Origin of the sequence: Streptomyces sp. NPDC051662 (assembly GCF_040681655.1) — a bacterium.
Lineage (GTDB): Bacteria > Actinomycetota > Actinomycetes > Streptomycetales > Streptomycetaceae > Streptomyces.
Genome location: NZ_JBFAZD010000005.1, coordinates 339,365 through 439,307 on the forward strand (window position 1 = coordinate 339,365; position 99,943 = coordinate 439,307).

81 protein-coding genes, 3 pseudogenes and 1 riboswitch (1 of these 85 only partly in view) are annotated in these 99,943 nt (G+C 71.6%); of the genes and pseudogenes, 55 read left to right on the plus strand and 29 right to left on the minus strand.

Annotated elements, in window-relative coordinates:
- From AB0M67_RS11550 to AB0M67_RS11585, 8 genes are all read left to right on the plus strand, one after another.
- Positions 1–97 carry the 3' end of a quinone-dependent dihydroorotate dehydrogenase gene (locus AB0M67_RS11550; RefSeq protein ID WP_365745004.1) on the plus strand. The gene continues 1,013 nt to the left of window position 1, outside the view, so the window shows 97 of its 1,110 coding nt (coding positions 1,014–1,110); the start codon falls outside the window, past its left edge; it ends in the stop codon at positions 95–97.
- A gap of 20 nt (positions 98–117) precedes the next feature.
- A complete protein-coding gene (pyrF, locus tag AB0M67_RS11555) occupies positions 118–954 on the plus strand; it encodes an orotidine-5'-phosphate decarboxylase (protein WP_365745181.1) in 837 nt (278 codons plus the stop codon).
- A gap of 344 nt (positions 955–1,298) precedes the next feature.
- The gene (locus tag AB0M67_RS11560; protein ID WP_030355512.1) at positions 1,299–1,622 is read left to right on the plus strand and encodes an integration host factor; all 324 of its coding nucleotides are present in this window, start codon (positions 1,299–1,301) and stop codon (positions 1,620–1,622) included.
- Between the two features lie 38 nt (positions 1,623–1,660).
- On the plus strand, positions 1,661–2,224 hold the full coding sequence (gene gmk / locus AB0M67_RS11565) for a guanylate kinase (protein WP_365745007.1): 564 nt from the start codon (positions 1,661–1,663) through the stop codon (positions 2,222–2,224).
- Positions 2,225–2,301: 77 nt separating this feature from the next.
- Complete coding sequence (rpoZ, locus tag AB0M67_RS11570) at positions 2,302–2,574, plus strand: DNA-directed RNA polymerase subunit omega (protein WP_030355514.1); 273 nt, start codon at positions 2,302–2,304, stop codon at positions 2,572–2,574.
- 168 nt (positions 2,575–2,742) lie between these two features.
- On the plus strand, positions 2,743–3,960 hold the full coding sequence (coaBC, locus tag AB0M67_RS11575; protein WP_365745009.1) for a bifunctional phosphopantothenoylcysteine decarboxylase/phosphopantothenate--cysteine ligase CoaBC: 1,218 nt from the start codon (positions 2,743–2,745) through the stop codon (positions 3,958–3,960).
- Between the two features lie 390 nt (positions 3,961–4,350).
- Positions 4,351–5,574, plus strand: a complete 1,224-nt coding sequence (gene metK / locus AB0M67_RS11580) for a methionine adenosyltransferase (RefSeq protein ID WP_365745011.1) — start codon at positions 4,351–4,353, stop codon at positions 5,572–5,574.
- A 220-nt stretch (positions 5,575–5,794) separates the two neighbouring features.
- Positions 5,795–7,939 (plus strand): primosomal protein N', encoded by a 2,145-nt coding sequence (locus AB0M67_RS11585; protein WP_365745013.1) that lies wholly within the window; start codon positions 5,795–5,797, stop codon positions 7,937–7,939.
- A gap of 129 nt (positions 7,940–8,068) precedes the next feature.
- Here the strand turns inward: AB0M67_RS11585 and AB0M67_RS11590 are convergent, their stop codons facing one another.
- The gene (locus AB0M67_RS11590) at positions 8,069–8,593 is read right to left on the minus strand and encodes a hypothetical protein (protein ID WP_365745015.1); all 525 of its coding nucleotides are present in this window, start codon (positions 8,591–8,593) and stop codon (positions 8,069–8,071) included.
- Positions 8,594–8,821: 228 nt separating this feature from the next.
- On the opposite strand from AB0M67_RS11590, the gene fmt reads away from it, so the two are divergent.
- Together fmt and AB0M67_RS11600 are read left to right on the plus strand one after the other, a co-directional pair.
- On the plus strand, positions 8,822–9,751 hold the full coding sequence (gene fmt, locus AB0M67_RS11595; RefSeq protein ID WP_365745017.1) for a methionyl-tRNA formyltransferase: 930 nt from the start codon (positions 8,822–8,824) through the stop codon (positions 9,749–9,751).
- Between the two features lie 66 nt (positions 9,752–9,817).
- Positions 9,818–11,251 (plus strand): transcription antitermination factor NusB, encoded by a 1,434-nt coding sequence (locus AB0M67_RS11600; protein ID WP_365745019.1) that lies wholly within the window; start codon positions 9,818–9,820, stop codon positions 11,249–11,251.
- Here AB0M67_RS11600 and AB0M67_RS11605 read toward each other — a convergent pair.
- A complete protein-coding gene (locus tag AB0M67_RS11605; RefSeq protein ID WP_365745021.1) occupies positions 11,145–12,149 on the minus strand; it encodes a helix-turn-helix domain-containing protein in 1,005 nt (334 codons plus the stop codon). The two genes, AB0M67_RS11600 and AB0M67_RS11605, sit on opposite strands and share 107 nt — an antisense overlap.
- A gap of 20 nt (positions 12,150–12,169) precedes the next feature.
- Positions 12,170–12,422: pseudogene (locus tag AB0M67_RS11610) on the minus strand (alpha/beta fold hydrolase); the annotation flags it as partial.
- A gap of 162 nt (positions 12,423–12,584) precedes the next feature.
- On the opposite strand from AB0M67_RS11610, the gene AB0M67_RS11615 reads away from it, so the two are divergent.
- Positions 12,585–12,959 (plus strand): VOC family protein, encoded by a 375-nt coding sequence (locus tag AB0M67_RS11615; protein WP_365745023.1) that lies wholly within the window; start codon positions 12,585–12,587, stop codon positions 12,957–12,959.
- A gap of 37 nt (positions 12,960–12,996) precedes the next feature.
- Here AB0M67_RS11615 and AB0M67_RS11620 read toward each other — a convergent pair whose 3' ends face one another.
- Positions 12,997–14,577, minus strand: a complete 1,581-nt coding sequence (locus AB0M67_RS11620) for a TIGR03086 family metal-binding protein (RefSeq protein WP_365745025.1) — start codon at positions 14,575–14,577, stop codon at positions 12,997–12,999.
- Positions 14,578–14,813: 236 nt separating this feature from the next.
- Between AB0M67_RS11620 and rpe the strand changes: the two genes are divergently transcribed.
- The 4 genes from rpe (at position 14,814) to AB0M67_RS11640 (ending at position 19,400) form a co-directional block, all read left to right on the plus strand.
- Positions 14,814–15,497, plus strand: coding sequence for a ribulose-phosphate 3-epimerase (gene rpe / locus AB0M67_RS11625; protein WP_365745027.1), 684 nt, complete (start codon positions 14,814–14,816; stop codon positions 15,495–15,497).
- A gap of 115 nt (positions 15,498–15,612) precedes the next feature.
- Positions 15,613–16,662 (plus strand): sugar-binding domain-containing protein, encoded by a 1,050-nt coding sequence (locus AB0M67_RS11630; RefSeq protein ID WP_249951002.1) that lies wholly within the window; start codon positions 15,613–15,615, stop codon positions 16,660–16,662.
- 308 nt (positions 16,663–16,970) lie between these two features.
- A complete protein-coding gene (locus AB0M67_RS11635; protein WP_365745030.1) occupies positions 16,971–18,413 on the plus strand; it encodes a GuaB1 family IMP dehydrogenase-related protein in 1,443 nt (480 codons plus the stop codon).
- A gap of 183 nt (positions 18,414–18,596) precedes the next feature.
- Entirely contained in the window at positions 18,597–19,400 is an 804-nt protein-coding gene (locus tag AB0M67_RS11640; RefSeq protein WP_365745183.1) for an RNA polymerase sigma factor SigF, read from the plus strand.
- A 129-nt stretch (positions 19,401–19,529) separates the two neighbouring features.
- Here the strand turns inward: AB0M67_RS11640 and AB0M67_RS11645 are convergent, their stop codons facing one another.
- Positions 19,530–19,925 carry an ATP-binding protein gene (locus AB0M67_RS11645; protein ID WP_365745032.1) on the minus strand — a complete coding sequence of 132 codons (396 nt, stop codon included), beginning with the start codon at positions 19,923–19,925 and terminating at the stop codon, positions 19,530–19,532.
- Between the two features lie 161 nt (positions 19,926–20,086).
- On the opposite strand from AB0M67_RS11645, the pseudogene AB0M67_RS11650 reads away from it, so the two are divergent.
- The 3 genes and pseudogenes from AB0M67_RS11650 to AB0M67_RS11660 form a co-directional block, all read left to right on the plus strand.
- A pseudogene (locus tag AB0M67_RS11650) lies at positions 20,087–20,524 on the plus strand (Lrp/AsnC family transcriptional regulator); the annotation flags it as partial.
- A gap of 244 nt (positions 20,525–20,768) precedes the next feature.
- Positions 20,769–21,581: a carbon-nitrogen hydrolase family protein gene (locus AB0M67_RS11655; RefSeq protein WP_365745034.1), complete on the plus strand. Its 813-nt coding sequence runs from the start codon at positions 20,769–20,771 to the stop codon at positions 21,579–21,581.
- A 126-nt stretch (positions 21,582–21,707) separates the two neighbouring features.
- Positions 21,708–23,429: an NAD(P)/FAD-dependent oxidoreductase gene (locus AB0M67_RS11660; protein ID WP_365745036.1), complete on the plus strand. Its 1,722-nt coding sequence runs from the start codon at positions 21,708–21,710 to the stop codon at positions 23,427–23,429.
- A gap of 80 nt (positions 23,430–23,509) precedes the next feature.
- On the opposite strand, the gene AB0M67_RS11665 is transcribed toward AB0M67_RS11660, so the two are convergent.
- A complete protein-coding gene (locus AB0M67_RS11665; RefSeq protein ID WP_365745038.1) occupies positions 23,510–24,439 on the minus strand; it encodes a TIGR03619 family F420-dependent LLM class oxidoreductase in 930 nt (309 codons plus the stop codon).
- Between the two features lie 476 nt (positions 24,440–24,915).
- Here AB0M67_RS11665 and AB0M67_RS11670 point away from each other — a divergent pair, with 476 nt between their 5' ends.
- The gene (locus AB0M67_RS11670; RefSeq protein WP_365745040.1) at positions 24,916–26,241 is read left to right on the plus strand and encodes an alginate lyase family protein; all 1,326 of its coding nucleotides are present in this window, start codon (positions 24,916–24,918) and stop codon (positions 26,239–26,241) included.
- Between the two features lie 85 nt (positions 26,242–26,326).
- On the opposite strand, the gene AB0M67_RS11675 is transcribed toward AB0M67_RS11670, so the two are convergent.
- Positions 26,327–27,553 carry an MFS transporter gene (locus tag AB0M67_RS11675; RefSeq protein ID WP_365745042.1) on the minus strand — a complete coding sequence of 409 codons (1,227 nt, stop codon included), beginning with the start codon at positions 27,551–27,553 and terminating at the stop codon, positions 26,327–26,329.
- A 160-nt stretch (positions 27,554–27,713) separates the two neighbouring features.
- On the opposite strand from AB0M67_RS11675, the gene AB0M67_RS11680 reads away from it, so the two are divergent.
- The 11 genes from AB0M67_RS11680 (at position 27,714) to AB0M67_RS11730 (ending at position 38,139) form a co-directional block, all read left to right on the plus strand.
- On the plus strand, positions 27,714–28,937 hold the full coding sequence (locus AB0M67_RS11680; RefSeq protein WP_365745044.1) for an ROK family transcriptional regulator: 1,224 nt from the start codon (positions 27,714–27,716) through the stop codon (positions 28,935–28,937).
- 66 nt (positions 28,938–29,003) lie between these two features.
- Positions 29,004–29,134: riboswitch (FMN riboswitch) on the plus strand.
- A 182-nt stretch (positions 29,135–29,316) separates the two neighbouring features.
- Positions 29,317–30,486: a bifunctional diaminohydroxyphosphoribosylaminopyrimidine deaminase/5-amino-6-(5-phosphoribosylamino)uracil reductase RibD gene (ribD, locus tag AB0M67_RS11685; RefSeq protein ID WP_365745185.1), complete on the plus strand. Its 1,170-nt coding sequence runs from the start codon at positions 29,317–29,319 to the stop codon at positions 30,484–30,486.
- Positions 30,487–31,158 (plus strand): riboflavin synthase, encoded by a 672-nt coding sequence (locus AB0M67_RS11690; protein ID WP_365745046.1) that lies wholly within the window; start codon positions 30,487–30,489, stop codon positions 31,156–31,158.
- Entirely contained in the window at positions 31,155–31,805 is a 651-nt protein-coding gene (locus AB0M67_RS11695) for a nicotinamide mononucleotide transporter family protein (RefSeq protein WP_365745048.1), read from the plus strand. Before AB0M67_RS11690 ends, AB0M67_RS11695 begins: the two co-directional genes overlap by 4 nt.
- The gene (locus tag AB0M67_RS11700) at positions 31,802–33,118 is read left to right on the plus strand and encodes a bifunctional 3,4-dihydroxy-2-butanone-4-phosphate synthase/GTP cyclohydrolase II (RefSeq protein ID WP_365745050.1); all 1,317 of its coding nucleotides are present in this window, start codon (positions 31,802–31,804) and stop codon (positions 33,116–33,118) included. The genes AB0M67_RS11695 and AB0M67_RS11700 overlap by 4 nt, the downstream gene beginning before the upstream one ends.
- A 55-nt stretch (positions 33,119–33,173) precedes the next feature.
- A complete protein-coding gene (gene ribH, locus AB0M67_RS11705) occupies positions 33,174–33,686 on the plus strand; it encodes a 6,7-dimethyl-8-ribityllumazine synthase (protein WP_365745052.1) in 513 nt (170 codons plus the stop codon).
- A gap of 8 nt (positions 33,687–33,694) precedes the next feature.
- A complete protein-coding gene (locus AB0M67_RS11710) occupies positions 33,695–33,967 on the plus strand; it encodes a phosphoribosyl-ATP diphosphatase (protein ID WP_030355539.1) in 273 nt (90 codons plus the stop codon).
- 99 nt (positions 33,968–34,066) lie between these two features.
- A complete protein-coding gene (hisG, locus tag AB0M67_RS11715) occupies positions 34,067–34,915 on the plus strand; it encodes an ATP phosphoribosyltransferase (protein WP_365745054.1) in 849 nt (282 codons plus the stop codon).
- Between the two features lie 51 nt (positions 34,916–34,966).
- Complete coding sequence (locus AB0M67_RS11720) at positions 34,967–35,449, plus strand: PH domain-containing protein (protein WP_365745056.1); 483 nt, start codon at positions 34,967–34,969, stop codon at positions 35,447–35,449.
- A gap of 210 nt (positions 35,450–35,659) precedes the next feature.
- The gene (locus AB0M67_RS11725; protein ID WP_365745058.1) at positions 35,660–37,036 is read left to right on the plus strand and encodes a hemolysin family protein; all 1,377 of its coding nucleotides are present in this window, start codon (positions 35,660–35,662) and stop codon (positions 37,034–37,036) included.
- Positions 37,033–38,139, plus strand: a complete 1,107-nt coding sequence (locus AB0M67_RS11730) for a hemolysin family protein (RefSeq protein ID WP_365745060.1) — start codon at positions 37,033–37,035, stop codon at positions 38,137–38,139. The genes AB0M67_RS11725 and AB0M67_RS11730 overlap by 4 nt, the downstream gene beginning before the upstream one ends.
- A 57-nt stretch (positions 38,140–38,196) precedes the next feature.
- On the opposite strand, the gene AB0M67_RS11735 is transcribed toward AB0M67_RS11730, so the two are convergent.
- Complete coding sequence (locus AB0M67_RS11735; RefSeq protein ID WP_365745061.1) at positions 38,197–40,110, minus strand: AAA family ATPase; 1,914 nt, start codon at positions 40,108–40,110, stop codon at positions 38,197–38,199.
- A gap of 371 nt (positions 40,111–40,481) precedes the next feature.
- The gene (locus AB0M67_RS11740) at positions 40,482–41,111 is read right to left on the minus strand and encodes a hypothetical protein (RefSeq protein ID WP_365745063.1); all 630 of its coding nucleotides are present in this window, start codon (positions 41,109–41,111) and stop codon (positions 40,482–40,484) included.
- A 215-nt stretch (positions 41,112–41,326) separates the two neighbouring features.
- Between AB0M67_RS11740 and AB0M67_RS11745 the strand changes: the two genes are divergently transcribed.
- Entirely contained in the window at positions 41,327–42,721 is a 1,395-nt protein-coding gene (locus AB0M67_RS11745; RefSeq protein WP_365745065.1) for a peptidase C39 family protein, read from the plus strand.
- A 127-nt stretch (positions 42,722–42,848) separates the two neighbouring features.
- Positions 42,849–43,532: a TetR/AcrR family transcriptional regulator gene (locus AB0M67_RS11750; RefSeq protein WP_365745067.1), complete on the plus strand. Its 684-nt coding sequence runs from the start codon at positions 42,849–42,851 to the stop codon at positions 43,530–43,532.
- Between the two features lie 90 nt (positions 43,533–43,622).
- Here AB0M67_RS11750 and AB0M67_RS11755 read toward each other — a convergent pair whose 3' ends face one another.
- Positions 43,623–44,891, minus strand: coding sequence for a glycoside hydrolase family 18 protein (locus tag AB0M67_RS11755; protein ID WP_365745069.1), 1,269 nt, complete (start codon positions 44,889–44,891; stop codon positions 43,623–43,625).
- 354 nt (positions 44,892–45,245) lie between these two features.
- On the opposite strand from AB0M67_RS11755, the gene AB0M67_RS11760 reads away from it, so the two are divergent.
- Positions 45,246–46,418 carry an acyl-CoA dehydrogenase family protein gene (locus AB0M67_RS11760; protein ID WP_365745071.1) on the plus strand — a complete coding sequence of 391 codons (1,173 nt, stop codon included), beginning with the start codon at positions 45,246–45,248 and terminating at the stop codon, positions 46,416–46,418.
- A 55-nt stretch (positions 46,419–46,473) separates the two neighbouring features.
- Here the strand turns inward: AB0M67_RS11760 and AB0M67_RS11765 are convergent, their stop codons facing one another.
- The gene (locus tag AB0M67_RS11765) at positions 46,474–46,872 is read right to left on the minus strand and encodes a hypothetical protein (RefSeq protein ID WP_365745073.1); all 399 of its coding nucleotides are present in this window, start codon (positions 46,870–46,872) and stop codon (positions 46,474–46,476) included.
- A 203-nt stretch (positions 46,873–47,075) separates the two neighbouring features.
- Here AB0M67_RS11765 and AB0M67_RS11770 point away from each other — a divergent pair, with 203 nt between their 5' ends.
- The 4 genes from AB0M67_RS11770 (at position 47,076) to fxsA (ending at position 51,568) form a co-directional block, all read left to right on the plus strand.
- Positions 47,076–47,516, plus strand: a complete 441-nt coding sequence (locus tag AB0M67_RS11770; RefSeq protein ID WP_365745074.1) for an Lrp/AsnC family transcriptional regulator — start codon at positions 47,076–47,078, stop codon at positions 47,514–47,516.
- Positions 47,517–47,814: 298 nt separating this feature from the next.
- The gene (locus AB0M67_RS11775; RefSeq protein ID WP_365745076.1) at positions 47,815–49,470 is read left to right on the plus strand and encodes an amidohydrolase; all 1,656 of its coding nucleotides are present in this window, start codon (positions 47,815–47,817) and stop codon (positions 49,468–49,470) included.
- Between the two features lie 603 nt (positions 49,471–50,073).
- Positions 50,074–50,919, plus strand: a complete 846-nt coding sequence (locus AB0M67_RS11780) for a polyprenol monophosphomannose synthase (RefSeq protein ID WP_365745078.1) — start codon at positions 50,074–50,076, stop codon at positions 50,917–50,919.
- Positions 50,920–50,974: 55 nt separating this feature from the next.
- A complete protein-coding gene (gene fxsA / locus AB0M67_RS11785; RefSeq protein WP_365745080.1) occupies positions 50,975–51,568 on the plus strand; it encodes an FxsA family membrane protein in 594 nt (197 codons plus the stop codon).
- A 94-nt stretch (positions 51,569–51,662) separates the two neighbouring features.
- Here the strand turns inward: fxsA and AB0M67_RS11790 are convergent, their stop codons facing one another.
- The 4 genes from AB0M67_RS11790 to AB0M67_RS11805 form a co-directional block, all read right to left on the minus strand.
- On the minus strand, positions 51,663–52,037 hold the full coding sequence (locus AB0M67_RS11790; RefSeq protein WP_003959706.1) for an RNA polymerase-binding protein RbpA: 375 nt from the start codon (positions 52,035–52,037) through the stop codon (positions 51,663–51,665).
- 265 nt (positions 52,038–52,302) lie between these two features.
- On the minus strand, positions 52,303–53,661 hold the full coding sequence (locus AB0M67_RS11795) for an MFS transporter (protein ID WP_365745082.1): 1,359 nt from the start codon (positions 53,659–53,661) through the stop codon (positions 52,303–52,305).
- A gap of 72 nt (positions 53,662–53,733) precedes the next feature.
- Positions 53,734–54,498, minus strand: coding sequence for a glycerophosphodiester phosphodiesterase (locus tag AB0M67_RS11800; protein ID WP_365745084.1), 765 nt, complete (start codon positions 54,496–54,498; stop codon positions 53,734–53,736).
- Positions 54,495–55,163, minus strand: a complete 669-nt coding sequence (locus AB0M67_RS11805) for a hypothetical protein (RefSeq protein ID WP_365745086.1) — start codon at positions 55,161–55,163, stop codon at positions 54,495–54,497. Before AB0M67_RS11805 ends, AB0M67_RS11800 begins: the two co-directional genes overlap by 4 nt.
- 100 nt (positions 55,164–55,263) lie before the next feature.
- Here AB0M67_RS11805 and AB0M67_RS11810 point away from each other — a divergent pair, with 100 nt between their 5' ends.
- Positions 55,264–56,760, plus strand: a complete 1,497-nt coding sequence (locus tag AB0M67_RS11810; protein WP_365745088.1) for a PLP-dependent aminotransferase family protein — start codon at positions 55,264–55,266, stop codon at positions 56,758–56,760.
- 80 nt (positions 56,761–56,840) lie between these two features.
- Here AB0M67_RS11810 and AB0M67_RS11815 read toward each other — a convergent pair.
- Positions 56,841–58,538 (minus strand): annotated as a pseudogene (locus tag AB0M67_RS11815) (hypothetical protein); the annotation flags it as partial.
- A 38-nt stretch (positions 58,539–58,576) separates the two neighbouring features.
- On the minus strand, positions 58,577–58,771 hold the full coding sequence (locus AB0M67_RS11820; protein ID WP_030355560.1) for a hypothetical protein: 195 nt from the start codon (positions 58,769–58,771) through the stop codon (positions 58,577–58,579).
- A gap of 252 nt (positions 58,772–59,023) precedes the next feature.
- Between AB0M67_RS11820 and AB0M67_RS11825 the strand changes: the two genes are divergently transcribed.
- The 6 genes from AB0M67_RS11825 to AB0M67_RS11850 all read left to right on the plus strand — a co-directional run bounded on the left by AB0M67_RS11825 (position 59,024) and on the right by AB0M67_RS11850 (position 68,113).
- A complete protein-coding gene (locus tag AB0M67_RS11825; protein WP_365745090.1) occupies positions 59,024–59,416 on the plus strand; it encodes an ankyrin repeat domain-containing protein in 393 nt (130 codons plus the stop codon).
- Positions 59,417–59,647: 231 nt separating this feature from the next.
- Positions 59,648–61,066: a HEAT repeat domain-containing protein gene (locus AB0M67_RS11830; RefSeq protein WP_365745092.1), complete on the plus strand. Its 1,419-nt coding sequence runs from the start codon at positions 59,648–59,650 to the stop codon at positions 61,064–61,066.
- A 186-nt stretch (positions 61,067–61,252) separates the two neighbouring features.
- Positions 61,253–62,371 (plus strand): glycosyltransferase family 1 protein, encoded by a 1,119-nt coding sequence (locus AB0M67_RS11835; protein WP_365745094.1) that lies wholly within the window; start codon positions 61,253–61,255, stop codon positions 62,369–62,371.
- On the plus strand, positions 62,368–63,558 hold the full coding sequence (locus AB0M67_RS11840) for a glycosyltransferase (protein WP_365745096.1): 1,191 nt from the start codon (positions 62,368–62,370) through the stop codon (positions 63,556–63,558). Before AB0M67_RS11835 ends, AB0M67_RS11840 begins: the two co-directional genes overlap by 4 nt.
- A complete protein-coding gene (locus tag AB0M67_RS11845) occupies positions 63,555–64,508 on the plus strand; it encodes an SGNH/GDSL hydrolase family protein (protein WP_365745098.1) in 954 nt (317 codons plus the stop codon). The genes AB0M67_RS11840 and AB0M67_RS11845 overlap by 4 nt, the downstream gene beginning before the upstream one ends.
- On the plus strand, positions 64,505–68,113 hold the full coding sequence (locus AB0M67_RS11850) for a hydantoinase B/oxoprolinase family protein (RefSeq protein WP_365745100.1): 3,609 nt from the start codon (positions 64,505–64,507) through the stop codon (positions 68,111–68,113). Before AB0M67_RS11845 ends, AB0M67_RS11850 begins: the two co-directional genes overlap by 4 nt.
- A 7-nt stretch (positions 68,114–68,120) precedes the next feature.
- On the opposite strand, the gene AB0M67_RS11855 is transcribed toward AB0M67_RS11850, so the two are convergent.
- From AB0M67_RS11855 to AB0M67_RS11880, 6 genes are all read right to left on the minus strand, one after another.
- A complete protein-coding gene (locus AB0M67_RS11855; RefSeq protein ID WP_365745102.1) occupies positions 68,121–69,608 on the minus strand; it encodes a branched-chain amino acid ABC transporter substrate-binding protein in 1,488 nt (495 codons plus the stop codon).
- Between the two features lie 7 nt (positions 69,609–69,615).
- Entirely contained in the window at positions 69,616–71,577 is a 1,962-nt protein-coding gene (locus tag AB0M67_RS11860) for a hypothetical protein (protein ID WP_365745104.1), read from the minus strand.
- A 181-nt stretch (positions 71,578–71,758) separates the two neighbouring features.
- Positions 71,759–72,661 (minus strand): biotin-dependent carboxyltransferase family protein, encoded by a 903-nt coding sequence (locus AB0M67_RS11865; protein ID WP_365745106.1) that lies wholly within the window; start codon positions 72,659–72,661, stop codon positions 71,759–71,761.
- Positions 72,658–73,323, minus strand: coding sequence for an allophanate hydrolase subunit 1 (locus AB0M67_RS11870; RefSeq protein WP_365745108.1), 666 nt, complete (start codon positions 73,321–73,323; stop codon positions 72,658–72,660). The genes AB0M67_RS11865 and AB0M67_RS11870 overlap by 4 nt, the downstream gene beginning before the upstream one ends.
- Positions 73,320–74,084: a 5-oxoprolinase subunit PxpA gene (locus tag AB0M67_RS11875; protein WP_365745110.1), complete on the minus strand. Its 765-nt coding sequence runs from the start codon at positions 74,082–74,084 to the stop codon at positions 73,320–73,322. Before AB0M67_RS11875 ends, AB0M67_RS11870 begins: the two co-directional genes overlap by 4 nt.
- A gap of 4 nt (positions 74,085–74,088) precedes the next feature.
- A complete protein-coding gene (locus AB0M67_RS11880; RefSeq protein WP_365745112.1) occupies positions 74,089–75,387 on the minus strand; it encodes an MFS transporter in 1,299 nt (432 codons plus the stop codon).
- A 144-nt stretch (positions 75,388–75,531) separates the two neighbouring features.
- On the opposite strand from AB0M67_RS11880, the gene AB0M67_RS11885 reads away from it, so the two are divergent.
- The 4 genes from AB0M67_RS11885 to AB0M67_RS11900 all read left to right on the plus strand — a co-directional run bounded on the left by AB0M67_RS11885 (position 75,532) and on the right by AB0M67_RS11900 (position 84,118).
- Complete coding sequence (locus AB0M67_RS11885) at positions 75,532–76,242, plus strand: GntR family transcriptional regulator (RefSeq protein ID WP_365745114.1); 711 nt, start codon at positions 75,532–75,534, stop codon at positions 76,240–76,242.
- Between the two features lie 61 nt (positions 76,243–76,303).
- A complete protein-coding gene (locus AB0M67_RS11890; RefSeq protein WP_365745116.1) occupies positions 76,304–77,848 on the plus strand; it encodes a hypothetical protein in 1,545 nt (514 codons plus the stop codon).
- A 621-nt stretch (positions 77,849–78,469) separates the two neighbouring features.
- Positions 78,470–79,384, plus strand: coding sequence for a hypothetical protein (locus tag AB0M67_RS11895; protein ID WP_365745118.1), 915 nt, complete (start codon positions 78,470–78,472; stop codon positions 79,382–79,384).
- A gap of 36 nt (positions 79,385–79,420) precedes the next feature.
- The gene (locus AB0M67_RS11900) at positions 79,421–84,118 is read left to right on the plus strand and encodes a hypothetical protein (protein ID WP_365745120.1); all 4,698 of its coding nucleotides are present in this window, start codon (positions 79,421–79,423) and stop codon (positions 84,116–84,118) included.
- Here AB0M67_RS11900 and AB0M67_RS11905 read toward each other — a convergent pair.
- Positions 84,087–84,692: a hypothetical protein gene (locus tag AB0M67_RS11905; RefSeq protein WP_365745122.1), complete on the minus strand. Its 606-nt coding sequence runs from the start codon at positions 84,690–84,692 to the stop codon at positions 84,087–84,089. The genes AB0M67_RS11900 and AB0M67_RS11905 overlap by 32 nt on opposite strands.
- Positions 84,693–85,108: 416 nt before the next feature.
- Between AB0M67_RS11905 and AB0M67_RS11910 the strand changes: the two genes are divergently transcribed.
- The 4 genes from AB0M67_RS11910 to AB0M67_RS11925 are packed head-to-tail and all read left to right on the plus strand — an operon-like array spanning position 85,109 to position 89,402.
- Positions 85,109–87,967 (plus strand): nitrate- and nitrite sensing domain-containing protein, encoded by a 2,859-nt coding sequence (locus AB0M67_RS11910; protein ID WP_365745124.1) that lies wholly within the window; start codon positions 85,109–85,111, stop codon positions 87,965–87,967.
- Complete coding sequence (locus tag AB0M67_RS11915; protein ID WP_365745126.1) at positions 87,964–88,407, plus strand: roadblock/LC7 domain-containing protein; 444 nt, start codon at positions 87,964–87,966, stop codon at positions 88,405–88,407. Before AB0M67_RS11910 ends, AB0M67_RS11915 begins: the two co-directional genes overlap by 4 nt.
- Before the next feature lie 10 nt (positions 88,408–88,417).
- Positions 88,418–88,813 (plus strand): DUF742 domain-containing protein, encoded by a 396-nt coding sequence (locus AB0M67_RS11920; protein WP_249950953.1) that lies wholly within the window; start codon positions 88,418–88,420, stop codon positions 88,811–88,813.
- On the plus strand, positions 88,794–89,402 hold the full coding sequence (locus AB0M67_RS11925; protein ID WP_365745128.1) for an ATP/GTP-binding protein: 609 nt from the start codon (positions 88,794–88,796) through the stop codon (positions 89,400–89,402). Before AB0M67_RS11920 ends, AB0M67_RS11925 begins: the two co-directional genes overlap by 20 nt.
- A gap of 9 nt (positions 89,403–89,411) precedes the next feature.
- Here AB0M67_RS11925 and AB0M67_RS11930 read toward each other — a convergent pair whose 3' ends face one another.
- Positions 89,412–89,822: a DUF962 domain-containing protein gene (locus AB0M67_RS11930; protein WP_365745130.1), complete on the minus strand. Its 411-nt coding sequence runs from the start codon at positions 89,820–89,822 to the stop codon at positions 89,412–89,414.
- A 125-nt stretch (positions 89,823–89,947) separates the two neighbouring features.
- Positions 89,948–90,754 carry a M15 family metallopeptidase gene (locus AB0M67_RS11935; RefSeq protein ID WP_365745132.1) on the minus strand — a complete coding sequence of 269 codons (807 nt, stop codon included), beginning with the start codon at positions 90,752–90,754 and terminating at the stop codon, positions 89,948–89,950.
- An 81-nt stretch (positions 90,755–90,835) separates the two neighbouring features.
- On the opposite strand from AB0M67_RS11935, the gene AB0M67_RS11940 reads away from it, so the two are divergent.
- Positions 90,836–91,387 (plus strand): NUDIX domain-containing protein, encoded by a 552-nt coding sequence (locus tag AB0M67_RS11940; protein WP_365745134.1) that lies wholly within the window; start codon positions 90,836–90,838, stop codon positions 91,385–91,387.
- 131 nt (positions 91,388–91,518) lie between these two features.
- Here AB0M67_RS11940 and AB0M67_RS11945 read toward each other — a convergent pair whose 3' ends face one another.
- A complete protein-coding gene (locus tag AB0M67_RS11945; RefSeq protein WP_365745136.1) occupies positions 91,519–93,885 on the minus strand; it encodes a TIM-barrel domain-containing protein in 2,367 nt (788 codons plus the stop codon).
- A 278-nt stretch (positions 93,886–94,163) separates the two neighbouring features.
- Here AB0M67_RS11945 and AB0M67_RS11950 point away from each other — a divergent pair, with 278 nt between their 5' ends.
- On the plus strand, positions 94,164–96,155 hold the full coding sequence (locus AB0M67_RS11950; RefSeq protein WP_365745138.1) for an acetoacetate--CoA ligase: 1,992 nt from the start codon (positions 94,164–94,166) through the stop codon (positions 96,153–96,155).
- A 63-nt stretch (positions 96,156–96,218) separates the two neighbouring features.
- Positions 96,219–97,190 (plus strand): hypothetical protein, encoded by a 972-nt coding sequence (locus tag AB0M67_RS11955; protein ID WP_365745140.1) that lies wholly within the window; start codon positions 96,219–96,221, stop codon positions 97,188–97,190.
- Positions 97,191–97,273: 83 nt separating this feature from the next.
- On the opposite strand, the gene ptsP is transcribed toward AB0M67_RS11955, so the two are convergent.
- Positions 97,274–98,944: a phosphoenolpyruvate--protein phosphotransferase gene (ptsP, locus tag AB0M67_RS11960; protein WP_365745142.1), complete on the minus strand. Its 1,671-nt coding sequence runs from the start codon at positions 98,942–98,944 to the stop codon at positions 97,274–97,276.
- Between the two features lie 90 nt (positions 98,945–99,034).
- Positions 99,035–99,484: a PTS glucose transporter subunit IIA gene (locus AB0M67_RS11965; protein ID WP_365745144.1), complete on the minus strand. Its 450-nt coding sequence runs from the start codon at positions 99,482–99,484 to the stop codon at positions 99,035–99,037.
- Between the last annotated feature and the right edge of the window lie 459 nt (positions 99,485–99,943).

The window sequence follows — 99,943 nt, forward strand, 5'->3', positions numbered from 1 at the left end:
CGCGATCCACAAGGGGCTCGCCGCCCGGCTGGCGGTCAGCCCGTACGCCACGCTCGCCGAGGCCGTCGGCGCCGACACCCGGAAGGTGACCGCATGACCCCCGCCGCTTCCGCCCCGATCCCGCAGGAGCCCTTCGGGGCCCGGCTGCGGCGCGCCATGGACACCCGCGGACCGCTCTGTGTCGGGATCGATCCGCATGGCTCGCTGCTCACGGACTGGGGTCTGGGCGACGACATCGCGGGTCTGGAGCGCTTCGCCCGTACGACGGTGGAGGCGCTGGCGGACCGGGTGGCCGTGCTCAAACCGCAGTCGGCGTTCTTCGAGCGCTTCGGATCGCGCGGGATCGCCGTCCTGGAGAAGACCGTCGCGGAGGCGCGGGCGGCCGGGGCGCTGGTCCTGATGGACGCCAAGCGCGGCGACATCGGCTCCACCATGGGCGCGTACGCGGCGACCTATCTGGACCAGGACTCGCCGCTCTTCTCCGACGCCGTCACGCTCTCCCCGTATCTCGGCTTCGGCTCACTGCGTCCGGCGCTGGACGCCGCCGCGCTCTCCGGTTCGGGTGTCTTCGTCCTGGCCCTGACCTCCAACACCGAGGGCGCGGAGGTGCAGCGCGCCACCGCGGCCGACGGCCGGCCGGTGGCGGGGCTGATGCTGGACCACATGGCCGCGGAGAACGCGGGCGCGACCCCGCTCGGCTCGGTCGGCGCCGTCGTCGGCGCCACCCTGGGCGACCCGGGGGTCGATCTCGCGATCAACGGTCCGCTGCTCGCGCCCGGCATCGGCGCGCAGGGCGCGACCCCGGCCGATCTGCCCGGCGTGTTCGGCACGGCGGTCGGCAATGTGGTCCCGAGCGTCAGCCGGGGCGTGCTGCGGCACGGTCCGGACCTCGGCGCGCTCAGGGCGGCGGCGGAGCGTTTCGCCGACGAGGTGCGGGTGGCCGTCGGCGCGTAGGGGCGTGCGCCGGGGGCGTGCCGGGAGGGATTCGGTGCCGAGGCGGGCGGCTTTCCGCGGTGCGCCGGGACGTTTTGAGAGGTGACGCTGAACTCCAGGAGAACACCGCTGGGACGCCGATGAAGAGAATCTTGGCGGAAAAGCTGGGCAATTTGCCTGAAATGACCGGCCCGATCGACGTTGACCAGGACTTTTCGTCTGTTCTCGCTGACTCCGGCGGCCATGGCCGCTAGTCTCCGTCGAGAGCCAACGTGCAGTGCGTTGCCCGTTGCTCGCCTGGTGTGGGGCGATTAGGTTCCTCACCGGTCCGTATCCGACAGTTCGACATCCGAGGTGACGTAGGCGTGGCTCTTCCGCCCCTTACCCCTGAACAGCGCGCAGCCGCGCTCGAAAAGGCCGCCGCGGCTCGCCGGGAGCGGGCCGAGGTCAAGAATCGACTCAAGCACTCCGGCGCCTCCCTCCATGACGTCATCAAGCAGGGTCAGGAGAACGACGTCATCGGGAAGATGAAGGTCTCCGCGCTGCTTGAGTCCCTGCCCGGCGTGGGCAAGGTCCGCGCCAAGCAGATCATGGAGCGGCTCGGCATCTCCGAGAGCCGCCGAGTGCGTGGTCTTGGCTCCAACCAGATCGCCTCCCTGGAGCGCGAGTTCGGCGGCAAGGCTGCCTGACGTTCTCGGGCACCCCCGAGAACCTGGATAATCGCCGCATGGCAGCAGAAGTACGACCGCGGCTGACCGTGCTCTCCGGCCCCTCCGGGGTCGGCAAGAGCACGGTCGTCGCCCATATGCGCAAGGTCCACCCCGAGGTATGGCTCTCGGTGTCGGCCACCACCAGAAAACCGCGCCCCGGCGAACGCCATGGCGTCCAGTATTTCTTCGTCACCGACGATGAATTCGACAAGCTGGTCGCCAATGGTGAGTTGCTGGAATGGGCGGAGTTCGCGGGCAACCGCTACGGCACACCGCGTCAGGCGGTCCTCGACCGGCTGGGGGCGGGTGACCCCGTACTCCTGGAGATCGATCTCCAGGGCGCGCGACAGGTCAAGCAGTCGATGCCCGATTCCCGGCTGGTCTTCCTGGCGCCTCCGAGCTGGGACGAGCTGGTACGCCGGCTCACCGGCCGGGGCACGGAGTCGGCCGAGGTGATCGAGCGCCGTCTGGAGGCCGCCACGGTGGAGCTGGCGGCCGAGTCGGAGTTCGATACGACGCTGGTCAACACCTCGGTCGAGGACGTCGCGCGCGAGCTGCTAGCCTTGATGGCAGTTGCATGATCTTTTGTGGGCTTTCCTTCCATCGTGAATCCCGCAATTACCGGTTTCTCCCTGAATTTTCTTCGGAAGGCTAGAGAGTGTCCTCTTCCATCACCACGCCCGAGGGCATCATCAACCCGCCGATCGATGAGCTGCTTGAGGCCACGGACTCGAAGTACAGCCTCGTGATCTACGCGGCCAAGCGCGCCCGTCAGATCAACGCGTACTACTCGCAGCTCGGTGAGGGCCTGCTTGAGTACGTCGGTCCGCTGGTGGACACCCACGTCCACGAGAAGCCGCTCTCGATCGCCCTGCGGGAGATCAACGCGGGTCTGCTGACCTCCGAGGCCATCGACGGCCCGGCCCAGTAGGCGTACGCGCTCCTCAGCACAGGCACAGGCTTTTCAGCACAGGCTCTTCACCCACAGGCCCGGCGGTACGACCGCCGGGCCTGTGGTGTGTCATGTCCGTAGGGCCGAGGACGGACGCGCGAAGTACGCGAGACGGACGAGCGAGACGGACGAGAGAGGGGAGACACGGTGGACAAGCCGAAGGTCGTTCTGGGGGTCGCGGGCGGGATCGCCGCGTACAAGGCGTGCGAGCTGCTGCGACGGCTGACCGAATCGGGCCATGACGTACGGGTCGTACCGACCGCTTCGGCGCTGCACTTCGTCGGCGCGGCCACCTGGTCGGCGCTCTCCGGCCACCCCGTCTCCACCGAGGTCTGGACCGATGTCCACGAGGTGCCGCATGTGCGGATCGGGCAGTCCGCTGATCTGGTCGTCGTCGCCCCCGCCACCGCCGATCTGCTGGCCAGGGCGGCGCACGGACTCGCCGACGATCTGCTGACCAATACGCTCCTGACCGCACGCTGTCCGGTCGTCTTCGCACCGGCCATGCACACGGAGATGTGGGAGCACCCCGCCACCCAGGAGAATGTCGCGACGCTCCGCCGCCGCGGCGCCGTGGTCATCGAGCCCGCCGTCGGCCGCCTCACCGGCGTCGACACGGGCAAGGGCCGGCTGCCGGACCCGGGAGAGATCTTCGAGGTCTGCCGGCGCGTACTGGCGCGCGGCGCGTCCGTACCCGACTCCGTACCCGACCTGGCGGGACACCATGTCGTGGTCAGCGCGGGCGGTACGCGCGAGCCGCTCGACCCGGTGCGCTATCTGGGCAACCGCTCCTCCGGGAAGCAGGGGTACGCCCTGGCCCGTACGGCGGCGGCGCGGGGCGCGCGGGTCACCCTGATCGAGGCCAATACCGGGTTCGCGGACCCCGCGGGCGTGGATGTGGTCCATGTCGGGACCGCCGTACAACTGCGTGAGGCCGTACTGAAGGCCGCCGCGGAGGCCGACGCCGTGGTCATGGCGGCGGCCGTGGCCGACTTCCGGCCCGCGTCCTACGCCGAAGGCAAGATCAAGAAGAAGGACGGCGAGGAGCCCGCGCCGGTGGCGCTCGTCCGTAACCCGGACATCCTCGCCGAGATCTCCGCTGATCGGGCCCGCCCCGGACAGGTGATCGTGGGCTTCGCGGCGGAGACGGACGATGTCCTGGCGAACGGCAGGAAGAAGTTGCGGCGCAAGGGATGCGACCTGCTGGTGGTCAATGAGGTCGGGGAGCGGAAGACCTTCGGCGCCGAGGAGAACGAGGCGGTCGTGCTCGCGGCGGACGGTGGCGAGACGGCGGTGCCGTACGGACCCAAGGAGGCGCTGGCGGATGTCGTCTGGGACCTGGTGGTGCCGAGGCTGGGGACCTGAGGGCGGCGACCTGGGGCCGCCGGGGCGCGACGGCAGGGGGTGCGCCAGCGGGGCGCGACGGCGGGGCGTGCGGCGTGGTCTTGAGCGCCCCCGCTGAACGGAAACCGTGGCGCGCGTGAATTCTTTGTTGCACCGCCGCTGTCCCGTTTCCGGACAATCGCCATGGCGGAGGGCCCAAAGCCGGAGAATCCCGGCGTAGCGCCCCCTGGCCAGGGTCGATCGGCGTATCGCATAATGCAGAGCCGCGGGCGGCGGGGCTCCCACAGATCGAGACACTTGCCCCCGTGACCCGATTCGACCGATAAAGTGGTCGTGGACCGTCGCGGGGCTGGGGCCCTCCGCCGGTCCGACAATGATCAGCCAGCAGCCGCTGCAACCACAGGGAGCGATGTGTCCCGCCGTCTGTTCACCTCGGAGTCTGTGACCGAAGGTCACCCCGACAAGATCGCTGACCAGATCAGCGACACCATTCTTGACGCGCTCCTTGAGGAGGACCCGTCCTCCCGGGTCGCCGTGGAGACCTTGATCACCACCGGTCTGGTGCACGTGGCCGGAGAGGTGACCACCAAGGCCTACGCGCCGATCGCCCAGCTGGTGCGGAACAAGATCCTGGAGATCGGTTACGACTCCTCGAAGAAGGGCTTCGACGGCGCCTCCTGCGGCGTCTCGGTGTCCATCGGCGCACAGTCGCCCGACATCGCGCAGGGGGTCGACACGGCGTACGAGAAGCGCGTCGAGGGTGCCGCCGCGGGTGAAGAAGGGGACGAGCTGGACAAGCAGGGCGCCGGCGACCAGGGCCTGATGTTCGGCTACGCCTGCGACGAGACGCCCGAGCTGATGCCGCTCCCGATCAACCTCGCGCACCGGCTCTCGCGCCGGCTCTCCGAGGTTCGCAAGAACGGGACCATCCCGTACCTGCGCCCGGACGGCAAGACGCAGGTCACCATCGAGTACGACGGCGACAAGGCCGTCCGTCTCGACACGGTCGTCGTCTCCTCGCAGCACGCCTCGGACATCGACCTGGACTCGCTGCTCGCCCCCGACGTCCGCGAGTTCGTCGTCGAGCACGTCCTCAAGGAGCTCGTCGACGACGGCATCAAGCTGGACACCGAGGGCTACCGTCTGCTGGTCAACCCGACGGGCCGGTTCGAGATCGGCGGTCCGATGGGTGACGCGGGCCTGACCGGCCGCAAGATCATCATCGACACGTACGGCGGCATGGCCCGCCACGGCGGCGGCGCCTTCTCCGGCAAGGACCCGTCGAAGGTCGACCGCTCGGCGGCGTACGCGATGCGCTGGGTCGCGAAGAACGTCGTCGCGGCGGGTCTGGCCTCGCGCTGCGAAGTCCAGGTCGCCTACGCGATCGGCAAGGCCGAGCCGGTCGGCCTCTTCGTGGAGACCTTCGGTACGGCCACGGTCGACACGGACAAGATCGAGCAGGCCATCGCGCAGGTCTTCGACCTCCGCCCGGCGGCGATCATCCGCGACCTCGACCTGCTCCGCCCGATCTACGCCCAGACGGCGGCGTACGGCCACTTCGGCCGCGAGCTGCCCGAATTCACCTGGGAGCGCACGGACCGCGTGGAAGCCCTGCGCAAGGCCGCGGGGATCTGACCCTTCGGGTTTCTCGTCGAGGCCCCGGACACCGACAGGTGTCCGGGGCCTCGGTCATGGGTGCCGCGGCGGCCGATGCCGAGAACGGTCGCCGTCTGCGGGAGCTGTCGGAACACCTGACCGACACGCGATACGTGCCCGAGGCCTCTGCCCGAGTCCCGCTGCGCGCTGTCCCCGGCGGGGCCGGGGGATGTCGGTGGCGTCTGGTAGGTATGAAGCTGTGAGCAGCGACGACAAGCGGCCAGAGGATCCCACCGGGGGTGGGCCTGAGCAGCTTGCGCTGATTCGGGAAAGTGTGCGGAAGGCCAAGGTGCCGCGGGCGAAGCCGCGGACGTGGCGGGGGGCCGCGCTGGCCGGGGAGCTGCCCGTCGCTCGGGTGGTGGTCAACAAAGGCGTGCTGCATCTTGATCAGTTCTTCGACTACGCCGTGCCGGAGGAACTGGACGAGGCGGCGCAGCCCGGGGTGCGGGTGCGGGTGCGGTTCGGGGCCGGGGCGCATCAGGTTCGGGGCGGGCGGCGTGAGGGCGGGCGGCTGATCGACGGGTTCGTCGTGGAGCGGCGGGCCGAGTCCGACTACTCCGGGCCGCTCGCCGCGCTCGCCGATGTGGTGTCGCCCGAGCCCGTGCTCGGCGCGGAGCTGCTGGGGCTGGCCCGTGCCGTCGCCGACCGGTACGCGGGAAGCCTCGCGGATGTGCTCCAGCTCGCGGTCCCGCCGCGGAACGCGCGCGCCGAGTCGAAGCCCTCACCGGAGCCGTTGCCACCGCCCGCCGTGCCGGAGGCGGGCACCTGGGAGCGGTACGTCAACGGGCCCGCGTTCCTCGCCGCGCTCGCCGGTGGTGGGGCGCCCCGGGCCGTATGGACCGCACTGCCCGGTCCGCACTGGGCCGACGAGGTGGCGCGTGCCGTGGCTGCGGCCTTGGCCTCGGGGCGGGGCGCGCTCGTTGTCGTACCGGACGGGCGGATCGCCGCGCGGGTCGACACGGCGCTGACGGCGCTGCTGGGCGAAGGGCGGCATGCGCTGCTCACGGCCGAGGCGGGGCCCGAGAAGCGTTATCGGGAGTGGCTGGCTGTACGGCGCGGAGCGGTACGGGCGGTCGTCGGGACCCGCGCCGCCATGTTCGCGCCGGTGCGGGACCTGGGGCTCGTGGTCATCTGGGACGACGGCGACGGCAGCCACAGCGAGCAGCACGCACCCCAGCCGCACGCCCGTGAGGTACTGCTGCTGCGGGCCGCGCACGACAGGTGCGGCTTCCTGCTGGGCGGTACGTCCTGCACCGTCGAGGCGGCCCAACTGGTCGGCACCGGCTGGGCGCTGCCCCTCGTGGCCGGCCGTGAGCAGGTGCGTACGGCCGCGCCGCTGGTACGCACCATCGGTGACGGCGAGCTGGCGCGGGACGAGGCGGCGCGCGCCGCGCGGCTGCCCAGCCTCGCCTGGCAGGCCGTCAGGGAGGGGCTCAGGACGGGGCCGGTGCTGGTGCAGGTGCCCCGGCGCGGCTATGTGCCCCGGCTCGCCTGTGAACGGTGCCGTACGCCCGCCCGCTGCCGGCACTGCGCGGGGCCGCTAGAGGCGCCGCGGGAAGGGGAGTTGCACTGCGCCTGGTGCGGCCGGGACGAACCGGCCTGGCACTGCGTGGAGTGCGGGAGCACCCGGCTGCGCGCGCGGATCGTGGGGGCGCGGCGTACGGCGGAGGAGCTGGGACGGGCGTTCCCGGCCGTCCCGGTCCGTACATCGGGGCGTGACCACGTACTCGATTCCGTGCCCGGCCGCCCCGCCCTCGTGGTCAGCACCCCCGGCGCCGAGCCGGTGGCGGAGGGTGGTTACGCGGCGGCGCTTCTCCTCGACGGCTGGGCGATGCTCGGGCGCCCGGACCTGCGGGCGGGGGAGGAGGCCCTGCGCCGCTGGATACACGCGGGGTCCCTGGTACGCGGACAGAGCGAGGGCGGCACGGTGGTCGTGGTCGCCGAGCCGACACTGCGGCCGGTGCAGGCGCTGGTGCGCTGGGATCCGGTGGGGCACGCGCAGCGCGAGCTGGCGGAGCGGGCCGAGCTGGGGTTCCCGCCGGTGTCGCGGATGGCGGCGGTGCTGGGGCGGGGCGAGGCGGTGGTCGCGTTTCTGGCGGCCGCGGAACTGCCCGACGACGCGGAGGTGCTGGGGCCCGTGCCGATGCCGGTCACGGATCCGGGCAGGGCGCGCCGGTCGGGCGACGCACCGGCGGGGGAGCGGTGGGAGCGGGCGTTGGTGCGGGTGCCGCCGGGGAGCGGGGCCGCGCTCGCCGGGGCGCTGAAGAGAGCGCAGGCGGCGCGGTTGGCTCGGGGCGGGGGGGATGCCGTACGGGTGCGGATCGATCCGCCGGACATCGGATGAGGTCGCGGCTCCGGGCGCGGTGCGCCTCCGGCGGGGCGCGGTGGGTGGTGCCGGGGGCCGGGGCCTCCGGAGGTACGTGCCCGGATCCCGGCCCCCTCCCCCCCCGGGTGGTCGCTCCGCCCGGCCCGGTCAGCCGCCCCTTGGACCCGGGAAGACGTTCGGGCGGGGTTCCTCCCGCAGGGACTGGGTGCTCGCCGTCGGCTGGGGCGGCATCGATCGCGCCGCGGGTACGACGGTCGGCACCGCGGGGCGCGGCGTTGTGGTGTCCTGGGGGCGGTCCGCCTCTGGTGCGCTCGCCTGCTGGGTGGCCCGGCGCGTGCCGTAACGGCGGTGTACCGCCTGCTTGGTGACGCCGAGCGCCGAGCCCACCGCGTCCCAGGAGAAGCCCAGCGAGCGGTCGAAGTCCACCGCGGCGGTCACCAGGGTCTCTACGCTGTCCCTCAGCTCCTGCGCGAGCCGTACGGTCGGCGCGGGTGCCCTGCCGTACACGACGAAGCCCGTGGAAGGACCCGATCGTCGCGGGCGGTAGACATTGCCCAACTGGGCGGTGAGGGTGCGCAATGCGTCCACCTGCCGCCGGACCCGCTCGATGTCCCGCACCAACAGGTGCAGACTTGCTCGGGCTTGTGCGTCGTGGGTTGCGTGGTCGGCCATGAACAAGCCTCTCGAACCGGCGTTGAAAAGGATCCGGGCCGCACCGGTGCGGCCCGTGTGGTCAATCTCTCTTGACAACGCGCCACCTGGCGTTGTGGTCACGCTGCGGGGGCGTATGCGCATATGCGCGGGGCGCGTGGGCCGTCGTACGCCCCCTGGTGGCCAGGCCCATAGACTGGTGCGTCGCTCGATCACCGCATTTTCAGTCCGAGAGGCAGTCAGCCACCGATGAAGCTCGTCTTCGCCGGCACCCCCGAGGTCGCCGTACCCGCCCTGGACGCACTCATCGCCTCCGAACGGCATGACGTCGTCGCCGTCGTGACCCGGCCCGACGCCCCGGCCGGGCGCGGTCGCAGGCTTGTCGCCAGTCCTGTCGCCCAGCGCGCCGAGGAGGCCGGCATCGAGGTGCTCAAGCCGGCCAGGCCGCGTGACGAGGACTTCCTGGCCCGGCTGCGCGAGATCGCGCCGGACTGCTGCCCGGTCGTCGCGTACGGCGCGCTGCTGCCGAAGTCCGCCCTCGATGTGCCGGTCCACGGGTGGGTGAATCTGCACTTCTCACTGTTGCCCGCCTGGCGCGGTGCGGCGCCCGTGCAGCACGCCGTCATGGCGGGCGACGAGATGACCGGCGCGTCCACCTTCCAGATCGAGCGGGGGCTGGACTCCGGGCCGGTGTACGGCGTGATCACGGAGCATGTACGGCCCACCGACACTAGTGGTGATCTGCTGACCCGGCTGGCCTTCGCGGGCTCCGGGCTGCTCGCGGCGACCATGGACGGGATCGAGGACGGCTCGCTCAAGCCGGTACCGCAGCCCGCCGAGGGCATCACGCTCGCCCCCAAGATCACGGTCGAGGACGCGCGGGTGGAGTGGTCCGCGCCCGCGCTGCGGGTGGACCGGGTGGTCCGTGCCTGCACCCCGGCGCCCGGCGCCTGGACGGTCTTCCGCGGGGAACGGCTCAAGCTGGTCCACCTGGGGCTGCTGCCCGAGCGTACGGAGCTGGCCCCCGGGGCGATCGCCGTCGGCAAGAACAATGTGTACGTGGGTACCGGTTCGCACGAGGTCGAGCTGCTCTGGGTCCAGCCGCAGGGCAAGAAGCCGATGCGCGCCGCCGACTGGGCGCGCGGGGTGCGGATCGCACCGGGCGAGAGCCTCGGGTAGGCGGTTCGGGCGGCGGGCGGGAGCATTAGGCTGGAGGGGATCAATTCTTCTCACCGCGGAGCACCTTTGAACGAGCAGGCCCCTCGCCGCCCCTCCAAGCCGTACCGCCGTCCCAAGAAGGACCCCGTGCGGCTCCTCGCCTTCGAGGCGCTCAGGGCCGTCGACGAACGGGCGGCGTACGCGAATCTCGTGCTGCCGCCGCTGCTCAAGAAGGCGCGCGAGAACAGCGGCTTCGAGGCGCGGGACGCGGCGCTCGCCACCGAGCTGGTGTACGGGACGCTCCGGCGCCAGGGCACCTACGACGCGATCATCTCGGCGTGCGTCGACCGGCCGCTGCGTGAGGTCGATCCGCCCGTCCTCGATGTGCTCGCCCTCGGGGCGCACCAGCTGCTCGGGACGCGGATCCCGACGCACGCCGCCGTCTCCGCGAGTGTGGAGCTGGCCCGCGTGGTGCTCGGCGACGGCCGCGCCAAGTTCGTCAACGCCGTACTGCGCAAGATCTCGCGCGACGATCTGGACACCTGGCTGCAACGGGTCGCTCCGCCGTACGACGAGGACGCCGAGGACCATCTCGCGGTCGTCCACTCGCACCCCCGCTGGGTGGTCTCCGCGCTCTGGGACGCGCTGGGCGGTGGCCGCGCCGGGATCGAGGATCTTCTGGAGGCCGACAACGAACGGCCCGAGGTGACGCTGGTCGCCAGGCCCGGCCGCTCGACCGCCGATGAACTGCTCGATGTGCTCGGCGAGGACTCCGGGCTGCCCGGCCGCTGGTCGCCGTATGCCGTACGGCTCACCGAGGGCGGTGAACCGGGCGCGCTCGACGCCGTACGGGAGGGGCGGGCCGGCGTCCAGGACGAGGGCAGCCAACTCGTCGCGATCGCCCTGGCCAACGCGTCGCTGGAGGGGTCGGACACGCGCTGGCTCGACGGGTGTGCCGGTCCCGGCGGCAAGGCGGCGCTGCTCGCCGCGCTGGCAGCCGGGCGCGGCGCCTCCCTGCTGGCCGCCGAGAAGCAGCCGCACCGGGCCAGGCTGGTCGCCCGGGCGCTCGCCGGGAACCCCGGCCCGTATCAGGTGATCGCCGCCGACGGCACCAGGCCGCCCTGGGTCCCCGGTTCCTTCGACCGGGTTCTGGTCGACGTGCCGTGCACCGGCCTCGGCGCCCTGCGGCGCAGGCCGGAGGCGCGCTGGCGGCGCCGCCCGGAGGATCTGGAGGGCTTCGCGCCGCTCCAGCGCGGACTGCTGCGCGAGGCGTTCCACGCGGTACGGGTCGGCGGCGTCGTCGGATACGCGACGTGCTCCCCGCACCCCGCCGAGACCAAGGCGGTCGTCGAGGACGTCCTGAGGGGGCGCGGCGGCCCGGCGGTCGAGGCCGAGTGGGTCGACGCCAGGCCGCTCATGCCCGGCGTACCGGCGCTGGGGGACGGTCCCGACGTCCAGCTGTGGCCGCATCTGCACGGGACGGACGCGATGTACCTGGCGCTGCTGCGGCGTACCGCCTGACGGCCGCGCCGTCCTGTCGCGTTGAACCTGTCGGATCACCACCCGTTCTCGCCGGAACCTGACGGATCGTGGACGTCGACGGTGTCAGGTCCGCGAACGAGGCCGGCCACGCGACGTCATCGATGGCGAGCCACGGCGCGGCGGCTACGGCGGTGGGTGTCACCCCGGTGAACGCTTTGACCTCGCGGTGGAGGTGGGCCTGGTCGGCGTAGCCGCTCGCGGCCGCCACCTCGGCGGCGGCGTTACCCGCCGCGAGGAGATGGGCGGCGTGGTCGAAGCGCACCAGCCGGGCGGCGTGCTTGGGGGTGAGGCCGATCTGGGACCGGAAGCGGGACCACAGGCGCTGATGGCTCCATCCCACCTCTTTCGCCAGGCTGTCAACGCGAACCCGTCCCCGGCTGGTGCGCATCAGCCACCAGGCAGCGGTCACCTCCGGATCAAGCGACGGGCGGGCGTTCAGCCGTCGGCCAAGGGCATCCACGGCGATCGTGAAGCGCTCGTCCCACGACGCGGCGGTCCGCAGCCTGTCCTCGGCTCGCCCGGCGTCGTGGCCCCAGAGATCCTCCAGGGAGACCACCGTCCCGCTGAGGTCGGTCGACGCGCCGAGCACCGCGACCGCCAGGACCGGCGACAACCGGATCTGGAGGCACTCGATCCCCCCGGCCGCCCGGCTTCCGAGCCGAAGGTCGCGAGCCATCAGTCCCACGACCGTGCTGCCGCATTCGCGCCGGCCGTGGGCGTCGTGGACAAGGCTGTCTCCCTCCCTCAGGTCCACGAACAGAGTGACCGAGGGGTGCGCGACCATGGCGATATCCCCGCGCGCCGGGGCACGTTGGCGGAACCCGGCCATGCTGACCCCCGGCAGCCGGTCCGACTGCCGGGGTACGGCGACCTCCACCGACGCCCAGTCAGGTGGTGGTTCGGTTCCGGGCCACTGCTGATCAGTGCGAGCGAACCCACCAGGTCCGGGCGCTGTTCGGCGAGGGCGGTGGCGATGTATCCGCCGCTGGAGTGCCCGGCCACGGTGACCGGCGGCCGGCGCCGGCACTACCGGGCCCCAGGAGCTGCCCGAGGCCCCCGATTCATGGATGAGCACCAGCGGCGGAGCCTCCCGCGGGCCGTCGTGGACCACGTGCATCCCGTGCACGTGCTTGGCGTCGTGGATACCCATGCACGGGAGGATGCCGGGGCTGCCGGCCCCCGGTCTTGTACACATGTCGTCACGGGGCCGACGATCGCGTGAGGGTGAGAGCCGGGTCACGGAGTGCGGAGCTGATCGGTATCGTGGGGCGCGACCCGTGTCCGAGAGCCTGATCGCCGTGCTGGAGCTGCCATGTCCCCGCAGATGAGGCTGACGGCGATAACGCTCGACTGCCCCGACCCGCGGGCACTGGCCGCGTTCTACCAGCGGGCCACCGGGCTCGCACTCGTCCGGGAGTCGAATGACGACTTCGCTGGACTCACCCGCGGGGACGGGCTCTTCATCGGCTTCCAGCGGGTCGACGACTATCAGGCTCCGCGCTGGCCCGACCAGGCCGCGCCCCAACAGAGCCACCTCGACTTCGCGGTGGACAACCTCGACGAGGCCGAGGCTCTGCTCCTGGAACTGGGCGCGTCCAAGCCGCGGTTCCAACCGGGCGGCGACAGATGGCGGGTTCTCACCGATCCGGCCGGTCATCCCTTCTGTCTGACCAGGTCTTCCGACTGACGACTGACCGCAAGCGGACGTTGAGTCACCGCCGCGTTCACGAGACCCGTCTGCCGAGGAAGGCCGCCAGCCGGTCCGTCGCGCTCGCCCCGTCGGGTACCGGCGCTTCGGGGGCGAACGAACCGCCCCGCGTCCGGGGCAGCGCTCCGTAGATCTCCCGTACGGAGGGGAGGACGGCCTCCACGGTCCCCTCCGCGAAGTCCGGCCGCTGTCCGGTGGCGATGGCCAGATCCCAGCCGTGCACCAGCATCTCGATCAGCAACTGTTCGACCAGTCTCCGGCCCGGGGCGGGGCCGTATCGGCGCTCCAGCATGCCGGGGCGGCGGAATGCGGTCATCGTCGCCGACGCGGCGGCGCGGAACGCGGCGCGATGGTCCGCGCCCAGGTGGTCGGCCCCGTGATCGGTGGGCGGGGAGCCCTCGGCCAGCCCGGCCCAGATCAGGTTCTCCCAGACCAGATGGTCCAGCAGGGCGCGTACGTCCCACTCGGCGCAAGGCGTCGGATCAGCGAGGCGGTCGGGTCCCACGGCGGACACCAGACGCTCGACCTCGGTCAGGACCGCGGCGAAGGCGTCCACGATCCCGGTCCCCGGCCCGTCCGGTGCGCCGGGCATGTCGTAGAGCGTTTCCAGCGTCGAGGCGCGGGCACCGGGCGTCGGATTGGTCCTGAGAGCCGTCATCAGCCAGGCGCCGGTCGGGGCCAGGCTCGGCCGTACGGGCCGGCCGTTGATGACGCAGACCAGCTGCCAGTACCGCTCGGCGCGGGAGTCGGCGGCCATCTCCAGCTGTTCCAGCAGCCGGGCCCGCGCCGTCGGTCCGTCGTGGTCCGGTGCGCCGGGCGTACCGCTCTGGCCGGGCAGCCACTCCGCCACGACGGCCGTCACTACCGCGTCCGCCGCCGGTGAGTCCGGCGCCAGACCGCTGTCCATCGCCGCGGACACCCGGCGTACCCAGGAGTCGGTCAGCTCCTCCGCCTGCTGAGCCCGCCCCGCGTCCTCGGCCGTGGACGCCAGGGAGTAGCGGGCCGCGTACTCGGCCATCCGTCGCAGCGCCGCGGCCAGGGCCGGATCCCGTACGAGAGCGCTGAGCTCGCACCAGGCGTCGACCTGTTCGGCGGTGGGCTCGGCCGGCAGCTCGGGCAGCGCCGCCAGCAGACCCTGCCCGAAGGTCGAGGTCCCGGTGTCTTCGAGCGCCCCCGCCACGAACGCGCCGACGATCGCCTCGCGTTCGGCGGCGGACATCCTGACCAGTTCGTCGAGGGCGGTGAGCTCTTCCGCGTCCGCACCGCGCCTGGCGACCGACCTGAGCACCGCCTGCCGCAGCCGCAGCGTACGGATCCGGGCCTCCAGGGCATCGGCGTGCACCGTCGCCACCTCGGACAGCTCCCGTTCACGGTCGAGTACGTCCCGGATCGTGGACAGGCCGAGACCGAGGTCCCGGAGGGTACGCGCCAGATCGAGGCGGGCCACCGCCTCGGGGCCGTACCGGCGATAGCCGGCCTCGGTGCGGTCGGCGGGCGGTGCGATGCCGAGATCCGACCAGTGGCGGACGAGTTTCACCGGCAGACCGGTGCGCTCGGCCACCGCGCCGATGCTGAGCAGTAGGGGTTCGCTGTGCATGGTGACACCGTGAGGTCTCCCTCGGTGGGAGAGTCAAGACGGGCGGTCAGGACGGGCGGTCAAGACGGGTGGGTCGGGACGGGCGGCTCGAACGGCCCGGCCGGGCCGCCGTCGGCGGGGCAGGACGTACGGATTGCGCGGACTGTGCGGTTCTCGCACCGCGCCGCGGTGCATTGGTCCGTACCGAGGTTCCCCGGGCGGTCCGGAAGTGGTCCGGAGCATGGCAGGCTTGGCACATGGCCCAGATCAACCCCAGCATCCTGTCCGCCGACTTCTCCCGACTCGCCGATGAGGCGAAGGCGGTGAAGGGCGCCGACTGGCTTCATGTCGATGTCATGGACAACCACTTCGTGCCCAATCTGACCCTGGGCGTGCCGGTGGTCGAAGCGCTCGGACGGGCGACGGACATCCCGCTGGACTGCCATCTGATGATCGAGGAGCCCGACCGCTGGGCCCCGCAGTATGTCGAGGCCGGTGCCGGTTCGGTGACCTTCCATGTGGAGGCCGCCGCCGCCCCGGTACGGCTGGCGCGCGAGATCCGTGCCAAGGGCGCGAGGGCGTCCATGGCGCTCAAGCCCGCGACGGCCATCGAGCCGTACGAGGACCTGCTCCCCGAGCTGGACATGCTGCTGATCATGACGGTGGAACCGGGCTTCGGTGGCCAGGCGTTCCTGGACATCATGCTGCCCAAGATCCGCCGCACCCGGGAGCTGATCTCCAAGCACGGTCTTGAGCTGTGGCTCCAGGTGGATGGCGGGGTCTCGGCCACCACCATCGAACGCTGCGCCGAGGCGGGCGCCGATGTCTTCGTCGCGGGCTCCGCGGTGTACGGCACGGACGATCCGGCCGCGGCGGTACGGATGCTCCGCAACCAGGCGACCGAGGCCACCGGCGCGGCATCCTGGGCATGCGGCCACTGACCCGTACGAGTGGGCGGGACTCCGGTGGACCAGTGCGCCACGGGAACATGAACGGCGCCCTTCGGGGCTGATCAAGGATCGCTGGATCTGACAGGATGAACAGCGAGTCCAGAGTGTGAACAGCAGTGAGGAGATCGCGGTGTCTGGTATGTCGGCGGGTCGGCCAGCCCTGCGGATGGGACCCGCGGAACTGGTGCAGGCGGCGGCCATGGCCCGCCGCTTCTATCTGGAGGGCAAGTCCAAGATCCAGATCGCCGAGGAGTTCGGCGTCAGCCGCTTCAAGGTCGCCCGGGTCCTGGAGACCGCGCTGGAGCGCGACCTCGTGAGGATCGAGATCCGCGTTCCGTCGGAGCTGGACGCCGAGCGCTCCGACGCGCTGCGCGCCCGCTACGGACTGCGGCACGCGGTGGTGGTCGAGTCGCCCACGGAGGCCGAGGACGAGTCGCCCGACCCGGAGAACCTCGGCGAGGTCGCCGCCGATCTGCTCGGTGAGCTGGTCGTCGAGGGCGATGTGCTGGGTCTGGCCTGGGGCCGGTCCACCATCCACATGGCCGCCGCGCTCGACCGGCTGCCGCCCTGCACGGTGGTCCAGCTCACGGGTGTGTACGACGCGGGTACGGCCGAGCGCGGCTCGGTCGAGGCCGTACGGCGGGCCGCCCAGGTGTCCGGGGGAGAGGCGCACCCCATCTACGCGCCGATGCTGCTTCCCGATCCGGCGACCGCCGCCGCGCTGCGCAGCCAGACGGGTATCGCGCGCGCCTTCGAGTACTTCGACAAGGTGACCGTCGCCGCCGTCTCGATCGGCTCCTGGGAGCCGGGCATCTCGACGGTGCACGACATGATCACCGAGAAGGAGCGCAACCACTACGCCTCGCTCGGCGTCGCCGCGGAGATGTCCGCGCATCTCTTCGACGCGGAGGGCCGGCGGGTCGGCCGCGATCTGGGCGAGCGCTGCATCACGGTCGAGGCCGACCGGCTGCGCCGGATTCCGGAGGTCGTGGCGATCGCGGGCGGGCTGCGCAAGGCGGAGGCGATCGGGGCGGTTCTCCGTTCCGGACTGGTCACCAGCCTGGTCACGGACACCGCTGCGGCGGACTTCCTGCTGACGGAGTTCACCCCGGGGCCGCGGCCTGCGCTGGAGCGGGTCGACCCGGACGAGACCTGACCCGGTCTCCCGGTTCGAAGTAACGGCGATCGGCGGCCGGGGAGCGGTGGCCGGTCGCCGGGGGCGGTCGCCGGGGCGGGTGGTGTTGGTCGGGCGGTTGCCGGGGGCGGCGGCGGTGCCCGGGCGGTGCCCGTCGGCCGGACGTAGCCCGATGCCGGGTGTTTGGATCATCGTATGAGGGCACCCCTTCTGAGCTGGACGTTCCTCCCCCGCCGGGTATCCGGTCCGGCATGGGACAATCAAGTACGTGCGTTTTCCCCGGCTCCACCGACCGGGGGCCAACTCCGATCGACTGGGATGTTCTGCACGTGCGTTTCCTCAATGACCTGCAGCCGCCGTATGACCTGACGTACGACGACGTGTTCATGGTGCCGAGCCGTTCGGCCGTGGGTTCCCGTCAGGCGGTGGATCTCTCCGCCCCCGACGGCACCGGCACCACCATCCCCCTCGTCGTGGCGAACATGACCGCGATCGCGGGCCGCCGGATGGCCGAGACCGTCGCCCGGCGCGGTGGTCTCGTCGTCATCCCGCAGGACATCCCCATCGAGGTCGTCACCGACGTCATCTCGTGGGTCAAGACGCGCCATCTCGTACTCGACACCCCGATCGTGCTCGCCCCCCTCCAGACCGTGGGTGACGCCCTGTCCCTGCTGCCCAAGCGGGCGCACGGAGCGGGGGTCGTCGTCGATGGCGAGGGTCGGCCCGTCGGGGTCGTCACCGAGCACGACCTGACCGGTGTCGACCGCTTCGCCCAGCTCTCCGAGGTGATGTCGAGGGATCTGCTGCTGATCTCCGCGGACATGGACCCGCGCGAGGCGTTCAACACCCTGGACAACGCCAACCGCAAGATCGCCCCCGCCATCGACGCCAACGGCAGGCTGGTCGGTGTCCTCACCCGCAAGGGCGCCCTGCGGGCGACCCTCTACACGCCCGCGACCGACGCCGCGGGCAAGTTGCGGATCGCCGCCGCCGTCGGGGTCAACGGCGATGTCGCGGGCAAGGCCGCGCAGCTGCTCGACGCGGGCGTCGACACGCTTGTCGTCGATACGGCGCACGGCCACCAGGAGTCGATGCTCGCCGCGATCAGGGCCGTCCGCGCACTCGACCCGAAGGTGCCGGTCGTCGCGGGCAATATCGTCGCCGCCGAGGGCGTACGGGATCTGATCGAGGCCGGCGCGGACATCATCAAGGTCGGGGTCGGGCCCGGCGCCATGTGCACCACCCGCATGATGACCGGGGTGGGCCGGCCCCAGTTCTCCGCCGTCATGGAGTGTGCGGCGGAGGCGAAGAAGTTCGGCAAGCACGTCTGGGCCGACGGCGGGGTCAGGCACCCGCGCGATGTCGCCATGGCGCTCGCCGCCGGCGCCTCGAACGTGATGATCGGTTCCTGGTTCGCCGGTACGTACGAGTCCCCGGGCGACCTTCAGCAGGCCGCCGACGGCCGGCTCTACAAGGAGTCCTTCGGCATGGCCTCCGCCCGCGCCGTGCGCAACCGTACGAGCGAGGAGTCGGCGTACGACCGGGCGCGCAAGGCGCTGTTCGAGGAGGGCATCTCCACCTCGCGGATGTTCCTCGACCCGGCCCGCCCCGGTGTGGAGGACCTGATCGACTCGATCATCGCGGGCGTGCGCTCCTCGTGCACCTACGCCGGCGCCGACTCGCTGGAGGAGTTCGCGCGGAAGGCGATCGTCGGCGTCCAGAGCGCCGCCGGATACGCCGAGGGCAAGCCCCTGCACGCCAGTTGGAGCTAGCGCGTGTCCGGTCGCTCGGATCCGTCACTGTTCGAGCGACCGGGACAGGCATGAGTGCGAGGAGAGCGGGTACACGCGCTGTGCACTGACCACGGAGCAGGGGAGGACAAAGTGTCCACGGCGAGCACGGTCCCGACCGAAAGCACGCAGTACGGATCCCAGCAGCGCGCGGAGGCGGCGGAGCTGGAACTTCCCTACGTGGAGTGCCCGTCGGAAGTGGCACCCAGGGACGCGCGGGAAATCTCGAAACTCTTCTTCGCCCGACTGGCGGAACTGGACGAGGGCACACACGAGTTCCAGTACGTACGCAACACCCTGATCGAGCTGAATCTGGCGCTGGTCCGCTACGCGGCCACTCGGTTCCGTAATCGCTCGGACCAGATGGAGGACATCGTCCAGGTCGGCACCATCGGCCTGATCAAGGCGATCGACCGTTTCGAGCTCAGCCGTGAGGTGGAGTTCGCGACCTTCGCCGTGCCCTACATCGTCGGCGAGATCAAGCGGTTCTTCCGGGACACCAGCTGGGCCGTACACGTTCCGCGCCGGCTCCAGGAGCTGCGGATCGATCTGGCCAAGGCGACCGACGAGCTCTCCCAGCGGCTCGACCGCGCGCCCACCACGCCCGAACTGGCCGAGCATCTCGGGCTGGACGAGGACGAGGTCATCGAGGGCGTCGTCGCGAGCAACGGCTATACGGCCGGCTCGATCGACATGCCGACGGATGACGAGTCGGGCTCCCCGGGCCCGCTCTCGGACCGGATCGGCGCACCCGACGCGGGGATGGAGACGGCCGAGAACGTCCAGGCGCTCAAGCCGCTCATCGAGGATCTGGACGAGCGGGAGCGGCGCATCCTGCGCATGCGCTTCGGCGATGAGATGACCCAGTCGGAGATCGGCGCCGAGCTGGGTGTCTCCCAGATGCATGTGTCCCGGCTGCTGTCACGGATCACCGGGCGGCTCAGGGCGGGTCTGCTGGTGGTGGAGTGAAGCGCGCACGGATGACAGCACAGATGACCCACGAGTGACATACGAACACGCGAGGGGGCGCTCCGCTGCCACGGGGCGCCCCCTCGCGTGTGCGTTGTTGGCCGGCTGCTTTTGGGGCGTGCCGCCCGGTCAGACGGGGGCGGTGACCGCCGGCCGCTGCCAGACCGCCTGGACACGCTTGCCGTCCGGCAGCGGCCGGACCTCGACATGGCCCGCCAGTCTCAGCACCATGTGCCAGCCGAACCCGCCGCCCCCGGAGAAGTCGGGCGTGCGCGCGACCGGCGGCTCCGGGCTGGAGTCGTCCATCTCCACCGTCAACGTCTCGTCCCGCGCGGTGAGATGGAGCCGCCACCAGCCCGGGGTGTGCCGGACGGCGTTCGAGACGAGTTCCGAGACGACGAGCAGCACCGCGTCCAGATCGGCCCACGGACAGTGCTGCTGAAGAAACTCGGCGGCGGCGCCGCGTGCCGCCGCGCTGTCCCGGTACGGCGAGTCCACGACCACCACATGCGGCTCGTTGCTCATCACAGGCCCCATCTACCCCGTTGTCGGTCTTTCACCGGCATCGGCCTCATTGTGAGCCCGGCCCGAAGGACACACGTCACCGGGTCCCGCGCCCCCGTGTTCTACTTCGGTGACGGCCCCCGCCGCACCTCCGGCCACCGCAGAGAAGTGAACCACCAGCCGTGCGACTCAACGATCTCGACGAACGCATCGTCCACGCCCTCGCCGCGGACGCCCGCCGCTCCTACGCCGATATCGGCTCACTCGTCGGCTTGTCCGCGCCCGCGGTGAAGCGGCGCGTCGACCGGCTGCGCGCCGAGGGCGCGATCACCGGCTTCACCGTACGGGTCGACCCGGCGGCGCTCGGCTGGGAGACCGAGGGGTTCATCGAGATCTACTGCCGGCGCAAGACCTCGCCCGAAGCCATCCAGCGAGGTCTGGAACGGCTGCCCGAGGTGGTGTCCGCCTCCACCGTCACCGGAGAGGCGGACGCGATCGTCCAGGTCTTCGCCGCCGACATGCGCCACTTCGAGCAGGTACTCGAACGCATCGCGGGCGAGCCCTATGTGGAGCGTACGAAGTCCGTGCCCGTACTGTCCCCCCTGCTGCGGCGCTACTCGGGTCTTGAGGGGACCGGCGGCGCCGCCCACCGCGCGGCGATGCCGTCCACGAACAGTCCGACCGGCTCGGCGCCCCCCTTCTGACCAGCGAAGACGTCCCCGCGCAACGAATCGCCGAGGGAGCCGCCGAGCACGCAATGGATCGGTGGTCGGCGCGCAACGGTCGCGTCTTGTCGGGGGTGGTGGCCGGACCGTAGCGTCGGTGCCGTCGCCCCCGCCCCCTTCGCACCGCCCGAGGTCAGCCATGCCGCCGCTGCGTATCGCCCTGCTCCAGAGCTCCGGCCGACCCGGTTCGGTCGCCGGGAATCTCAAGGTGCTCGACGAGGCCGCCGCCCGTGCCGCCGACGCGGGCGCCGGGCTGCTGGTCTGTCCCGAGATGTTCCTGACCGGGTACGCCATCGGCGACCGGGTGCCCCAAGTGGCCGAGCCCGTGGATGGTCCTGGGGCCGCGGCCGTGGCCGAGATCGCCGTACGCCATGGACTCGCGGTGCTGTACGGCTACCCCGAGCGCGATGGCGAGCGGATCTTCAACGCCGCGCAGCTGATCGGGCCCGACGGCACACGGCTCGCCAACTACCGCAAGACCCATCTCTTCGGCGGCTTCGAGCGCGAGTGGTTCACCCCGGGGGAGCGGCAAGTCGTCCAGGCCGAGCTGGCCGGGCTGCGGATCGGGATCATGATCTGTTACGACGTCGAGTTCCCCGAGAACGTACGGTCGCACGCCCTGGCCGGTACCGATCTGCTGCTGGTGCCCACCGCTCAGATGCATCCGTTCCAGTTCGTCGCCGAGTCCGTCGTGCCGGTCCGGGCCTTCGAGAACCAGCTCTATGTGGCGTATGTGAACAGGACGGGCCATGAGGGTGAGTTCGAGTTCGTCGGGCTGAGCTGTCTCGCGGGCCCCGACGGGGCCGCCAGGGCGCGTGCGGGGCGGGGCGAGGAGCTGGTGCTCGGAGAGGTCGACGGCGAGCTGCTGCGCGCCTCCCGCGCGGCCAATCCGTATCTGCGGGACCGCGAACCCGGGCTGTACACCTCGCTGGTCCGAGCCGACCCGCGCTGAGCCGAGCACTCCTGAGCTGTCCACCGCCGCGCCGACCTGACCCGACCGGCGCCCACCCGCGCCGACCCGACCGCGCCCGCCCCCGTACCCGCCGTACGTGCCGTACCCGCAAGGAGTCCGTACCCCATGACGTCCACGGTGCCCACCGCCGTCCAGCCCGCCGACGCGCAGCCCGCCGACGCCCAGCCGCCGATCACCATGTTCGGACCCGACTTCCCCTACGCGTACGACGACTACCTCGCGCACCCCGCCGGGCTCGGCCAGATACCCGCGACCGAGCACGGTGCCGAGGTCGCCGTCATCGGCGGCGGGCTCTCCGGCATCGCCGCCGCGTACGAGCTGATGAAGATGGGCCTGAAGCCCGTCGTGTACGAGGCCGACCGGATCGGCGGGCGGCTGCGTACGGTCGGCTTCGAGGGCTGCGATCCGGAACTGACCGCCGAGATGGGCGCGATGCGCTTCCCGCCCTCCTCCACCGCGCTGCGGCACTACATCGATCTGGTGGGTCTGGAGACCAGGGCGTTCCCCAACCCACTGGCCCCCGGCACCCCGTCGACCGTCGTCGATCTCAAGGGCGAGTCCCACTACGCGAAGACCGTGGACGATCTGCCACCGGTCTACCGCGAGGTGATGGACGCCTGGACCACCTGTCTGGAGGAGGGCGCGGACTTCTCCGACATGAACCGCGCCCTGCGCGAGCGCGATGTGCCGCGGATCCGGGAGATCTGGGCGCGGCTGGTCGAGAAGCTCGACAATCAGACTTTCTACGGGTTCCTCTGCGACTCCCCGGCCTTCAAGTCCTTCCGCCACCGGGAGATCTTCGGCCAGGTCGGCTTCGGCACCGGCGGCTGGGACACCGACTTCCCCAACTCCATTCTGGAGATCCTGCGGGTCGTCTACACGGAGGCCGACGATCACCACCGCTCCATCGTCGGCGGCAGTCAGCAACTCCCGCTGCGGCTGTGGGAGGACGAGCCCCGGAAGATCACGCACTGGCCGGCCGGTACGTCGCTGTCGTCCCTGCACGAGGGGACGCCGCTGCCGGCCGTGACCCGGCTGCACCGCACCTCGGGCAACCGGATCACCGTCACGGACGCCTCCGGCCGGATCCGTACCTACCGCGCCGCGATCTTCACCGCGCAGTCGTGGCTGCTGCTCTCCAAGATCGCCTGCGACGACTCGCTCTTCCCGATCGACCACTGGACGGCGATGGAGCGCACCCACTACATGGAGTCGTCCAAGCTGTTCGTGCCGGTGGACCGGCCGTTCTGGCTGGATCCGGCCGTGGACGACCGGGGTGTGCCGACCGGGCGCGACACGATGTCCATGACGCTCACCGACCGGATGACGCGGGGCACCTATCTGCTGGACAACGGCCCCGACCGGCCCGCCGTCATCTGTCTCTCGTACACGTGGTGCGACGACAGTCTCAAGTGGCTGCCGCTCTCCGCCGAGGAGCGGATGGAGGTCATGCTGAACTCGCTGCGCGAGATCTATCCCAAGGTGGACATCCGCAAGCATCTGATCGGCAGCCCCGTGACCGTCTCCTGGGAGAACGAGCCGTACTTCATGGGCGCGTTCAAGGCCAATCTGCCGGGGCACTACCGCTATCAGCGCCGGCTGTTCACCCACTTCATGCAGGACCGGCTGCCCGCCGACAAGCGGGGGATCTTCCTGGCGGGCGATGACATCTCGTGGACCGCGGGGTGGGCGGAGGGCGCCGTACAGACCGCGCTCAACGCGGTGTGGGGGGTGATGAGCCACTTCGGGGGTGCTACCGACGCCACGAACCCGGGGCCCGGAGATCTGTACGACGAGCTGGCGCCGGTCGAGCTGCCCGAGGACTGACGGTGACGGGGCGACGGGGCCCGCTCAGGGAGGGACGGTGCCCGCTCCCGGAGAGGGAACGGGCCTTGTCGCGGGCTCCGTCAGATGCCCGCCGCGCGTGCCTCCGCGTACACCTCGGCGGCCACGTCGGCCAGCTCCGCCGCGTCACGCGTCGTGGTCTGGAGGTCCAGCATGATCGCCGGTACCCCCGACTCGGCGTGCGCCGCCAGGTCTTCGACGATCTGCGCCACACTGCCCTGGAAGGGCCGCCGGCCCTCCCCTTCGAACGGCTTGGCGCTGTAGCTCGCGTTGGCGCGGGCGCAGGCGTCGAGCGGACGCTCCCGGCCGCGTTCGTCGGCCAGCTCCCGTACCTGCCGCCACTGCTCGGTCAGCTGCGCCGCGCCCATGGCCACGGGCACCCAGCCGTCCGCACGGTCCACCAGACGCCGGGTGGCGCGCGGGCTGCTCGCGGGCAGATAGACCGGGATGGGGCGGACCGGCTTGGGGCCGACCACGGACGGTGCGATGGTGGTCAGCTCACCCTCGTACGAGACCGGGTCCGGGCCCCAGACGGCCGCGCAGACGTCGAGGACCTCGTCCAGGACCGCGCCGCGCTTCTCGAACGGGGCGACGGACGCGGCGGCGTACTCGTCGAGCGACCAGCCTGTGCCGAGTCCGGCGATCACCCGCCCGCCGCTCGCGACATCGAGCGAGGCGAGCGAACGGGCCAGCTGGAACGGTACGTGCAGGGGCGCGACCAGGACGCTCGTGCCGAGCTGGGCCCGCTCGGTCGCGGCCGCGGCCAGCGCGAGGGTGATCAGCGGGTCGGCGACGCCCTGGTAGTAGTCGGGCCAGGGCAGCCCCGGTACGCCGTACAGTCCCTGGGTGGCGGGCTCGGGGAAGAGCACGCGTTCGAAGACCCAGAGACTCTCGTATCCGGCCTCCTCCGCGGCCCGCGCCACGGTGGCCACATCGCGGCCGATGTCGTACTGCTTCGTCTGCGGAAGGCCGAGACCGAGGGCGACCGGCATATGCGTACTCCTTCGTACGGACGGTGACGGTGGGAGAACCACCGTAGAGCACCGCCTTGTTGAGCGCTCAACCTTTGGAGCTCCGTACGGTATGGATCCGGCCGCCAGGGAGTCGGCATGCGGCGCGCCGCCAGACCGGCGGTCTCGTCCATCCGCTCGCTGAACTCCTCGGCCGGTGACGGGATGTCCCGTAGTGCCCACGGTACTCCGGCCGACGACCAGGCCGCCTCGGGGGCGCGGTCCGGGCCGGGCATCCCGGGAACGGGGGAGCGGGAGGCCGGATCGGCGGTGGTCTCGTCGCGGGGCACGTTGGCCGGATCGGATCGGTGTGGAGCGCGGGCGTAACTGGCGGTTTTCTGCCAGCAGTCGTTCCCATCCGTGAATCGTGCGCACTCCATTGTCAGCGATACCGGCCGCCTCTACGCTCGCACGGCCTCGTTCATGAATAACGTTCACGTACATGATAGGAGCGCCCAGTGAGCGGAACCACCAGATGGCGTCCGGCCGTTCTGATCGCCGTCCTGGCCACCGTCGCCGCCGTACTCGTCCCTGCCGCGTCCTCCGCGGCGTCCCCCTCCGCCGTGCCGTCCGTCGCGGACCGGTCCTCCGGCCGCCACCACGCGGGTCCCGTGGCCCCGCGGACCGTGGTGATCGACGGCAACCGGATGCGGCGGGCCCGTATCGCCCTCGACCGCGGCGACCCCGCCCTCCGCGCGACGGTCACGTCCCTTACCGCGCAAGCCGATTCCTGGCTCGACAAGGGGCCCTGGACCGTCACCGACAAGCCGAAGCCCGCCCCCAGCGGTGACCCGCACGACTACCTCAGCCAGGCCCCGTACTGGTGGCCGTCACAGCCGAAGACCGACGCCAACCCCTGGGGCTGTCCGTACGTCCAGCGCGACGGCGAGCGGAACCCCGAGGTCGACACCGGCACCGACCGCCCCGACATCGGCAAGGTCTTCAACTCCACCACCACGCTCAGCCTGGCCTGGTACTACACGGGCAAGAGGCAGTACGCGGAGCACGCGGCGCGGATTCTGCGCACCTGGTTCGTCGACCCCGCCACCCGGATGAACCCGAACCTCAACCACGGGCAGTTCATCCCCTGCAAGTACGACGGCCGCGCCATCGGCATTATCGACTTCTCCCAGCAGTACACCAGTGTCCTCGACGCCCTCGCGATCCTCGACAACGGGGCCCCGGGCTGGACCCGCGGCGACCGCGCGGGGATGCGCGCCTGGAACACCGAGTTCCTGGACTGGCTGGTCAACTCGCCCTTCGGCAAGGAGGAGTCGGCGGCCAAGAACAACCACGGCACGTTCATGGACATGCAGGTCGCCGGTCTCGCGCTCGCCACCGGTGACCGGAACCTCGCGCGGAAGATCGTCCTCGACGCCCGTTCCAAGCGCATCGACCCCCAGATCGCGGCCGACGGCAGCCAGCCCCAGGAACTGACGCGTACGCGCAGTTGGCACTACTCGACCTTCGATCTGGTCGCCTACACGCGTCTGGCCGCGATCGGTGAACAGGTCGGCGTGAACCTCTGGGCCTATGAGGGACCGCAGGGGCAGAGTCTGTTCAAGGCCATCGACTATCTGCTCCCGGCCGCGACCGGCGCGGCCCCCTGGCCGCACCCCGAGCTGGAGTTCAAGCGCTTCGCGGCGAGCGACATCGTCCACGCGGCGGCCGACGCGGGGGACCGCGCCGCGCGCGCCGCGGTCCCGCGCCTGGAGACGCCGCCGGGGGGTGACCTCTGGGCGCTGCGGCCCGCGGCGGAACAACTGGACTCGATCGCGGGCTGAGCCCCTGTCTTTATGGGGCTCGGTCCGCCTCCGGAGAGGTGGCAGCCGGCCCTCCGGGCGGACGGCGCTACTTCGAAGACCCGCCCTAGGCGTCGGGTGTCGGGGTGGCCGCGGTTTTGGTGGTGGGGTCGGCGGCGGTCGCCACGGTGCGGCGGTCGCCCGTGCGGAGCACCCCCGCCCCCACCATCAGGCCGCAGGCGAGCAGCGTCACCAGGCCGAAGGAGACCACGAGCGATGTCGCGTCCGCGACCGCGCCGATCGCCGAGGGGGCGATCAGCCCCGAGGTGTAGGTGATGGTGGCGACACCCGCGATGGCCTGGCTCGGATTGGGCCCCGCGCGGCCCGCCGCCGCGAAGGCGAGCGGGACGACCACGGCCACGCCGAGCCCGAGGAACGCGAACCCGCCCATGGCGACCACCGGTTGCGGCGCGGTGACCACCAGGAGGCCGCCCACCACGGCCAGCGCGCCGCCCGTCCGTACGGTCCGTACCGCGCCGAAGCGGTCGATCACCCGGTCGCCCACGAGCCGCGCCACCGCCATGGTGAGCGCGAAGGCCGTGGTCGACGCTGCCGCGACACCCGGTGAGGTGTCCAGTACGTCCCGGAGGTAGACCGCCGACCAGTCGAGGCTCGCGCCCTCCGCGAAGACCGCGCAGAACCCGATCGCGCCGATCAGCAGCGCGGACTTCGGCGGCAGCGCGAACCGCGGCGGCGGGTCCTCCTCGGGTGCGCTGCGCAGGTCGAGTACGCCCTGGCAGGCCACCAGGCCGAGCACCGTGAGCACGGTGGCGGCGAGCAGATGATGCAGCCGGGCGTCGCTGCCCAGATGGGCCGCGAGGGTTCCGGCGGCGGAGCCGATCAGCGCACCCGTGCTCCACATGCCGTGCAGACTCGACATGATCGACTTGTCGAGCCGGTTCTCGACCTCCACCCCGAGGGCGTTCATCACCACGTCGGAGAGGCCCGAGGCGGCGCCGTACACGAACAGGGCCGCGCACAGGGTGACGAGATTCGGTGCCAGCGACGGCAGGGTCAGCGCGAGTGTCCACAGGGCGAGCAGGACGCGCAGCGCGTTGCGCGAGCCGAAGCGGTGGCTGATCCCGCTCGCCAGCGGCATCGCGACGGACGCGCCGATCGCGGGGAAGGCGAGCGCGAGCCCCAGCTGTCCCGCGCTGATCCCGGCGTGATCCTGGATCCAGGGGATACGGGTGGCGAAGCTGCCGGTGACGGCTCCGTGTACGCAGAAGACAGCGGCGACGGCGAACCTGGCCCGCCGCAACCTCTGTTTGTCGTAGACCACTTCAGCCGACATCAAGCGTCCTGTCCCTCCCCTGAGAGGTGCCCGTACCCCGACCACCCGGTGACGCACCTTCGTCGGTGCCGGAGTAAATTATCAGGAACCCTGCCTGATAAATAGGCCTTAATAAGCTGGGCGTGCGTGGGCCGCTCCGGCGATCTGGAAGGATTCCGGTATGGCCGCGTCCCCGAGCACCGCCAGAGCCATCAACGACCGGCTCGCCCTGCGACTGCTTCAGCGGGAAGGCCCGTTGACGGCGGGACAGTTGAAGACGCTGACCGGGCTCTCCCGGCCCACCGTCGCCGATCTGGTGGAGCGGCTCCAGGACTCCGGGCTGGTCAGGGTGGTCGGCGAGACGGGCGACCGGCGTCGTGGCCCGAACGCGCGGCTGTACGGGATCGTCGCGGACCGTGCCCATCTCGCGGCCCTCGACGTACGGACCGACAGCGTCTCCGTGGTGGTCGCGGATCTGCTCGGCGAGACCCTCGCCGAGGCGGTACTGCCCATCGGCAGCGACACCGCCACGGAAGCCGCCGTCGAACGGGCCGTGGTGCTGCTGGAACGTACGGCGGGGAAGGCGGGCACCGTACCCCTGCACAGCGTGGGCATCGGCGCCCCGGGTCTGGTCGACCCGGTCTCCGGTGAACTCCGTGACTCCAGCGGACTGCCCGCCTGGCACCGCAGGCTTGTCGCCGTGCTCCAGGCACGGCTGCCCGCCAGGGTCCTCGTTGAGAACGAGACGAATCTCGCCGCGCTCGCGGAACAGCGCCTCGGCGCGGCCCGTGGCCAGGACACCTTCGTGCTGCTCTGGCTCGGCCACGGGGTGGGAGCGGCTGTCGTGCTCGACGGCAAGCTCCGCAGGGGTGCCTCGGGGGGAGCGGGCGAGATCGGTTTCCTGCCCGTGCCCGGTACGTCGCGACTGCCCTCGGCGGTCGCCTGTGACGGCGGTTTCCACACCCTGGCGGGCTCGGCCGGCGTCGCCGAACTCGCCGAGCGCTACGGCGTCTCGGCCGTCCCCGCGCCACAGGAACCGCCCTCCGCCGCGCTGGTACGCGCCGCGGTGAGAGCCGTCGGGGGAGCCTCGGTGGGCGAGGTCCGGTCCGCGGGTGCGTTTCTCGACGACCTCGCCGAGCGGCTCGCCCTCGGTGCCGCGGCGGTCAGCGCCGTACTCGACCCCGGCCGGATCGTGCTGGCCGGCGAGGCGGGCCACGCGGGCGGCGAGGTGCTGGCGGCCCGGGTCGAGGACCGGCTCGCCACGATGTCCCCGCTGCGTACGGAGGTCAGGGCCGGGGCGCTCGGTGGGGCGGCCGTCCTGCGCGGTGCCCTGCTGACGGCGCGGGAGGCGGCGCAGGACGAGCTGTTCGCCCCGCACGACGAGCCCCGGGCGCGGGTCCTGTGAGTCAGCCCACAACCCTCCCCCGGTTGCCCCACGAGCGGCCGTGGCAGACTGGTGGGGTACCAGTAGCAGCGCACTCCGGGGTCGGTGTAATTCCGAACCGGCGGTTATAGTCCGCGACCCGTCCGCAGCCAGCGGCCGGTTGACCAGGTGAGATTCCTGGACCGACGGTGAAAGTCCGGATGGGAGGCAGTGCGCGGCGGGTTCTCACAGGTACGCCGCCGTCGGCGGTTCGTCCTCGGACGAGCCGGATTCCCGTCCTCGGCGTTCCCCCGTGCGTTCCCGTTTCTCTGTCGTCATCGACAGGCCCCGGAGTCCGTGCCCGAAGAGGCAGGAGGACCCGGTGGCCACGGAATCCGACGTCGTGGGCGTCACCGACGTCATGGGCGACGCCGACGCCATGCGTCGCGCCATCGCGCTCGCCGCTCGTGGACTCGGTTCCACCAGCCCCAATCCGGTCGTCGGATGCGTGATCCTCGACGCGTCGGGACAGCTCGCCGGCGAGGGGTTCCACCGGCGCGCGGGCGGCCCGCACGCCGAGATCCACGCCCTGCGCGCGGCCGGTGAACGGGCCCGCGGCGGCACCGCGTACGTCACTCTCGAACCCTGCGCCCACACCGGCCGTACCGGACCCTGCGCCCAGGCGCTGATCGACGCCGGTGTCGCCGGGGTCAGTTACGCCGTCGCCGATCCGAACGCCCAGGCAGCGGGCGGCGCCGACACCCTGCGCGCGGCCGGACTCACCGTCAGCGGCGGGCTCCTCGGCGAGGAGGCCGAAGCGGGCAACGCCGCCTGGCTCACCTCCGTACGCCGCGGCCGCCCCTACGTCGTATGGAAGTACGCGGCCACGCTCGACGGCCGGATCGCCGCCGCCGACTCCACCAGCCGCTGGATCACCTCCGCCGAGGCACGCGCCGATGTCCACCGGCTGCGCGCCGAGTCCGACGCGGTCGTGGTCGGCTCGGGCACCGCGCGCGCCGACGATCCGCATCTCGCCGTACGCGGCGTCGAGGGCGCCGTCCAGCCGCTGAGGGTCGTCGTCGACACCGAGGCCACCGCCGTGAAGCCGGGCGCCCGGGTGCTCGACGGCGCGGCTCCCACCCTGATCGCGATCGCCGAGGACGCCGACGCGGGGGAGCTGCCCGAGGTCGTACGGCTGCCCCGGGCCGGCCGGGGTCTGGACATCCCCGCCCTGCTGGCCGCGCTGCACGAGCGCGGCGTCCGTTCCGTGCTCCTCGAAGGCGGCCCGGCCCTGGCCGGTTCCTTCGTGGCCGCGGGAGCCGTCGACAAGGTCGTCGGCTATCTCGCCCCCGTCCTGCTCGGCGCCGGACGTACGGCCCTCGGGGACGCCGGAATCACCACCATCGGCGAGGCGTTGCGACTCCGGATGACGGAGACCGTACGGATCGGCCCCGATCTGCGGATCACCGCCGTCCCCGAGCCCGGCCCCGGACCGGCACCCGCATCCGCACCCGCCATGAATGTCCCCAATGTCCCCACGCATATCCCCACGAGTGTCCCCATGAATGTCCCCACCACGAAGGAGCGTTGAGTGTTCACCGGAATCGTCGAAGAGCTGGGTGAGGTCACCGCCATCGAGAACCTCGGTGACTCCTCCCGCTTCCGCCTCCGCGGACCGGCCGTCACCGAGAACGCCAAGCACGGCGACTCGATCGCCGTCAACGGTGTCTGTCTCACGGTCGTGGACTTCGAGGACGGAGAGTTCACCGCCGATGTGATGGCCGAGACACTGAACCGCTCCAGCCTCGGCGCCCTGGCGACCGGCTCCCGGGTCAATCTGGAGCGGCCCGTGGCCGTCGGCGGCCGGCTCGGCGGACATATCGTCCAGGGCCATGTGGACGGCACCGGCACCGTCGTCGAACGCACCCCGTCGGAGCACTGGGAGCTGGTCAGGATCTCGCTCCCGCCGGCTCTGTCCCGGTATGTCGTCGAGAAGGGCTCGATCACCGTCGACGGGGTCAGCCTCACGGTCGTCGACGCGGGGCCCGACTACTTCACGATCAGCCTCATCCCCACCACCCTCGCCCTGACCACGCTCGGCATCAAGGGCCCCGGCGACCCCGTCAACCTCGAAGTCGACGTCCTCGCGAAATACGTCGAGCGGCTGCTCGGCGCCGGAGGCGGAACGGCCGACAAGGCCCAGCGGCCCGAGCGGACCCAGCACACCGAGCAGACCGAGCAGCCCGAGGAGTCGGATCGGTGAACACCCTGTCCTGGCTGAACGGTGAGGCCTTCGCGGCCTTCGGTCAGCACATCCTGTGGTCCGACATGATCGGCAACACCATTGGTCTGGCCGCCCTCACGCTCGGCTGGCGGCGCTCGATCTGGACCTGGCCCGCCCAGGTCCTGTCCGGCGTCATCCTGGTCGGTGCGTACGCCTCCGCCCATCTCAGCGGCGGTGTCGGCAAGCAACTGCTGGTCATCGGCGTGGCGTTGTGGGGCTGGCGCCAGTGGCAGCGCGGCAGGCGGCAGGCGCAGGACGGCTCGATCGCCATACGGTTCGCCTCCTGGCGCGAGCGCTGGGTGCTGCTGGGCGGTACGGCGCTGGGCACCCTGGCCGTCGGCGGTCTCTTCGTCGCCGTCCCCGAACTGTCCTGGAACCCCTGGCCCGACGCCTACATCTTCGTCGGCACGCTCGCCGCGATGGTCGCCCAGGCCCGTGGTCTGGTCGAGTTCTGGTTCGCCTGGCTGCTCGTGGACATCGTGGGCGTACCGCTCGCCTTCAGCAGCGGACTCGCCTTCTCCGGCCTCGTGTACGTCATCTACCTCGCCCTCGTCCTCTGGGGGATGCGCGACTGGTGGCTCCGTTCCCGCGCGAACACCCCGGCTCTGGAAGGAGCAGCAGCATGACCGCACTGCCGGCCCAGCCCACCTGGTACTCCACCGACGATGCCGAGGACCTCTCGCTCGACCCCGTGGAGCAGGCCGTACGCGATATCGCCGCCGGCCGCCCCGTCGTGGTGGTCGACGACGAGGACCGCGAGAACGAGGGCGATCTCGTCATCGCGGCCGAGATGGCCACCCCGGAGATCGTCGCCTTCATGATGAGAGAGTGCCGCGGACTGATCTGCGCCCCCATGGAGGGCCCGGAGCTGGACCGGCTCGAACTCCCGCAGATGGTCGGCCACAACACCGAATCGATGCGTACGGCCTTCACCGTCTCCGTCGACGCGTCGGCCGCCCATGGCGTCACCACCGGGATCTCCGCCGCCGACCGGGCCACCACCCTCCAACTGCTCGCCGGGGGTGACGCGGAGCCAGGCGACCTCGTCAGGCCGGGCCATGTCTTCCCGCTGCGCGCCAAGCCGGGCGGCGTGCTCGTACGCAACGGTCACACCGAGGCCGCCGTCGATCTGGCGCGCCTCGCCGGTCTGCGTCCGGCCGGCGCGATCGTGGAGATCGCGGGCGAGGACGGGGTGATGCTGCGGCTGCCCGAGCTGATCCCGTTCGCCCGCAAGCACGGGCTCACGATCATCTCCATCGAGGACCTGATCGCCTACCGCCGTACCGCGGAGCCCACGGTCCGCCGGGAGCCCACGGTCCGCCGCGAGGCGGAGGTACGCCTCCCCACCGCCCACGGTGAGTTCACCGCGTACGGCTACCGCTCCACGGTCGACGGCGTCGAGCATGTCGCCCTCGTCCACGGCGACATCGGTGACGGCGAGGACCTGCTCGTACGGGTCCACTCCGAATGCCTCACCGGCGACATCTTCGGCTCGCTGCGCTGTGACTGCGGCCCCCAGCTCCAGGCGTCCATGGAGCGGATCACCGAGGAGGGCCGCGGAGTCGTCGTCTATCTGCGCGGCCACGAGGGCCGGGGCATCGGGCTGCTGTCCAAGCTGCGCGCGTACGAGCTCCAGGAGCGCGGCCACGACACGCTGGACGCCAATCTCGAACTCGGCCTGCCCGCCGACGCCCGCGACTACGCGGCCGGCGCGCTGATCCTCGACGACCTCGGGGTCCGGGGGCTGCGGCTGATGACCAACAACCCCGAGAAGACGACGGCGCTCGTCCGGCACGGGCTGCGGGTCACCGGACGTGAGCCGATGCCCGTCCAGGCGGGGGAGCACAACCTCCGTTATCTGCGCACCAAGCGCGACCGGATGGGGCACGACCTGCCCTGGCTGGACGCGGCCACCGCGTCCACGTGCGACAACCAGTGACCACACCACCCCAACCACCCCAGAAGACCAGCAGCGAACAGCTTCGAGGAGAGACGTGAGCGGCAAGGGCGCACCCGAACTGAGTGTGAAGAACTGCGGTGACCTCCGGGTCGCCGTGATCGCGGCGCAGTGGCACGAGCAGATCATGGACGGCCTCGTGGACGGCGCCCTGCGGGCCCTGCGGGACCTGGGCATCGACGAGCCGACCCTGCTCCGGGTGCCGGGCAGCTTCGAGCTTCCGGTCGTCGCCAAGGTGCTGGCCGGCCGCGGCTATGACGCGGTCGTCGCCCTCGGCGTCGTCATCAGGGGCGGCACCCCGCACTTCGAGTATGTGTGCCAGGGCGTGACGCAGGGCCTCACCCAGGTCTCCGTCGACACGGGCGTTCCGATCGGCTTCGGTGTGCTGACCTGTGACACCGAGGAGCAGGCGCTCGACCGGGCCGGGCTTGAGGGCTCCCACGAGGACAAGGGGCACGAGGCGGTCACCGCCGCCGTCGCCACCGCGACCACCCTGCGCACGATCGCCGAACCCTGGCGCCAGGGGGCCACCTCCGGCCGCGTAAAGTGACCCTCACCATGTCCAAGAAGACGTTCGAGGAGCTTTTCACCGAGCTCCAGCAGAAGGCCGCCGAGGGCGACCCCGCCACCTCCCGCACCGCCGAGCTGGTGGGCAAGGGTGTCCATGCCATCGGCAAGAAGGTCGTCGAAGAGGCGGCCGAAGTATGGATGGCCGCCGAGTACGAGGGCAAGGAAGCCGCCGCCGAGGAGATCTCCCAGCTCCTCTACCACGTCCAGGTGATGATGGTCGCGCGCGGAATCTCCCTCGACGACGTGTACGCCCATCTCTGATACGCCCATCTCTGAGCACAGGCGTCCCGCTTCGTCCTGTATCAGTCTGTTTCACCCTGTTCCATACAGCCGTCCCTTCGCACAAAGGAATCCGACCTCATGCTGCGCATCGCCATTCCCAACAAGGGTTCACTCTCAGGACCTGCGTCGGCGATGCTCCATGAGGCCGGATACCAGCAGCGCAAGGAGTCCAAGGAACTCGTCCTGGTCGACCCGGACAACGAGGTGGAGTTCTTCTACCTCCGTCCGCGCGACATCGCCATCTATGTGAGCTCCGGCAAGCTCGACATCGGCATCACCGGCCGCGATCTGCTGCTGGACTCCGGCGCCAACGCGGAGGAGATCCTTCCGCTCGGCTTCGCGCGCTCCACCTTCCGCTACGCCACCAAGCCGGGCACCGCGGGCGGCGTCGCGGACTTCGGCGGGATGACCGTCGCCACCTCGTACGAGGGCATCGTCGCCAAGCACCTCGCGGACAGCGGCGTCGACGCCTCCGTCGTCCACCTGGACGGCGCGGTCGAGACCGCCATCGAGCTGGGCGTCGCCCAGGTCATCGCCGATGTGGTGGAGACCGGCACCTCGCTGCGCAACGCGGGCCTGGAAGTGGTCGGTGAGCCGATCATGACGTCGGAGGCGGTCGTCATCCGGCGCAGCGGCGCCGACGGCGAGGAGCCCAAGGTCCAGCAGTTCCTGCGCAGGCTCCAGGGCGTCCTCGTGGCCCGGACGTACGTGATGATGGACTACGACTGCCGCGCCGAACACCTGGAGCGCGCCGTCGCCCTCACCCCGGGCCTGGAGTCGCCGACCATCTCCCCGCTGCACAACGAGGGCTGGGTCGCCGTTCGCGCGATGGTCCCGTCCCGGGAGGCGCAGCGGATCATGGACGATCTGTACGCGCTGGGCGCCCGCGCCATCCTCACCACGGCCATCCACGCCTGCCGCCTCTGATCCCACGCCGTACGGCCCCCCCCGCACCCACTCCCGGAAGTCCGAGAACGTATGTCCGCCCCCGCGCCCCAGCCCGGTCCGGCCGGTCAGTCCGGCCCGCCCGCCCTTCCGGTCACCTTCCGGCCGACCCGCACCCGGGCCGTCCTGCTGACCGTAGGCGTGGCCATGTTCGCCGTCATCACGGCCATCGGCCTGGCACTCGATCAGCTGAGCGCGGGGGAGCGGATGAGCTTCATCTTCACGGCCCTGCTGTTCCTCGGGGTGCTGGCGCTGCTCAGCCGCCCCAAGGTCATGGCCGACGACACAGGAGTGACTGTCGTCAATATCACGCGCCGCCGCCGATTGGAGTGGGCCGAGATCCTGCGTGTCAATCTGCGGCCCGGCGACCCCTGGGTCTTCCTCGATCTCAGCGACGGCAGCAGCCTGCCGGTTCTGGCCATCCAGCCGGGAATCGCCAGGGCACACGCCATCCGTGACGCCCGCGCCCTGCGCGCGCTCGCCGACTCCCGCTCCACCGCGGCGGGCCGGGACTGACCGTACGGCGCCCCATCCATGGGCGTACGGCACTGCCCTCCCGGCCGCTGTCTTGATTACTCTGGTGCCGGAGGCGCCGAGTGCGCCCCGCTCCGCATTCGACGGCCGTGTCAGGCCCGCGGGGCACCTGCGACCCGAGGAGTGACTCCCTCCAGCAATGGACGGATCGTCCGGTAGTACCTGCGCCGCCCCCTTCGAAGAGGCGGCGGCATGACCATCCCCCTTCTGCTGCTCACCGCGGCATTCCTTCTGATCCTCGCCAACGGATTCTTCGTGGCCGCCGAGTTCGGCCTCGTCACCGTGGACCGTCCCGACGCCGAACGCGCCGCCGCCGCGGGTGACCGCCGCGCCCGTACGGTCGTCAGGTCCCTGCGGGAACTGTCCTTCCAGCTCTCCGGCACCCAGCTGGGCATCACCATCACCTCGCTGGTCGTCGGCATGCTCGCCGAGCCCGCGCTCGCCCAACTGCTGGACGCCCCGCTCTCCGCGACCGGACTGCCCGAAGGGGCCGTCTCCGGGATCGCGGTGGTGATCGGCATGCTGCTCGCCTCCGCCGTACAGATGGTGATCGGCGAACTCGTACCGAAGAACTGGGCGGTCTCCCGGCCGCTCCAGGTCGCGCGGTTCGTGGCGGGCCCCCAGCATCTGTTCGCCACCGTGTTCCGGCCGGTGATCACCCTGCTCAACACCGTCGCCAACCGGCTCGTCCGGCTGCTCGGCGTGGAACCGACCGAGGAACTCGCCTCGGCCCGTACCCCCGGCGAACTGGTCTCCCTGGCCCGCCACTCCGCCCGCGCGGGCGCCCTCGAACAGGACACCGCCGATCTGTTCGTACGGACCCTCTCGCTCGGCCGGCTCACCGCGCAGCATGTGATGACCCCCCGAGTGAAGGTGAGCGCCCTCCAGTACGACGCGACCGCCGCGGACGTCCTCAACCTCACCCGCGCCACCGGTCTGTCCCGCTTCCCCGTCTACCGGGAGCGCATCGACGAGATCGTGGGCGTGGTGCATCTCAAGGACGCGCTCGCGGTGCCGGTGGAGCGGCGGCTGCGCACCGCGGTCGGCCGGATCGCCGTGCCGGCCCTGCTGGTCCCCGAGACCCTGCCCGTGCAGCAGCTCCTTGAGCGGCTGCGCAGCGAGCAGCCGATAGCCATCGTGGTCGACGAGTACGGCGGTACGGCCGGGGTCGTCACCCTGGAGGACATCATCGAGGAGCTGGTCGGCGAGGTACGCGACGAGCACGACGCCGAGGGCGACGGACGGCCCGAACTGGCCCCCGTCCCGCCCGAGGACGGCCGCCCGGCCTGGGACGCCGACGGCAGCGCCCGGGTCCTCACCCTGCGGCGGATCGGACTCGACGTACCCGAGGGACCGTACGAGACCCTCGCGGGCCTTGTCGCCGATCTGCTGGGCCGTATCCCGGCCCCGGGCGACCGGGCGGAGCTGCCGGGCTGGCGGCTCTCCGTACGCCAGGTGGACCGCTACCGGGCCGAACGGGTCCGGCTGGTCCGTACGGGCGAGCCTCCGGCGGGCGCCCCTGCCGATCAGCGCGGCTGCGTCCCGGCGATGGCGGAGGGCCCCCGATGAGCGCCCTGCAACTCGTCTTCGCCCTGCTGCTGGTCCTGGCCAACGGATTCTTCGTCGGCGCCGAATTCGCCCTCGTCTCCGTACGCCGCAGCCAGATCGAACCGCATGCCGCACGCGGCTCCGCGCGGGCCAGACAGGTGCTGCACGGTCTGGAGAATCTGCCCCAGATGATGGCCGCCGCGCAGTTCGGCATCACCATCTGCTCCCTGACGCTCGGCGCGGTCGCCGAACCCACGGTGGCGCATATGCTGGAGCCCGTCTTCCACGCCGCCCATATGCCCGAGGGGCTGATCCATCCACTGGGCTATGTCATAGCCCTCGCGCTGGTCGTCTTCCTGCATCTGGTCATCGGTGAGATGGTCCCGAAGAACCTCGCCATGGCGGCTCCGGAGAAGACCGCGCTCTGGTTCAGCCCCGGTCTGGTCGGCTTCGCCCGGCTGTGCCGCCCGGTGACGGCCGGACTGGGCGCCTGCGCCCGGCTGGTGCTGCGGGCCTTCCACGTCGAGCCCAAGGACGAGGTGGAGGCGGTCTTCACCAGCGAGCAGCTGAACCGGCTCGTCGAGGACTCGGGCCAGGCGGGGCTGCTCGAACCGGAGGCGCAGGAACGGCTGGAGGACGCCCTGGAGCTGGGCAGCCGCCCGGTCACGGATGTGCTCCTGACCCGTGCTTCCCTGGTGACGGTGACCCCCGCGGTCACCCCGCGCGAGATCGAGGAGCTGACGGTACGCACCGGCTACTCCCGCTTCCCGGTCTGCGCGGAGGGCGGCGGTGCCTTCATGGGCTATCTGCATGTCAAGGACGTCCTCGATCTGGAAGCCGGCGAACGCGCCGTGCCACAGCATGTCTGGCGGCCGATGGCGACGCTGCGGGCGGAACTCCCGCTGGACGACGCGCTCACCGTGATGCGCCGCGCGGCCACGCATCTGGCCCAGGTCGCGGACGCGTCCGGCCGGGTGCTCGGCCTGGTGGCGCTGGAGGACGTACTGGAAATGCTGGTCGGCGAGGTACGCGACCCGTCCCACCGCTCGACGGCGACGGCGCCCAAGGCGGCCCTGGTGGGGGAGCAGCGCACGGACCAGGCGGACCAGGTCCTGGCGCGCTGACGGGGCGGCCCGGGCCGCGTCACGGCGGACCGGGCCGCGGCCAGGCGGACCGGGCCCCTAAACGGGCGGTATGTCCTGGGGGCCGCGGTTCGCCGGGCCGCGGCCCGACAGCACCTCGCCGTACGCCTGCATCAGATCGGGCAGCCGCAGCGTGGCCAGATCGTCGCGGGTCGGCGTGCCGCTGTAGCCGGAGAGCCGCAGATCGCGGTACGCGCAGCTCTTCTCGTACAGCGTCCGCACGAAGCGTCCGTTGCCCAGCTCGTCGATCCATCCCTGGTCGACCACATGCCCGCTGATCGAGCGCAGCTCGTCCGCGGCCTCCTCGTCCCAGACATCGCCGTTCTCCGCGGCCAGTACGCCGCCGATGGCGGTCAGCTCCAGTGGCCGGTAGCTCGGGAAGTCGACCCGGCTGGTGAAGCGCGAGGAGAGGCCCGGATTGGTGGCGAGCAGCCGGTCCATGCCCTCCGGATAGCCGGCCAGGATGACCACGAGATGGTCCCGGTTGTCCTCGGCGCGCTTCAGCAGCACCTGAAGGGCCTCGTCGCCGTACGCGTCGCCCTTGCTGTAGCCCGAGTTGGAGAGGCTGTACGCCTCGTCCACGAAGAGCACACCGCCGATCGCCGAGTCGATCAGCTCATTCGCCTTGACGGCGGTCTGGCCCAGGAACTCGCCCACCAGATCGGCCCGCTGGGCCTCCACCAGATGGTCCCCGCCGAGCAGCCCCAGGGCGTAGAAGATCCGCCCGAGAATCCGGGCGACGGTGGTCTTGCCGGTGCCGGAGGGGCCCGAGAAGACAAAGTGACGTTTCGGCGGCTGGACCGGCAGCCCCTGCCCGGCCCGCAGCCGCGCCATGTGCAGCTGCGCCGTCGCCGCCTTGACCTGCCGTTTCACCGGCTCCAGACCGACCATCCGCTCCAGCTCGGCGAGGGCCTCGGCGAGCAGCGCCGGATCGGTCGGGCCGTCCGGGAAGCGCGGTGGGGCCGGTGGCGCGGGCGGCGGGGCCTTCTCCCGTACGCCTTCGGGCGCCCGGGGCGGGGCGACGCCGCCCCGCTGGGGCTGCGCCTCGTTGCCGAGCCGTAGGTCGGAGCCGGGCAAGCCCTCCGACTCGCCCCCGGACTCCGCCGCGCCCGCGGTGTCCGCCGTGTCCTGGCCCAGACCCGCCCGTGCGACCGAGGCGATCCCCACCGGATCGTCCGGCCCTTCGTACCCGTCGGAGTCGGTGATCGCGGCGAGCCGGGCCGCGGTGTCCATGAACGCCGGATCGAGCCGGTGCACGGCCCGGTAGAGCGGCAGCGCGGCGGCGCTGCGTCCGGTGCCCTCATGGGCGCGGGCCAGCCAGTACCGCAGCTCCTTGCGCTGCGGCTGTTCGCTGCGGCAGCGCATCAGCGCGGTGGACAGCAGTGGCTCGGCCTGTCCGTACATCTCCAGCCGCACCCGCGCCATCCCGCCGAAGAGTCCCGCCTCGATCCCCAGCAGCGGGTCATGGACGAGCGGCTCGGTGTGGCGCACCAGCTGGTCCCAGTCCTTGACCAGATAGGCGCGGCAGGCGTGCAGGAAGCGCACCTGGGCATCGGCGTCCACCGGCGGCAGACCCGCGAGGGCCCGGTCCAGCTCCGGCACATGGCGGCCGTCCAGCCAGTGCGAGGCGTGGGCGAGCAGCAGATCGCGCCCGCTCTCCAGCACCGGCTGCACCCACCAGCCGAGCCAGTACCAGGAGTTGAGCGTGCGGCGGTGGCGGGAGCGCTGCTCGCCGAAGCGGTCGCGGTGGCGGTACATCCGCAGCAGGGCGGTGGTGGTGTCGACGCGCAGCGCGTGCAGCCCGAGCCAGCCGTCGGCCATCCCGGGATCGAGCCGTACGGCGGCCCTGAACTCCTCCTCGGCCTGGGGGTAGGCCCCCATCGTGTAGGCGTCCACACCGCGCACCCAGGCGAGGTCGGCCGGGGCCTGCGTGCCCTGCGCGCCGATATCCATCAGGTCCCCCACAAACCGTGCCCCCGGAATGTCCCGCCGGGCGGGCGCCCGCCGGCAGCGTGCCGAACCACCTTGTCGCGGACGGGAATTGACCGCACCGAGAGGCATCGTACCTGCGCAGAGGGTGTGCGACTAAGGGCACCGCAGCGTGCGAGGAGCGGTAACCCAGGGTGAGCGCGAGACGGTTACGGCGGGGGGAAAGGGGTGCCGAGCAGGTGCGAAGGGCAGAACGAAGCCCCCGATCACGGGGGAACAACCGGGGGCTTCGCGTCCGCGGCGGCTCCGAAAAGCCGCACATTAAGAACGTAAGACCTGTCCGGCCCCTCGGTCAAGCCGAGTTGGACACTCTCCCGGGGTCGATTTCCGACTGCTCAGTATGGGGGCAGGAGCTGATCACCCTGCGTGATGATCTGGTCCGCTCTTGCGGTCGTCAAGGGCCCCGTACGTATCAGGTACCCCATCTGTCGCTCGGTTACCAGGGCATCGGCGAAGGGCCGCGAGGGGTCCGCCATGAAATGGCGTGTCTCCGCCGTCGTCCATTCGTCCCAGAAGGCGGACAGCGCGGGTCCGTCGCGCCGCCGTCCTCGCTCCCAGGACTCCTCCGCGCCCCGGTCCATCCAGAACAGCCGGGCGAGACAGGGCCGCAGCGCCCGCCGTCCGGCCCCCACGCCCTCGATGATCACCACGGGGGCCGGCGGCAGCGTACGCGGCGCGGTGAACCGCCGCAGCGTCCAGTCGTACGGCGTGTAGTGCGCGCTCGCGCCGCGCGAGAACGGCTCGATGACCTGCTCCCTCAGCCGTTCCTCCCACGCGAAGAGCTGCTCGTGGGTCGCCACGTCGTCGAGCCGCAGTACGGGCGCCCCGGCCAGCTCCGCCGACAGCCGGGTCGCGAAGGTGCTCTTGCCGGAGCCCGCGTGCCCGTCGACCGCGACCAGCCGGACGGGACCGCAGGAGGGCGGCAGCGCGCGCAGCGCCGCGGCCGGTTCGGTCAGGTCGTTCATCCGTCCCACCCTACGAGGCCGGGCCCCATGCGTCCCGACCGGCCGCCGCCGCAGGTCACGTCACTGGTGAAGACCAATATTGGTGAGCCGACGCGGTCCGAATCGCTGGCAGAGGCGTACCGCGAAGCGCGATAGTGGACGACTGTCGAGCAGCCGTCATCGCATCGCGCTCTCTCTCCGCTCTCTGTTCTCTCCGCCTTCGACCGGAGGTTCTTATGACCAGCCCCACATCGCGCAGAACCGTGCTGGCCGCCGCGCTCGCGGCCGTCGCGGGCACCGGGGCGGCGGGCGCAGCCCCGGCCGCCGCCGCTTCGGTCCCGACGCGGGACCCGGCCCCCGCCTCACCCCCCTCGACCGCTCCCACCGGGGCGAACCCTCTCGTGGACAACGCCTTCTGGACCTCCTACGCCGACTGGCGCGCCGGTACCGCGCAGGGCACCCGCGCGGTCTCCGGCGCCCGGCCCGCACTGGTGATCGGCGCCCCGGCGGGCCGTACCGACTACCCGGACCCGCACACCGGCACGACCACCACCTGGGAGTACGGGACCTGGACCTCACCGACGCACCGCTCGAAGGTCCCCGCCACCGAGGTGATCGCCTCCTGGAACGCACGGACCCCCGCCGGTACCTGGCTCCAGATCGAACTGCGCGGCCGGTACGCGGACGGTACCGAGACACCCTGGTACGTGATGGGCCGCTGGACCTCCGGCGACGGCGAGGGCGACATCCGGCGCACCTCCGTCGACGGCCAGAGCGACGGGCGCAGCAGCGTCTGGACCGACACCTTCTCGGTGGACGACGCGGCGAGCGGGCTGCGCCTCTCCTCGTACCGGCTGCGGCTCACCCTCTACCGCAGGCCGGGCACCGACCTCACGCCGCTCGTGCACCGGGTGGGCGCGATGGCCTCCGACGTCCCCGACCGGTTCACCGTCCCGGCGTCCACCCCGGGACTCGCCCGCGAGCTGATCGTGCCGCGCTACTCGCAGAACACCCATGCCGGGCAGTACCCCGAGTACGACAACGGCGGCGAGGCCTGGTGCAGCCCCACCTCCTCGCAGATGATCATCGAGTACTGGGGACGCCGGCCCACCGCCGACGATCTCGCCTGGGTGAATCCGGACTTCGCCGACCCGCAGGTCTGCCACGCGGCCCGGTTCACCTACGACTACCAGTACAAGGGCTGCGGCAACTGGCCCTTCAACGCGGCCTACGCCACCACCTACCGGGAGATGAGCGCGGCCGTGACCCGGCTGGGCTCGCTCACCGATGTCGAGAACCTGATCCGCGCCGGTATCCCCGTGATCACCTCGCAGTCCTTCCTCAAGGAGGAGCTGACGGGGGCGGGTTACGGCACCGCGGGCCATCTGATGACCGTGATCGGCTTCACCGCCGACGGCGATGTGATCGCCAATGACCCCGCCTCGCCGGACAACCCCGCCGTACGCCGGGTCTACCGGCGCGTGGAATGGGAAAATATCTGGCTCAGGACCAAGCGGTACAACGCCTCGGGCAAGGTGGCCTCCGGCACGGGCGGTGTCTGCTACGTCTACTGGCCCGCCAAGCCGGACGCGGCCCAGCGCCGGGCCCTGCGGTCGGTGGGCCTGCTCTGACGCGTCGTTCTCCCGGGCGGCCGGAGGGACGGGTCTCCTCCGGCCGCCCGAAGCGGCCCGGGACCGCTCTGCGATACTGCGGGCGATCGTGCGACACCCCGTGGCAGCCGGAGACCAGGACGCGAATGTGAATCGCAGCGAACAGCGTGGCACCTCCGAACGCTCCCAGGCCCGGCGCTCCGAACTCATCGCGACCGGCCGGAAGTTGTTCGCGGACACCTCGTACGACGCGCTGTCCATGGATGACATCGCCCAGCACGCCGGGGTCGCCAAGGGGCTGATCTACTACTACTTCAAGAGCAAGCGCGGCTACTACCTCGCCATCGTCGAGGACTCCGTCACCGAACTCGTCTCGCTCGCCTCGGGCGGCGCCGAACTCCCGCGCACCCAGCGGGTACAGCGCACGGTCGAGGCGTATCTGCGCTTCGCCCAGTACAACGAGGCGGCGTACCGCACCATCATCACGGGCGGCGTCGGCTTCGACACCCAGGTGCAGGCGATACGTGACGCCGTACGGACAGGACTGGTCTCCACGGTCGCCCAGGGCGCGTACGGCCGCTCCGACATCCCGCCGATCGCCCGGCTCGCGCTGCTCGGCTGGCTCAGCAGCGTCGAGTGGCTCACGCTCGAATGGCTGGAGTACCAGCACGACCTGCCGAGGGAGATCCCGCGCGATCTGCTGGTACGGATGCTGCGCCACACGCTGAACACGATCGAGGAATTCTCCCCGGAGTGCCCCGCGCCGCCGCCGGATCTCGACTGGCGCCCGGTCACCGGGCTGGACGAGAGCCAGGCGCCTCCGGGAACCTGAAGTCGCCGGGGGCGGGGGCCGCTGAGGCTCCCCGCCCCCGACGGGCCGGTCGCGCGATCAGGTCGCGCAGCTTCAAGGTCCGGACAGGGCCTAGTTGATCGACTTGATCAGTTCACCGTCGGTGGTGTCCCCGCTCAGCTCCCAGAAGAAGGTGCCGCCCAGCCCCTGCTGGTTCTTGTACGCCATCTTCCCGGCGATGGTGGCGGGGGTGTCGTAGCTCCACCACTGGTTGCCGCAGAAGGCGTACGCGGTGCCTCCGACCGTGCCGTTGGCCGGGCAGGAGGTCTTGAGGATCTTGTAGTCCTCGATGCCTGCCTCGTACTTGCCCGGCGCCGCGCCCGTCGCGGTGCCGCCCGGCTCCTTCTGCGTGACGCCGGTCCAGCCGCGCCCGTAGAAGCCGATGCCCAGCAGCAGCTTCTCGGCCGGGACACCGAGCCCCTTGAGCTTGGTGATGGCCGCGTCGGAGTTGAAGCCCTCGGTCGGAATACCCGGGTAGGACGTGAGCGGCGAGTGCGGGGCGGTGGGACCCTGCGCCGCGAACGCGCCGAAGAAGTCGTAGGTCATCGGGTTGTACCAGTCGAGGTACTGCGCGGCGCCGGCGTAGTCGGCGGCGTCGATCTTCCCGCCGTCCGAGCCGTCGGCGGTGATGGCCGCCGTCACCAGGTCGGAGCCGAACTCGGTACGCAGCGCGGACGCCAGGTTCCTGAACGCGTCACGACCGCTGCTGTCACAGGTCAGACCGCAGGCGTTGGGGTACTCCCAGTCGATGTCGATACCGTCGAAGACATCGGCCCAGCGCGGGTCCTCGACCAGCGCGCGGCAGGACTGCGCGAACGCGGCCGGGTTCTTCGCCGCCTCGGTGAAACCACCCGACCAGGACCAGCCGCCGAAGGACCAGATCACCTTGAGGCCGGGGTGCAGCGCCTTGAGCTTGCGCAGCTGGTTGAAGTTGCCGCGCAGCGGCTGGTCCCAGGTGTCGGCGACGCCGTCGACGGACTGGTCGGCGGTGTACGCCTTCTCGTAGTCGGCGTACGAGTCGCCGATCACGCACTTTCCGCCGGTGACATTCCCGAAGGCGTAGTTGATATGGGTCAGTTTGGCGGCGGAGCCGGAGGTCTCGATGTTCTTGACGTGGTAATTCCGGTCGTAGACGCCCCAGTTGGTGAAGTAGCCGATCACCTTGCTGCCGGCCGCGGCGGTGTTGGCCGTGGTGGCCGTGGTGGTGCCGGCCGTGGTGGTGGAGGTCTCACCGGCGGACGCGCTGCCCGCTCCGGAGAGCAGCGTCACGCCGAGGACGGCGGTACACGCGGTGGCGATCAGCGCGCGGAACCGGGCGCGGGAACGGTGGAGTCTGAGCACGGGATCTCCTCGTGGGGGAGGAAGAGCGAGTGGGGGGACAGCGAAGCCATGGCGTTGACTTGGCATGAACGCGAAATGCGTTGGGGTGGACGTTAGAAGGACTAGACCACTGAGGTCAATGGTGCGGACCAAGTTCCCGGCAAGCCCGTTGCCCCCTCCCGCCGGTGACGAGAGGCGCCCGATCGGGCATACTCAACGCGCCACAGCCGCTGGTCAGCCGCTCCCGCGATCCGGAAGGGCAGCATCGGCTGGGCACCACTGCCGTCCGGGGGCACCCCCGGACTCCAGCCGGCGGCGCCGCCACACCCTGCGCGCGCGACCGCCGTAGCGCCCGACAGGGAGGAGAGCGCCGCCATGTCCGACCGCGCCCCGCAACCGGTGGAATGTCAGCTGCCCACCGAGGAGTCCCAGGACCTCGTAGCCCTCGTACGCGACATCATCCAGCGGGAGATCACCCCCAGCGCGGCCGAGGAGGAGGACGCCGGCCACTTCCCGCGCGAACTCTTCACCCTCCTCTCCGCGTCCGGGCTGCTCGGCCTCCCCTACGACTCCGCCCACGGTGGCGGGGACCAGCCGTACGAGGTCTACCTCCAGGTACTCGAAGAACTCGCCGCCGCCCGGCTAACCGTCGGCCTCGGCGTCAGCGTCCACTCCCTCGCCTGCCACGCCCTCGCCGGCTACGGAACGAAGGCCCAGCGGGCCGAGCACCTTCCCGCCATGCTCGGCGGCGGTCTCCTCGGGGCCTACTGCCTCTCCGAGCCCGCCTCGGGCTCGGACGCGGCCTCGCTCCGTACCAAGGCCGTGCGGGACGGCGACGATTGGGTCATCACCGGCACCAAGGCGTGGATCACCCACGGCGGCATCGCGGACTTCTACACCGTGCTCGCCCGCACCGGCCAGGAGGGCCCCCGGGGTATCACCGCCTTCCTCGTCCCCGGCGACGCCCCCGGACTGACCGCGGCGCTGCCCGAGAAGAAGATGGGCATGAAGGGCTCGCCCACCGCCCAACTCCACTTCGACGGCGTACGGGTGGCCGACGACCGCCGCGTCGGCGACGAGGGCCAGGGCTTCGCGATCGCGCTCTCCGCCCTCGACTCGGGCCGCCTCGGTATCGCCGCCTGTGCCATCGGACTCGCCCAGGCGGCCCTGGACGAAGCCGTCGAATACGCCACAGGGCGGCGGCAGTTCGGCCGGCCCATCGCGGACTTCCAGGGGCTGCGTTTCCTGCTCGCCGACATGGCCACCAGGATCGAGGCCGGCCGCTCGCTCTATCTCGCCGCCGCCCGGCTGCGGGACGCGGGCCGCCCGTTCTCCCAACAGGCCGCCATGGCCAAGCTGTTCTGCACGGACGCCGCGATGCAGGTGACCATCGACGCCGTACAGGTGCTCGGCGGCTACGGCTACACCGCCGACTTCCCGGTGGAGCGCTATATGCGCGAGGCGAAGGTGCTTCAGATCGTCGAAGGTACCAACCAGATCCAGCGCATGGTGATCGCCCGCCATCTGACGGGCCCGGAAACCCGCTGACCGGAACACCTCCGCGCGCACGCCGACGGCCCGTCAGCGTGCGCGACGAGGGGAGTTACGCCGCGTGCCGCTGGAGCGTCGGCACCTTGAACGGACGTGAGCCGGGACCGCCGACATGCGAGAACGGCTGTGTCCGCCAGTCGAGCCCCTGCGGCAGGGTCAGCAGCAGGGCGGTGTCCTGCTCCTGAGCCTCGGACGACGCGTCGGCGGCCGGAGCCTCCGACGCCGAACGGCCCGTACCGGCACACACCGAGAGCACGAACGGATTCCACGGGGAGGGGCACAGCGCGTGCTCCGGCAGGACATCCTCGTCCGCCAGCAACGCGATTGGCTGCGCACAGTCCGGGCAGACGACCCGGTACATCTCGAAGGTGTCGTAGAAATCGAGCTCGTCGGCGTCGACGAGATCAACGGGCTCCGGTTCGGTACGTCCGGCGCGCTTCAGGCTCTGCATGGAGACATTCCCCCTCGGGTGGGCCGACCAGGCTCTCGTGGTCTCGACCACAGCAAGCAATTCCCGTCGCGCGAGCCAGGTAACCGTAAGGTCTCGACGGACCCGCCCAGACGCCTGTGGTCTTCGTCACACGGCCCCTCGCGCGCGCCTTCGGCTCACTCCCGACTGTGCTGGAAGCGGCCCGGGGCAATAGGTTGATCCGTATGGAGGAGCTGGATCGTCAGATCGTGGAATTGCTTGTCAAGGACGGCCGGATGAGCTACACCGACCTGGGCAAGGCCACCGGCCTGTCCACCTCGGCGGTGCATCAGCGCGTACGCCGACTGGAGCAGCGGGGCGTCATCCGCGGTTACGCCGCGGTGGTCGACCCCGAGGAGGTCGGCCTCCCGCTCACCGCGTTCATCTCGGTCAAACCGTTCGACCCCAGCGCCCCCGACGACATCGCGGACCGACTCGCGGAGATCCCGGAGATCGAGGCGTGCCACAGCGTGGCGGGCGACGAGAACTACATCCTCAAGGTCCGGGTGGCGACCCCCCTGGCCCTGGAACACCTGCTCACCCGCATCCGCAGCCTGGCCGGCGTCTCCACCCGCACGACGGTGGTCCTCTCCACCCCTTACGAGTCCCGCCCGCCGACGCTTTGACCCGGGGCCAGGTTCGCCGCCGGAAAGACGGCACCCGGGAACGGAGCGACAGGGGCCCGTGGGCGTGAGGGGGTCGGGGTCGGAGGAGGTGCGTGTCCGGACGTAGAGCGTCGCAGCTCGCGCGAAGCGCGGTGAGGAGAGCAGTCCGGACACGCACCTCCGCAGGCCCCGGCACCCGGCACCACCCACCGCACCCGCACCACGCCCCCGCCGGGAGGCGCACCGCACCGCGACCCCCGCCGGAGGCGCACCGCACCCCGCGCCCCCGCCGGACGGCGCCCCGCGCGACACTGTCCGCATGACCAACCGCACCGCCCCCGACTCCCGCACCGCCTCGCACCACCACCGCACCACCCTCCTCCGCCGCGGCGAAGTCCACAGCCCCGCCGACCCCTTCGCCACCGCCATGGTCGTCGAACGCGGCCATATCGCCTGGGTGGGTTCCGAAGGCGCCGCCGACTCCTTCGTCTCCGGTGTCGACGAGGTCATCGATCTCGACGGCGCGCTCGTCACCCCCGCGTTCACCGACGCCCATGTGCACGCCACCGCCACCGGACTCGCCCTCACCGGTCTCGATCTGTCCGGCGCCCGCACCCTGCCGGAGGCGCTGAACCTCGTACGGGACCACCGCACCGCCCACCCCGGCGACCGGATCCTGCTCGGCCACGGCTGGGACTCCGCCCGCTGGCCCGAACAGCGCCCCCCGTCCCGTGCCGAGCTCGACGACGCGGCCGGCGGCCGGCCGCTCTATCTGACGCGGATCGACGTGCACTCCGCCGTGGTGACCACCGCCCTGCTCGATCTGGTCCCCGGCGTCACCGCACTGACCGGCTACCACCCGGACGCGCCGCTGACGGCCGCCGCCCACCACGCCGTGCGCGCGGCGGCCCACGGGTCGATCAGCGCCCGCCAGCGCACCGAGGCGCAGCGCGCGGCCCGCTCCCGGGCCGCGTCGCTCGGTATCGGCGCGCTCCACGAGTGCGGCGGACCGGAGATCTCCGACGAGGAGGACTTCACCGCGCTGCTGCGACTGGCCGAGGACGAGCCGGGGCCTCGGATCCACGGGTATTGGGCCGAACGGATCACCGACGGGAAGGGTGCCCGCCGCGTCCGGGAACTGGGTGCGGTCGGGGCCGCGGGTGATCTCTTCGTCGACGGCTCCCTCGGCTCCCACACCGCGGCCCTGCACGAGCCCTACGCGGACGCCTCCCACACCGGTACCGCCCAGCTCGACGCCGCCGCGGTCGCGGCCCATGTCGCCGTCTGCACCGAGGCCGGGCTCCAGGCCGGTTTCCACGCCATCGGAGACGCGGCGATCAGCACCGTCGTCGAGGGCGTGCGCGCCGCCGCCGAGCGCCTTGGCCTGGCCCGTATCAGGGGAGCCAGGCACCGGGTCGAGCACGCCGAGATGCTCACCCCGGCGACCATCGCGGCCTTCGCGGAGCTGGGCCTCACCGCCTCCGTGCAGCCCGTCTTCGACGCCCTCTGGGGCGGTGCGGAGGGCATGTACGCCCAGCGGCTCGGCGCCGACCGCGCCCGTACCCTCAATCCGTACGCCGCCCTGCTGCGCGCCGGCGTGCCGCTGGCCTTCGGCTCCGACAGCCCCGTCACCCCGCTGGACCCCTGGGGCACCGTCAGGGCCGCCGCCTTCCATCACACCCCCGACCACCGGATCTCGGTGCGGGCGGCCTTCACCGCCCACACCCGTGGCGGCCGGCGGGCCATGGGCCGTGACGACGCGGGTACGCTCGTGCCCGGCGCCCCCGCCGACTACGCCGTCTGGCGAACGGAGGAGCTGGTGGTCCAGGCCCCCGACGACCGGGTGGCCCGCTGGTCCACCGATCCGCGTTCGGGGACACCGGGGCTGCCGGATCTGACGCCCGGCCGCCCGCTGCCCGAATGTCTGCGGACCGTCGTCGGCGGGCAAACGGTCTTCCTGCGACCGAACGAGTGACGTACGGACATTTCGTGTCGCGGCCCGATCCCCGCCGGCCTCTGCCGCGACCTGCGGATCTTCCCCACTGACCAGGCGATTTGGGTCAACGCCGCAGGTCAAACGACTATTGACAGTAAGCAGCCACCGGCGGGTAGGTTCGGCCGGGTCCACCACAGGACGTCCGTCCGGCAACCTCCACGCAGTCGTCGAACGCCACTGGGTCATGGGGTGGTGTGCCGCACCGGCGCACCACCACTGGGAGCCAGGTCCAGCCGTCGCGTCTCGGGGGCGAGGGAAGGTTTCAGCCGGTCGGCGGGTGCGACCCCGGATGGGGCCCGGCGTTCAGTAGACAACGGCTTTCGGTCGACCCGCAGCCAGCGGGTCCCAGGTCGGCCCGAAGGACGCCGGGCCCCGATCCGCAGTACGCGCCTCCCTCCGTTCCCCTCCGTTTCCCTCGGGTTTCCCCGACGCGGGACGTGTTCCGTAACAAGATCTCCGGTTCCGTCCTCCATCTCCGGACATCACCGCCCATCCCCACCGACACAGGGTCACCATGGTGGTCGTCGGCCATGGCGTGCTCGCTAAGCTGGGGCACCTGCGTACGGCGATTAAGGGGCAGCAGTGAACGACGGTGGCCAGAGGCGGTACGGCCCGCTCGGTACAGCCTTGGTGATCATCCCGACCTTCAACGAGGCCGAGAACATCAGGACCATCGTCTCCCGCGTGCGCGCCGCGGTGCCGGCGGCCGACATCCTCATCGCCGACGACAACAGCCCCGACGGCACCGGCAAGATCGCGGACGAACTGGCCGCCGAGGACAGTCACGTCAAGGTCCTGCACCGCAGGGGCAAGGAAGGGCTCGGCGCGGCCTATCTGGCGGGCTTCCGCTGGGGGATCGCGCGCGACTACGGCGTCCTCGTCGAGATGGACGCGGACGGCTCCCACCAGCCCGAGGAACTGCCCCGGCTGCTGACCGCGCTCAAGGGCGCCGATCTGGTGCTCGGTTCGCGCTGGGTGCCGGGCGGCCGGGTGGTGAACTGGCCCAGGACCCGCGAGCTGATCTCCCGCGGCGGCAGCACCTACTCCCGTGTGCTGCTCGGCGTTCCGATCCGCGATGTCACCGGCGGCTACCGGGCGTTCCGCAGGGAGACGCTGGAGCGGCTCGGCCTCGACGCCGTCTCCTCCCAGGGATACTGCTTCCAGGTCGATCTGGCCCGGCGCGCCATCGAGGCGGGCTGTCATGTGGTCGAGGTGCCCATCACCTTCGTGGAACGCGAACTCGGCGACTCCAAGATGAGCAAGGACATTCTCGTCGAGGCGCTGTGGCGGGTCACGGCCTGGGGCGTCGAGTCCCGGACGAACCGGCTGCTCGGCCGGAAGCCCGCCGGACCCGCCGGAGCCGGACCCAGCGGAGCCGGACCCACCGGAGCCGGGTCGAACGGAACAGGATCCACCGGATCCGCTTGATCATTCCGCTCGCCCCCATACGCCATCCGGACGCTCCCCCAGGCACACTGGGAGTATGACGACCGCGCAATCGCCCCGGACCGTTCCCAAGCGCTCTCGCGCCCGCACCTTCATTCCGCTGGGCATCGCCGCCTGGCTCGTGCTGGAGATCTGGCTGCTGACCGTGGTGGCCGACGTCGCGGGCGGGCTGACCGTCCTGCTGCTGCTCGTGGGCGCCGTCGTGCTCGGCGCGGTGGTCATCAAGAGCGCCGGCCGCCGCGCCTTCCGCAATCTCACCGAGACCCTGCAACGGCAGCAGCAGCGACAGCCGGGCGACGCGCCCGAGACCGGTACCGGCAGCACCGGCAACGGCTTCCTGATGCTCGGCGGCCTGCTGATCATGCTGCCGGGGCTGATCACCGACGTGCTGGGGCTGCTTCTGCTCATCCCGCCGGTACGGATGGCCCTCGGCCGGTACGCGGAGCGGTCGTTGGAGCGCCGGATGCGCGAGGCGGCCGCGCCCGGCAGTCTCGGTGACGCCTTCCAGCAGAGCCGGATGCACCGGCCCGACGGCAAGGTGGTCCAGGGCGAGGTCATCAAGCACGACGACGAGCCGCGGAACCCGGGCGACCCCGGGGACGCGGGCCCGCGCCCGCCGCTCACCTCCTGAGGGACACCAAAGCCGCGGGCCGCGTCACATTCGGGAATGTGACGCGGCCCGCGGCTTTGGTGCTGTTCGCTTGTCGTGTGCGGTGGTTACGCGGTCAGGCGGACTTCCGGCTGTCCCGCGGATGCACGGCGATGTTCATGGCGCCGGAGCGCAGGACGGCCAGCCTCTCGGCCAGCACCTCCTCCAGCTCCTCGCGGGTGCGCCGCTCCATGAGCATGTCCCAGTGCGTGCGCGCAGGCTTGCCCTTCTTCTCTTCGGGGCCATCCCCGTCCACCAGGAGTGCCTGGGCGCCACACGCCTTGCACTCCCACTCCGGCGGAATTTCCGCCTCTACCGAGAACGGCATCTCAAATCGATGGCCGTTCTGGCATGCGTACTCCACCGCCTGGCGCGGGGCCAGATCGATGCCGCGGTCCGTCTCGTAGCTGGTAACCACGAGTCGCGTGCCGCGGAGAGCTCGCTCACTCATGAATCGTGCCTCCCGGGCTTGTCGCCCACAGGACAGGTGTCGCTGTCGTCGTCATCCGGTCAACGCCCGGTCGGCGGTAAAGATTCCCGTCCGGGTCATGCGTCGCCCGTCTGTGCCGCTGGTCATTCCAGGATTGCGTACCCGCCGGCGCCCGGTTTGTCACATCTAACGGGAGATGTCACCCAGCGTTTTCCTATCTCGACTACGCAGTAACGGTCCGCCTGGCAGGCCAAACGCGTACACTACCGCCCTTTGACTTCAACGTCTAAATCCGTTCCGGTACGGGGTTGCCCGCGGCGGCGATCGCCCGCCGTACGGGCACCCTCGCCAGCAGGACGAACCCGAGCGCGAAGAAGATCACCAGCGAGATGATCGCATCCCGGTAGCTCCCGGTGAGCTGGAACGCGAGCCCGAACACCAGGGGGCCCAGCCAGCTCAGGCCGCGGTCGCTCATCTCGTACGCGGAGAAGTATTCGGCTTCCTTGCCGCTCGGCACCAGATGCGAGAAGAGCGAACGGGACAGGGCCTGGCTGCCGCCCAGGACCAGCCCGATCGCGGCGGCCAGCGCGTAGAACGCGACCGGTGCCCCGGACGGCAGGAAGTACCCCGCTCCGAGGATGACCGTCCAGACTGCCAGTGAGCCGAGAATCGTCCGCTTGGCCCCGTAGGTCCTGGCCATTCGGCCCATTCCCAGTGCGCCCGCCACCGCGAGTATCTGCACCAGCAGCACGGCGGTGATCAAGGTCGTCTGGTCCAGGCCCAGCTCCTCCGAGCCATAGACCGAGGCCTGCGAGATCACCGTCTGGATGCCGTCGTTGTAGAGGAGATAGGCGAGCAGGAAGGACAGCGTCAGCGGATGGCGGCGCATGTCCCGCAGCGTCGCGATCAGCTGCCGCCAGCCGGTGCCCACCCCGCCCGCGCCGTCCCGCACCACCCGGCGGTCGCGCAGCCGGCGCAGCGGGACGAGCGTGAAGGCGCCCCACCAGACACCGGCCGAGGCCAGACAGATCCGTACGGCCGTCGACTCCGAGACACCGAACGACTCATGGCCGGTGTAGAGCACGAGATTGAGGACGAGCACCAGCGCGCCCGAGGTGTAGCCGAACGCCCAGCCGCGCGAGGAGACGGCGTCGCGCTCCTCGGGCCCGGCTATCTGCGGCAGATACGCGTTGTAGAGCACCATTGAGACCGCCAGTGAGGCGTTCGCCACGATCAGCAGCAGCGCGCCCAGCAGATAGCGGTCACCGTCCAGGAAGAACATGCCCGCCGTGGCGCCGGCCCCGAGATACGCGGAGAGCGCGAGCAGCGGCTTCTTGCGTCCCGAACGGTCGGCGGCGGCGCCGACCAGCGGCATCACCACCACCGCCACCACGATGGAGAGGGAGACGGTGTACGCGAACACCGAGCCCGCGCGGATGGGGATGCCCAGTGGCCGGACGAAACCGTCCGCGTCGGCCGCCGCCTTCGCCACCGACGTCAGATAGGGGCCGAGGAAGACCGTGACCACGCTCGTCGAATAGACGGAGCACGCGAAGTCGTAGAAGTACCAGCCGCGCTGCTCGCGTCTGCGCTCCGACGCCCCGTCGGCCGCCCCGTCGGCACGGTCCACGGTGTCAGCGGTCACCGGTGCTTCCTCGCTCTCCCCGTAGCCTTCCCGGCTGTGCCGGACTTCCCCGGTGTACGCCGCCCCGCCCGGTCAATGCCAGGCTCCCCGCGCGGTCAACACCGCGCGCAGCGTCTCCAGTTGATCAGTCATGATGCCATCCACACCGAGATCGAGGAGCGCCTCCATCCGATCCGGATCGTTGACCGTCCAGACATGCACCTGCAGACCGAGCGCGTGCGCCGTGCGTACGAAGCGCTCGTCGACCACCCGGATGCCGTTTTGGGACTCGGGGACCTGGGCGCAGACGGCGCCCTGCCGCAGCGGGGCCGGGATGCCGTACGAGCGCAGCCGCAGGCCCAGCACGCCCCGTACGCCGTACGAGGTGGCGAGCCGGGGGCCCGCGAGACGGGCCGCGCCGGCCACCCGGGCCTCGGAGAAGGAGCCCACGCACACGCGGTCCCAGCTGTCGGTCCTGCGGATCAGCTCGACCAGGGGGAGCTGGGCGGGGGCGGCCTTGATGTCCACGTTCCAGTGCGCGTCGGGGAATTCTTCGAGCAGCTCCTCGAAGAGCGGCAGCGGTTCCTTCCCCGCCACCCTCGCCCGGCGCACGTCCTCCCAGGACAGATCGGCGATCCGGCCGCGGGTGTCGGTCACCCGGTCCAGGGTCGCGTCGTGGAAGGCGACAAGCCGGCCGTCCGCCGTGGCGTGCACATCGGTCTCGAAGTAGCGGTATCCGAGCTCGGCGGCGCGGCGGAACGCGGCGGCGGTGTTCTCCAGGCCGTCCGCCGTACCGCCGCGATGGGCGAACGGGATCGGCGCCGGCCGGTCGAGATAGGGGTGGGGTACGCGAGTCACCGCCGCAGTATGGCCTGTTCCGGTGACCCGGTGGCGACCACTGTGCTGCCGTTGTCCACCGCCGGGATGGCGAAGACACGCAGGAACAGCTGGGCCAGCGGTCCGATGGCCAGGGCGTAGGCGACCGTTCCGACCCCCACCGACCCGCCCAGGACGAACCCGGTGGCGACGACCGCCACCTCGATGCCCGTACGGACGAGCCGGACCGAGCGGCCGGTCAGCCGGTGCAGCCCGGTCATCAGGCCGTCCCGCGGCCCCGGGCCGAAGCGGGCCGCGATATAGAGACCGGTGGCCACGCCGTTGAGCACGATGCCCGCGATCAGCAGCGGGACACGGACGGCCAGGCCATGGCCTTCGGGGACGAGGGCGAGCGCGGCGTCCATGGCGATGCCGACGACGAAGACATTGGAGACCGTGCCGAGCCCGGGGCGCTGTCTGATCGGTATCCAGAGCAGCAGCACCACGGCGCCGACGATGATGGAGACGACGCCCATCGTCAGCCCGGTCAGCTCCGCCAGCCCCTGGTGCAGTACACCCCATGGCTCCAGCCCGAGGCCGCCGCGTACCAGCAGCGCCGCGCTGGCCCCGTACAGCGCGAGTCCCGCGTACAGCTGGAGCAGCCGCCGGGTGAGATGTGGACCCCGGAGACCGGAGGTGATGGACATGGTGCTGCCCCCTGATGCGATGGTGGACTGATACGTGACACTCTGTGGCGGGGTGGCGGATGCCAACCATGGCCAATTCGGGGAAGGTGGACTGATTTCCATGGCCCAGTGGACTTCCGCCGTCGGCGCGGCTCAGCTCGCCCGGCAGCTCAAGACCCAGCGCGGACCCGCCGGACCCGGCGCCCGCAGACCGCCCGCCTACCGGGCCCTCGCCGACGGCATCCGGCTGCTCGTCCTCGAAGGCCGCGTCCCCGTCGCGGCCCGGCTCCCCGCCGAGCGCGAGCTGGCGCTCGCCCTGACCGTGAGCCGTACGACCGTGGCCGCCGCGTACGAGGCGCTGCGCGCCGAAGGGTTCCTGGAGTCGCGCAGGGGCGCGGGCAGCTGGACGGCCGTACCGGCGGGCAATCCGCTGCCGGCGCGCGGTCTGGAACCGCTGCCGCCCGAGTCGCTGGGCTCGATGATCGATCTCGGCACCGCCGCGCTGCCCGCCCCTGAGCCGTGGCTCACCCGAGGCGTCCAGGGCGCGCTGGAGGAGCTGGCGCCCTACGCGCACACCCATGGCGACTATCCGGCGGGGCTGCCCGCGCTCCGGCGGATGCTCGCCGACCGCTATACCGAGCGCGGTATCCCGACCATGCCGGAGCAGATCATGGTCACCACCGGCGCGATGGGGGCGATCGACGCGATCTGCCATCTCTTCGCGGGCCGGGGCGAGCGGATCGCGGTCGAGTCGCCGTCGTACGCCAATATCCTCCAGCTGATGCGGGAGGCGGGCGCGCGGCTGGTGCCGGTCGCCATGGCGGAGGGGCTGACCGGCTGGGATCTGGGGCGCTGGCGCCAGGTGCTCAGGGAGGCGGCCCCCCGCCTCGCCTATGTCGTCGCCGACTTCCACAATCCGACGGGCGCGCTGGCCGACGAGGACCAGCGGCGGCAGCTGGTGGACGCCGCGCGGTCGGCGGGCACGGTCCTGGTCGTCGACGAGACCATGTCCGAGCTGCGGCTGGACGCGGATCTCCCCATGCCGAGGCGGGTCTGCGCGTTCGACCCGGCGGGCAGCACGGTCATCACGGTCGGTTCGGCCAGCAAGGCGTTCTGGGCGGGGATGCGGATCGGCTGGGTCCGCGCCGCGCCGGATGTGATCCGGTCGCTGGTCTCCGCGCGCGCGTACGCCGACATGGGCACCCCGGTGCTGGAGCAGCTCGCCGTCAACTGGCTGATGCGGACCGGCGGCTGGGAGGAGGCCGTGGCCCTGCGCAGGGCCCAGGCGCGGGAGAACCGTGACGCGCTGGTGGCGGCCGTACGTGAACAGCTGCCCGACTGGGAGTTCGAGGTACCGGGCGGCGGGCTGACCCTGTGGGTGCGCACCGGCGGACTGTCCGGATCACGCCTGGCCGAGGTGGGCGAACGGGTCGGGGTACGGGTGCCGTCGGGGCCGCGCTTCGGCGTCGACGGGGCGTTCGAGGGGTACGTACGGCTGCCGTTCACGGTGGGCGGCCCGGTCGCCGTCGAGGCGGCGGCCCGGCTGGTGGCGGCGGTGCGGCTGGTGGAGACCGGAGCGAGCACCGGCACGGACGCACCGCGCACCTTCGTCGCCTGACGGGATTGTCGCCTGACGGGACTGCCGTCGACGGGACTGTCGTCCGAGGGGACATCGGACTCACTCGTCAGGGCCGCGCGTCAGCCCTCGGCGGGTACGGCGGCGCCGACCGGCCCCGGCGCGGGGGCTCCCGTGCGCCCGTGCCCCGGGTCGCGCTCCTGGTCGGGGACCGACCGCACGGCGGTGCGTTCCATGACGGACCGGTCCTCGGCGGTCCGCACCTCGGCGGTCTGTTCCTCGGTGATCTGTTCCGTGGCGGGCGCCGCGACCGCCGGGTGGCGCTCCGGAAGAAGCCCGAGAACGGCGCGGCGGTGCGCTTCGCTCGTTCCGTCGTCGTACGGGTCGGGCGTCGCCGGGACCTGGAGTCTGAGCACGGGTCCGGTGCCGAGCCGCGCGTACCCCCTGCCGGGCGGGACGTCCGCCGGGGGGGTGGTGCGCGGCGGTGCCCCGAGCACCGCTTCGATCTGCGCGGGCGCGGCGGCCCCGAGGATCACCCGAGCGCGGGTGTGGGTCAGTACGGCCTCGCTGAGCGTGTCCAGACTGTCGAGCTGGTCGGCCACGACCACCGTCACATGGGCGGATCTGCCGTGCCGCAGCGGTACTTGGAGCAGTTCCTGCGGATCGGGCCGTCCCTCGGCGGCGGCCAGATGACCGAAGACGCTCGGCCGGTCCAGCAGGATCCACAGCGGGCGCTTGGTGTCCTCGGGCGCGGGACGGCCCGACTGTCCGGCCCGGTTGGCGGCGATCAGCCGGCGCTCCGTCTCGCTGGCGGCCCATTCCAGACCGGCCAGCGCCCCGGCCAGTCCGCACTCCACGGCCAGTACGCCCGTACGCCCGGCCAGACAGCCGAACTCACCGGTCCCGCCGCCCTCCACGATCAGGACCTCGCCGTGCTGGGCGGCCTGGAGCGCCAGGGAGCGCAGCAGGCTGGTGGCGCCGCTGCCGGGGGGACCCACGACCAGCAGATGCGGCTCGGTGGAGCGCGGTCCCGTCCGCCAGAGCACCGGCGGCTCGTCCCGGCTCTCGCCGTTCGCCACGACCGGGATGGTGCGGCGTACCACGCCGTCGTCCGTGAAGCCGAGCACGGTCTCACCGGGGGCGGTGATGAAGGGCTGGGCCGCGATGGCGGTGGACAGCGCGGGAAGCACGGTGACCGTGAGTTCGTTGGCCTCCTCCTCCCACGCGAAGAGGTACTCGCGCCCGCGCCCGCACTTGGCCTGGAGCAGCTGCTCGATCCGGGCGCGCACATCGGGATCGCTGTCGGGGAAGTAGGGGGGATACCGCAGCCGGAGCCGGGTGAGCCGGCCGCCGGTGTCGAAGGCGTGGTCGTCGAACGCCGCACCCCACGTGCCGCCGTGGGCGTAGAGCGGACTGGGGTCTTCCGGTACGGCGAAGTACGGCACCAGCGCCTCGTAGAGGGACTGGAGCCGCTTGATCTCCGTGTCGTCGGGGCCGGTCGGTACGGGAGTGGTGTCGCGCCCCTTCCAGCCGGCGACGCCCATCAGCGCGATCAGGCCGAGCAGTGGCCCGTACGGGATGAGCGCGACGACCAGAACGCAGGCCGCCACCAGGAACAGCGCGGGACCGCGCCGGTCCTTCGGGGTGCCGGCCCACTTCTGGCGTGCCGCGGCGGCCAGCATCCGCAGCCCGCGGGAGACCGTGATCAGCGGATGGAGGACATCGGTGGCGCTGTCGGCGGCCGTGCGGGCCAGCTCGCGACTGCGGGCGATCTGGGCGCTGCCGCTGGTCAGAATGCGGGGGAGTGGTCGCCGGGCCACGTCTGTCTCCTGAAAGTGCGGAAGGGGGCGGGCGGGCGTCAGAACTTGATCCCGCCGATGAGCCCGGCGAGGCTCGCGCCGCCGGCCGTGATGCTCGGCGCGATGGCCGTGCCCGCGAGATAGAAACCGAAGAGGGCGCAGACCATGGCGTGCGAAGCCTTGAGTCCGTCCTTCCGGAAGAAGAGGAAGACGATGATTCCGAGCAGCACCACGCCTGACATGGACAGAATCATGAGAGTTCTCCTGGTTTGAGGGGACAGTCACCATGAGTTCTTCCAGGATCACCGAAAGTATCTATGCGATAAAAGGTGCAAATGAGTGAAATGCCAGGTATTTCACTGTGCTGGCCCAGGGGACGCGGTGGCGCCCGTGCGGGGCGCGGTCCGCAGTACCCTTTCGGTTTACTCGTACGGCGCCCAGGCCGTACGGAGCAGGTCAACGGCGTGCGAGCCGGCGTGTGAGCCGGCCTGAAAGGCGGTCCACCGATGAGTGAGACACCGGATCCCGAAGTGGTCGAGCTGGCCACGAAGGTCTTCGATCTGGCCCGGCGCGGTGAGACCGAGACGCTCGCGGCCTATGTCGACGCCGGTGTGCCCGCGAACCTCACCAATGACCGGGGCGATTCCCTCGTGATGCTCGCCGCGTACCACGGCCACGCCGAGGCGGTGGAGGCGTTGATCGCACGCGGCGCCGACGCGGGACGGGTCAACGACCGCGGCCAGACGCCACTCGCCGGGGCTGTCTTCAAGGGCGAGGAGGCCGTGATCCGCGCGCTGCTGGCCGGCGGCGCGGATCCATCCGGAGGAAACCCCTCCGCCGTGGATACCGCGCGGATGTTTGGGAAGACGGACCTTCTGGAGTTGTTCGGCGCCCAGTGATGCCCCGGGTGAGAGACGTCGTAAATGTGGTCGCGGTGGCGAAATGGCTGGGTCATCATGACGTCGGGCCCGCAACAACGGGTCACCGACGAGAGGCAGGGAAGATGGTCTGCATTAAGCGGAAGACGACGGTCGGCCGATCATGTCGCCGCGCGGTCTAGTGCCAGAAGGGTGCTACGTCCCCCGGTCGCACCCCCGGTTGCGTCGACAGCTTGATGTGAGGCTTTCCCCATGTTCGATCCAGTCATAGCGCCGAGCGGCACCCTGCTCGGGCTGTTGCAGAGAGGCCGCGGCGACGGCACGCTGCACGCGCTCGCGGCACCCCGGGCCGAGGCACTCGCCGCCCTCAATCACTGCGTACTGAACGACCCCCGCCACGACTGGCAGGTCGAGAACCGTTCGCTCTACTACGCACGCCTGTATCTGGATCTCCACGGTGGTCTCGACGCCCTCGACCACCATCTCTTCCGGGCCGAGGACCACTTCGACACCGAGGAGTCCAGGACCGGGCTCTCGCTCGCCGTGCTCGGCCATCTCGCCGCGTACGGCAGGCACGACGCCCTCGACCTGCTCAGGCGGTACGCGGCGACCGGCGCCAACTGGGCCTGGGCCCTGGACGAGCTGGCGCTGCGTGACGACGACACGGGGCTGCGCTCGCTGGCCGTGCCGATCCTCGCCAGATTCCCGGCGGGACCCGAGGGCGACGCCGAGCTGGCGTCGACCGTACGGGACGCCTTCGAGCCCCGGCCCTGGCGGCTCTGGGCCGACGATCCACGCCCCTCGGTCGGCGCGCGGATCAGGGCCGCCCGTGAACAGGGCTCGTTCGACCGCTGGCAGCGGCAGCTGCGACCGAGCGGTCCGCGCCCCGGCTGGAGCGTGCAGGCCGTCTTCGACTGGGCGGAGCAGGCTCTGGAGCGCGGCACGGAGATGCACGGGCCGGCGGCCCGCTGCCTCACCGCCGTCGCCGGACCCGACGACCGCCCGCTGATCGTCGAGGCCGCGCGCACCGGCCCCGACGGCGCCCGCTGCGCGGCCCTGCACTATCTCGCCGAGGTCCGTGACCCGGTCGTCCTCGATCTGATCGAGGCGGCGGCCGGCGGCCCGGACCGTACCGTCGCCGACGCCGCCGTCGCCGCCTTCGAGCGGATGTGCGGCGACGAGGCGGTCGACCGGGCCCGCGGCTGGGTGCACAGGCCCGACGCGCTCGGCGCGTCCGCCGCGGGCGTGCTCGCCTGCCGCGGCGGTACGAAGGACACCGCGCTGGTCCTCGGCGCGCTGCGGGAGGCCGTACGGGCCGAGGGCCCCGACACCCAGCGGCTGTGGACCCTCGTCGACGGTGCGGGACGCCTCGGCATCGTCTGCGCCGCACCCGTGCTGCGCCATGTCTACCGCGAGACCGCCTCCTCGCATCTGCGCGGCCGGGCGGCGCGTGCGCTCGCCGCCACCGATCCCTCCTACGCCACCGGATTCGCCGTCGAATGCCTGTGGGACTGCGAGGAGACCACCCGGGAAGTCGCCGCGCTGCACGCCGAGACCGTGGACGCGCGCGTGGCGGAAAGGCTACGGCGGCTGGCCGCCGATCCGGCCGAGGAGGCCGAGGTGCAGACCGCCGTACGCAGCAGGATGGGCCCGGACGCCGCCGCGCGGTGAGAACCGGCGGCCACCGCCGCCCGCCGTCGCGTACGGCCGGAAACCTTCGCTCCGTAAGTCGGTCCGTACCGTCTGTGCGCCTTCGTCGCGTCCGGGGAACGACCCGCGTCCAATGCTCACGGGACGTTCCCCACGCGGAAAGATCCACGTTGGCAGGGACACGCTCGGTGGGACGACAACACGGATATGCGTGTCGTCATCGTCACCGAATCCTTCCCGCCCGATGTCAACGGGGTGGCCCACTGCGCCCTCCAGACCGCCCGGCATCTCGCCGCCCGCGGTCATGATCCGCTCGTCATCGCCCCGGCGGTCGCCGGTGATGCCGAGATCGACGCACCGTGCCCCGTGGTACGCGTGCCCTCACTCCCGCTGCCCGGCTATCCGCAGGTGCGGGTGGCGCTCCCCAGCCGGCGCATCGCCGCGGCCATCACCGCGCACCGCGCCGAGATCGTTCACCTGGCCGGGCCCTTCGTGCTCGGTGTACGCGGCATGACGGCCGCCGCCCGGCTCGGCGTCCCCGCCGTCGCCGTCTACCAGACCGACCTCGCCGGCTATGCCCGCACCTATGTGGGCGCGGGCGAGGCCGCCGCGTGGCGGCGGATCCGCGCCGTGCACTCCGCCGCCGACCTCACCCTCGCCCCGTCCAGCGCCGCCGCGAACGATCTCGCCGAGCACGGCATCCCCCGGGTACGGCTGTGGCCGCGCGGTGTCGACACCGAGCGGTTCCGGCCCGAACTGCGCGACGAGGAGCTGCGCCGACGGCTCGCGCCCAACGGCGAGCTGATCGTCGGCTATGTCGGCCGGCTGGCCCCCGAGAAGCATGTGGAACTCCTCGCCGGGGTCTGCCGGCTGCCCGGCGTCCGTGTCGTGATCGTCGGGGACGGCCCCAGCGAGACGTCGCTGCGCGGGGCGCTGCCCGGCGCGGTCTTCCTCGGCCGCTCGACCGGTGACGAACTGGCCAGGACCTTCGCCTCGTTCGACGTGTTCGCGCACACCGGCCCCTACGAGACCTTCTGCCAGACCGTGCAGGAGGCCATGGCCAGCGGGGTACCGGTGATCGCGCCCGCCGCCGGCGGACCGCTCGACCTCGTCGACCACGGACGTACCGGACTGCTGGTCACCCCGCACGACACCGACGCCGTCACCGCGGCCGTGGAGGAACTCGCCTTCGCCCCCGCGCTCCGTGCGGCCTACGGGCAGGCGGCGCGCACCACCGTCGAGGGCAGGACCTGGGCCGTCGTCGGGGACCAGCTGCTCGGCCACTACACCGAGGTGCTGGGCGCCCGTACGGCGGTGGTCGCGTGAGTGGGCTGAAGATCGTACGACTGGCCAACTTCGTCACGCCCGCCTCGGGCGGACTGCGCACCGCGCTCCATGAGCTGGGCAGCGGCTATCTCGCGGCCGGGCACCAACCGGTGCTGATCGTGCCGGGGGAGCGGGAGTCCGACGAGGACACCTCGCAGGGGCGGGTGATCACCCTCCCGGGCCCCGAACTGCCCGGCACGGGCGGCTACCGGGTGCTGAGCGCGCGGCGGCGGCTGCGGGAGGTGCTTGAGCGGATCGGGCCCGACCGGCTCGAAGTCTCCGACCGCACCACCCTGCGCTGGACGGGCGAGTGGGCACGCCGCCACCGCATCCCCTCCGTGATGGTCTCCCATGAGACGGCGGACGGGGTGCTGCGCACCTGGGGCGTGCCGGGGGGCGCCGCCGCCCGGGCCGCCGACCGGCTCAATCTGCGCACCGCCTGGGCGTATTCGCGGATCGTCTGCACCACCGAGTGGGCGGAGCGGGAGTTCCTGCGGATCGGGGCCCGCAATGTGGTGCGCGCACCGCTCGGTGTCGATCTGCGCCGGTGCACGCCGGAGCGGTGCGACGCGGAGCTGCGCTCCCGGTACGCGCGTCCGGGTGAGGTGCTGCTCGTACTCGGCTCCCGGCTGTCGGTGGAGAAGCGGCCCGGCACCGCGCTCGACACGCTTGCCGAGCTGCGGGAGCGGGGCGTACCGGCGGTGCTGGTCGTCGCCGGCGACGGTCCGCTGCGGACCGGGCTGGTCCGCCGGGCCCGCGCCGAACGGCTGCCCGCGCTCTTCCTCGGCCATGTCGCGGACCGCGCGGCGATGGCCGATCTCCAGGCCACCGCGGACGTCTGTCTGGCACCGGGACCGGCCGAGACCTTCGGGCTGTCGGCCCTGGAGGCGCTGGCCTGCGGCACCCCCGTCGTCGCCAGCGCGTCATCGGCGCTGCCCGAGGTGATCGGGGACGCCGGAATCGCGGCCCGGGACAACGCGGCGGCCTTCGCCGACGCGATCCAGGAGCTCATGGCCCGCCCCGAGGGTGCGCGCCGGGCCGCGGCCCGCGCCCGCGCGGAGCTCTTCAGCTGGGAGAACGCGGTCGCCGCGTTCCTGGCGGCCCACGATGTCCCGCTCGATGTATCGATGCTGAACAAGGTCCCGTCACAGGTCCAGCAGGTCCACCCGGAGGGAGAGGCGAGATGACGACGGAGGCGGACAGAGGCGCACTGCCCGCGGACGCGGCCCATAACCGGAACAAGGAACGGGACGAGGTCCCGGATACCGCCGCGCCGCCGCGGGCGCTGCGGTACGCCGCTCTCGGGGACTCGCTCACCGCGGGGATCGGCGACCCCGTCGACGGCGGATGGCGCGGCTGGGCCGCGCTGCTCGGCGCCGGGGTGGGCGACCCCGGAACGGGCGCACGGTTCCACAACTTCGCCGTCAGCGGCGCGCTCACCCGAGACGTGGAGGAGAAGCAGACGCCCGCGGCCGTCTCCTTCGCCCCCGACATCGCCTCCGTCGTCGTCGGCGTCAACGACACCCTGCGCCGCGCCTTCGACATACAGGACCTCGCCCTGCGCCTCGACCGCGTCTGTGGCGCCCTCGCGGCGCGCGGCACCGTCCTGCTGACCACCTGTCTGCCCGACCCCGGCAGCATGCTCGGGCTGCCCGCGCCGCTCGCCATGCCCCTCGCCCGGCGGCAGCGCGCCGTCAACGCCGTCGTCCACGCCCTGGCGGCGCGCCACGACACCGTCCATCTGCATATGGCGGAGGCGTCCTGGGTCGCCGACCGGTCCCTGTGGAGCGCCGACCGGCTGCACCCCGCCGAGCGCGGGCACCGGATGATCGCCGCGCGCTTCCACGCGCTGCTCGCCGAACGGGGACTGGCCCTCGGCCCCGAGCCCTCTCTTGAGACCGACCAGGCACCGCCGAGCCGCGCGGCCACCCTGCTCTGGCTCGCCACCTCGGGCACGGGATGGGTCGCGCGCCGCTGCCGGGATCTCCTGCCCGAACTGCTGCGGCTGGCGGGCGACGAGGTGGCGCACTGGGCCCGCGGCACCGGAGCGCGGCTCGATCTGCACGCAGAACTCGCCCTCTCCCGCGCGCTCGCCGCGCTGTCTCCGGGCGCTCCCCTTGCCAGAATGGGGGAATGACCGGGCGCTGGGAATTCTGGATCGACCGGGGCGGCACCTTCACCGATGTGGTGGGCAGGCGCCCCGACGGAGAGCTCGTCACACGGAAACTGCTCTCGCACCATCCGGAGCGCTACCAGGACGCGGCGGTGGCCGGCATCCGGCTGCTGCTCGGCCTCGGTCCCGACGATCCGGTGCCCGCCGACCGGATCGAAGTCGTCAAGATGGGGACGACCGTCGCCACCAACGCGCTCCTGGAGCGGCGCGGTGAGCCGACCGTCCTCCTCATCTCCGAGGGCTTCCGGGACGCCCTGCGTATCGCGTACCAGAACCGGCCCCGGCTCTTCGACCGCCATATCGTGCTGCCCGAGGCCGTCTACGAGCGCGTCATCGAGGTCCCGGAACGCGTCGACGCGCACGGCGCCACCGTACGGCCGCTCGACACGGACACCGTCGCCGCCGCCCTCCGCACCGCCCACGACGACGGCTTCCGCAGCGCCGCCGTCGTCCTGATGCACGGCTACCGCCATCCCGCGCACGAGAGCGCCGTCGCCGACGCCGCGCGCGCGGCGGGCTTCACACAGGTCAGCTGCTCCCATGAGGTCAGCCCGCTGATCAAGCTGGTGCCGCGCGGCGACACCACCGTCGTCGACGCCTATCTCTCCCCGATCCTGCGCCGCTACGTCGACGAGATCGCCGGTGAACTCCAGGGCATCCGGCTGATGTTCATGCAGTCCAACGGCGGGCTGCGGGAGGCCGCCCACTTCCGCGGCAAGGACGCCGTGCTGTCGGGGCCGGCCGGCGGGGTCGTCGGGATGGCCCGTACGTCGGGACAGGCGGGCTTCCGCCGGGTCATCGGCTTCGACATGGGCGGCACCTCCACCGATGTCTCGCACTACGCGGGCGAGTTCGAGCGCGAACTCGGCACCCAGGTCGCCGGGGTACGGATGCGCGCCCCCATGATGAACATCCACACCGTCGCGGCGGGCGGCGGATCCGTGCTGCGCTTCGACGGACAGCGCTACCGCGTGGGCCCCGACTCCGCGGGCGCCGTGCCGGGCCCCGCCTGCTACCGGCGCGGCGGCCCGCTCACCGTCACCGACGCACAGGTGATGCTGGGCCGCGTCCAGCCGGCCCACTTCCCCGCCGTGTTCGGCCCCCATGGCGATCAGCCGCTGGACGTGGAAGTCGTACGGGAGCGCTTCGCGCGCCGGGCCGAGGAGGTACGCGAGGCCACCGGCGTCAGCCGCACCCCGGAGGAGGTCGCGGCCGGCTATCTGGAGATCGCCGTCCTGAACATGGCCAACGCCGTCAAGAAAATCTCCGTACAGCGCGGGCATGACATCACCCGCTACGCCCTCACCAGCTTCGGCGGCGCCGGCGGCCAGCACGCCTGCGCGGTCGCCGACGCGCTCGGCGTCGACACCGTGATCGTCCCGCCGCTCGCGGGTGTGCTCTCCGCGTACGGCATCGGGCTCGCCGACGCCACCGCCATGCGGGAGCACTCCGTCGAGGCCGAGCTGACCGAGCGGGCCCTGCGCCGGGTCCGTGAGCTGTGCGACTCGCTCGCCGAGCGCACCCGCGCCGAGCTGCGCGCCGACTCCGTCCCGGACGAGGCCATCACCACACGCGCGCGGGTGCTGCTGCGCTACGCGGGGACGGACGCGAGCCTGCCCGTACCCCTGGCCGGGGTCGCGGCCATGACCGCGGCCTTCGTGGCCGAACATCTCGCGCGCTACGCGTTCACCATGGACAAACCGCTGGTGGTGGAGGCGGTATCGGTCGAGGCCGTCGGCGCCTCGGCCCCGCACGCCCCGTATACGCCCACGCCGTCCACCGGAGCCGGAGCCGGAGCGAGCGAACCGTACGCGACCGTCGGGATGTTCACCGAAGGACGTGTCCGGGACACCCCGCTGTACCGCCGTGCGGACCTGGGCCCCACCGACACCGTGACCGGACCCGCCGTGATCGCGGAGGCCGATGCCACGACCGTCGTCGAACCTGGCTGGCAGGCGGCCCCGGGTGAGCGGGGCCATCTGCTGCTCACGCGCGTACGACCGCGCCCCACGCGGGTCGCGGTCGGCACGGACGTCGACCCCGTCCTGCTGGAGGTCTTCAACAACCTCTTCATGGCCATCGCCGAGCAGATGGGCGTGCGCCTGGAGAACACCGCCCACTCCGTCAATATCAAGGAGCGGCTTGACTTCTCCTGCGCGCTCTTCGACTCCGACGGCAATCTGATCGCCAACGCGCCCCATATCCCCGTCCATCTGGGATCGATGGGCGAATCCATCAAGGAAGTGCTCCGGCGCAACGGGGGCGCGCTGCGGCCCGGCGATGTGTACGCCATCAACGACCCGTACCACGGCGGCACCCATCTGCCCGATGTGACCGTCGTGACGCCCGTCTTCGACGAACAGGGCGAGACGCTGGAGTTCCTGGTGGCCTCGCGCGGCCACCACGCCGAGATCGGCGGCATCACCCCCGGCTCCATGCCCGCCTTCAGCACCACCATCGACGAGGAGGGCGTGCTCTTCGACAACTGGCTGCTCGTCAGGGACGGCCGGCTGCGCGAGGCCGAGACCCGGGAACTGCTCACCACCGCCCGCCACCCCTCCCGGGACCCCGACACCAACCTCGCCGATCTGCGGGCCCAGATCGCCGCGAACGAGAAAGGCATCGCCGAACTGCGCCGTATGACCGACGAGTTCGGTACCGATGTCGTCCAGGCGTATATGGGGCACGTACGGCGCAACGCCGAGGAGTCCGTACGCCGGATCGTCGCCGGGCTGCACGACGGCTCGTACCGCTACGAGACCGATGGAGGCGCGGTGATCGAGGTCGCCGTCCGGGTCGACCGGGACGCGCGTGCCGCCGTCATCGACTTCACCGGCACCTCGCCCCAGCTGCCCGGCAACTTCAACGCGCCCAAGTCCGTGGTGATGGCCGCCGTGCTCTATGTCTTCCGCACGCTCGTCGCCGATGACATCCCGCTCAACAGCGGCTGTCTGGAACCCCTGGACGTACGGGTCCCGGAAGGATCGATGCTCGCGCCCACCCCTCCGGCGGCGACCGTCGCGGGCAATGTCGAGACCTCGCAGGCCGTCACCGGCGCGCTGTACGCCGCCCTCGGAGTGCAGGCGGAGGGCTCGGGCACCATGAACAACCTCACCTTCGGCAATGACCGGGTGCAGTACTACGAGACCGTGGCCAGTGGCTCCGGCGCGGGCGACGGCTTCGACGGCGCGGACGCCGTACAGACCCATATGACCAACTCCCGGCTCACCGACCCGGAGGTGCTGGAGTGGCGCTATCCGGTACGGGTCGACGCCTTCGCCGTACGGGACGGCAGCGGCGGTGTCGGACACTGGCACGGCGGCGACGGCGTCGAACGGCGGCTGCGCTTCCTGGAACCGATGACGGTCACGCTGCTGACCGGGCACCGCCGGGTCCCGCCGTACGGCATGGCGGGTGGCGGACCGGGCGCGCTCGGGAGCAACGCGGTGGAGCGGGCGGACGGTACGGTCACGCCGCTGCGGGGCGTCGACTCGGTGGAGGTGGGCCCCGACGACGTACTGGTCATGCGGACGCCGGGCGGGGGCGGCTACGGGACGGCGCCCCGCTGACGCCGGGTCACTGCCCCTCGGGGGGCTTGCCCTCGGCGGACGAGACCTCGACGAGTTCGGCGCGGCCCCGTGCGTTGAGGCTGAGGATCGGGACGGCCTTGTCGCGCGGGTTTCCGTTGCTCTGGAAGGAGATGAAGCCGCTCGCCCCGGCCACCCGCTGCGGTCCGTTCATCTGCTGGAACATCCGGCCCACCGTGCGCCCGGTCACCGCGCCGGTGCCGCTCGCCGCCATCCGTACGCCCTCGGCCGCGGTCAGGACCGCGTCATGGGCCATGAGGTCCTGGCCGTCGTAGCGGTCGTCACCCGGGAACCACTCGTCCAGCAGACCACCCTCCTGGAAGTACCGCGCGGAGTGTTCGGAGACCCGCCCCGGATCGGCCCGCCACATGTCGCGGTGGGCCAGGCCGGTGTAGAAGACCTGTACACCGGTCTCGACGGCGTGGGCGATCTGCTCGCGGTCCAGATTCGAGGTGTCGTCACCGGCGAGGACCGTGAACGTATGGTCCGTACAGCTGCGGTTGGCCAGCGAATCGAGGAAGTTGGTGAGATGCCGGCCGCGGCCCGCGAAGTAGATGACCTGCGGCCGTGTGTCGCAGAGCTGCGCGGGGAAGAAGCGCAGCTCGTTCTTCCACGCGCCGCCGGGCACCGACGAGTCGAACGTCATCCGCTCCGCCACCAGCCGATGGCCGGTCCTCTCGTCCGGGAACGCCTCGGTGAAGGCGGTGCCCAGGGTGGCGGCGTACAGATTGGGCTTGGCCGCGTCCTGGACAACCATCGCCGTGCGGAGCTTCGTGGACCGCTTCAGATAGGCCGCGGCGGCGTACGCCTCGTCGACATTGGTGGGCGAGACCCGTACGAAGTCGGTGATGCCCTGGATATTGGTGGCGGTCATGGTGCTGGCGACGGTGGCGAGGCCGCTCTTGGAGAGCTTCTTCAGCGCCTTCAGATTCCGATCGGTGCTGGGGCCCAGACCGGTGACGGCCACCAGCTTGTCGGCGGAGTCCTTCCGGTCGATCAGCTCGTTCACGGTGTGTTCCCAGTGCGCCGAGCTGCTGCCGGAGTTGGCGATCAGCAGCCGGATCTTGGGGGAGGAGGCGAGATCGCCGCGGTTGTGCCGGTACTGCGCGAGATACGCGCCCTCCAACTCGTGGCGTACCGAGTCTTCGGAGTTGCTGTCGTCGTTGGTGAGCGTGAAGGAGGTCAGATACGCGACGCTGACATACGGCTCCTTCTCGGCCTCCTTGCTGACCTCGTCGTTCTCGTGCTTGATCTTCTTCACCACCTCGGCGAGACGCTCCGTGAAGTGGTACGAGCCATCGGTGACACCGACGCACTCCTCGTCCTCGCCCCGCTTGACGACCCCGTCGTCGCAGCGGGCCAGGACGTCCCCGATCCAGCCGGCGCCCAGCGGGACCGCCACCGCGAGTACGGCGACGACGACCACGCCGATCACCACGCGGCGCACGATGTGCAGCGGCCATTCGAGTCTGCGCATCCCACTCTCACCCCTCGCTCGTGGACGTCAGCGGATGGCGCCAGTGGCGATAGCGCTCCGCCTCGTTGAACAGCGCCACGACATCGTTCCTGCGCAGCCGCGACAGCTGGTTGAACCCGTCGGCGATCAGATCGTTCAGCCGCATCCCGGGATCGGCGAGCGGATCGCTCCACACCCAGCGGGTGATGACCAGCTCCCGGATCACCGCCGCGGTGGTGACCGTCTCGCCGGGCTCGGCGGGCGCGAGCCCGGCGAGCAGGTCCAGCGGACCGCCCGAGGAGACGAGCCGGTTGGGCGCCGCCGTGATCGCGTTGAACTCACTGATCCACTGCGCCGCGGGCACCCCGGGGAAGCGCCCGACCAGATGGGCGGTCACCTCGTCGATCCGGCCCCAGGCCAGCCGGTGGTACATCTCCTGGACCGTGCGCCCCACGGAGGCGAAGTGCTCGGCGAGGAGTTCGTGCACGGTGTCCCAGTCGTCGGGGCGCCGGGCCAGCCGCCACAGCAGCAGCCGCCGCGGCCAGGGGTGGAGGGCCGGCGTCACGCCGCCAGGACTGAGCAGCAGCCAGCGGGCGCGCATCTCGCCGAAGAGCGAGTCCCCGGGGCTGAGCACCCGCGTACCGATCGACAGATCACGCGCGGCGGCGCACTCGGCGAGCGTGGCGCGCCGCGGCTCGTCGATGCCCTGGAGCAGATGGTCGAGCGCGGCGTCGGCGAGCGTGCTCGTCTCCTCGCCGTCGCGCAGCGTACGGTCGGGCAGGCCGCGCAGCCAGCGGTCCTGCTCGGGGCCGTCCTCGGCCGGTACGCCGGAGTGCCGGAGCACCTCAAGGACCTGGTGCACCGCGCTCGGCAGTCCGCAGGTCAGCCGGTGCACAAAGGGCGCGAGGCGGGTGAAGGGCGCCAGATCCGGGTGGCGGCGCAGCTCCAGCTCGATACGGATACGGACCTCGTCGAGGTTGAGGTCCCGCAGCCGCAGGGGATACCACCAGGTGTCGTCGCTGTCGCGGGTCGGCCGGTGCTCGCTCCAGTCGGTGAGCGAGGCCCGGTCAGGGCCGCGCAGCTGCCAGGGCCACTGATCGCCGGTGGCCGGACCCCAGCGGGGCAGCCAGCGGTTGGAGCTGGCCACGATGGTCAGTGGATCGCAGGAGAGCCCCGTCACCACGGTGTCGTCGTGCCGGGCGCGGATCAGCAGATCGAGGAAGCGACGGCCGTACTCCGAATGGGAGTTGTCGAGCAGCAGCAGATACGAGCGTGGCATGAACGAGTGGTCCGCGTTGCCCCGGAGATCCGCCAGGAACGCCGAGAACAGCACGCGGTCGAGTCGCTCCTCGTCCTCCGCGTCGCCGTCGTGCCGCCAGAGGTTGAGCTCGACCAGCGCCTCCCACGGGTCCTGGCTCCGGATCAGCGGATGGCCGCCGTACCAGGCGGCGCTTCCGGTGAACTTACGGCCGGGCAGCCGGCGACGGCCGCGCCGCAGGGCGTCCCGCAGCAGCGCGAGCGCCGCGGTCGACGCGCCGTCAGGGGCTCCCACGGCGCCACCCGCCACCTCGAAGAAGGCGGCCAGATAGTCGCCGTACCGGGCCTCGGCCCGCTCCTGGAACGCGTCCAGCTCACGCCGGATGGTGCGCCGTCCCTCGGCCAGGCTGGTCATCCGCAGCTCATGGTCGGAGGCGAGCAGCCCGAGGGTCAGCCGGGGGAAGTGGGAGCGGCGGTACCGCGGCAGCTTCCGTTCGAGCTGGCGGGCGAGCAGCCCCAGACCGTAGCGCGGCAGCAGCCCGTGCTCGGCGGCGAGATTGACATAGGCGAACGGGTTCTCGGGGCCGAACTGCTCCATCAGCGCGCTGTGCGCCTCGCTGGCACCGCTGCCGCGCGGGCCGAGCAGCATCGTCACCGGCCGCTCCGCGGTGGGCGGCTGTCTCAGACACTCGTCGACGAGGGAGATGATCCCGTTACGGCCCCTGAGACCCATGCGCACTCCGGACTCCGTCACGCGCATCAGCCCCCCCGAGCCATTCGCCCCGCACAAGTGGGGCGACACCGTCAAGTCTACCGGAGAGCCTCACAACTACTCATGATTTTAAGGGGGTTGATGAGAAGAACGGTGAACTTGCCGGGATCGCGCCGGCGCACATATCACCCCTCGGCCACTTTCAGGCCGGCCGCCGGCCATCGAGGCTTCGCCCCGGACGGTGCCGTACCGCGACGAACCGCACGGGCGTACCGGGCGCGGCCTGCGCCGCCGCCGGGAGATCGCGCTCCGCCACGACCGCGATCACCGGATAGCCGCCGGTGGTCGGACGGTCGGCGAGGAAGACCAGCGGGCGGCCGTCGGGCGGCACCTGCACGGCGCCCGTCACCATGCCCTCGCTGGGCAGCTCGGCGGCGACGGCACGTTCCAGGGGCGGGCCCTCCGTGCGCAGCCCGATCCGGTTGCTCGCCGCCGACACCCGGTAGACGCGGGTGGCCAGCGTGCGCAGGGCCGCGCTCGTGAACCAGTCGTCGCGCGGTCCGAGCCGTATCCGCAGCACCAGTTCGGCGGGCGGGGCCGGCGTGGGCACCCCGTCGACCGGCGCCGCGCGCCCCGTCACCGGGCCCAGCGGCAGGACCGTACCGTCGCGCAGCGGCGCCGGACCCAGGCCCGAGAGCAGATCAGTCGACCGGCTGCCGAGCACCGGCTCCACCGCCACCCCGCCGCCGAACGCCAGATAACTCCGGACCCCGGAGACGACCCTCCCCACCTCCAGCAGCGCGCCCGCCGGAACCCGCACGGGAGCGCCCCAGGGGGCGGGGCGCCCATCGACCAGGACCGGGCACGGCGCCCCGGCGACCGCCGCGGTCACCGCGCACCGCGGCCGTACCGCACAGCCGTCGAGCGTCGTCTCCAGCGCCGCGGCACCCTCCGGATTGCCCACCAGCCGATTGACCAGCCGCAGCACGGGCGGATCGAGGGCCCCGGAGCGTGGCACCCCCAGATGGGCGTGGCCGTACCGGCCGAGGTCCTGCACGGTGGTCAGCGCCCCTGACCGTACGACGGAGAGCGCCCGGTCCGTCATCGGCCGGCCGCCGTCGCCGTCGCCGTGGCCGTCGCCGTGGTTGTCGTCGTGGTTGTCGCCACGAAGCGCACCCGCGTCCCGGGCGCCAGCAGCGCCGCCGGCACCCGCTCCGGGTCCCACAGGACGGTGTCCGTCGTCCCGATCAGCTGCCAGCCGCCGGGCGAGGAGCGCGGATACACCCCGGTGTACGGGCCCGCGAGAGCGACCGAACCCGGGGGGACGGCGGTACGGGGAGTGGGCCTGCGGGGTACGGCGTACCGCGCGGGCAGCCCGGTGAGATAGCCGAAGCCCGGCGCGAATCCGCAGAAGGCGACCCGGAATTCGGCCGCCGAGTGGATGCGCGCCACCTCCTCGGGCGGCACACCCCACAGCGCGGCGACCTCCGCCAGATCCGGACCGTCATAGCGGACCGGCAGTTCCACGGTGTCCGGCAGCCGCACGTCCGGCGCCTCGGACCGCCAGCCGTCCAGCCCCACGGCGAACCCCGCCGGATCCTCCAGACCGTCGAGCAGTACGGTGCGAGCCGCGGGGACGATCTCCCGCACCGGCGGCAGGGCGCCCGCGGCACGGCGGCGCAGCAGCTCGGCGTGGAACGCCGCCGTCTCCTCGCCGTCGGCCAGTTCGACGAGGAGCGCCCGGTCGCCCACCGGCAGCGCCCTCATACGAAGGACTCCACCCGGACACCGGCGGCCTCCAGCCGGCGGCGCACCCGGCGGGCGAGATCCACCGCGCCGGGGGTGTCGCCATGCAGGCAGAGCGAGCGGGCGCGGACGCCGACGGACCGTCCGTACAGGGAGGTCACCACGCCGAACCGGGCCATCGACACGGACCGTTCCACCACCGTCGAGGCGTCCGTGATCACGGCGCCGTCCTGCCCGCGCGGCACGAGCGTGCCCTCCGAGGTGTAGGCCCGGTCGGCGAACGCCTCGGTGACGATGGGCAGTCCGGCCTTCTCCGCCACGTCATGGAGCAGGGAGCCGGGCAGCCCGAGCAGCGGCAGCCGCTCGCCGGTCAGCAGCACGCCCTCCACGACGGCCTCGGCCTGCTCCGCGTCATGGACCACCCTGTTGTAGAGGGCGCCGTGCGGTTTGACGTAGGCGACCCGGGCGCCCGCCGCCTTCGCGAACACCTCCAGCGCGCCGATCTGGTACGCGATCTCGGCGGCCAGCTCATCCGCGGGCACCTCCATCGAGCGGCGGCCGAAGCCGGCCAGATCGCGGTACGAGACCTGGGCGCCGATCCGGACCCCGCGCTCGGCGGCCCAGCCGCAGACCCGTCGCATGGTGGCCGCGTCCCCGGCGTGGAAACCGCACGCCACATTGGCGCTCGTGACGACGGAGAGCAGTTCCTCGTCGTCGGTCAGCCGCCAGCGGCCGAAGCCCTCGCCGAGGTCGGCGTTGAGGTCGATGGACGCCCAGGTCATGGAGTCACCTTCCGATCGGCTCGGATACGAGCAGTTCGCGGCCACGGGTCTCGGGCAGCCCCAGCAACGCGACCACCGCGAGACCGTAACCGACCGCCCCGAAGACCAGCGCGCCCCCTACCCCCCAACTGGTCGCCAGGAAGCCGACGAGAGTGGGGAAGAGCGCGCCCACGGCCCGCCCGGTGTTGTACGTGAAGCCCTGGCCCGTACCGCGCACCGCCGTGGGATACAGCTCGCTGAGGAACGAGCCGAAGCCGCTGAAGATGGCCGACATGCAGAAGCCGAGCGGGAATCCGAGGACGAGCAGCAGACCGTCCGCCCCCGACGGGATATTGATGTACGCCAGGATGGCGACGGCGGACAGGACGGCGAAGATCGCGATGTTCTTCTTCCTGCCCAGCCGGTCGGTGAGATAGCCGCCGGTCAGATAGCCGATGAAGGCCCCGCTGATCAGGAAGGCCAGATAGCCGCCGGTGCCGACCACCGTGAGGCCGCGCTCCGTCTTGAGATAGGTCGGCACCCACGTGGCGAGCGTGTAGTAGCCGCCCTGCACGCCGGTGGAAAGCAGCGTCGCGAAGAACGTCGTACGCAGCAGATCCGTGCGGAAGATCGCGGTGAACGAGCCCTTCCGCGCGCTCTCGCGGCGCTGTGCCGCGGCCTCGGGCGCGTCGTGGACGTTCCGTCGTACGTAGACGATCAGCAGGGCCGGCAGCGCGCCCGTCCAGAACATCACGCGCCACGCGGTGTCCGCGTCGAGGAACTGGAAGACCAGCGTGTAGACGACGACCGCGAGCGCCCAGCCGGCCGCCCAGGCGCTCTGGACGGCGCCGAGCGTACGGCCGCGGTGCTTGCCCGAGGCGTACTCCGCGACGAGGATCGCGCCGACCGCCCACTCGCCGCCGAAGCCGAGCCCCTGGAGGGCGCGGAAGACCAGCAGCGTCTCGTAGTTGGGCGCGAATCCGCAGAGCACGGTGAAGACCGCGTAGGTGATGACGGTGATCATCAGGGCCTTGACCCGGCCGATGCGGTCGGCGAGCACCCCGGCGATCGCCCCGCCGATGGCCGAGACGACGAGGGTGACGGTGGTGAGCAGCCCCGTCTGGCCGCTGTCGAGGCTGAAGTACGCGGCGATCGCCACCATGGACAGCGGCAGCGTGAAGAAGTCGTACGAGTCCAGGCCATAGCCGCCGAACGCGCCGGCGAACGCCCGGCGCCCCTGCGGCCCCAGGGCCCGCAGCCAGGCGAACGCGCCGTTGTCCTCGGGAGATCCGTCCTTGCTCAGACGTGCTTGGGTGATGCTCATCTGCACCTCGCAGGAAGGGGAGTGTGCTGGGACCGTGAGCTGAGAAGACCGTAGAGGATTGTTCAACGATCCGACAAGGCTCTTGTTGTTTCGTTCTTGCTTCTACGATGAGTCCGTACGCGAACGGAGACGGAAGAGGGCGCTGTGGCGACGAGCGGGACCGAACTCGGCGAGCTGGCGGACGACCGCCCCCTGCTGGGCCGTACCAGCACGGCGGAACGGGTCGCGGACATCCTCCGCACGCGTATCGCGGAGGGGTATTTCCAGCCCGGCGAACGGCTCTCGGAGGAGTCCATCGGCAAGGCGCTGGTCGTCTCACGCAACACGCTGCGCGAGGCGTTCCGGCTGCTCACGCACGAGCGGCTGCTCGTCCATGAACTCAACCGCGGAGTCTTCGTGCGGGTGCTCGCGGTCGAGGACGTCGAGGACATCTACCGCACACGCCGGCTGATCGAATGCGCCGTCGTACGGGGCCTCGGCGAACCCCCGTTCGCGCTCGACGGTCTGGAGAAGGCGGTCGCCAACGGCCGGCGCGCCGCCCGGGAGGGACGGTGGAAGGGTGTCTCGACGGCGAACATCCACTTCCACCGCGAACTGGTCGCGCTGGCGGGCAGCGTACGCACCGACGAACTGATGAGCGCCGTACTGGCCGAACTACGGCTCGCCTTCCATGTGGTGGACGACCCGCGCCTGCTGCACGAGCCGTACCTCGTACGGAACCAGCAGCTTGTGGAATCCCTGGGATCCGGTGACAGGGACGGCACGGAACGGATGCTCGCCACCTATCTGGACGACTCGCGCGAGCAGCTCGTGGAGGTGTACGCGAGGCTCGTCGCCGAGGACGGGACGGAGTGAGACGGGGACCGCTTCCGCACCGTTTCGCCCGTTGTCAGTGCGAGGACATAATCTGTGCAGCGTGACTTCGCCTGCCTCGACGGACCTCGTTCCGCCCCAGCTCAGCGCGGGGCCGCGACCCGCACAGGGCCCGGCCGCCGACGAAGGGCTCGCGCGGCGGCTGCGCGCGCTCGCCTGCACCGCACCGCTGCACGACCTGGACACCCGCAAGGCCAATCTCGCGGGTGAGTACTCCGTCTACGCGATGGCCGAGATCGCCCTCTCGGCCATCGACCTGGTCACGCTCAACATGGACTTCGACACCGGCGCCGACCACGAGCAGATCGTGTCCAGACTGCTGCCACGCGTCGCCGCGCAGGCGCCCCGCCGCCCGGTCGCGGAGCATGAGCGCGTCGCCCGCTGGGTGCTGGAGAATCTGATCAACGTCGGCAGCGTGGACCGCGGATTCCGCGCGGTCTACGGCACGTTCGGCACCGACGGCGTCTACACCCGCAGGGACTACGACTTCAAGCTCATCGAAGAGGTCCCGGGACACGGCGGCAGCGTCTTCCTGCGAACCACCGACGAAGCGGTCAATGTCCTGGTCGGCGCGCTCGACACGGACGTCACCAGCGCGCAGATCGCCGCCGAGGTCAAGCTCGAAGTGCTGATCAACCGCGGCCGGCTGGCCGACGCCCAACTCGCCGCCGAACAGGCCAGATACCGCACCGTGCAGTACGCGGAGACGCTCCGCAGGACACTGGAGGCGACCCGCCGCAATGTACGGGCGGTCGACTGGCTCAACGCCGTACCGGACCTGATCGACGAAGCCCTCGACCATGTCGCCGACCGGTACCGCCATGAGAACGCGATCCTGACCAATATCCGCAAGGCCCGCGACGAGGCCGAGACCGGCGCGGACCCCAGGACCGCGGAGCACAAGCGGCGCGCGGCCGAGCTGGTCGACATCGTCAAGGACTGCATCCGCCGGCACACCCAGCTCCAGTCCCGGCTGCTGGAGGCGGGCCCCCTCTTCCGCGCCGAACAGGACCGGCAGGCCTTCGCCCGGCCCACCGCCCACACGGGCCTCGACCTGTACGGACAGCTGCTCGCCCCGCTGCTGCCGCTCCCCGTCGAGCGCGCGACCCCCGTGACAGACGCGTTCTTCACCCACGGCACCGGTCTGCGCACACCCGTCTCCGTCCGCGTCGGCGATCTGATCGACCTGCTGCTGACGCCACCGGTCGAGCGGGAACACCTGGGCGCGGAGATGCCGGAACCGGACCTGATCGCGACCCCGGACGACAGCCGCTTCAGCGAAGAGCAGCTGGCGAGCGCGAAGGAACTGCTCGCCCTGGAACACGACGCCCCGCGCCGCCTCTCGGGCCTGCTGGCGGAGGCCCGCCGCCGCGACCCCGAACTGCCGTATCTGGTGGCCCTGCTGGCCATCCACGCGGCGAGCCCGCCGGTGGGGACGGCGTACCGGCAGGGGGAGGAGAGCCTGCTGTTCGCGGTGGACGACGGCACGCGGCTTGATGACTGGGAGTTCGGCGGGGCGGACCTGATCGTAGGCACGGTCCGCTTGGGCGCGGTCCGCTCGGGCGCGGCGCGTTTTGGGGACGCGTGAGTTGTGGCTGGGGCCGGTTTTCGTGTGCGGTGCGCCTCCGGCGGGGTGCGGGTGCGGTGCCGGGGCCGGTTTTCGTGTGCGGGTCCGTCGTGGTGCCGGGGGCGTTTCGGCTGGGCCGGTGGTTGTGTGCGGGTCCGTCGTGGTGCCGGGGGCCGGGGCCTCCGGAGGTCCGTGTCCGGACTGCGCTGCGTTCGATATGCGACTCCGTCGCGTGGTCACCGTGCTTCGCACGAGCTGCGACGCTTTACGTCCGGACACGCACCTCCTCCGACCCCGACCCCCTCGCGTCACCGACCACGCGGCCGTGCCCGAGGCGGGCGAATCCTCACCCACTCACCCCGCCGGGACGGCGATTGGCCGGGGCCACCGGGCCGCACCCGTCCCCAGCACCCCGCCGAGGCGGCGCTTGGAGGCGACCACCGGGGGGAGGGGGCCGGGGTCGTAGGAGGTGCGTGTCCGGACACTAAAGCGTGATTTGTGGCGCGCGGCCGCCCGAACCATCGTCTGGGCAGGGTCGCGCCGTAAATCATGCCGTCCGGACATGTACCTCCGGAGGCCCCGGGCCCCGGCACCAGCCACGACAACCGCAACCCGCACAGCGCACCCGCACGAGGAGACACCGTGAGCGACCACCCCGCCGCGTGGGCCGAGACCGGCGACGCCGACGCGACGGCCGAGACCGCGACGTCACCCGCGACCGCCGGCTCCGCCGGCCACGTAACGCCCGCCGACGCCGCCGACGCCGCCCGCCTCGTCTCCTTCGGGCTCCAGCCCAAGCTGCTCCCCGCCCGCGATGCCGAGTACGCCGAACTGCTTCGCCGCTACCGCGAAGACCCCGCCTTCGCCCGCGTCGCCGACGCCGTCGCCACCGGCTTCGGCCTCGTCGTCCTGGAGGTCTCCCCCCGTGCCGGCATGGCCGTGACCGCGGGCGAGGACTCGGTCTTCGCCGTCCGCATGGGCGACTACGCCCGCCGCGCCGCCACCGACTCCGCCGACCGCTTCCTGCACGGCCTCGCCCATCTCGCCGTCGCGGCCATGGCGTTCCCCCGCCCCGCCGACCTCGCCGATGACGGATACATCGGCCGGATCACGGTCAACGGCGTCGACGCGTTCGTACGGCAGGCCTGCCGCCGGCTGGAGGAGCGCGCCGAGGAGGAGGGGGAGAACACCGACCCGTCGACCGGCGAGCCAGGACTGGAAGCGGCGTGGCGGATCTACGCGCGGCGCAGTGCCACGGGCGCGACCAAGGACGCTCGCAGGCTGGCCGGTTCGACCACCGGCATCGTCGGCAAGGCCGTCGCGTTCCTCACCGAATCCGGTTTTCTCCAGCGCACCGGCGACGATGCCGGCGGCGCCTACCGCACCACCGCCCGCTACCAGCTCCAGGTCCGCGACATGGCGGGTCACGCTGCCATGGCCGAGCTGCTTGAGCTGGGCGTCGTCCCCGTCACCGACGGCTCCGCCACCCTGCTGCCCCCGCCCGAGGGCGATGATCTGGAGCTGGCCGCCGACGCCGGTCTGCCGTTCCACGCCTGAACCCGCCCCACCCCCCACCACGACGAGAGTCCCGCCATGTACGAGCTGTCCCGGGTCCGCCTCTACTCCATCGGGCCTGCCGGTGCGCGCTACGCCGACACCGTGCTCGATCTGCGTGGAGTGGGCGCGCCCGTGCCCCACCCCGCCCCCGCCCAGGCGGAGTTCTTCGAGGAGGAGCCGGTCGGTCCGCCGCGCCGTCCCGCCCCGGCGGGCGTGCTCTTCCTGGAGAACGGCGGCGGCAAGTCCGTACTGCTCAAGCTGATCTTCTCGGTGATGCTGCCGGGACACCGCAACACGCTCGGCGGCGCCAGCTCCGGTGTGCTGCGGAAGTTCCTCCTCGCGGACGACTGCGGCCATGTCGCGCTGGAATGGCAGCACACGCTCACCGGTGAACTCGTGGTGGTCGGCAAGGCCAGTGAGTGGCGCGGCCGTCAGGTGTCCAACGATCCGCGGAAGTTCGCCGAGGGCTGGTACTCCTTCCGGCCGGGCCCCGGGCTGAGCCTCGACTCCCTGCCGGTCGCGGAGTCCACCGCTGTCAGGCCGCCGGTGGAGGGTGCCTCGGGCGCTCGGGGGAGGCGGCGCACGATGAAGGGTTTCCGGGACGCCCTGACCGAGGCGGGCAAGTTCTATCCGCATCTGGACGTCCACTGGGAGGAGATCCACGACCGCTGGAACGAGCACCTCGGCGATCTGGGCCTCGACCCCGAACTCTTCCGCTACCAGCGGGAGATGAACGCCGACGAGGGTGAGGCGGCGGGCCTCTTCGCGGTCAAGAAGGACTCCGACTTCACCGATCTTCTGCTGCGGGCCGTCACCGACACCCGGGACACGGACGGGTTCGCGGACCTCGTCGGGGGTTTCGGCAACAAGCTCGGGCGCCGTGCCGAACTCACCGCGGAGCGCGACTTCACGGCCGGTTCGGTCGATCTGCTCGGCCGGATCGTGGAGGCGGCCGACACCCGTGCTCGCGCCCGTGACATCCACGCGGGCGCCGAGCGCCGGGCCCGTACGCTCGTACGGCGGCTCACGGCCCGTGCCGCCGAGGAGCGGGAGCGGGCCGCCGACCTCGCCCAGCAGATGACCGCCGCCGCCCATACGGTGACCTCCGCCGAGCAGGAGCGCGGCCGATGTGCGCTGATCGCGGCCGAACTGGCCTACCGGCACGCCTCGCTGGCCCTCACGGTGGCCGAGAAGCGCGCAGCCGCGCAGCGGCGCGAGCTGACGGACGCCCGTACGCTGCACTCCGCCTGGCAGGCCGCCGAGGCCGTACTGCGCCACCGCGCCGCCGCCGACCGCTCGGCGCGCGTGGCCGTCGCCATCCGGGAGGCCGAGCGTGACGCCGCGCCGGCGCTGGCCGCGCGGGCCACCGCGGCGGCCGATCTGGTACGCGCGCTGCACGCCGCCGCCGAGGACGGCGAGCGTCTGGCGAACGAGGAGGAGGAGCGTTCCGCCGCGCTCCAGGAGACGGGAGAAGCCGCCCACCGCGACGCGACCTCAGCCGCCACCGAAGCACAGCGCGCCCGCAGCGAGGCCGGGCATCTGCGCCAGCGTCTCGCGGAGGTGGGACAGGAGACGGCCGAGGCGGTACGGGCGGGCTGGCTCGACGACACGGCGCCCGACGCGGATCCGGCGCGCGCCGCGCTGGCCGCGAGCGACGCGGAGAAGTCCGCGGTCGCGGGCTGGGACACCGCGCGCGAGGCCGCGCGCACCGCCGCCGACCGGGCGAGGGAGGCGGCGTCCGAGGAGTCCCGCGCCGAACTGGCCGCCGCCCGCGCCGCCGACGCCGCACAGGCCGCGGAGCACGCGTACGACGCGGAGCGCCGCGCGGCGGAGTCGATCGCCCAGGACGAGCGGCTGGCCGGACTGCTCGGCCTGTCCGCGACGGCCGCCACCCCGGCCGCGGTCCCCGCACCGCGCGACGGCACCGGGGACCGGGAGACGGACACCCCCGCCAGGCACTCCTCCCGGCGCCCCGCCGAGGGGCCGCTGAGTCCGGAGGATCTCGACCGGTACGCCGACGAGCTGCGCGAACTGCTCGACCAGGGCATCACCTCGGCCGAGCGGCAGCTCTTCGAGCTGCGCACCGCCGCCGCCGACGACTCCCGTATCCTCGGCGCGCTCGGTGACGGCGGGCTGCTGCCGCCGGGGCCCGATGTCCTCGCCACCGTCGAATACCTCGGCGAGCACGGCATCCCCGCCCTCCCCGGCTGGCGCTATCTTGCGCAGGCCGTCGACCCGGGCGACCACGCCGCCGTGCTGGCGGCGAGACCCGAGCTGGTCGACGGCGTCGTGATCACCGACCCCGCCTCCCACGCCCGTGCCCGCGACGCCCTCGCGGGCGCCGCCCTGCTGCCACGCTCGGCCGTCGCCGTGGGCACCGCCGCCGCGCTGCTGGCACCCGTACCGGGCCCCGGCTCCGACGGCCCCGCGGACAGCGGGGTGTTCCTCGTACCGCCGAACCCGGCCATGCACGACGAACACGCCGCCGACGAGGAACGCCAGGCGCTGCGCAGCCGGGCGGCGGCCCGCGACGAGGAGATCCGGGTGCTCGCGGCCCGGCTCACCGGCGACCGCTCGCTCGCCGCCCGGCTCGGCTCCTGGCGCGCCGACTGTCCGCCCGGCATGCTCCTGGAGCTGGCAGCCGCCGCCGGGGCGGCCAGGGAAACGGCCGAGACGGCAGGCGCGACCCTCGCCGAGGCCCGTACGGCGCGCGCCGAGGCGGACGAGGCCGCCGCGGACACCGCGCGGGTGCGCGACGAACGGCAGGAGGCCGCCCAGCGCGCCCGCCGCGCCGCCGACGCTCTGGCGGGTCTCGCGTTCCGGCTCAGGGAGCGCTCGGGATGGCAGGCGAAGCTGCGCGAACTGGCCGACGACGCCACCGAGTCCGAGGCGCGCGCGACCGTGTGCCTGGAGCGGGCGCGCGCCGCCGACGAGGACCGCAGGGCCGCCCAGCGGGCCGCCGACGACGCCCGGCGCACCGCCCGTGCCCTGCGCGCCGAACGCGCCGAGATCGCCGGCGCCCCGGAGAACATCCCCGCACCGGACGCGGATGCCCCGCGTGCCGCGCTGCCCGCCCTGCGCGAGGCCTATCGCGCGGCCTCCCAGCTCTACGAGAAGGTGGGCGTCGGCGCCGATCTGCGGGCCGAGCAGGCGCGCGCGGAGAGCGACGAGAGCGCCGCGCTCGCCGAGCTGGACCGGCTCACCAACAAGGTCCGTACCCGCGCCGCCCAGCTCCTCGAATCCACCGACGGCGCCGACGGCCCGTCCCGGCAGGCCGCGGCCGCCCGCGCCGAGTCGCTCGTCCAGATGCTGGAGTCGCGCGCGTCCACCGCGAGCGAGCAGCTGGGCCGGTTCCGTGGCGAGGCGGAGCGGCTCGCCCCCGAGGACGGCGACGCGCACACCGAACTGCCCGCGGAGCTGGTCCCGGCCGACGCCGAGCAGGCGCAGACCCTGCTCCGTACCGCCACCACCGAACTGGCCGTACGGACCGACGCGCTGGAGACCGCGCGGGCCGCGCACGGCGAGCTGCTGTACGCGCACCGCGCCGCCGAGGACGGGGCGGGCGGCTTCGACGAGACCGCCGCCCTGCTGCGTGATCTGCTGCGCGGCGCGGCGGCCGACGAGCACGACCCGAGGCGCGCCGACGAGGAGGCGCGGACACCTGAGCCGTACCCCGGCACGCCGGAGGAGGCGCGGCACTCCACGGCCGAGGCCCGCCGTTCACTGCGGGCCTGCGCGGCCGACCTCTCCGCGGCGGAAGCCGGCGTACGGGAAGCCTGCGATGTGCTCGTACGGCACGCCAACGCCACCCGCTACGAACAGGTCCGCACCCCCGCCCGTCAGCAGATCCGCGAACTGCCCGCGTCCGCGCTGCCCGAGCACGCCGCCGCGTGGGCCCAGGCGTTCGCGCCCCGGCTGCGCGTACTGACCGACGAGCTGGCGCAGTTGGAGCGCAACCGCGACTCCATCGTGGACCGGCTGCGCGGGCTGGTGGAATCCGCGCTGACGACGCTCCGTTCGGCGCAGCGGCTCTCCCGGCTGCCCGAGGGGCTGGGGGAGTGGTCCGGCCAGGAGTTCCTGCGGATCCGCTTCGACGAGCCGGACCGTACGACGCTCACGGAGCGGCTCGGCGAGGTCGTCGACGAGGCGACCCGCGCGGCCCTGAGGAAGAACTCCGATCTGCGCAGGGACGGAATGTCCCTGCTGCTGCGCGGAGTTCAGGCGGCGCTCCAGCCCAGAGGCGTCGCCGTCGAGATCCTCAAGCCCGATGCCGTACTGCGCGCCGAGCGGGTCCCGGTCGGACAGATGGGCGATGTCTTCTCCGGTGGCCAGCTGCTCACCGCCGCGATCGCCCTCTACTGCACGATGGCCGCCCTGCGCAGCAATGACCGGGGCCGTGACAAGCACCGTCACGCGGGCACGCTCTTCCTCGACAATCCGATCGGCCGTGCCAACGCCACCTATCTGCTGGAACTCCAGCGCGCGGTCTCCGACGCCCTGGGGGTGCAGCTCCTCTACACCACAGGACTCTTCGACACGACCGCGCTCGCCGAATTCCCGCTGGTCATCCGGTTGCGCAATGACGCGGATCTGCGCGCGGGGCTGAAATACATCAGCGTGGAGGAGCATCTGCGCCCCGGCCTGCCGGAGCAGGACCCGGACGGCGAGACCGTGCACGGGGAGATCACCGCGACACGGATGTTCAAACGGACGCCGGAGCCCGTCGCGGAGTAGCGCCACCGGCCGCCGGGGCGCCGACCGTCGGGGCACCGGCGGTCTGAGCGCCGGCTGCCCGGGAGTCGGCTGCCCGGGATTCGCCCTCCGCGGGGTCGCCCTCCGCCGCGTTCATCTCCGGGGCACCGGCGCTTTTGTCCGTCCGGGCCCCGCGGCCTATTCCGCCCCCTCCGCGGTCCGCACTCCGCGCGGCGGCCCGCGCCGCGCGCCTGGCCCTGCGCCGCTCCCGGCGCAACTGGCGCGCGGTGCTGCTCGGTACGGACACCACGCCGTTGCGCTGCTTCCACATCTGGCGCGTCACCCATACGTCCAGTACTCCCCAGGTCGCCACCACCGTGGAGGCCACACTGCTCAGCACCATCGGAAACGCCAGCCAGGAACCGGCGAGCGTACTGAGAAACGCGATGGTGGCCTGAATCAGTGTGACCGCGGCGATGATCACCGCGCGTACAGCGGCCGTTCTGACCGCGTCCGGCATGCGATACCGCTTCGCGGGCTCCTCGACCCAGAGTCCGCGGGACACCTCCGCGAACCCCTCAGCCGACGCCGCACCACGCCGCTCATCCGTCCCCATGGACCGTCACTCCCCACCCAAGTCCGTCTCAAGGGTGACTGCCCGGCTCGCTCCGCTTCACGCCGGCCATGGAACCGAATGTGATACGCGAAACCGCCCGCAGTGCTCCCAACCAACCCCTGATCCCCGCACACAAGGACGAATGGGAGCGCCGGAAGATTCCCGGAACGATCGGCGAACATTGAGTTTCGGCCATCTGCTCCGGCCGGATATCTACCGTCCCGTCTGCTCTTTGCCCTCCACGTCAAGGAAGCCAACTCGCCGAATACCAGGACAACTCATGATCAAGGTGCCAGGGGGCGGCCGAAAAACATCCGGATGTGTCTTCGAGTTGCCGGTGCGACAGTAGTAGGCTCGCGCCGTTTGTTGACGGAGAATCTCCCGCAACCGGGCGGGAGATCGAGCTGGGGGAGGCCATGCGCTTTCGCGGGAAATCCATCCGCCGGAAGATCGTGGCGCTGCTGCTCGTGCCGCTCGTCGCGCTGACCGTCCTCTGGGGACTGGCCACCACGCTCGCCGGCAGCCAGGCCAAGCAGCTCATCGATGTCAGACATGTCATCAAAACCGTCGGCAACCCTGTCGAGGAGATGGTCGGTGTTCTCCAGAGCGAACGACGGCAGTCGCTCATCTTTCTGGCCGACCCCACGGCCGCGGACTCACTGACCGAACTCCGCGCCCGGCGTGGTGACACCGACCGGGCCCTGGACACGGTCGGCAAAGCCGAATCAGCGGTGCTCAACCGCATGGATGACATCTCGACCGAGCGGTACACCCGGCTCGGCGACTCCCTCGAAGGCCTCGGGCTGATGCGCCGCTCCGTGGACGAGTCCACGGTCACCCGCGAGAAGGCGCTCGCCTTCTACAACGGACTCATCGACCCCAGCCATAACTTCCTGGCCTCTCTGTACGGACACGAGGACGTCGACGGCGACAACTGGGGCCGGGCGCTGATCGGATTCGACCGCGCACGGGAGATGCTCTCCCGCGAGGACGCGCTCGTCGCCTCCGCGCTGATCGCGCGCAGAATGTCACCCGAAGACATCCGCGGCACCTCCGACCTGGTCGCGAGCCGCACGCTGCTCTACGAGACCAACCTCGCCGACCTGCCGCTCTCGGACCGCGCGACGCTCGAACAGTACTGGCGGACCCCCGCCACGCTCGCGCTGCGTGAGGCGGAGAACCGTCTCATCGCGGCGGGCGCCACCGAGCGTCCGAAGACGGTCGACGCAGCCGGCTGGCAGCGGATGACGGCCTCGGTCCTGGAGGACCTGACCCGCGAGAGCGACGAGGCCACCGAGCTGTACCGGGAGCACATCGACCCCGTACGCACCGACATCTTCGTACGGGTCGGCTTCGCCGCCGCGCTCGGACTGATCGCCCTCCTCGTCTCCATCATCGTGTCCGTACGCGTCGGCCGTGATCTGATCCGCGACCTCTCCGCGCTCCGCAAGGAGGCCCACGAGGTCTCCGGCGTACGCCTGCCCAGCGTCATGCGCCGGCTCGCCGCGGGCGAACCGGTCGACGTGGAGACCGAGGCGCCGCGGCTCGACTACGAGAGGGACGAGGTCGGCCAGGTCGGCCAGGCGCTCAATACGCTCCAGCGCGCCGCCGTCGAAGCGGCCGTGAAACAGGCCGACCTCCGGCGCGGTGTCTCCGAGGTGTTCGTCAATCTCGCCCGGCGCAACCAGGTCCTGCTGCACCGTCAGCTCACGCTCCTGGACACGATGGAGCGCCGTACGGAGGACACCGAGGAGCTGGCCGACCTCTTCCGGCTCGACCACCTCACCACCCGTATGCGACGGCACGCCGAGGGTCTGGTGATCCTCTCCGGAGCCGCCCCCTCCCGGCAGTGGCGCAAGCCGGTCCAGCTCATGGACGTGGTGCGCGCGGCGGTCGCCGAGGTGGAGGACTACGAGCGCATCGAGGTCCGCAGGCTGCCGCGCATCGGCGTCGGCGGCCCCGCGGTCGCCGACCTCACCCATCTCATCGCCGAACTCCTGGAGAACGCCACGGTGTTCTCGCCCCCGCACACCGCGGTGCAGGTGCACGGCGAGCGGGTCGCCAACGGATTCACCCTGGAGATCCACGACCGCGGTCTCGGGATGGCCCCCGAAGTGCTGCTCGACGCGAATCTGCGGCTCGCCGAGACCCCCGAGTTCGAACTGTCCGACACCGACCGCCTCGGGCTCTTCGTGGTCAGCCGGCTCGCCCAGCGGCAGAACGTACGTGTCTCGCTCCAGCCCTCCCCGTACGGCGGGACCACCGCGATCGTGTTCCTGCCGGTCGCGCTGCTCACCGACGCGCCCGAGACCGAGGGCATCGGCTTCCGGCTCGACCGCAAGACCACCACGGACCGTGGCCGCCATCGCGCCGACGGCGGTGGTGGCGGTGGCCGCCGCACCGCGCTCGCGCAGGTCCCCGCGGGACTGGGCAGCGACCCGTCCGTGCTCGACGGTCCGGTCGAACTCGAACCTCCGGTACGCGCTCTCGAAAGGGAGAGCGGGCCACTGCTCGGCGGAGGTGACGGCATCACCGATATCGATGACACGGAGAGCGAGCGCGGCGGACTGTTCCGCGCGCGGGAACATCTCCGCGACTCCAGTCTTGAGGTTCCGTACGTCGGCGACGACGCACGCGACGCGTACGGCGGCCGGGACACCGGCGACGCCCGTGACGGGCTGCTGGGCCGTGACGACGCGCGCGGCCCCCGGGACGACGCGAGGGACTTCCGCGACCGGCGCGACGGCCGCCCCGTCCCGCCGCCGCGCGGCCGGCACGGACAGCCGCCGCGCCCGACGGACGCCACCGCGGGTCAGTCCGAGCGCCCGGCGGGACTGCCACGGCGCAAGCCCCCGACCCTGGTCGTGGACCGCGGCCGGCGCGTGGACGAGCCGGGCCGCGCCATGCCCGCCGCGGCCCCGGACCCGGCGGCCGGCGGAGCGGGCCGCACCTGGTCCGGCGTACCGGCACAGCCCACGCGCTCCTCGGCACCGGGCGAGCCGGCGGCCGACGGGCCCCCGCCCACGATCGACGGACTGCCCCGCCGGGTTCGGCAGGCCAGTCTGGCCCCGCAGTTGAAGGACACCGCTCAGGACCGTGGCACCGACCGCTCGCCCGCCACGGGCCAGGACGCCGAGCGGGACGCGGACGAAGTACGCAGCCGCATGGCTTCGCTCCAGCGGGGCTGGCAGCGTGGCCGTCGGCAGAACGATGCCGAGGACTCCACCGGCCCCGGCGAGATACAAGGAACCACATCGGAGGGGGACGGTCGATGACCGCACCGAACGCCGCAGCACGCCACTCCATGGACCCCAACGCCGTCGGAGAGCTCAACTGGCTCCTCGACGAACTCGTGGACCGGGTCGCCAGCATCCGTAAAGCGGTGGTGCTCTCCGGTGACGGACTCGCCACCGGAACGTCCAAGGACCTCACACGCGAGGACGGCGAGCATCTCGCCGCCGTCGCCTCCGGCTTCCACAGCCTCGCCAAGGGCGTGGGCCGGCACTTCGAGGCGGGCAAGGTCCGGCAGACCGTGGTGGAGCTGGACGACGCGTTCCTCTTCGTCACCGCGGCGGGCGACGGCAGCTGTCTGGCCGTCCTGTCCGACGCGGACTCCGATGTCGGACAGGTGGCCTACGAGATGACGCTCATGGTCAAGCGGGTCGGCGTCCACCTGGGTACGGCGCCACGGACCGGCCTGCCCGCCGGAGGGTGAGCGGGCCCCGATGAGCGACGGAGATCAGGATCAGCAGCACTGGTTCGACGGTGAAGCCGGACCGGTAGTACGCCCGTACGCGATGACGCGCGGCCGCACCAGCAGCACGACGCGCCACCGGCTCGACCTGATCGCGCTCGTCGTCTGTGAACCCGCGGCCGGTGACCCCGGCCGGGACCAGACGCTCTCCCCCGAGCACGTGGAGATCGTCGAACGCTGCTTCACCAGCCCCCAGTCGATCGCCGAGCTGGCCGCGGGCCTCGACCTCCCCGTCGGGGTGGTCAGGGTCCTCGTGGGCGATCTGGTGGAGGACGAAATCGTGCACGTAACCCGTCCCGTTCCGCCGGCCGAACTGCCGGATGTGAGCATTCTCCGCGAGGTGATCAATGGTCTTCGGGCGCTCTAGCCACAGGCAGCGTCCGGCCGAACCGGTGACGCTGAAGATCCTGGTCGCCGGGGGCTTCGGGGTGGGTAAGACCACCCTCGTGGGCGCGGTCAGCGAGATCAGACCGCTCCGTACCGAAGAGGTGCTGAGCGAGGCCGGCCGGCCCGTCGACGACGTCGAGGGGGTCGCAGGCAAGACGACCACCACGGTCGCCATGGACTTCGGCCGGATCACACTCCGCGAGGACCTGGTGCTGTATGTCTTCGGCACCCCGGGCCAGGACCGCTTCTGGTTCCTCTGGGACGAGCTGGCCCAGGGCGCCCTGGGCGCCGTCGTGCTGGCCGACACCCGCCGCCTCGCGGACTCGTTCGCCGCCGTCGACTACTTCGAACGGCGCGGCATCCCGTTCACCGTCGCCGTCAACTGCTTCGAGGGCGCGGACCGCTTCCCGAGCGAGACCGTACGGTCGGCACTCGACCTCGACCCGGAGGTCCCGCTGGTGATGTGCGACGCGCGCGAACGCGAGTCCGTCAAGGAAGTGCTGGTGGCGGTCGTGGAGCACGCCATGACGCTGGCCGCGCGGCAGCGCGAGCACGCGGCCACGACCTGACCCGGCGCGTCAGGGGCGGTTCGCGGCCAGCCACTTGGCGGCCGTCTCCGCCAGCTCCCGGTCGCGGCCCGCCAGCATCATCCGGATCATCCGCGCATCCCCCCTCAGCGACCAGGCCGGATGGCCGAAGGTGGCGGGATTGTTCTTCTCGATGAGGAAGTGGGCGGGCCAGGCCGTCCCGTAGCCGATCAGCGGCAGCGCCGCCACATACCGCTTCCGTCCGCGTGCCAGCCCGTAGGCACTGACCGCGAGCCCGGTGAGCGTGCCGGTGAGATGGAGCCAGCGCGTCGCCGACTTGGAGTGCATGGCGACGTAGTAGGGCCAGAACTCCTCGTACGAATCGAACGTCCGCGGCTCGACCGGCTGTCGCTCGTTCGTCTGCCGCTCACTCGTCCGATGCTCATATGTTCGCTGCGCCATATGGGCACCGTAATGGCTTTCCCGTGAACCGGATACGGGTCCAGCGCGTCCCACTGGGAGATGGTCGGCCGGAGCGCACGGGGGTGGCCCCGGCCGGCCGTCGTGTTCCCGTCCCGCCGCCGCTCTCAGCTCCCCATCACCGAACGCCATGCCACCGGGAAGTCGAAGTAGCGGTCAGGGAAGACCTCCGGCTTGTGTGTGAAGTGCCACCACTCCTCGGGCAGATTGGTGAACCCCACACCGGCCAGCGTCGACTTCAAGAGCTGCCGGTTCGCGCGCTGCTCGCCCTGGACGCGCGGATCATCGGTGTGCGCGAGCGTGTCGAAGCAGTCGAAGCCGGTGCCCATGTCGACGGAGTTGTCGGGGAACCGCTCGGCCTTCGGCCCGTAGCAGGGAGCCAGCTTCTCGCCCGGCACATAGGGCCGCGTCGGCGGGGCCGGCAGCTTGACGAGCGTCAGATCGACGGTGCTGCCCCGGCTGTGCCCGGACTTCTCCGCGATGTAACCGTCCGCGAACAGCCGCGACTTGTCGACCCGAGGATAGAACTCCGGCTTCATGCGCTCGTCCTGGAGATCCTCGGCCCACTGTACGAAGTGATCGACGGCCCGCTGCGGCCGGTAGCAGTCGTACACCTTCAGCGAGTAGCCCTGCCGCAGCAGCTTCCGCTGCGCGGTGCGCAGCGCCTCGGCGGCGGGGCGGGTGACGAGACAGACCGGCTGCCGATAACCGGCCACGGGCTCGCCCACGAAGTTGTGCGGAGTGAGGTAGCGCATCTCCTGGATGATCGTCGGCGCGACCGTGCGCAGGGCCACGAACTCCTTCGGTGCCACCGGTTCCGGCGTGGCCCGCGCGGCGGGTGCGGTGGCGGCGACCGTCAGCAGGGCGGCGGCGGAGGCGGCCAGGACGCGGAGTGCGGATATGAGACGTGTCATGGGCACCTTCGTCTATCAGCTCCGGGGACCGCGGGGAAGAGCGATCGGATACGGTCCGCGCGCGTCCGGTACAGTCCGCGCGTGTCCGAGTCCCAGAAGAAGCCCGCGAAGGCGCATTCGCACTGCGGCAGCTGCGGAACGCCGTACCCGCCGGGAGCCGGCTGGCCCCGCACGTGCGCGGCCTGCGGTGCCACCGCCTATCTCAACCCGCTGCCCGTCGCCGTCGCGCTCCTGCCGGTGACCGACGAGAAGGGCACCGCGCTCGTCGTCATCACCCGCACCATCGAGCCCGCGTACGGCGGTCTCGCCCTCCCCGGCGGTTTCATCGAACGCACCGAGGACTGGCGGCACGCCGTCGTACGGGAGCTGAGGGAGGAGACCGGTATCGAGGCGTCCGCGCACGACGTACGGCTCGCCGACGCGCTCAGCTCTCCGGACGGCCATCTGCTGCTCTTCGGGCTGCTCCCCGAGCGTCGGGCGGACCGGCTGCCGCCCTCGGTCCCGACCGAGGAGACCGCGGGCCGGCACCTGCTGCGCGGCCCGGCCGAGCTGGCGTTCCCGCTGCACACGGACGTCGTACGGGCGTGGTTCGCGGGCCGCTACGGGACGGCGGGCACGGCGGTACGTCCCTGAGCGACGAGCGCCCCGACGGACTCACCGATCCGGCCCCGGCGCCTACAGACCTTGCCCGGGGCCCCTGCCTACGGGCCTTGCCCGCCCTCCCGACTACAGGCCTCGCCCGCGGCCCTCGCTCCGGGCCCGGCTCACCGTCCGCGTACCCGGACCGCCCACTCCGGCTCCACCGCGCCCCCGTCCGTCACCCGCTCCACCCGGACCTCGCCGTTCACCAGCCGCGAGGTGTAGCGCTCCACCTCCGCCACCTCCGCCACCCCCGGCCCGTCGCCCGGATCCCGTACCACCAGACCACCCCCCGAGCGCCCCGCGGCGGGCGCCCACACCTCCAGTTCGGGCCGGCCGTCCTCGCCCTGTACCGGAATCACCGCACCCGCCCGTGCCAGGACGGGGATATGTGACCGGGGCGCGTCAAGCAGCACCTGGCCGGGGCCCTCGTACGCCTTCTCCGTGACCGTGTCGTACCACCGGCCGCGCGGCAGGCGCACCGCCCGCCGGTCCGTGCCGCGCTCCAGCACGGGCGCGACCAGCAGCGCGTCGCCGAGCAGGAACTCGTCCTCGCAGTCACGCAGCGCCCGGTCCTCCGGCGCCCCCCACCACACCGGACGGACGTACGGCGCCCCGGTGAGCCGGGCCAGCTGAGCCAGCGTCACGAAGTACGGCCGCAGCCGCTCCCGCCCGGCGAGCGCGGCCCGCGCGTGTTCGAGCACCTCGGGGCCGAACTCCCAGGGCTCCCTGCGCCCCGCGTCGATCGCCGCGTGGGTACGGAACAGCGGCAGATACGCGCCCAGCTGGAACCAGCGCAGATACAGCTCGGGGCTCGGACTTCCGTCGAAACCGCCCACGTCAGGACCCGAGTACGGCACGCCGCACAGCCCGAGCCCCAGCACCAGCGAGAGCGACGCCCGCAGCCCCGGCCAGCCGGTCGACACATCGCCGGACCAGGTGCCGCCGTACCGCTGCATCCCGGCCCAGCCGGAGCGCGAGAAGAGAAAGGGCCGCTCGTCCGGCCGCAGTCGCCGCAGCCCTTCATAACCGGCCCGCGCCATGGTGAGTCCATACACATTGTGGGCCTCGCGGTGGTCGCCGCCCCTCCCCTCCAACTGATGCCTGGCCGAGCGCGGCAGGGTCGTGTCGCCGAACGGCGCGAAGGACACCGGCTCGTTCATGTCGTGCCACACCCCGGCGAACCCCTGCGCCAGCCGCTCCTCGTAGAGCCCGCCCCACCAGTCGCGCACCGCCGGATCCGTGAAGTCCGGATAGACGCACTCGCCGGGCCAGACGACACCGTGCACCTCGTGCCCGCGCCCGTCCCGTACGAACGCGCCGGCCGGACCGACCGCGCGCCCGCTCTCGTACACCTCGTTCCCGAGCTCCGCCTTCACCGCCGGATCGACGATCGAGACCAGCCGGACCCCGTCCGCGCGCAACTCCTCGGCGAGCCCCGGCAGATCGGGGAAGTGTTCGCGGTCCACGGTGAAGACCTGATGCGCGTCGTAGTGGTCGATGTCGAGATGGAGGGCGGACAGCGGCAGCCCGCGCTCCCGGTACCCCGCGACCACCCGCCGCACCTCCTCCGCGCTGCCGAACCCCCAGCGCGCGTGCTGCGGCCCCAGCGCCCAGGAAGGGGGCGGTACGGGCGCTCCGCTCAGCGCCGTCCAGCTGTGCAGCACCCGCGCGGGTGTACCGGTCACCACCCAGCAGCGCAGCGGTCCGCCGTCCATCCGGAGCTCGCTCGTGCCCGGCCGGTCGTGCCCGGAGCCCGCGCCCTCCTCGCCCTCCCGGAGCGTGACCCGGCCGTCCCACGAGTTGTCGTGGAACGCCAGATGCGTTCCGGCGTCGGCGACCACCAGCTGCACGGGCATCGTCACGTACAGCGGATCGTCGTCGGGGCCGAAGGCACCGCCCGGATCGGTGTTCCACAGCCGGTACGTCCCGTCCCGCAGCCGGGGCCCGGAGCCGCGCCCGCCCAGGCCGAAGAAGCGCGCGTCGGCGGACACCTCGCTCCGCTGCACCCAGCGCGCCGTCCCGCCCGCGACCGGCTCCCACCAGCGTGGCGGCAGCTCCCGGCGCAGCACGACCCCACCCGGGGTACGGACCTCGACCCCGCCGTTGCGCGAGATCGCGACCGTCACCCGCTCCGACACGACCCGCCAGCCGCCGTCCTTGTCGGGTTCGAGCCCGGCCCGCGGATCCGGCTCCGGTGGCTCGTCGGCGAGCGCGTACGAGGGCAGCGGCTCCGCGCCGTCCCATCCCCAGAAGACGGCGCCGCCCACCATGACGCACACATGCAGCTCCGCGCGCTCGAACCGTACGGTGCCCCCGCCGGGCAGCGGCTCGGCGCCCGTGACCGGCCCGGGCACCCGGGCCCGCTCGGGACCGCGCGGCGCCAGCTCCCTGGCGTCCGTCCGCCGTTGGCGCCAGGCCGACCGCACCGCGCGCAGCCCTCGCACCGAACCGAACAATTTTATCGAACGCACCAGTTCACGACCGTCCATGCTGCTCAGCCTGCCATCCGTCCGGAGCCTCGGATGCTCCGTTCAACTCCCGTTCACCTGTGGTGGGAGCACATATCTGCCTGGCCGACCATAGGGAAGCAACCCTGGTGTGAAAGACGATCACATGGCATTGTCCGTCTCGGTCGCATACACGAGCACACCCCGCACGTGTGCGCGGCCGACGCACACCCGCGTCGAGTACACCCGCGTCGAGTACACCAGCGTCGAGTGCACAAGCGTCGATCATCTCAGCGCCGAGTCAGCCCGGGAGCCGCACCATGACCGCAGCAGCAAGCCCCGCACCCCTCTGGCAGCCGGGCCCCGACCGTATCGCCGCCGCCCGGATCACCCGCTTCCAGGCCTGGGCGGCCGACCGGTACGGCGCCCCGGCGGAGGGCGGCTACGCGGCGCTGCACCGCTGGTCCGTCGATGAGCTCGCCACCTTCTGGGCCGCCGTCGCCGACTGGTTCGACGTACGGTTCACCACCCCGTACCAACAAGTCCTCGGCGACCGCACCATGCCCGGCGCCCAGTGGTTCCCCGGCGCCACCCTGAACTACGCGGAACACGCGCTCCGTACCGCTGAGGACCCGGCGCGCGCCCATGAGCCGGCGCTCCTCCATGTCGATGAGACACATGAGGTGACCCCGGTCAGCTGGACCGAGCTGCGCCGCCAGGTGGTGGCACTCGCCGCCGAGCTGCGCGCCCTCGGCGTACGCCCCGGAGACCGCGTCAGCGGCTACCTCCCCAATGTCCCGCAGGCCGTCACCGCACTGCTCGCCACCGCGGCGGTCGGCGGCGTCTGGACCTCCTGCGCGCCCGACTTCGGCGCCCGCAGCGTGCTGGACCGCTTCCAGCAGGTCGAACCCGTCGTCCTGTTCGCCGTCGACGGTTACCGCTACGGCGGAAAGGAGCACGACCGCACGGAGACCGTCGCCGAACTCCGGCGCGAACTGCCCACCCTGCGCGCCGTGGTGCATGTCCCGCTTCTCGGCACCCCGGCCCCCGAAGGCGCCCTGGAATGGGCGGACCTCACCGCCGGCACCGCCGCGACCGAAGACACCCGGCCCGTCTTCGAACCGGTCCCCTTCGACCACCCCCTGTGGGTCCTCTACTCCTCCGGCACCACCGGTCTGCCCAAGGCGATCGTCCAGTCCCAGGGCGGAGTCCTCCTGGAGCACTTCAAGCAGATCGGCCTGCACTGCGACCTCGGTCCCGAGGACCGGTTCTTCTGGTACACCTCCACCGGCTGGATGATGTGGAACTTCCTCATCTCCGGCCTGCTCACCGGCACCACGATCGTGCTGTACGACGGCAGCCCCGGCTTCCCCGCCATCGATGCCCAGTGGGCCATCGCGGAACGGACCGGCGCCACTCTCTTCGGCACCTCGGCCGCCTACGTCATGGCGTGCCGCAAGGCAGAGGCACACCCGGGCCGCGACCACGACCTCTCCCGGGTGAAGTGCGTCGCCACCACCGGTTCACCCCTGCCGCCCGACGGATTCCGCTGGCTCCACGACGAGGTGGCCGAGGACCTGTGGATCGCCTCCGTCAGCGGTGGCACCGACGTATGCAGCTGCTTCGCGGGCGCCGTACCCACCCTCCCCGTCCATATCGGCGAACTCCAGGCGGCCTGTCTGGGGACGGATCTCCAGGCCTGGGACCCGCACGGCAGAGCCGTCATCGGCGAGGTCGGCGAACTGGTCGTCACCAACCCCATGCCGTCCATGCCGATCCGCTTCTGGAACGACCCCGACGGCAGTCGCTACCACGACAGCTACTTCGAGATGTTCCCCGGCGTCTGGCGCCACGGCGACTGGATCACCCTCACCGACCGGGGCTCGGTCATCATCCACGGCCGCTCCGACTCCACCCTGAACCGGCAGGGCGTCCGTATGGGATCCGCGGACATCTACGAAGCCGTCGAACGTCTTCCCGAGATCCGTGAATCCCTCGTCATCGGCCTGGAGGAGCCGGACGGCGGCTACTGGATGCCGCTCTTCGTCCATCTCGCCCCGGGCGCCGTGCTCGACGACACGCTCCGTGCCCGGGTCAAGGCGACGATCCGTGAACAGCTCTCGCCACGCCATGTGCCGGACGAGATCATCGAGGTCCCCGGAATCCCGCACACCCTGACCGGCAAGCGCATCGAAGTCCCGGTCAAGCGCCTCCTCCAGGGCGCGGCGCTCGACAAGGCGGTCAACGCGGGGTCCGTGGACAACCTCGAACTCCTCCGCTTCTACGAGAACCTCGCCCGCGAGCGCCACTGACCGCGTTGTCAGACCCGCTGGTTACTCTGAGTGAGCAATGATCGACCGTGCTCAGGGGGAGCCATGGCGCACACCGACCACAGCGACCGAACACCACAGCGGACACCACACGGAACGACCGGGACCGCGCGGCGCGGACTGCGCCGCGAAGTCCCCAGCACCGTCGGCCTGCTGGCCGACGAGCAGGACTTCACCGCGATGCGGCGCTACCGCACCTTCACCTTCGACGACCACGCCGCCTATCTGCGAGGGATCGACGGACTGCTGAAATCCCTGGCGTCCCAGGGCGTCCACACCACCGTCGCCCTCTTCGACCCGGAGGAGTACGCCGAGTACTGCGCGGCATCGGGTCTCGACCCCGACACCGCGGACAGCCGCGGCCGCTTCACGGCCCGCATCCCCGGGAGCGGCGCCGCCATCGCCTATACCGGCCAGCCCATCGACAGCCTCGTCCCACAGCTCATCAGCACCGCTGTCCGCAGGGCCACCTGGGAGTACGCGACCACGCTCCTCGCCGATCTCGGCGAGTGCGCCGACTGTGGGCAGGACATCGGGCGCGCGGCCTTCGACCGCGCCTCCCACCTGCTGCTCCGGCTGCTCGAAGGCGCCGGCTCCGGCACACACCACCTCGTCTGCAGCGTCCCCGCCGTCGACGAGCGACTCCTCGCGGTCCTGTGCACCGAGCGTCCCGACAGCGGCTCCGAAGGCAGCCCTGGCAGTAGCCCCAAGGATCCTGGTGGCGGGCCCGCCCGGCTCGACTCGTCCCAAGCCACCGAATTCGTGACCGTGCTGGCTGTCGGTATCGCCCTGGAGAGCGCCGGGGGAGTGGTGCTCCGTACGACCCGAGCCGATGACCCCGACCGGCTCCACGGCTGGCGCCTCCAGCACGGCAGCCTCGTTCCCCTCACCGCCGGCGAGGTCTTCAGCGCCTACTGCACCGACGCGGACACGGGAGAACCGGTCTCCCCCGAATCCGGCGTGGAGTACTGCCCGGGATTCGACCTCGGCCCGGACGACACCGGGACCCACCACTGAACGGAGCCAACGACAGAGGGGCTTCCCGCCCTGTACGGCGGGAAGCCCCTCCAGAACCCCGACCGGGATCCGGCCGTCTCGGATCACTCCCCGGACAGCACCGCCCGCGCGGCCTTCCGCGCACCCTCGGCGGTGTCCGCGGCACGCGCGGCGGCGGCGGCACGCTCACACTGCGCCAGCGTGTGCTTCGCCAGGGTCGACCGCACATACGGGATCGACGCCGCGCCCATCGACAGCGACGTCACACCCAGCCCGGTCAGCACACAGGCGAGCAGCGGATCGGCGGCGGCCTCACCGCACACCCCACAGCTCTTGCCCTCGGCCTTGGCGCTCTCGGCCGACAGCGCCACCAGATCCAGCAGCGCCGGCTGCCACGGATCCTGGAGCCGGGACACCGCACCCACCTGCCGGTCGGCCGCGAAGGTGTACTGCGCCAGGTCATTGGTCCCCAGCGAAAGGAACTCGACCTCCTGAAGAATCGAGCGCGCCCGCAGAGCGGCCGACGGAATCTCCACCATGGCCCCGAACTTCGCGTGCAGCCCCGCCTCACGACAGGCGTCCGCGAACGCCTTCGCGTCCGTGCGGTCGGCCACCATCGGCGCCATGACCTCCAGATACACCGGCAGACCCTCGGCCGCCTTCGACAGCGCGGTCAGCTGCGTCCGCAGCACATCCGGATGATCCAGCAGACTCCGCAGACCACGCACACCGAGCGCCGGATTCGGCTCATCGGCGGGCGTCAGGAAGTCCAGCGGCTTGTCCGCGCCGGCGTCCAGCACCCGTACGACCACCCGGCCCTCGGGGAACGCCTCAAGCACCGCGCGATACGCGGCGATCTGCTTCTCCTCCGACGGGGCCTGCTTACTGTCGTCCAGGAACAGGAACTCCGTACGGAACAGCCCGACGCCCTCCGCACCCGCCTCGACGGCCGCCGGCACATCCGCGGGACCGCCGACATTGGCGAGCAGCGGCACCTTGTGACCGTCCGATGTCGCACCCGGCCCGGTGGAGGCGGACAGCGCGGCCTTCCGCGCGGCGGCAGCCGCCTCCAGCTCGGCCCGCTTCTCGGCACTCGGCTCGACAAAGATCTCGCCCGTGCTGCCATCCACCGCGATCACGGTGCCCTCGGCCAGCTCACCGGCGCCCGGCAGCGCGACCACAGCGGGCACCCCGAGCGCACGCGCCAGAATCGCGCTGTGACTCGTCGGCCCGCCCTCCTCGGTCACAAAGCCGAGAACCAACGTCGGGTCGAGCAACGCCGTATCGGCGGGCGCGAGATCACGCGCGATCAGTACATAGGGCTCGTCACTGTCCGGCACGCCCGGCATCGGAACGCCCAGCAGCCGGGCGACGATACGATTCCGCACATCGTCCAGGTCCGCGACCCGCCCGGCCAGATACTCGCCGGCACCGGCGAGCAGCGCGCGATACGAGGCGAACGCGTCGTACACCCCGCGCTCGGCCGTGCTCCCGACGGCGATCCGCCGCTCCACATCGGCCATCAGCTCCGGGTCCTGTGCCATCAGCGCCTGTGCCTCAAGCACGGCCTGCGCCTCGCCGCCGGCCAGATTGCCGCGGGCGATCAGATCGGCCGACACCGCCTCGACGGCCTGGTGAGCACGCCCCTGTTCGCGCTCCGCCTCCTCCGCCGGGATCGACTTGGCCGGGGGCTCCAGCATCGCGGTCCCCATGTGCCGGACCTCGCCGATCGCCACTCCGTGGCTGACCCCGACGCCTCGCAGCGTTGTCTCCATTTCACCCGTCTCCGGTTATGCGGCGACCCGGTCGCCGCGATGGATGTACGACGAGCGCACCGCGCCCGCCCCTGACATACGTCGACGGCGTCACTGCCAGCCGAAGAGTGAGTCGCCGGTCTTCACATCGCCGTCCTCGCGGAGCTCGGAGAGGGAATCGGCGGTGGCCTCCAGCGCCACGACGGGACAGATGGGCGACTTGCCGGCCTCTTCCACGGCGGAAGGGTTCCAGCGCACCACGGCCTGTCCGCGGGTGACCGTGTCGCCCTTGTTGACGAGCAGTTCGAAGCCCTCGCCATTGAGCTGCACGGTGTCGATACCGAGGTGCGTCAGCACTCCGTGCCCGTCGGAGTCGACCACGACGAAGGCGTGCGGATGCAGGGAGACCACCACACCGTCCACCGGGGAGACGGCCTCGCCCGGCTCCCGTACGGGATCGATGGCCATACCGGGCCCCACCATCGCACCGGCGAACACCGGGTCGGGTACAGCGGGCAATCCGATGGCGCGTCCGGCGAGCGGGGCCGTCACGATGGTCATGGGGAGCCTCCAGGGGCGGAGAAAACGTACGGGCCGTCGTCACCGTCCGTGAGGGGGCGACGTGCTGTTCAGAAGGGTAAGTCATAGGAAGTGACGGTTCCGCGTGAGTGCTGTGGGTTGACGGGCCATGGGACCACCGAAACCGATTTGCCTGCGTCGGCCGCCCGCATGTACTGTCGTACTCCTGCCTGACCCCAACGCGACTTTGAGTCGGGGGTCGGCGGCGCCTATCAAGCCTCGATCCCAACCCGGATTCCGCTTTAGCATGCCTGCGGAACGAGTGGTCAGGAACAGCAAAAAGGCCTGATAGAGTTTGAAACACGAAATGCCGAAGGGAAGCGCCCGGAGGGACCGGAAACGGGACCAAAGGAAGCGTCCGTTCCTTGAGAACTCAACAGCGTGCCAAAAGTCAACGCCAGATATGTTGATACCCCGACCTGCTGGATCATCCGGTGGGTT

Bases quoted from the DNA above. Each gene is read 5' to 3' on its own strand.
- AB0M67_RS11965 (WP_365745144.1), bottom strand. From the start codon at position 99,484: ATGACCATCGTGACGGCCCCGCTCGCCGGACGCGCCATCGGATTGCCC.
- AB0M67_RS11935 (WP_365745132.1), bottom strand. From the start codon at position 90,754: ATGACACGTCTCATATCCGCACTCCGCGTCCTGGCCGCCTCCGCCGCC.
- AB0M67_RS11775 (WP_365745076.1), top strand. From the start codon at position 47,815: ATGACCAACCGCACCGCCCCCGACTCCCGCACCGCCTCGCACCACCAC.
- AB0M67_RS11805 (WP_365745086.1), bottom strand. From the start codon at position 55,163: ATGTCCATCACCTCCGGTCTCCGGGGTCCACATCTCACCCGGCGGCTG.
- AB0M67_RS11950 (WP_365745138.1), top strand. From the start codon at position 94,164: ATGACCGCAGCAGCAAGCCCCGCACCCCTCTGGCAGCCGGGCCCCGAC.
- AB0M67_RS11735 (WP_365745061.1), bottom strand. From the start codon at position 40,110: ATGGATATCGGCGCGCAGGGCACGCAGGCCCCGGCCGACCTCGCCTGG.
- AB0M67_RS11830 (WP_365745092.1), top strand. From the start codon at position 59,648: ATGTTCGATCCAGTCATAGCGCCGAGCGGCACCCTGCTCGGGCTGTTG.
- AB0M67_RS11855 (WP_365745102.1), bottom strand. From the start codon at position 69,608: ATGCGCAGACTCGAATGGCCGCTGCACATCGTGCGCCGCGTGGTGATC.
- ribD (WP_365745185.1), top strand. From the start codon at position 29,317: ATGGGCGACGCCGACGCCATGCGTCGCGCCATCGCGCTCGCCGCTCGT.
- AB0M67_RS11825 (WP_365745090.1), top strand. From the start codon at position 59,024: ATGAGTGAGACACCGGATCCCGAAGTGGTCGAGCTGGCCACGAAGGTC.
- AB0M67_RS11920 (WP_249950953.1), top strand. From the start codon at position 88,418: ATGAGCGACGGAGATCAGGATCAGCAGCACTGGTTCGACGGTGAAGCC.
- ptsP (WP_365745142.1), bottom strand. From the start codon at position 98,944: ATGGAGACAACGCTGCGAGGCGTCGGGGTCAGCCACGGAGTGGCGATC.
- AB0M67_RS11925 (WP_365745128.1), top strand. From the start codon at position 88,794: ATGGTCTTCGGGCGCTCTAGCCACAGGCAGCGTCCGGCCGAACCGGTG.
- AB0M67_RS11615 (WP_365745023.1), top strand. From the start codon at position 12,585: ATGTCCCCGCAGATGAGGCTGACGGCGATAACGCTCGACTGCCCCGAC.
- AB0M67_RS11900 (WP_365745120.1), top strand. From the start codon at position 79,421: ATGTACGAGCTGTCCCGGGTCCGCCTCTACTCCATCGGGCCTGCCGGT.
- AB0M67_RS11720 (WP_365745056.1), top strand. From the start codon at position 34,967: ATGTCCGCCCCCGCGCCCCAGCCCGGTCCGGCCGGTCAGTCCGGCCCG.
- AB0M67_RS11875 (WP_365745110.1), bottom strand. From the start codon at position 74,084: ATGACCTGGGCGTCCATCGACCTCAACGCCGACCTCGGCGAGGGCTTC.
- AB0M67_RS11745 (WP_365745065.1), top strand. From the start codon at position 41,327: ATGACCAGCCCCACATCGCGCAGAACCGTGCTGGCCGCCGCGCTCGCG.
- AB0M67_RS11880 (WP_365745112.1), bottom strand. From the start codon at position 75,387: ATGAGCATCACCCAAGCACGTCTGAGCAAGGACGGATCTCCCGAGGAC.
- gmk (WP_365745007.1), top strand. From the start codon at position 1,661: ATGGCAGCAGAAGTACGACCGCGGCTGACCGTGCTCTCCGGCCCCTCC.
- AB0M67_RS11845 (WP_365745098.1), top strand. From the start codon at position 63,555: ATGACGACGGAGGCGGACAGAGGCGCACTGCCCGCGGACGCGGCCCAT.
- AB0M67_RS11620 (WP_365745025.1), bottom strand. From the start codon at position 14,577: ATGCACAGCGAACCCCTACTGCTCAGCATCGGCGCGGTGGCCGAGCGC.
- AB0M67_RS11660 (WP_365745036.1), top strand. From the start codon at position 21,708: ATGACGTCCACGGTGCCCACCGCCGTCCAGCCCGCCGACGCGCAGCCC.
- AB0M67_RS11810 (WP_365745088.1), top strand. From the start codon at position 55,264: ATGGCCCAGTGGACTTCCGCCGTCGGCGCGGCTCAGCTCGCCCGGCAG.
- AB0M67_RS11725 (WP_365745058.1), top strand. From the start codon at position 35,660: ATGACCATCCCCCTTCTGCTGCTCACCGCGGCATTCCTTCTGATCCTC.
- AB0M67_RS11765 (WP_365745073.1), bottom strand. From the start codon at position 46,872: ATGCAGAGCCTGAAGCGCGCCGGACGTACCGAACCGGAGCCCGTTGAT.
- hisG (WP_365745054.1), top strand. From the start codon at position 34,067: ATGCTGCGCATCGCCATTCCCAACAAGGGTTCACTCTCAGGACCTGCG.
- AB0M67_RS11860 (WP_365745104.1), bottom strand. From the start codon at position 71,577: ATGGGTCTCAGGGGCCGTAACGGGATCATCTCCCTCGTCGACGAGTGT.
- AB0M67_RS11930 (WP_365745130.1), bottom strand. From the start codon at position 89,822: ATGGCGCAGCGAACATATGAGCATCGGACGAGTGAGCGGCAGACGAAC.
- AB0M67_RS11590 (WP_365745015.1), bottom strand. From the start codon at position 8,593: ATGGCCGACCACGCAACCCACGACGCACAAGCCCGAGCAAGTCTGCAC.
- AB0M67_RS11680 (WP_365745044.1), top strand. From the start codon at position 27,714: ATGGCCGCGTCCCCGAGCACCGCCAGAGCCATCAACGACCGGCTCGCC.
- AB0M67_RS11760 (WP_365745071.1), top strand. From the start codon at position 45,246: ATGTCCGACCGCGCCCCGCAACCGGTGGAATGTCAGCTGCCCACCGAG.
- AB0M67_RS11710 (WP_030355539.1), top strand. From the start codon at position 33,695: ATGTCCAAGAAGACGTTCGAGGAGCTTTTCACCGAGCTCCAGCAGAAG.
- AB0M67_RS11665 (WP_365745038.1), bottom strand. From the start codon at position 24,439: ATGCCGGTCGCCCTCGGTCTCGGCCTTCCGCAGACGAAGCAGTACGAC.
- AB0M67_RS11820 (WP_030355560.1), bottom strand. From the start codon at position 58,771: ATGATTCTGTCCATGTCAGGCGTGGTGCTGCTCGGAATCATCGTCTTC.
- fxsA (WP_365745080.1), top strand. From the start codon at position 50,975: ATGACGACCGCGCAATCGCCCCGGACCGTTCCCAAGCGCTCTCGCGCC.
- AB0M67_RS11870 (WP_365745108.1), bottom strand. From the start codon at position 73,323: ATGAGGGCGCTGCCGGTGGGCGACCGGGCGCTCCTCGTCGAACTGGCC.
- AB0M67_RS11740 (WP_365745063.1), bottom strand. From the start codon at position 41,111: ATGAACGACCTGACCGAACCGGCCGCGGCGCTGCGCGCGCTGCCGCCC.
- AB0M67_RS11955 (WP_365745140.1), top strand. From the start codon at position 96,219: ATGGCGCACACCGACCACAGCGACCGAACACCACAGCGGACACCACAC.
- AB0M67_RS11850 (WP_365745100.1), top strand. From the start codon at position 64,505: ATGACCGGGCGCTGGGAATTCTGGATCGACCGGGGCGGCACCTTCACC.
- AB0M67_RS11675 (WP_365745042.1), bottom strand. From the start codon at position 27,553: ATGTCGGCTGAAGTGGTCTACGACAAACAGAGGTTGCGGCGGGCCAGG.
- fmt (WP_365745017.1), top strand. From the start codon at position 8,822: ATGAAGCTCGTCTTCGCCGGCACCCCCGAGGTCGCCGTACCCGCCCTG.
- AB0M67_RS11645 (WP_365745032.1), bottom strand. From the start codon at position 19,925: ATGAGCAACGAGCCGCATGTGGTGGTCGTGGACTCGCCGTACCGGGAC.
- AB0M67_RS11700 (WP_365745050.1), top strand. From the start codon at position 31,802: ATGACCGCACTGCCGGCCCAGCCCACCTGGTACTCCACCGACGATGCC.
- AB0M67_RS11730 (WP_365745060.1), top strand. From the start codon at position 37,033: ATGAGCGCCCTGCAACTCGTCTTCGCCCTGCTGCTGGTCCTGGCCAAC.
- AB0M67_RS11915 (WP_365745126.1), top strand. From the start codon at position 87,964: ATGACCGCACCGAACGCCGCAGCACGCCACTCCATGGACCCCAACGCC.
- AB0M67_RS11910 (WP_365745124.1), top strand. From the start codon at position 85,109: ATGCGCTTTCGCGGGAAATCCATCCGCCGGAAGATCGTGGCGCTGCTG.
- AB0M67_RS11790 (WP_003959706.1), bottom strand. From the start codon at position 52,037: ATGAGTGAGCGAGCTCTCCGCGGCACGCGACTCGTGGTTACCAGCTAC.
- AB0M67_RS11655 (WP_365745034.1), top strand. From the start codon at position 20,769: ATGCCGCCGCTGCGTATCGCCCTGCTCCAGAGCTCCGGCCGACCCGGT.
- AB0M67_RS11905 (WP_365745122.1), bottom strand. From the start codon at position 84,692: ATGGGGACGGATGAGCGGCGTGGTGCGGCGTCGGCTGAGGGGTTCGCG.
- AB0M67_RS11835 (WP_365745094.1), top strand. From the start codon at position 61,253: ATGCGTGTCGTCATCGTCACCGAATCCTTCCCGCCCGATGTCAACGGG.
- rpe (WP_365745027.1), top strand. From the start codon at position 14,814: ATGGCCCAGATCAACCCCAGCATCCTGTCCGCCGACTTCTCCCGACTC.
- AB0M67_RS11770 (WP_365745074.1), top strand. From the start codon at position 47,076: ATGGAGGAGCTGGATCGTCAGATCGTGGAATTGCTTGTCAAGGACGGC.
- AB0M67_RS11865 (WP_365745106.1), bottom strand. From the start codon at position 72,661: ATGACGGACCGGGCGCTCTCCGTCGTACGGTCAGGGGCGCTGACCACC.
- AB0M67_RS11945 (WP_365745136.1), bottom strand. From the start codon at position 93,885: ATGGACGGTCGTGAACTGGTGCGTTCGATAAAATTGTTCGGTTCGGTG.